Source organism: [Mycoplasma] phocae (genome assembly GCF_003332325.1).
GTDB classification, from domain to species: Bacteria; Bacillota_I; Bacilli_A; order Mycoplasmatales; family Metamycoplasmataceae; genus Metamycoplasma; species Metamycoplasma phocae.
The window spans coordinates 173,015-288,357 of record NZ_CP029295.1; the positions used below are offsets into that span (position 1 = coordinate 173,015).

Annotated in this window: 110 protein-coding genes, 4 tRNA genes, 2 rRNA genes and 1 other RNA gene (1 of these 117 cut by a window edge); 77 read left to right on the forward strand and 40 right to left on the reverse strand. The window is 27.6% G+C overall.

Going from position 1 to position 115,343, the window contains the following annotated elements; translation table 4 throughout:
* Positions 1–227: the 3' portion of a hypothetical protein gene (locus DA803_RS00685; RefSeq protein ID WP_114190726.1), read on the forward strand. The gene continues 25 nt to the left of window position 1, outside the view; only the last 227 of its 252 coding nucleotides appear in the window; its start codon lies off the left edge, out of view; it ends in the stop codon at positions 225–227.
* Between the two features lie 25 nt (positions 228–252).
* Here DA803_RS00685 and rpmE read toward each other — a convergent pair whose 3' ends face one another.
* Together rpmE and DA803_RS05985 are read right to left on the reverse strand one after the other, a co-directional pair.
* Positions 253–471, reverse strand: coding sequence for a 50S ribosomal protein L31 (gene rpmE, locus DA803_RS00690; RefSeq protein ID WP_114190727.1), 219 nt, complete (start codon positions 469–471; stop codon positions 253–255).
* Positions 472–540: 69 nt separating this feature from the next.
* Positions 541–2,925, reverse strand: a complete 2,385-nt coding sequence (locus tag DA803_RS05985) for a phosphoketolase family protein (RefSeq protein ID WP_114190728.1) — start codon at positions 2,923–2,925, stop codon at positions 541–543.
* 329 nt (positions 2,926–3,254) lie between these two features.
* On the opposite strand from DA803_RS05985, the gene rpsJ reads away from it, so the two are divergent.
* From rpsJ to DA803_RS00855, 32 genes are all read left to right on the forward strand, one after another.
* Positions 3,255–3,557: a 30S ribosomal protein S10 gene (rpsJ, locus tag DA803_RS00700; RefSeq protein ID WP_114190729.1), complete on the forward strand. Its 303-nt coding sequence runs from the start codon at positions 3,255–3,257 to the stop codon at positions 3,555–3,557.
* A 65-nt stretch (positions 3,558–3,622) separates the two neighbouring features.
* Positions 3,623–4,435 carry a 50S ribosomal protein L3 gene (rplC, locus tag DA803_RS05990; RefSeq protein WP_114190730.1) on the forward strand — a complete coding sequence of 271 codons (813 nt, stop codon included), beginning with the start codon at positions 3,623–3,625 and terminating at the stop codon, positions 4,433–4,435.
* Complete coding sequence (rplD, locus tag DA803_RS00710) at positions 4,435–5,400, forward strand: 50S ribosomal protein L4 (RefSeq protein WP_114190731.1); 966 nt, start codon at positions 4,435–4,437, stop codon at positions 5,398–5,400. Before rplC ends, rplD begins: the two co-directional genes overlap by 1 nt.
* Positions 5,400–5,882: a 50S ribosomal protein L23 gene (gene rplW / locus DA803_RS00715; protein ID WP_114190732.1), complete on the forward strand. Its 483-nt coding sequence runs from the start codon at positions 5,400–5,402 to the stop codon at positions 5,880–5,882. Before rplD ends, rplW begins: the two co-directional genes overlap by 1 nt.
* Before the next feature lie 154 nt (positions 5,883–6,036).
* Positions 6,037–6,882 carry a 50S ribosomal protein L2 gene (gene rplB / locus DA803_RS00720; RefSeq protein WP_114190733.1) on the forward strand — a complete coding sequence of 282 codons (846 nt, stop codon included), beginning with the start codon at positions 6,037–6,039 and terminating at the stop codon, positions 6,880–6,882.
* The gene (gene rpsS / locus DA803_RS00725) at positions 6,882–7,157 is read left to right on the forward strand and encodes a 30S ribosomal protein S19 (RefSeq protein WP_114190734.1); all 276 of its coding nucleotides are present in this window, start codon (positions 6,882–6,884) and stop codon (positions 7,155–7,157) included. The genes rplB and rpsS overlap by 1 nt, the downstream gene beginning before the upstream one ends.
* A 1-nt stretch (position 7,158) precedes the next feature.
* Complete coding sequence (gene rplV, locus DA803_RS00730; protein WP_114190735.1) at positions 7,159–7,551, forward strand: 50S ribosomal protein L22; 393 nt, start codon at positions 7,159–7,161, stop codon at positions 7,549–7,551.
* Entirely contained in the window at positions 7,551–8,285 is a 735-nt protein-coding gene (rpsC, locus tag DA803_RS00735) for a 30S ribosomal protein S3 (protein WP_114190736.1), read from the forward strand. Before rplV ends, rpsC begins: the two co-directional genes overlap by 1 nt.
* Positions 8,263–8,700 carry a 50S ribosomal protein L16 gene (gene rplP / locus DA803_RS00740; RefSeq protein WP_114190737.1) on the forward strand — a complete coding sequence of 146 codons (438 nt, stop codon included), beginning with the start codon at positions 8,263–8,265 and terminating at the stop codon, positions 8,698–8,700. Before rpsC ends, rplP begins: the two co-directional genes overlap by 23 nt.
* 1 nt (position 8,701) lies before the next feature.
* Complete coding sequence (gene rpmC, locus DA803_RS00745) at positions 8,702–8,902, forward strand: 50S ribosomal protein L29 (protein WP_114190738.1); 201 nt, start codon at positions 8,702–8,704, stop codon at positions 8,900–8,902.
* A complete protein-coding gene (rpsQ, locus tag DA803_RS00750; protein WP_114190739.1) occupies positions 8,902–9,186 on the forward strand; it encodes a 30S ribosomal protein S17 in 285 nt (94 codons plus the stop codon). Before rpmC ends, rpsQ begins: the two co-directional genes overlap by 1 nt.
* Complete coding sequence (gene rplN, locus DA803_RS00755) at positions 9,179–9,547, forward strand: 50S ribosomal protein L14 (protein WP_114190740.1); 369 nt, start codon at positions 9,179–9,181, stop codon at positions 9,545–9,547. Before rpsQ ends, rplN begins: the two co-directional genes overlap by 8 nt.
* Position 9,548: 1 nt before the next feature.
* Positions 9,549–9,884 (forward strand): 50S ribosomal protein L24, encoded by a 336-nt coding sequence (gene rplX / locus DA803_RS00760; protein WP_114190741.1) that lies wholly within the window; start codon positions 9,549–9,551, stop codon positions 9,882–9,884.
* An 11-nt stretch (positions 9,885–9,895) separates the two neighbouring features.
* Entirely contained in the window at positions 9,896–10,459 is a 564-nt protein-coding gene (gene rplE / locus DA803_RS00765) for a 50S ribosomal protein L5 (RefSeq protein ID WP_114190742.1), read from the forward strand.
* A 10-nt stretch (positions 10,460–10,469) separates the two neighbouring features.
* A complete protein-coding gene (locus tag DA803_RS00770) occupies positions 10,470–10,655 on the forward strand; it encodes a type Z 30S ribosomal protein S14 (RefSeq protein ID WP_114190743.1) in 186 nt (61 codons plus the stop codon).
* 2 nt (positions 10,656–10,657) lie between these two features.
* Positions 10,658–11,071: a 30S ribosomal protein S8 gene (rpsH, locus tag DA803_RS00775; RefSeq protein ID WP_114190744.1), complete on the forward strand. Its 414-nt coding sequence runs from the start codon at positions 10,658–10,660 to the stop codon at positions 11,069–11,071.
* Between the two features lie 7 nt (positions 11,072–11,078).
* Positions 11,079–11,618 carry a 50S ribosomal protein L6 gene (rplF, locus tag DA803_RS00780; RefSeq protein WP_114190745.1) on the forward strand — a complete coding sequence of 180 codons (540 nt, stop codon included), beginning with the start codon at positions 11,079–11,081 and terminating at the stop codon, positions 11,616–11,618.
* Positions 11,619–11,636: 18 nt separating this feature from the next.
* Entirely contained in the window at positions 11,637–11,984 is a 348-nt protein-coding gene (gene rplR / locus DA803_RS00785) for a 50S ribosomal protein L18 (protein ID WP_114190746.1), read from the forward strand.
* Positions 11,984–12,631 (forward strand): 30S ribosomal protein S5, encoded by a 648-nt coding sequence (rpsE, locus tag DA803_RS00790; protein WP_114190747.1) that lies wholly within the window; start codon positions 11,984–11,986, stop codon positions 12,629–12,631. Before rplR ends, rpsE begins: the two co-directional genes overlap by 1 nt.
* Before the next feature lie 15 nt (positions 12,632–12,646).
* Complete coding sequence (rplO, locus tag DA803_RS00795; protein WP_114190748.1) at positions 12,647–13,081, forward strand: 50S ribosomal protein L15; 435 nt, start codon at positions 12,647–12,649, stop codon at positions 13,079–13,081.
* On the forward strand, positions 13,081–14,553 hold the full coding sequence (secY, locus tag DA803_RS00800; protein ID WP_114190749.1) for a preprotein translocase subunit SecY: 1,473 nt from the start codon (positions 13,081–13,083) through the stop codon (positions 14,551–14,553). The genes rplO and secY overlap by 1 nt, the downstream gene beginning before the upstream one ends.
* Entirely contained in the window at positions 14,547–15,206 is a 660-nt protein-coding gene (locus tag DA803_RS00805) for an adenylate kinase (RefSeq protein WP_114190750.1), read from the forward strand. Before secY ends, DA803_RS00805 begins: the two co-directional genes overlap by 7 nt.
* Entirely contained in the window at positions 15,200–15,952 is a 753-nt protein-coding gene (map, locus tag DA803_RS00810) for a type I methionyl aminopeptidase (protein WP_114190751.1), read from the forward strand. The genes DA803_RS00805 and map overlap by 7 nt, the downstream gene beginning before the upstream one ends.
* Positions 15,952–16,167: a translation initiation factor IF-1 gene (infA, locus tag DA803_RS00815; protein WP_114190752.1), complete on the forward strand. Its 216-nt coding sequence runs from the start codon at positions 15,952–15,954 to the stop codon at positions 16,165–16,167. The genes map and infA overlap by 1 nt, the downstream gene beginning before the upstream one ends.
* A 9-nt stretch (positions 16,168–16,176) precedes the next feature.
* Positions 16,177–16,290 (forward strand): 50S ribosomal protein L36, encoded by a 114-nt coding sequence (gene rpmJ / locus DA803_RS00820; RefSeq protein WP_002881082.1) that lies wholly within the window; start codon positions 16,177–16,179, stop codon positions 16,288–16,290.
* Between the two features lie 5 nt (positions 16,291–16,295).
* Complete coding sequence (gene rpsM / locus DA803_RS00825) at positions 16,296–16,664, forward strand: 30S ribosomal protein S13 (RefSeq protein WP_114190753.1); 369 nt, start codon at positions 16,296–16,298, stop codon at positions 16,662–16,664.
* Positions 16,665–16,666: 2 nt separating this feature from the next.
* Complete coding sequence (gene rpsK, locus DA803_RS00830; protein ID WP_114190754.1) at positions 16,667–17,041, forward strand: 30S ribosomal protein S11; 375 nt, start codon at positions 16,667–16,669, stop codon at positions 17,039–17,041.
* Positions 17,042–17,074: 33 nt separating this feature from the next.
* Positions 17,075–18,160 carry a DNA-directed RNA polymerase subunit alpha gene (locus tag DA803_RS00835; RefSeq protein ID WP_114190755.1) on the forward strand — a complete coding sequence of 362 codons (1,086 nt, stop codon included), beginning with the start codon at positions 17,075–17,077 and terminating at the stop codon, positions 18,158–18,160.
* Positions 18,160–18,525, forward strand: a complete 366-nt coding sequence (rplQ, locus tag DA803_RS00840) for a 50S ribosomal protein L17 (RefSeq protein ID WP_114190756.1) — start codon at positions 18,160–18,162, stop codon at positions 18,523–18,525. The genes DA803_RS00835 and rplQ overlap by 1 nt, the downstream gene beginning before the upstream one ends.
* A gap of 15 nt (positions 18,526–18,540) precedes the next feature.
* Positions 18,541–18,738 carry a 50S ribosomal protein L32 gene (gene rpmF / locus DA803_RS00845; RefSeq protein WP_114190757.1) on the forward strand — a complete coding sequence of 66 codons (198 nt, stop codon included), beginning with the start codon at positions 18,541–18,543 and terminating at the stop codon, positions 18,736–18,738.
* Positions 18,739–18,957: 219 nt separating this feature from the next.
* Positions 18,958–20,480, forward strand: a 16S ribosomal RNA gene (locus tag DA803_RS00850).
* Between the two features lie 202 nt (positions 20,481–20,682).
* Positions 20,683–23,581 (forward strand): 23S ribosomal RNA (locus tag DA803_RS00855).
* Together the 16S and 23S rRNA genes form the textbook arrangement of a ribosomal RNA operon.
* A 676-nt stretch (positions 23,582–24,257) precedes the next feature.
* On the opposite strand, the gene tpx is transcribed toward DA803_RS00855, so the two are convergent.
* Positions 24,258–24,743, reverse strand: coding sequence for a thiol peroxidase (tpx, locus tag DA803_RS05995; protein WP_114190758.1), 486 nt, complete (start codon positions 24,741–24,743; stop codon positions 24,258–24,260).
* 239 nt (positions 24,744–24,982) lie between these two features.
* Positions 24,983–25,534: a deoxycytidylate deaminase gene (locus DA803_RS00865; RefSeq protein ID WP_277869740.1), complete on the reverse strand. Its 552-nt coding sequence runs from the start codon at positions 25,532–25,534 to the stop codon at positions 24,983–24,985.
* Between the two features lie 253 nt (positions 25,535–25,787).
* Here DA803_RS00865 and DA803_RS03310 point away from each other — a divergent pair, with 253 nt between their 5' ends.
* From DA803_RS03310 to DA803_RS00900, 8 genes are all read left to right on the forward strand, one after another.
* Complete coding sequence (locus tag DA803_RS03310; RefSeq protein WP_170120256.1) at positions 25,788–25,964, forward strand: hypothetical protein; 177 nt, start codon at positions 25,788–25,790, stop codon at positions 25,962–25,964.
* Between the two features lie 275 nt (positions 25,965–26,239).
* Entirely contained in the window at positions 26,240–29,020 is a 2,781-nt protein-coding gene (locus tag DA803_RS06000) for an OppA family ABC transporter substrate-binding lipoprotein (protein ID WP_114190759.1), read from the forward strand.
* Between the two features lie 21 nt (positions 29,021–29,041).
* Positions 29,042–30,196: an ABC transporter permease gene (locus DA803_RS06005; RefSeq protein ID WP_114190760.1), complete on the forward strand. Its 1,155-nt coding sequence runs from the start codon at positions 29,042–29,044 to the stop codon at positions 30,194–30,196.
* A 4-nt stretch (positions 30,197–30,200) separates the two neighbouring features.
* Positions 30,201–31,487 carry an ABC transporter permease gene (locus tag DA803_RS06010; protein WP_114190761.1) on the forward strand — a complete coding sequence of 429 codons (1,287 nt, stop codon included), beginning with the start codon at positions 30,201–30,203 and terminating at the stop codon, positions 31,485–31,487.
* Between the two features lie 2 nt (positions 31,488–31,489).
* Positions 31,490–32,641, forward strand: a complete 1,152-nt coding sequence (locus DA803_RS00885; RefSeq protein WP_114190762.1) for an ABC transporter ATP-binding protein — start codon at positions 31,490–31,492, stop codon at positions 32,639–32,641.
* Positions 32,634–35,129 (forward strand): ATP-binding cassette domain-containing protein, encoded by a 2,496-nt coding sequence (locus DA803_RS06015; RefSeq protein WP_114190763.1) that lies wholly within the window; start codon positions 32,634–32,636, stop codon positions 35,127–35,129. Before DA803_RS00885 ends, DA803_RS06015 begins: the two co-directional genes overlap by 8 nt.
* A 101-nt stretch (positions 35,130–35,230) precedes the next feature.
* Entirely contained in the window at positions 35,231–35,737 is a 507-nt protein-coding gene (locus tag DA803_RS06020; RefSeq protein ID WP_114190764.1) for a hypothetical protein, read from the forward strand.
* Positions 35,738–35,753: 16 nt separating this feature from the next.
* Positions 35,754–36,485, forward strand: a complete 732-nt coding sequence (locus DA803_RS00900; RefSeq protein ID WP_277869741.1) for a triose-phosphate isomerase — start codon at positions 35,754–35,756, stop codon at positions 36,483–36,485.
* A gap of 48 nt (positions 36,486–36,533) precedes the next feature.
* On the opposite strand, the gene DA803_RS00905 is transcribed toward DA803_RS00900, so the two are convergent.
* The 3 genes from DA803_RS00905 to DA803_RS00915 form a co-directional block, all read right to left on the reverse strand.
* Positions 36,534–36,618: transfer RNA gene (locus tag DA803_RS00905), tRNA-Leu, on the reverse strand.
* 5 nt (positions 36,619–36,623) lie between these two features.
* A tRNA-Thr gene (locus DA803_RS00910) sits at positions 36,624–36,699 on the reverse strand.
* 94 nt (positions 36,700–36,793) lie between these two features.
* Positions 36,794–37,675 carry a DegV family protein gene (locus tag DA803_RS00915; RefSeq protein ID WP_114190766.1) on the reverse strand — a complete coding sequence of 294 codons (882 nt, stop codon included), beginning with the start codon at positions 37,673–37,675 and terminating at the stop codon, positions 36,794–36,796.
* A gap of 106 nt (positions 37,676–37,781) precedes the next feature.
* On the opposite strand from DA803_RS00915, the gene tyrS reads away from it, so the two are divergent.
* Entirely contained in the window at positions 37,782–39,026 is a 1,245-nt protein-coding gene (gene tyrS / locus DA803_RS06025; RefSeq protein ID WP_114190767.1) for a tyrosine--tRNA ligase, read from the forward strand.
* 490 nt (positions 39,027–39,516) lie between these two features.
* Entirely contained in the window at positions 39,517–40,515 is a 999-nt protein-coding gene (locus tag DA803_RS06030) for a hypothetical protein (RefSeq protein ID WP_114190768.1), read from the forward strand.
* Positions 40,516–40,603: 88 nt separating this feature from the next.
* Here DA803_RS06030 and rplS read toward each other — a convergent pair whose 3' ends face one another.
* From rplS to rpsP, 3 genes are read right to left on the reverse strand one after another with little or no spacing between them, the layout of a single operon-like run.
* Positions 40,604–40,960: a 50S ribosomal protein L19 gene (gene rplS / locus DA803_RS00930; RefSeq protein WP_114190769.1), complete on the reverse strand. Its 357-nt coding sequence runs from the start codon at positions 40,958–40,960 to the stop codon at positions 40,604–40,606.
* Positions 40,950–41,630, reverse strand: coding sequence for a tRNA (guanosine(37)-N1)-methyltransferase TrmD (gene trmD, locus DA803_RS00935; RefSeq protein ID WP_114190770.1), 681 nt, complete (start codon positions 41,628–41,630; stop codon positions 40,950–40,952). Before trmD ends, rplS begins: the two co-directional genes overlap by 11 nt.
* Before the next feature lie 12 nt (positions 41,631–41,642).
* Positions 41,643–41,897, reverse strand: coding sequence for a 30S ribosomal protein S16 (gene rpsP, locus DA803_RS00940; protein ID WP_114190771.1), 255 nt, complete (start codon positions 41,895–41,897; stop codon positions 41,643–41,645).
* 159 nt (positions 41,898–42,056) lie between these two features.
* Between rpsP and DA803_RS00945 the strand changes: the two genes are divergently transcribed.
* Entirely contained in the window at positions 42,057–42,458 is a 402-nt protein-coding gene (locus DA803_RS00945; protein WP_114190772.1) for a cytidine deaminase, read from the forward strand.
* 37 nt (positions 42,459–42,495) lie between these two features.
* Positions 42,496–43,626 (forward strand): helix-turn-helix domain-containing protein, encoded by a 1,131-nt coding sequence (locus DA803_RS00950; RefSeq protein WP_114190773.1) that lies wholly within the window; start codon positions 42,496–42,498, stop codon positions 43,624–43,626.
* 85 nt (positions 43,627–43,711) lie between these two features.
* Here the strand turns inward: DA803_RS00950 and DA803_RS00955 are convergent, their stop codons facing one another.
* Genes DA803_RS00955 through DA803_RS06040 form a run of 5 tightly spaced genes read right to left on the reverse strand, consistent with a single transcriptional unit; the run spans position 43,712 to position 48,708 of the window.
* Positions 43,712–44,230, reverse strand: a complete 519-nt coding sequence (locus DA803_RS00955) for a hypothetical protein (RefSeq protein ID WP_114190774.1) — start codon at positions 44,228–44,230, stop codon at positions 43,712–43,714.
* An 18-nt stretch (positions 44,231–44,248) separates the two neighbouring features.
* Positions 44,249–44,785 carry a hypothetical protein gene (locus DA803_RS00960; protein ID WP_114190775.1) on the reverse strand — a complete coding sequence of 179 codons (537 nt, stop codon included), beginning with the start codon at positions 44,783–44,785 and terminating at the stop codon, positions 44,249–44,251.
* A gap of 3 nt (positions 44,786–44,788) precedes the next feature.
* A complete protein-coding gene (locus tag DA803_RS00965) occupies positions 44,789–45,292 on the reverse strand; it encodes a variable surface lipoprotein (RefSeq protein WP_114190776.1) in 504 nt (167 codons plus the stop codon).
* Between the two features lie 7 nt (positions 45,293–45,299).
* Positions 45,300–47,747, reverse strand: coding sequence for an OppA family ABC transporter substrate-binding lipoprotein (locus tag DA803_RS06035; protein ID WP_114190777.1), 2,448 nt, complete (start codon positions 47,745–47,747; stop codon positions 45,300–45,302).
* 28 nt (positions 47,748–47,775) lie between these two features.
* The gene (locus tag DA803_RS06040; RefSeq protein ID WP_114190778.1) at positions 47,776–48,708 is read right to left on the reverse strand and encodes a ZIP family metal transporter; all 933 of its coding nucleotides are present in this window, start codon (positions 48,706–48,708) and stop codon (positions 47,776–47,778) included.
* Positions 48,709–48,795: 87 nt separating this feature from the next.
* On the opposite strand from DA803_RS06040, the gene DA803_RS06045 reads away from it, so the two are divergent.
* Positions 48,796–50,661, forward strand: a complete 1,866-nt coding sequence (locus DA803_RS06045; protein ID WP_114190779.1) for an MAG3240 family lipoprotein — start codon at positions 48,796–48,798, stop codon at positions 50,659–50,661.
* A gap of 2 nt (positions 50,662–50,663) precedes the next feature.
* Positions 50,664–51,680, forward strand: coding sequence for an HxHSH motif-containing lipoprotein (locus DA803_RS06050; RefSeq protein ID WP_114190780.1), 1,017 nt, complete (start codon positions 50,664–50,666; stop codon positions 51,678–51,680).
* 32 nt (positions 51,681–51,712) lie between these two features.
* On the opposite strand, the gene DA803_RS06055 is transcribed toward DA803_RS06050, so the two are convergent.
* Together DA803_RS06055 and DA803_RS00995 are read right to left on the reverse strand one after the other, a co-directional pair.
* Positions 51,713–53,752 carry a hypothetical protein gene (locus tag DA803_RS06055; RefSeq protein WP_114190781.1) on the reverse strand — a complete coding sequence of 680 codons (2,040 nt, stop codon included), beginning with the start codon at positions 53,750–53,752 and terminating at the stop codon, positions 51,713–51,715.
* A gap of 127 nt (positions 53,753–53,879) precedes the next feature.
* On the reverse strand, positions 53,880–55,541 hold the full coding sequence (locus DA803_RS00995; protein ID WP_114190782.1) for a hypothetical protein: 1,662 nt from the start codon (positions 55,539–55,541) through the stop codon (positions 53,880–53,882).
* Here DA803_RS00995 and DA803_RS01000 point away from each other — a divergent pair.
* Positions 55,519–55,800, forward strand: a complete 282-nt coding sequence (locus DA803_RS01000) for a hypothetical protein (RefSeq protein WP_114190783.1) — start codon at positions 55,519–55,521, stop codon at positions 55,798–55,800. The genes DA803_RS00995 and DA803_RS01000 overlap by 23 nt on opposite strands.
* A 180-nt stretch (positions 55,801–55,980) precedes the next feature.
* Here DA803_RS01000 and DA803_RS01005 read toward each other — a convergent pair whose 3' ends face one another.
* A complete protein-coding gene (locus tag DA803_RS01005) occupies positions 55,981–57,693 on the reverse strand; it encodes a hypothetical protein (protein ID WP_170120257.1) in 1,713 nt (570 codons plus the stop codon).
* An 863-nt stretch (positions 57,694–58,556) separates the two neighbouring features.
* Positions 58,557–59,105, reverse strand: coding sequence for an inorganic diphosphatase (locus tag DA803_RS01015; protein WP_114190786.1), 549 nt, complete (start codon positions 59,103–59,105; stop codon positions 58,557–58,559).
* Between the two features lie 109 nt (positions 59,106–59,214).
* Here DA803_RS01015 and ruvA point away from each other — a divergent pair, with 109 nt between their 5' ends.
* From ruvA to ligA, 17 genes are all read left to right on the forward strand, one after another.
* Positions 59,215–59,826, forward strand: coding sequence for a Holliday junction branch migration protein RuvA (gene ruvA / locus DA803_RS06060; RefSeq protein ID WP_114190787.1), 612 nt, complete (start codon positions 59,215–59,217; stop codon positions 59,824–59,826).
* The gene (gene ruvB, locus DA803_RS01025) at positions 59,810–60,760 is read left to right on the forward strand and encodes a Holliday junction branch migration DNA helicase RuvB (protein ID WP_114190788.1); all 951 of its coding nucleotides are present in this window, start codon (positions 59,810–59,812) and stop codon (positions 60,758–60,760) included. The genes ruvA and ruvB overlap by 17 nt, the downstream gene beginning before the upstream one ends.
* Positions 60,761–60,795: 35 nt before the next feature.
* Positions 60,796–63,441, forward strand: coding sequence for a protein translocase subunit SecDF (secDF, locus tag DA803_RS06065; RefSeq protein ID WP_114190789.1), 2,646 nt, complete (start codon positions 60,796–60,798; stop codon positions 63,439–63,441).
* 15 nt (positions 63,442–63,456) lie between these two features.
* On the forward strand, positions 63,457–64,716 hold the full coding sequence (gene hisS, locus DA803_RS01035; protein ID WP_114190790.1) for a histidine--tRNA ligase: 1,260 nt from the start codon (positions 63,457–63,459) through the stop codon (positions 64,714–64,716).
* A gap of 4 nt (positions 64,717–64,720) precedes the next feature.
* Positions 64,721–66,394, forward strand: a complete 1,674-nt coding sequence (gene aspS / locus DA803_RS06070; RefSeq protein WP_114191191.1) for an aspartate--tRNA ligase — start codon at positions 64,721–64,723, stop codon at positions 66,392–66,394.
* A gap of 14 nt (positions 66,395–66,408) precedes the next feature.
* The gene (gene secG, locus DA803_RS01045; RefSeq protein WP_114190791.1) at positions 66,409–66,660 is read left to right on the forward strand and encodes a preprotein translocase subunit SecG; all 252 of its coding nucleotides are present in this window, start codon (positions 66,409–66,411) and stop codon (positions 66,658–66,660) included.
* A gap of 5 nt (positions 66,661–66,665) precedes the next feature.
* Complete coding sequence (gene rnr / locus DA803_RS06075; protein ID WP_114190792.1) at positions 66,666–68,804, forward strand: ribonuclease R; 2,139 nt, start codon at positions 66,666–66,668, stop codon at positions 68,802–68,804.
* A gap of 28 nt (positions 68,805–68,832) precedes the next feature.
* Positions 68,833–69,264: an SsrA-binding protein SmpB gene (gene smpB, locus DA803_RS01055; RefSeq protein ID WP_170120258.1), complete on the forward strand. Its 432-nt coding sequence runs from the start codon at positions 68,833–68,835 to the stop codon at positions 69,262–69,264.
* Positions 69,264–69,630, forward strand: a transfer-messenger RNA (tmRNA) gene (gene ssrA / locus DA803_RS01060). The genes smpB and ssrA overlap by 1 nt, the downstream gene beginning before the upstream one ends.
* A gap of 89 nt (positions 69,631–69,719) precedes the next feature.
* Positions 69,720–69,902, forward strand: a complete 183-nt coding sequence (locus tag DA803_RS01065) for a DUF2188 domain-containing protein (protein ID WP_114190793.1) — start codon at positions 69,720–69,722, stop codon at positions 69,900–69,902.
* A 3-nt stretch (positions 69,903–69,905) separates the two neighbouring features.
* On the forward strand, positions 69,906–70,781 hold the full coding sequence (locus DA803_RS01070; protein ID WP_114190794.1) for a bifunctional 5,10-methylenetetrahydrofolate dehydrogenase/5,10-methenyltetrahydrofolate cyclohydrolase: 876 nt from the start codon (positions 69,906–69,908) through the stop codon (positions 70,779–70,781).
* 95 nt (positions 70,782–70,876) lie between these two features.
* Positions 70,877–71,551 (forward strand): deoxynucleoside kinase, encoded by a 675-nt coding sequence (locus DA803_RS01075; RefSeq protein ID WP_114190795.1) that lies wholly within the window; start codon positions 70,877–70,879, stop codon positions 71,549–71,551.
* A complete protein-coding gene (gene hpt, locus DA803_RS01080; RefSeq protein WP_114190796.1) occupies positions 71,526–72,068 on the forward strand; it encodes a hypoxanthine phosphoribosyltransferase in 543 nt (180 codons plus the stop codon). The genes DA803_RS01075 and hpt overlap by 26 nt, the downstream gene beginning before the upstream one ends.
* A 63-nt stretch (positions 72,069–72,131) precedes the next feature.
* Positions 72,132–72,929 (forward strand): energy-coupling factor transporter ATPase, encoded by a 798-nt coding sequence (locus DA803_RS01085; RefSeq protein ID WP_114190797.1) that lies wholly within the window; start codon positions 72,132–72,134, stop codon positions 72,927–72,929.
* Positions 72,920–73,960, forward strand: a complete 1,041-nt coding sequence (locus DA803_RS01090; protein ID WP_114190798.1) for an ATP-binding cassette domain-containing protein — start codon at positions 72,920–72,922, stop codon at positions 73,958–73,960. Before DA803_RS01085 ends, DA803_RS01090 begins: the two co-directional genes overlap by 10 nt.
* A complete protein-coding gene (locus DA803_RS01095) occupies positions 73,953–74,897 on the forward strand; it encodes an energy-coupling factor transporter transmembrane component T family protein (RefSeq protein ID WP_114190799.1) in 945 nt (314 codons plus the stop codon). The genes DA803_RS01090 and DA803_RS01095 overlap by 8 nt, the downstream gene beginning before the upstream one ends.
* An 8-nt stretch (positions 74,898–74,905) precedes the next feature.
* Positions 74,906–76,915: an NAD-dependent DNA ligase LigA gene (gene ligA / locus DA803_RS01100; RefSeq protein ID WP_114190800.1), complete on the forward strand. Its 2,010-nt coding sequence runs from the start codon at positions 74,906–74,908 to the stop codon at positions 76,913–76,915.
* Here ligA and DA803_RS06080 read toward each other — a convergent pair.
* From DA803_RS06080 to DA803_RS01115, 3 genes are all read right to left on the reverse strand, one after another.
* Positions 76,901–78,241: an MAG0480 family ComEC-like protein gene (locus DA803_RS06080; RefSeq protein WP_371845394.1), complete on the reverse strand. Its 1,341-nt coding sequence runs from the start codon at positions 78,239–78,241 to the stop codon at positions 76,901–76,903. The two genes, ligA and DA803_RS06080, sit on opposite strands and share 15 nt — an antisense overlap.
* Positions 78,166–78,684 carry an MAG0490 family ComEA-like DNA-binding protein gene (locus DA803_RS01110; protein ID WP_114190802.1) on the reverse strand — a complete coding sequence of 173 codons (519 nt, stop codon included), beginning with the start codon at positions 78,682–78,684 and terminating at the stop codon, positions 78,166–78,168. Before DA803_RS01110 ends, DA803_RS06080 begins: the two co-directional genes overlap by 76 nt.
* Positions 78,685–78,851: 167 nt before the next feature.
* Complete coding sequence (locus DA803_RS01115; protein WP_114190803.1) at positions 78,852–79,589, reverse strand: YebC/PmpR family DNA-binding transcriptional regulator; 738 nt, start codon at positions 79,587–79,589, stop codon at positions 78,852–78,854.
* A gap of 96 nt (positions 79,590–79,685) precedes the next feature.
* Here DA803_RS01115 and holA point away from each other — a divergent pair, with 96 nt between their 5' ends.
* The 7 genes from holA (at position 79,686) to msrB (ending at position 86,132) form a co-directional block, all read left to right on the forward strand.
* The gene (gene holA, locus DA803_RS01120) at positions 79,686–80,645 is read left to right on the forward strand and encodes a DNA polymerase III subunit delta (protein WP_114190804.1); all 960 of its coding nucleotides are present in this window, start codon (positions 79,686–79,688) and stop codon (positions 80,643–80,645) included.
* A gap of 11 nt (positions 80,646–80,656) precedes the next feature.
* Positions 80,657–82,198 carry an alpha-amylase family glycosyl hydrolase gene (locus DA803_RS06085; RefSeq protein WP_114190805.1) on the forward strand — a complete coding sequence of 514 codons (1,542 nt, stop codon included), beginning with the start codon at positions 80,657–80,659 and terminating at the stop codon, positions 82,196–82,198.
* Positions 82,199–82,286: 88 nt separating this feature from the next.
* Positions 82,287–82,853 (forward strand): MHJ_0274 family protein, encoded by a 567-nt coding sequence (locus DA803_RS06090; protein WP_114190806.1) that lies wholly within the window; start codon positions 82,287–82,289, stop codon positions 82,851–82,853.
* The gene (gene pgsA, locus DA803_RS06095; protein ID WP_114190807.1) at positions 82,846–83,757 is read left to right on the forward strand and encodes a CDP-diacylglycerol--glycerol-3-phosphate 3-phosphatidyltransferase; all 912 of its coding nucleotides are present in this window, start codon (positions 82,846–82,848) and stop codon (positions 83,755–83,757) included. Before DA803_RS06090 ends, pgsA begins: the two co-directional genes overlap by 8 nt.
* Positions 83,758–83,849: 92 nt before the next feature.
* Entirely contained in the window at positions 83,850–84,002 is a 153-nt protein-coding gene (rpmG, locus tag DA803_RS01140; RefSeq protein WP_114190808.1) for a 50S ribosomal protein L33, read from the forward strand.
* A gap of 15 nt (positions 84,003–84,017) precedes the next feature.
* Positions 84,018–85,052, forward strand: coding sequence for an aminopeptidase P family protein (locus DA803_RS01145; protein ID WP_114190809.1), 1,035 nt, complete (start codon positions 84,018–84,020; stop codon positions 85,050–85,052).
* Between the two features lie 126 nt (positions 85,053–85,178).
* Positions 85,179–86,132, forward strand: coding sequence for a peptide-methionine (R)-S-oxide reductase MsrB (msrB, locus tag DA803_RS01150; protein WP_114190810.1), 954 nt, complete (start codon positions 85,179–85,181; stop codon positions 86,130–86,132).
* 32 nt (positions 86,133–86,164) lie between these two features.
* Here the strand turns inward: msrB and DA803_RS01155 are convergent, their stop codons facing one another.
* From DA803_RS01155 to DA803_RS06105, 4 genes are read right to left on the reverse strand one after another with little or no spacing between them, the layout of a single operon-like run.
* Entirely contained in the window at positions 86,165–87,034 is an 870-nt protein-coding gene (locus DA803_RS01155; RefSeq protein ID WP_114190811.1) for a deoxyribonuclease IV, read from the reverse strand.
* A gap of 53 nt (positions 87,035–87,087) precedes the next feature.
* Positions 87,088–88,653, reverse strand: coding sequence for an RNA polymerase sigma factor (locus DA803_RS01160; protein WP_211305581.1), 1,566 nt, complete (start codon positions 88,651–88,653; stop codon positions 87,088–87,090).
* Positions 88,654–88,682: 29 nt separating this feature from the next.
* Positions 88,683–90,554 (reverse strand): DNA primase, encoded by a 1,872-nt coding sequence (gene dnaG, locus DA803_RS06100; RefSeq protein ID WP_114190812.1) that lies wholly within the window; start codon positions 90,552–90,554, stop codon positions 88,683–88,685.
* 5 nt (positions 90,555–90,559) lie between these two features.
* Entirely contained in the window at positions 90,560–91,936 is a 1,377-nt protein-coding gene (locus tag DA803_RS06105) for a glycine--tRNA ligase (RefSeq protein WP_114190813.1), read from the reverse strand.
* 143 nt (positions 91,937–92,079) lie between these two features.
* Here DA803_RS06105 and ffh point away from each other — a divergent pair, with 143 nt between their 5' ends.
* A complete protein-coding gene (gene ffh, locus DA803_RS01175) occupies positions 92,080–93,411 on the forward strand; it encodes a signal recognition particle protein (protein WP_114190814.1) in 1,332 nt (443 codons plus the stop codon).
* A 60-nt stretch (positions 93,412–93,471) separates the two neighbouring features.
* Here ffh and DA803_RS06110 read toward each other — a convergent pair whose 3' ends face one another.
* The 4 genes from DA803_RS06110 to DA803_RS01195 form a co-directional block, all read right to left on the reverse strand.
* On the reverse strand, positions 93,472–95,652 hold the full coding sequence (locus DA803_RS06110) for an SGNH/GDSL hydrolase family protein (RefSeq protein ID WP_114190815.1): 2,181 nt from the start codon (positions 95,650–95,652) through the stop codon (positions 93,472–93,474).
* Entirely contained in the window at positions 95,645–96,487 is an 843-nt protein-coding gene (gene ylqF, locus DA803_RS06115) for a ribosome biogenesis GTPase YlqF (RefSeq protein WP_114190816.1), read from the reverse strand. Before ylqF ends, DA803_RS06110 begins: the two co-directional genes overlap by 8 nt.
* A gap of 9 nt (positions 96,488–96,496) precedes the next feature.
* Positions 96,497–97,024 (reverse strand): tRNA (cytidine(34)-2'-O)-methyltransferase, encoded by a 528-nt coding sequence (locus tag DA803_RS06120; RefSeq protein ID WP_114190817.1) that lies wholly within the window; start codon positions 97,022–97,024, stop codon positions 96,497–96,499.
* Positions 97,025–97,113: 89 nt separating this feature from the next.
* Positions 97,114–100,338, reverse strand: coding sequence for a DEAD/DEAH box helicase (locus tag DA803_RS01195; RefSeq protein ID WP_114190818.1), 3,225 nt, complete (start codon positions 100,336–100,338; stop codon positions 97,114–97,116).
* Between the two features lie 460 nt (positions 100,339–100,798).
* On the opposite strand from DA803_RS01195, the gene rpsO reads away from it, so the two are divergent.
* Both rpsO and DA803_RS06125 read left to right on the forward strand, forming a co-directional pair.
* The gene (rpsO, locus tag DA803_RS01200) at positions 100,799–101,065 is read left to right on the forward strand and encodes a 30S ribosomal protein S15 (protein ID WP_114190819.1); all 267 of its coding nucleotides are present in this window, start codon (positions 100,799–100,801) and stop codon (positions 101,063–101,065) included.
* Between the two features lie 154 nt (positions 101,066–101,219).
* Positions 101,220–101,951 (forward strand): hypothetical protein, encoded by a 732-nt coding sequence (locus DA803_RS06125; protein ID WP_114190820.1) that lies wholly within the window; start codon positions 101,220–101,222, stop codon positions 101,949–101,951.
* 60 nt (positions 101,952–102,011) lie between these two features.
* Here DA803_RS06125 and DA803_RS01210 read toward each other — a convergent pair.
* The 6 genes from DA803_RS01210 to DA803_RS01235 form a co-directional block, all read right to left on the reverse strand.
* Positions 102,012–102,088 (reverse strand) — tRNA-Ile (locus tag DA803_RS01210).
* Between the two features lie 35 nt (positions 102,089–102,123).
* On the reverse strand, positions 102,124–102,522 hold the full coding sequence (gene rpsI, locus DA803_RS01215; RefSeq protein ID WP_114190821.1) for a 30S ribosomal protein S9: 399 nt from the start codon (positions 102,520–102,522) through the stop codon (positions 102,124–102,126).
* A complete protein-coding gene (gene rplM, locus DA803_RS01220) occupies positions 102,522–102,956 on the reverse strand; it encodes a 50S ribosomal protein L13 (RefSeq protein WP_114190822.1) in 435 nt (144 codons plus the stop codon). The genes rpsI and rplM overlap by 1 nt, the downstream gene beginning before the upstream one ends.
* A 78-nt stretch (positions 102,957–103,034) precedes the next feature.
* Positions 103,035–103,697 carry a 16S rRNA (uracil(1498)-N(3))-methyltransferase gene (locus tag DA803_RS01225; RefSeq protein WP_114190823.1) on the reverse strand — a complete coding sequence of 221 codons (663 nt, stop codon included), beginning with the start codon at positions 103,695–103,697 and terminating at the stop codon, positions 103,035–103,037.
* Between the two features lie 188 nt (positions 103,698–103,885).
* Positions 103,886–104,941, reverse strand: a complete 1,056-nt coding sequence (locus tag DA803_RS01230; RefSeq protein ID WP_114190824.1) for a S66 family peptidase — start codon at positions 104,939–104,941, stop codon at positions 103,886–103,888.
* An 87-nt stretch (positions 104,942–105,028) separates the two neighbouring features.
* Positions 105,029–109,735: a PDDEXK-like endonuclease domain-containing protein gene (locus DA803_RS01235; protein WP_114190825.1), complete on the reverse strand. Its 4,707-nt coding sequence runs from the start codon at positions 109,733–109,735 to the stop codon at positions 105,029–105,031.
* Positions 109,736–110,946: 1,211 nt separating this feature from the next.
* On the opposite strand from DA803_RS01235, the gene DA803_RS01240 reads away from it, so the two are divergent.
* Positions 110,947–111,189 (forward strand): hypothetical protein, encoded by a 243-nt coding sequence (locus DA803_RS01240; RefSeq protein ID WP_145960818.1) that lies wholly within the window; start codon positions 110,947–110,949, stop codon positions 111,187–111,189.
* A gap of 398 nt (positions 111,190–111,587) precedes the next feature.
* Here the strand turns inward: DA803_RS01240 and ftsZ are convergent, their stop codons facing one another.
* From ftsZ to DA803_RS01260, 4 genes are read right to left on the reverse strand one after another with little or no spacing between them, the layout of a single operon-like run.
* Entirely contained in the window at positions 111,588–112,730 is a 1,143-nt protein-coding gene (gene ftsZ, locus DA803_RS01245; RefSeq protein WP_114190827.1) for a cell division protein FtsZ, read from the reverse strand.
* Between the two features lie 17 nt (positions 112,731–112,747).
* On the reverse strand, positions 112,748–113,812 hold the full coding sequence (locus DA803_RS01250) for a hypothetical protein (protein WP_114190828.1): 1,065 nt from the start codon (positions 113,810–113,812) through the stop codon (positions 112,748–112,750).
* A 1-nt stretch (position 113,813) separates the two neighbouring features.
* A complete protein-coding gene (rsmH, locus tag DA803_RS01255) occupies positions 113,814–114,716 on the reverse strand; it encodes a 16S rRNA (cytosine(1402)-N(4))-methyltransferase RsmH (RefSeq protein ID WP_114190829.1) in 903 nt (300 codons plus the stop codon).
* Positions 114,713–115,153, reverse strand: a complete 441-nt coding sequence (locus DA803_RS01260) for a division/cell wall cluster transcriptional repressor MraZ (RefSeq protein ID WP_114190830.1) — start codon at positions 115,151–115,153, stop codon at positions 114,713–114,715. Before DA803_RS01260 ends, rsmH begins: the two co-directional genes overlap by 4 nt.
* A gap of 103 nt (positions 115,154–115,256) precedes the next feature.
* Here DA803_RS01260 and DA803_RS01265 point away from each other — a divergent pair.
* A tRNA-Thr gene (locus tag DA803_RS01265) sits at positions 115,257–115,332 on the forward strand.
* Positions 115,333–115,343 lie beyond the last annotated feature (11 nt).

Consider the following 115,343-nt stretch of genomic DNA (forward strand, 5'->3'; position numbering starts at 1 on the left):
TTAATAAATCTAAGACAATTTCTGGCGGATTTGCTATTACTACATTAATTACTACCATTCTATCAGTTATCCCAGCTGTTATTGGCGGAATTGGCGCTGCAGCCGGAATTGCAAAAGCCCTTTCTTCAGCTAAGGGAGAAATTAAAACTAAAGATGGATTCAATGTTAAATGAGATGATGCTAATACCAATATTGGATTTAATGTCGGTTTTCATTATTGCATATAAAAAAAATCAGGGTTGCCCTGATTTTTTAGTTAGAACTTTTTTTAGATTTTTCTAATATTTTATTGAATCTTTCAACACGACCTCTAGCTTTTACATCGCTACGGTTACCAGTGTAAAAAGCATGACAACTTGAACAAACATCTAGACTAACTTTTTCAGCTGTAGAACCAAATGTGTACTCAGAATTGCACGATGAACAAGTTGCTTTGATTTGATCATATTTTGGATGAATATCTTTTTTCATTATGCGCTCCTATCTTTAAAATTAATTAAACTTATACTATTTTATCAAAATTGCTATGAAATATGCCTTTTATTTATTAATATTTTCTCATTTTCATTCAATTATTTCTGGCATGTCGTAACCATATTTTCTAATATACTCTTTATGGTCAACAATTTTCTTTTCAATTTCTTGAACAAATGATTTTGCTTTTTCGCCATATACCATCTTGGCCGCATCAATTGAAATGTGGAAACGGTCCATGTCACTTAATTGTCTAATATCGAAACTAGTTGTAATATCTCCGTTTTCACGATAACCGTGTACAACTAGATTTCTATTTTTACGTGTAAAGAATATATCACGTATTAATCCTTCGTATCCATGGAATGCAAACATGATTGGTTTATTAGTAGTAAATACTTTATCAAATTCTTCGTCACTAATTCCTCTTGGATCGATTTTTGGTGATCTAAGTTTTAGTAAATCAACAACATTCACATATCTTATTTTTAGATCTGGAAAGGCTTTATGCATAATTGAAATTGCTGCTAGTGATTCTAAATTTGATTCAACACCACAAGAAACGAAAACAATATCTGGCTCTTCATTTTTTGAAACGTTTGATGCTCAATCAATAACTTTATATCCCTTATTAACTAATTCTTCTGCTTCTTCAATACTAAAGAATTGTTCTCTAGGTTGTTTTGATGCAACAATTAGGTTAATTACATTTCTTTCCTTAAATGATTTATCCATTACTGCAAGTAAAGTATTGGTATCTCCAGGTAAATATTCACGTATTAATTCTGGACGTTTATCAGCTAAATGTCCTAAAATTCCAGGATCTTGGTGAGTATAACCATTATGGTCTTGTTGGAATGCATTTGATGTTGCGATGATATTTAATGAAGGATAATCTGCTCTTCATTTTAACTCTAATGATTTTTTAATTCATTTCATATGTTGGGTTAACATTGAATCTACTACTCTTAAAAATGATTCATAAGAAGCAAAAAATCCATGTCTTCCTGTTAATACATATCCTTCTAGAAATCCTTCAGCTTGATGTTCACTTAATTGTGAGTCAATAATTCTTCCTTCAGGACTAATTCATTCGTCATATTTTTGAATACTTTTTTCAAGTCATTGACGTTGTGTGACTTCAAATAAACTAAATAGTCTGTTTGATTTAGTTTCATCTGGTCCAAAAACTCTAAAATTATCTTGATTATCACGAATAATTTGAGCAGCGTATTTAGACATTTCTGCCATATCTTGAGCCTTGATTTCGCCAGGCTTTTTGATGTCTAAGGCATATTTTTTTCAATCAACTAATTTTAATAATTTTGAATTTATACCCCCATTTGTAACGGGATGAACTGCCATTCTTTTCAACCCTTTTGGCGCTATTTCTCTAATTTCACTAATAATTTTTCCATTTTCATCAAAAAGTTCGTGTGGTTTATATGACATTAATCATGCTTCAAGCGCATCAATTTTTTCCATTTTAAATGCTGAAACAGGAATTGGCACTTGGTGAGCTCTAAATGAACCCTCAACAGCTTCATTATTTCAGATCTTAGGTCCAGTTCAACCCTTTGGTGTTCTAACGATCATAACTGGTCAATTTGGTCTAGTAGCTTCTTTTGCTGAGTGTTTTCTAGCATTTTTTCTAATTTCTAGAATTTCCTCAATAGCTTGGTCCATAGCTTTTGCCATGATTTTGTGATTTTCTAGGTGATTATCACTTTCTTTGTGATTTACAAAAATTGGATTTCAACCAAGACCAACAAAATAAGATCTTAATTCCTCTTCTGATTTTCTAGCTAAAATTGTTGGATTAGAAATCTTTCCGCCATTTAAGTGAAGAATTGGTAATACTGCTCCATCATTTACTGGGTTAATAAATACATTTGAAAATCATCCGGCTGCTAGTGGTCCAGTTTCAGCTTCTCCATCTCCAATTACTGTTGCAGCAATGAGATCTGGATTATCTAAAATAGCTCCAGTTGCATGACTTAATGAATATCCAAGCTCTCCACCTTCGTGAATTGATCCAGGTGTTTCAGGAGCAGCGTGACTAGCTGTTCCGCCAGGAAATGAGAAACGTTTGAACATTTTCTTAAGTCCTAATTCATCTTCGGAAATTTCTGGGTATATTTCTGTATATGAACCGTCAAGATATGAGTTGGAAATCATAACTTGTCCACCGTGTCCAGGTCCTTCTATGTAAAACATTTCTAAATTATATTTATTGATGGCTCTATTTAAATGTGCATATATAAAGTTTTGTCCAGGAATTGTTCCTCAATGGCCAATTGGATATAATTTAATATCATCTTTTGTTAATTTTCTTTTTAGTAAAGGATTATCTCTTAGGTAAATTTGGGCAACGCTTAAAAAATTTGCTGCCCTAAATCATTTATCCACTTTTTCAAGGTATTTATCTTCATCAAAAATTGTTTTTTTCATACTTCTCCTTTAAAATTATAATTTTGGCATGTTATGTATAACAAGTTTTATTTTAATTTTACTAGATTTAGTAATTATTTTTCTATTTATGGCTTTTTTGTTTTTATTTAGTTTGTTAGATATGATTTTTAATCACATTTTTATAATATTTTGTCGAATTACAAATTATTTCAAATTAAAAAAACTACAAAAAAAATAATTTTGTTATAATTAACATGAAATTGTGACTTAGAACCACAAGGTTACGATATGCCGAGCTTAGTTGTTCATCTTGGTATTCGATAACTTGTGCGGAGTCGCTTCAATAAAATGAAGAAGGAGAACAAACTATGAAATTAGAAATTAAAATAAAAGCTTTTGATGCTCAGTTAGTAGATGACGCTGCTAAAAAAGTTGTGCTATTGGCTAAAGCCGAAAATGCAAAAATTAGTGGTCCAATTCCTCTACCAACACGTAAGGAAATTATTACTATTTTAAGATCTGTCCACGTTAATAAAAAATCTCGTGAACAATTTGAAAGTAGAACACATAAGCGTTTAATTATTTTATCAGAAGTATCTGATGCATTAGTTGACAAGGCAAAAAGATTAGAACTACCTGCCGGAGTTCAAATTAGCTTAAAATCTAATTAGTCAAATAATTAGACTTTGTTTTTATTTTTAAAAACATTTAAATTTTAAATCTCGAAAGGAAAAATATGAAAGGAATCTTAGGAAGAAAAGTTGGAATGACACAACTATTTACCGCTGATGGAAAATTAATTCCAGCAACAGTTATAGAAGTTAAACCAAATGTTGTTACTAAAGTTCTTACCTCAGAAAAAAATGGATATGTTGCAACTCAACTATCTGTTGAAGATAAGAAAAAATCACAAATTAAAAATCCTGAAATTAACTATTTCAAACAATCAAATACAACACCTAAGCGCTTCGTGAAAGAAATCCGTAATATGACCGGATATAACTTGGGTGACACTTTAGATACTTCTATTTTTGAAGCTGGTGACATTGTTGATGTTACTGCTATATCAAAAGGAAAAGGTTTCGCAGGTGCTATTAAAAGATGAAACCAACACATCGGACCTAAATCACATGGTGGTGGTGGTGGATCTCAACCTATAAGACAAACCGGTTCTATTGGAGATATCTCTGGAAATAGAGTTTGAAAAGGTATGACAATGCCTGGACATTTAGGAGCTGAACAAGTTACCGTTCAAAACCTAGAAGTTATAAAAGAAGACGCCGAAAACAACCTTTTAATTATTAAAGGTAGTGTACCAGGTGCTAAGGGTGCATTTCTAGTTATTAAAAATGCTAAGAAATCAGTTCAAAAAAGAAGCCCAATTTCATTGGTTAACTTAAAAGAAGCTTTAGCAAAAAATGAAATTTTCGAACATGCTAAGAAATACAATTTGGAATTAAATATGGAAATGTCATTGAAAGAAATGAAATTAGCTTTAGATGAAGCAATTGCTAAAGTTGAAAAATCAGAACCAGAAGGAGAAAAATAATGGCAAAAAAATCATTATTAGAAAAATACTATATCTCTGAAAAGTTTGATAAACAAAGAAATATTTCATTTAATTTCAAAAAAGCAAATAAGAAAATTTCAGGAAATTTCCCTAACTTTTTTGAAGCTGTTGAAGAATTCATTAGAGTTAGTGAAAAAACCAAAAATGACACTAGAGTATGATTCCACCGTGATGGTGCATACCGTGGATCAGTTAATATAGAAAAAGCTAAAATTATTGTTTCTAAAGTTACTCAATCTAAAGTTGAAAATACTAAAGCAATTGAATTTATCGAAAAAGAAAATCTTGTTGATAAAGCGTTGCCTAAAAAGGTTTCTATTGTTACTAAAAAAACTAATAGTAAAAGAAAATTCAATTTTAGTACAGCAAATTTACCAAAATCAGTATTCGGATTAGAAAAAATTTATAACCAAGCAATATTCGACGCTATTTTATCAGAAAGAGGAGCAAAAAGACTAGCAACTCATAAAGTTAAGAATCGTGGAGAAGTTAGCGGTACTGGTAAAAAACCTTGAGATCAAAAACACACTGGTAGAGCTCGTAGTGGTTCTCTAAGATCACCTATTTTTGTTGGTGGTGGTAGAGCATTCGGACCAACAGTTGAAAGAAATTATGATCTAAAAATTAATAAAAAAGCTAGAAGAAATGCGTTATTTTCAGCACTATCATTGTTAGCTAAAGATAAAGCCGTTCTTGTTAAAGATTTACAATTAGACAAAATTTCTACTAGATCATTATTAATTGAATTGGCAAAAGATGATTTAGCTAATTTAAATAATATATTAATTGTATCTTCAAATGAAACAGTATTTATGTCAGCAAGAAATTTACCAAATGTTAAGGTTTCTAAAGTTTCAAGTTTATCAATTGAATCATTATTAGCTGCTGATGTACTTGTAATTGGATTAGAAGAAATTAAATTCTTAGAAGGGATGGCAAAATAATGAACGTAAATGAAGTTATTAAGTATCCAGTTTTAACAGAAAAATCTGAAATTTCTCGTTCAGGTCAAAATGTTTATACTTTTGTTGTTGACAAACGTACAAACAAAATTGAAGTTAAAAAAGCAGTTGAATTTATTTTTGATGTTAAGGTTTTAAAAGTTAATATTATTAACTATGATAAAAAACCAGCAAAATTAGGAAGATTTGCCGGTTTTAAAAATGCGGTTAAAAAAGCAATCGTTTATTTAGATGAAAAATCAAAAATAATTTTATTTGCTGATGAGGCTAAGGAAGATAAAAAATCAAGTGATCCTAAACCAGATAAAAAAGTTGAAAAAAGCTTATCTGCAGCAGAATTAAAAGCAGCAGAAAAAATTAAGAAAGCTGAATCTTCGAAAAAAATGTCAAAATCAGAAGCTGCAGTAGAAAATGAAGAATCACAATCTAAACCAAAATCTGAAGCAAAAAAAGCTGATAAATAATACATTAAAATGATAACTGCATATTAATATAGTTATCTCATTGCAAAAAAGCAAAATAAGAAAAGTAATTAATTTTGATTGATTATAAAATTAATTTAAATGAAAATTATAGTTCTTAAAAGAAAAAAAATATTTTTAAGAAAGAGAGAAAAATATGGCTATTAAGAAATTTAAAGCTTATACAAATGGACGCCGTAATATGTCTTCTCTTGATTATCAAGCAAATTTAACAGGTCATGCACCAGAAAAATCATTGCTTGTTACTCTTCCATCTCGTTCAGGAAGAAATAATCAAGGAAAAATTACTACTCGTCATCATGGTGGTAGATTAAAAAGATTTTATCGTATCATAGATTTCAAAAGAAATAAAGACGGAATCTTAGGTAAGGTAAAAACTATTGAATATGATCCAAATAGATCAGCAAATATTTCATTAGTTGTTTACGCCGATGGTGAAAAAAGATATATCATAAGCCCTAAAGGAATAAAAGTTGGACAAACCGTTATTTCTGGAGAAGCAGTTGATATCCAAATCGGAAACCACATGGCATTAAAAGATATGCCTGAAGGTACACTAGTTCACAATATTGAATTACAACCAAAACAAGGTGGAATTGTTGCCAGATCAGCTGGAAGTTCAGCTCAAATTCTAGGTAAAGATGAAACTGGTAGATATGTAATTTTAAAATTAAAATCAGGTGAAGTTAGAAAATTCCTAGGAATCTGTCGTGCAACAATTGGTGAAGTTGGAAACGAAGAACATTCACTTGTAAATATAGGTAAAGCAGGAAGAAACAGATTAAGAGGTATTAGACCGACTGTTAGAGGTTCTGCTATGAACCCAAATGATCACCCACATGGTGGTGGTGAAGGACATCAACCTATTGGTAGAAAAAGTCCTATGACACCATGAGGTAAAAAGGCACTTGGAGTTAAAACAAGAGCAACCAAAAAAGCATCAAATCAATTTATTATTAGAAGAAGAAAGGAAAGTAAATAATGGCACGTTCATTAAAAAAAGAACCATTTGTGGATGACCACTTAATGAAAAAAGTTGTTGCTATTTTAGACAATAAGGCACCAAAACGTCCAATTAAAACATGATCAAGACGTTCAACAATCTATCCTGATTTCATTGGATTAACATTCCAAGTTCACAATGGTCATGCTTTCATTGATGTGTTTGTAACAAATGATATGGTAGGACATAAATTAGGTGAATTCGCACCTACAAGAACATTTAATGGCCATGGCGCAGATAAAGGAAAGAAATAATATGAATAATGATATTTTTAATAAAACTGTTCATGCGTCAGTTAAAATGCAAAGAATTAGCCCAAGAAAAGCTAGATTAGTTGCAGATTTAATTCGTTATAAATCAGTTAATAATGCCCTTACTATTCTTAAAAACACAAATAAAAAAGCAACTGAAATTATTATAAAACTTTTAAATTCTGCAATTGCTAACGCAACTAATAATGCAGGGCTTGATGCTACTAAATTGTATGTCTCAAAAATTCTTGTTAATGATGGACCTACATTAAAAAGATTCCAACCTCACTCAAGAGGTAGAGCATACCCTATTTTAAAGAGAACTAGTCATTTTTATATTGAAGTAACTGAATTTTCAAATGAAATGAATGAATTAATGAATAAAGGAGATAAATAATGGGTCAAAAAGTCAATCCAAATGGATTTCGTTACGGAATTACAAAAAATCTTAATTCAACATGATATTCTGATAAAAAAGACTTTGCTACCTTTTTATTAGAAGATCAAAAAATCTATAATTTCTTTGATAAAAAAGTTCGTGAATATTTAATTGGACAAGTTCAAATTAGAAGAGATCAACAAGGTCATACAATCGTTTTGGTTTATACTGCTAAACCAGCCGCTTTTTTAGGAACAAATGGTGAAAATGTTAAAAATTTAACACAACAACTAAAGAAAGTTCTAAAAAACAAAAAAGCTAATATAACAATTAATGTTTTAGAAGTTAAAAATGCTGATTTAAACGCTAGACTTTTAGCAGAAGGTATTGCTATTAAATTAGAAAACCGTGGAAGCTTTAGACTTGCACAAAAATTTGCAATTAGAAGTGCTATGAAAGCTGGAGCAAAAGGTATTAAAACATCTGTTTCTGGTCGTCTAAACGGTGTTGATATGGCAAGAACTGAAGGTTATAGTGAAGGTGAAATGAAATTACATACTTTAAGACAAGATGTACAATATGCTATGACAACAGCTAAAACAACATATGGAATTTTAGGTGTTAAAGTTTGATTATCATTAGGTGAAATTCTTAACAAAGATCATAATGATTTAATGGAACTAGAAGCTCATAAACCACAAAGAAAACAAAGAAAAGGCGGTGACAAACATGCTTCAACCAAAAAGAACTAAACATAGAAAAATGTTTCGTATCCGTCATGATAAAGTAAAAGCACATAGAAATAACACTGTTTCATTTGGTGAATTTGGATTAAAATCAACAAGTTCAGCATGAATAAGCGCAAGACAAATTGAAGCAGCTCGTATCGCTATTACTCGTCGTATGGGCCGTGAAGGAAAAGTTATTATTAAAATTTTTCCAAGCATGTCAAAAACTTCAAAACCAATTGGAGTTCGTATGGGTTCTGGTAAAGGATCACCTGATCAATGATTTGCAGTTGTTAAAGAAGGAACAGTAATGTTTGAGGTTTTAGGTAATACTACTGAAACATTAAAAGATGCTCTAAGACTAGGCGGTCATAAATTACCTGTAACTTGAAAAATCGTATCAAAAGAAATAACCCAAGAACCAAAGGGGGCAATGTAGTATGTCTTACTCAGAATTAAAAGAAAAATCTATAAAAGAACTTGAAGAACTTTTATCTAATTTAAAAGCAGAACTATTCTCTTTGCGTTTTAAAAATTCAACTCGTCAACTAGACCAAGTACACAAAATATCACTTGTAAAAAAAGATATTGCTAGAACATTAACTGCACTAAATGCCAAAAAAATGGAAGGAAACAAATAATGGAATCACAAATGAGAGAAAATCACCGTAAAACTTTAATTGGAACTGTTGTTTCAACCAAAAATAACAAAACAATTACTGTTGTTGTTGAAACTTATGAAAAGCACCCATTATATTTGAAGCGTTTTAAAAAATCTAAAAAGTTTGCTGTTCATGATGAAATGAATGTTGCTAAAATTGGCGATGTTGTAAAAATTCAAGAAACAAGACCACTTTCAAAAACAAAACACTTTAGATTAGTAGAAATTAGATCACATGCTTTAGGAGGAAACGACAATGCTTAGAGAGTTTTCAAGATGTAATGTCGCTGATAATTCAGGGGCAAAAGAAGTTATGATCATTAAAAATTTAGGTGGTTCAATAGTTAAATCAACTAATATTGGTGATGTTGTTGTTGTTACAATTAAAAAAGCAATTCCTAATGGTGTAGTTAAAGAAGGTCAAGTTGTTAAAGCTGTTATTGTTAGAACAAAAAGGGGATTGGCTAGAGATAATGGTTCTCACATCAGATTCGATGATAATGCTGTTGTTTTAATTAAAGAAGATGGTTCTTTAAGAGGAACACGGGTATTTGGACCTGTCGCAAGAGAACTACGTGACAAGGGTTATTTAAAAGTTATTTCATTAGCTCCGGAGGTTTTATAATATGGCTCAAGCTAAAATTAGAAAAAATGATATGGTTTTAATTATTTCAGGTAAAGATAAAGGTAAATTTGCATCTGTTATTGCAACAAATCTTAAAAATCAAACTGTAACATTGAAAAAAATTAATTTAAAAACCAAACACCACAAACCTTCACAAGAAAATACTGAAGGTAAAATTGAAAAGAAAGAATTTCCAATTCATATGTCAAATGTTGCTTATTTAGCCAAAAAAGGTGCTGAAGGACAACATTCGATAGGATCAAAAATTGGATGAAAAGTTGATGCTAAAACCGGTAAAAAACAAAGACTAATGAAGAAAGTTAATAAAACAATATAAAGGAGATAAGCATGGCAAAACAAGAAAAATTATTATTAGAAAATAAATATATCGAGTCAGTTCGTAGTGAACTTGTAAAAGAATTTGGCTATACAAGCGTTATGCAAGCTCCCAAATTAAAAAAGATTGTTATTAACATGACTGCCGGTAATGAAGTATCAAATTCAAAAGCTATAGAAGAAGTTATGGTGGAACTAGCACAAATTACTGGTCAAAAACCATTTCAAACAAAAGCTAAAAAATCTTTAGCATCATGAAAATTACGTGAAGGTATGCCAATGGGCGGAAAAGTAACTTTAAGACGTGAAAAAATGTGAGCATTTTTAACAAAATTAATTAATGTTGCTTTACCTCGTGTTCGTGATTTTAATGGAACATCACTAAAAAGTTTCGATGGTCGTGGAAGTTATGCCATCGGTATAAAAGAAGAAATTATTTTCCCAGAAATTTCGTATGATAAAATTCGTAAATTAAAAGGAATGGATGTCATCATTGTAACCTCTGCTAAGTCAAATGAAGAAACTTATGCATTATTGAAACATTTAGGAATGCCTTTCGCAAAAGGCAATTTATAAGGAGTAATATATGGCTAGAAAATCATTAATGGTTAAAGCAGAACGTGAACCAAAATTTGCTGTAAGAAAATACACACGTTGCCAACTATGCGGAAGAGTTCATGCAGTGTTGCGTAAATATAAAATTTGTAGAATTTGTTTTAGAAAATTAGCACATGAAGGAAAAATTCCTGGTGTAAAGAAAGCGAGCTGATAATTATGGCAATTATTATTGACCCAATAGCGGATATGTTTGTTAGAATGAAAAATGCTATTTCACGTAAATATACAGAAGTACTTTTACCTCATTCAATGAAAAAAGAAAAAATCCTAGAAATAATTAAAAGAGAAGGATACATTACCAATTTCGAAGTTATCGTAAATGAAAAAACATCATTTAAAGAAATTAAAATTACTTTGAAATACAAAGGAATGAATCAAAATCAATCAGCTATTTCAGGATTAAAAAAGGTATCAAAACCTGGTTTAAAAGTATATTCACCAAGTGAAAAATTACCTCGTGTACTAAGTGGTTATGGTACAGCAATAATTTCAACATCAAAAGGTTTATTAACAGATAAGGAAGCAAGAAAAGCCAATTTAGGTGGCGAAGTGATTGCTTTTGTGTGATAGGAAAAATATGTCAAGAATTGGTAAAAGAATTTTAGAAATTCCTAAAAATGTTGAAGTTAAATTAGAAAATAATCATATTAGTATCAAAGGTAATTTAGGTGAATTAGAATATACATTTTCACCATTAATACAAGTATCTATTGAAAATAATCAAATCAAAACTCTAAGAACAAATGAAGACAAAACTACAAAACAATTACATGGAACAACAAACGCAGTTATTAGCAATATGTTAGTAGGTGTTTCAGAAGGTTACAAAAAAGAAATCGAAATTAAAGGGGTTGGTTATAAAGCAACTCTTAAGGGAAATGAAATTGAAGTTATTGCTGGTTATTCGCACCCTGTAGTGCTTTCAGTTCCTTCAAATTTAAAAATTGAAGTTGTTAAGCCCACAAATATTGTTATTTCTGGAATTGATAAACAAGCAGTTGGTGAATTTGCTGCTAATATTAGAGATATTAGAAGACCAAGTCCATATTCTGGAAAAGGAATTATGTACAAAGGTGAAGTTATTAGAAGAAAAGAAGGGAAAACTGCTGCTAAATAGTAGTTATAGGAAATTATTATGTTATCAAGAAATTTAAAGCGTAAAGCAAAACATTTAAAAATAACTAACAAGTTAGCAAAGGGTACAGAAACAAGACCACGTGTAGTAGTTTTTAAATCATTACACCATTTTTATGCCCAAGCAGTTAACGACTTATCTCACACAACATTAGCTTCATCATCAACTAGAGAATTAACAAATAAAGGAAATAATATTGAAACTGTTAAACTTGTTGCTAAACAATTTGCTGCCAAATTAAAAGCGGTAAATATAGAAACAATAGTTTTTGACCGTTCTGGTTATATTTACCACGGTAAATTAGCTGCTTTTTGTGATATATTAAGAGAAGAAGGGATTAAATTCTAATGACAGAAGAAACAAAAAAAACAGTAGAACAAGGCGCAACAACAACCAAAGTTATAGCTCCTGCTAATAAAGGAACAAAATCACCTTTATCATCAGAAAAGCGTGTAAATCGTGGTGAAAGAAAACCAAAACAATTTTCTGAACGTAAAGCTCAAATTCAACAACCAAAATTATATGAAGAAAAAGTTATTGATATTGCTAGAGTAACAACAGTAGTTAAGGGTGGACGTAGATTTTCATTCTCAGCTTATGTAGTAGTTGGTGATAAAAAAGGTAAAGTTGGATTTGGACACGGAAAAGCAAATGAAGTTCAAGATGCGATTAAAAAAGCTGTTAAAGATGCACAAAAACACATTTTTGTTGTTCCAATTGTAGAAGGAACTATTCCACATGAAATTTCAGAAAAATTCTTAGCTTCAAAAATTCAATTACGTCCTGCTCCTAAAGGTGCTGGAATTATTGCATCAAACACTGTACGTGCAGTAGTTGAATTAGCTGGTTATACCGATATTTCAACAAAAACTTATGGTTCAAGAACCAAACAAAACATTGTTCAAGCTGCTATTAAAGCCCTTAAAAAAGTTAGAACAGTTGAAGATATTGCAAAATTACGTGATATCGATGTTAAATATTTACTATCTAAATAAATTTAAGGAGAAATTATGCAATTAAATAATTTGAAACCTACTCCAGGATCACGTCCTAAAAAACATCGTGTTGGTCGTGGGCATGCAGCTGGAAAAGGTAAACAAGCTGGACGTGGCCAAAGTGGTCAAACCAAAAGAAGTACAGTAAGAATGGGATTTGAAGGTGGACAATTACCACTATTTAGAAGAATTCCAAAACGTGGTTTTAATAATGTAAATCATGTTGAATATCAAATTGTAAACTTAAGAGATCTTGAAAGAGTTTACAATGACAATGAAATTGTTTCATATGAAACCTTATTTGAGAAAAAATTAATAAAAGGTTCATTACCAGTTAAAATATTAGGTAATGGAAAATTAACTAAAAAGTTAGTTGTTCAAATATTTTCTCTTTCAAAATCTGCTCGTGAAGCAGTAGAAAATGCTGGGGGCAAAATCGAGGTTAAATAATGGCAAGAAAAAAACAGTTAGAAAAGCTAGTTGATGATGAAAAAATCGAACGTAAATTAGCGATCGATAAATTTTTCACCGAAAAAAAGAACACGTGATCAGAATGATGAAAAAATCATGATTTATTCAAAAAAATTCTATTCACTTTATCTATAATTACGCTTTTTCTAGCAATAGGAACCATTACGATTCCCGGTGTAAATATTTCCAATGCAGATCGTCTTAACCAAGGCGATTTCTTCGGAATTTTAAATCTTGTAGGTGGCGGTGGATTAAGAAGATTTTCAATCGTCGCATTAGGAATAGGACCATTTATTTCATCAAGTTTAGTCTTAATGATATTACAAACAAAGGCCTTTCCTGCGATTCATCGGTTAAGCCAATCAGGACCACAAGGGCGAATTAAAATTAATTTTATTACTTATGGAATAACATTTGTGTTTGCTATTTTCCAAGCGATTTTTATTACAAGAGCGCTTAATAATACACAAGGACAGGGGTTCGGAATTACTTTTGAGCCTAGACTAGTAGCTCTTTTAGGGCCGAATGGAATGATTGCTTATCAATATTTCATTCTACCAATGATATTAGTGGCTGGAGCTTTCTTTTCACTATTTCTAAGTGAACAAATTACTAATAAAGGAGTAGGAAACGGAACAAGTATCATGATTTTTATTGGAATTGCCAATAATTTAATTCCGACATTTAGACATGCTTTTGAATTTTATGTTCCTTCAACTAAACAAAATAATTTAGTCTTAAAAGAAATAATAAATTATTGTGTTTACTTACTTTCATATTTATTAATAATATTTATTATTGTTATATTTACAATAGCCGAAAGAAGAATTCCAATTCAACAAGTTGGAGCTGGACTTTCTAAAAACGAAAAAGAATTAAGTTTCTTACCAATTAAATCAAATCCGGCGGGAATAATGAGTGTTATTTTCTCTATGATGATTCTTAGTGTTCCGATGTTGATAGCCAACTTATTTAATCCAAACACAAGTCGTTACTACCAATGAGTAAATAACAATTTACAATTGACACAACCTTTAGGATTTTTCTTGTTTGTTTTACTAACATTTGGATTAACTATTTTAATGGGAATTCAACAATCAAGAATTGATAAAATTAGTGAAGATTTTGCTAAAAGTAGTTCATTTATTCCTGGAGTTAGACCAGGTGAACAAACCGAAACATATTTATTGAATATTGTTCTAAGATTATCATTTTTCTCAACAGGATATTTGATTGTTTTAGGAGCTCTACAATTTATTCAACAAATGTTTGGAATGCCAGCGGCAATTGCGTTTGGTGGGACAAGCATAATGATTTTGGTTTCAACAGCTTATGAAACTGTTCAACAAATAAAAGCAAGATACAAGTCACAAGAATTAGCAAGAAAAAGACGTCAAATTAGAGAACTAAAAGAAGTTTATGGCGAAGAAGAGGAAGACTTGATATGATAAATAATAAACCAAATTTAATTTTCTTAGGCGCTCCCGGTGCGGGAAAAGGTTCAATTGCTAATTTACTTGTTAAAAAACTCCAATATTTTCAACTTTCAACTGGTGATATGTTTCGCCAAGAAATAAAAAATAATACACCATTAGGTAATAAAGTAAAAGAAATTTTGGACTCTGGTAAATATGTTGATGACAGCATTACTAATGAAATTGTTAAATCAAGACTTATTGATTTAGCTAAAAATAAAGTCCCATTTATTCTTGATGGTTATCCTCGAACATTTGATCAAGCTGCTTTTCTTGATTCTTTAGAGAAAGAAAATGTTAAAATAGATAAAGTTATTTTGCTTAAAATAACCAAAGATCAAATTATTGAGCGATTATCTAAACGAAGAATATGTCCAAATTGCAAAACAATTTATCATATGGATTTATTCGCACCTTTAGAAAATGACCTTTGCGTTAAATGTCACACAAAAGTTATAAAACGCCCTGATGATGAACCAGAAGTAATTGAAAAACGTTTGATGATTTATGAAAGTCAAACCGAATGTTTAATTCAATACTACAAAGAAAAAAACATGCTAATTGAAATTGATAGTTATCAAGAAATTGAAAAAGTATATTCAGATGTTGAGAAAGCTTTAAAATGATAATAATTAAAAATCAATTTGAAATTGAAAAAATCAAAAAAGCATGTTCAATCTTGGCAGAAGTCAAACAAATTTTATTTGACTTTATAAGTCCAGGCGTTTCTTTAAAAGAAATTGATAGCGTCGCTTTTAAAGAAATAAGAAAAAGAGGAGGAAAACCAGCGTTTTTAGGACAATATGGTTTTCCTGGAACTTGTTGCATATCAGTTAATGAAGAATTAATTCATGGTATCCCTAGTAACTATATTGTTAAAGATGGTGATATTATAAAAATTGATACTGGTGTTATTTGAGAAGGATATTATTCTGATTCAGCCTTTACAAAAGGCGTGGGTCATGTTAGTGAAGAGGATAAAAAACTAATTCAAGTAGCAAAAGACGCTTTCTATGCAGGTTTTAATGCCATCAAAGTTGGTGGAAGAATTGGTGATATTTCTAATGCAATTGGAAACACTATTCGAAAAAATGGATATTTTACCCCTGAAGAATATACAGGACACGGTATTGGTCGTCATTTACACGAAGATCCATTTATATATAATGATGGAATAGCAAATACCGGTGAAATTATTCGCAATGGTATGGTTATATGCATTGAACCTATGATATTACAGAAATCAAAGAATGTATTAGTTAAAAAAGATGGGTGAACTGTTTATGATCCGCTAGGATTTAATACAGCTCATTATGAACAAACTATTTTAATAGATAACAACCAAGCATACATTCTATCGGGAGAAAATACTTAATGGCAAAAGATGCACTAAAAATGTCGGGCAAAATTATCAAAATGCATTCAACTCAAAATTACGATGTTTTATTAGAAAATGGCATAACAATAAAGGCAACTATTTCCGGAAAAATGTCATTCCATAATATTCGCATGATTCCTGGGGATCATGTTGATGTTGAGTTAAGTCCATATGAAATGACAAAAGGAAGAATTGTCTTTAGACATAAATAAGGAGAAATTATGAAAGTTAGAGCTTCAATCAAGCGCATTTGTAAAGATTGCAAAATAATTAAAAGACACGGAGTTAATAGAGTTATTTGTATTAACCCAAAACATAAACAAAGACAAGGATAATAAAAATGGCTAGAGTTTTAAATATAGAAATTCCAAACAATAAAAAGGCTCGTATTTCATTAACATATATTTTTGGAATCGGTCGTCCATTGGCAGCAAAAATTTTACTTGATGCAAATGTTGATGGAGAAAAAAGAGTTAAAGAATTAACAGAAGAAGAATTAACTCGTATTCGTGATGAAGCGAAAAAATATGCTACTGAAGGTGATTTAAGACGTGAAATCAACCTAAATATCAAAAGATTAATGGAAATTAAATCATACCGTGGTTTAAGACATAGAAAAGGACTTCCAGTTAGAGGTCAATCTACTAAGAAAAATGCTAGAACTAGAAAAGGTCCAAGAAAAACAATAGCAGGAAAGAAAGGTAAATAACAATGGCTAAAAAGAATAAAAAAGTTATCACACAAGGTATCGCCCATATTCACTCAACTTACCAAAATACTATTGTTTCATTCTCAGATTTAAAAGGTAATGTTTTTGCATGATCTTCATCAGGAGCAATTGGTTATAAAGGAACTAAGAAAAAAACCCCATATGCTGCCGGCCTAGCCGCAGCGGCAGCCTTAGAAAAGGCTAAGGACTTTGGATTAAAAGAAGTTTCTATTTTAGTTAAAGGAATCGGTCCAGGAAAAAGTACCGCAAGAAAACAAATAGAAACAAGTGGACTTACAATTAAAGATGTTAAAGATGTAACTCCAACTCCACACAACGGAACTCGTCCTCCTAAAAAAATTCTTAAAAGAGCATAAGAATACTTAAGATTAAGAAGAATAGGAGAAAAAATGGAAAAGATCCAAAAAATAACATATAAAGAATTAATGGCTGAAAGAACTAATGATTTTAATACAACATATGTAATTGAACCATTAATGAGAGGTTACGGAAGTACAATCGGGACAGTAATAAGAAGAACATTATTATCTTCAATTACTTCTGTGGCTCCATTTGCGATAAAAATTAAAAATGTTGAACACGAATTTCAAACTATCCCAGGAATTAAAGAGGACGCAATTACTTTAGTTTCTAATATTAGAAAAATTCGTTTTGCTTATAATCCGGAAGTTTTTGATAAAGAAAATTTAGTGAAAATTTCTTTCAAATCAAAAAAAGATGGTGAAGTTAATGCATCAGATATTGAAGATGTAGTTCCAGGTCTAGAAATTGTTAATAGAGACCAACATATTGCAACTTTATCAGATGATAGTTCATTGGAATTTGATTTATTTCTAAGAACTGGCCGTGGATTTATTGATTTTGAAGAAAATAAATCTATAATCATGGAATATGGCCCAAAATTAGTAAGTAAAATTTCTCGTGGACAAATTTTAGCAATGGATAGTGATTTTAGTCCAGTTAAAAAATGTGGAATTTCATTTGAAGATCTTAATAGTTCATCAAAAACAATTGAAGAAAGACTAAAAATTCACATTGAAACTGATGGTACAATTTTAGCAAAAGATGCTATGGAACAAGCAGCAAAAATTATTGTTGCACATTTCCAAATTATCGGTAATGTTGATACGTTAGAAACTATTAATTTATTTGATGATAACAAAGAGAAAAAAGAAAAAGCTCCAAAGGCTCAAATTTCAATTGAAAAATTAAATTTAACTATTAGATCACTTAACGCATTAAGAAGAGCAGGTTATCAAACAATTGATGAATTGGATAAACTTAGTGACGAAGAACTTTCAAACATTAAAAATTTAGGTAAAAAATCTGTTCAAGATATAACTAATAAAAGAAAAGAATGAAGAGAGAAAAAAATAATCATAGAATTAGAAGATGTTTCGGAAGATTCAATTGATGAAGAAGCCCAATCATTAGACCTTAATGAAGACTCAAAAGATATGGAAGGAGAGGAATAATGGCAAATCCAAAACAATTATTCCGTAGAAATACCGAATGATGAAACCATGTTGAAAGAACCTTGGTTACTGATTTATTAATCCACGGAAAACTTAAAACTACTTTAGAACGAGCAAAAAGAATTAGATCAAATGCAGAAAAAATGATTACATTAGCTAAGAAAAATACTTTAGCAACTAGAAGACAAGCAGCAAGTTTCTTAAGAATTATCTCATCAGATGTTAAAAACAAAGATTCATTACAATATTTATTTGATGTTCTAGGTCCAAAATATCAAACAAGAAATGGTGGATATACAAGAATAATAAAAGTTGCTAATCGTCAAGGCGATAATGCTAAAATGGCTATTATTCAGTTAGTATAATAAAAGGAGAATAAAATGGCAATAGTACCAAAACGTAAAACTTCGAAACAAAGAAAACATCTAAGAAGAAGTCATCACGCGCTAAATGTAGTAACTCTTACTGAATGTAATAATTGCAAGCAACAAATTATCCCTCATCAAGCTTGTAAATATTGTGGTTTTTATAAAGGAACCAAATTTATAAAAGTAGCTTTAAATGATAAAATCAAATAATTATATTTATATTATAATTTTATTAAAACACGGTCAAAAGCCGTATTTTTTATTTTTTTAATAATTTAATAAAATATTTTTTTAAAGTATGTATAATTAAAGAGCACTTTAGTTGAGTGTGACAAAAAGATAGTTCTTTGAAAACTGAATACGAATACCATAACGTCAATTTAAAAAATAATTTAAATAACAAAAAAACAAAAATAACAACCAAAATCAAATATTAAGAGTTTGATCCTGGCTCAGGATGAACGCTGGCTGTGTGCCTAATACATGCATGTCGAGCGAGGTTCTTATTAGAATCTAGCGGCGAATGGGTGAGTAACACGTACTTAATCTGCCCTTTAGATTGGAATACCCAATGGAAACATTGGCTAATGCCGGATACGCATAGAATCGCATGATTCTGTTGTGAAAGGAGCTCCAAAGCTCCACTAAAGGATGAGGGTGCGGAACATTAGTTAGTTGGTGAGGTAATGGCCCACCAAGACTATGATGTTTAGCCGGGTCGAGAGACTGAACGGCCACATTGGGACTGAGATACGGCCCAAACTCCTACGGGAGGCAGCAGTAGGGAATATTCCACAATGAGCGAAAGCTTGATGGAGCGACACAGCGTGCACGATGAAGGTCTTCGGATTGTAAAGTGCTGTTATAAGGGAAGAACACTCAGTAGAGGAAATGCTATTGAGCTGACGGTACCTTGTCAGAAAGCGATGGCTAACTATGTGCCAGCAGCCGCGGTAATACATAGGTCGCAAGCGTTATCCGGAATTATTGGGCGTAAAGCGTTCGTAGGCTGTTTGTTAAGTCTAGAGTCAAATTCCAGGGCTCAACCCTGGCTCGCTTTGGATACTGGCAAACTAGAGTTAGATAGAGGTAAGCGGAATTCCATGTGAAGCGGTGAAATGCGTAGATATATGGAAGAACACCAAAGGCGAAGGCAGCTTACTGGGTCTATACTGACGCTGAGGGACGAAAGCGTGGGGAGCAAACAGGATTAGATACCCTGGTAGTCCACGCTGTAAACGATGATCATTAGTCGGTGGAGGAATCACTGACGCAGCTAACGCATTAAATGATCCGCCTGAGTAGTATGCTCGCAAGAGTGAAACTTAAAGGAATTGACGGGGACCCGCACAAGCGGTGGAGCATGTGGTTTAATTTGAAGATACACGGAAAACCTTACCCACTTTTGACATCCTTCGCGAAGCTATAGAGATATAGTGGAGGCTAACGGAGTGACAGATGGTGCATGGTTGTCGTCAGCTCGTGTCGTGAGATGTTTGGTCAAGTCCTGCAACGAGCGCAACCCCTATCTTTAGTTACTAACAAGTAATGTTGAGGACTCTAGAGATACTGCCTGGGTAACTGGGAGGAAGGTGGGGATGACGTCAAATCATCATGCCTCTTACAAGTGGGGCCACACACGTGCTACAATGGTCGGTACAAAGAGAAGCAATATGGCGACATGGAGCAAATCTCAAAAAGCCGATCTCAGTTCGGATTGGAGTCTGCAATTCGACTCCATGAAGTCGGAATCGCTAGTAATCGCAGATCAGCTATGCTGCGGTGAATACGTTCTCGGGTCTTGTACACACCGCCCGTCACACCATGGGAGCTGGTAATACCCAAAGTCGGTTTGCTAACCTCGGAGGCAACTGCCTAAGGTAGGACTGGTGACTGGGGTGAAGTCGTAACAAGGTATCCCTACGAGAACGTGGGGATGGATCACCTCCTTTCTACGGAGTACACCTAGTTATGGAAAAAATATTCGTATTCAGTTTTGAGAGATCTATCTCTCTATATTTGTTCTTTGAAAACTGAATATCGACATTGAAAAATTATATTAATTAATATTTCAAAGTTTAGATCAACCTATAGAATATATATATCAAAATTAAAGACAACAATAGGTCATACAACAAACAATAACAAAACAACTATTAAACAAGATAAGAGTTTTTGGTGGATGCCTTGGGTCTGGAAGTCTAAGAAGGACGTGATTACCTGCGATAAGCCTCGGTTAGCTGGAAATAAGCTGTTATCCGGGGATTTCCGAATGGGGAAACCCAATTGAGCTAATCCTCAATTATCATTTCGATGAATTCATAGTCGAATGAAGAGACACGCTGTGAATTGAAACATCTCAGTAGCAGCAGGAAAAGAAAATAAAGAATGATTCCCTCAGTAGTGGCGAGCGAACGGGGAAGAGCCCAAACCAACATTTGATGTTGGGGTTGTAGGACTACTTATACGAAGTTAGACAAAACTTAAACATAGCAGAATAAGCTGGAATGCTTAAACATAGAGGGTGAAATTCCCGTAAGCGAAATGAATAAGTCTTCAAGTAGTATCCTGAGTAGGGCGGGGCACGTGAAACCCTGTCTGAACCCGCCGGGACCACCCGGTAAGGCTAAATACTAACCAGACACCGATAGCGAACTAGTACCGTGAGGGAAAGGTGAAAAGAACCCCGGGAGGGGAGTGAAATAGATCCTGAAACCAATTACTTACAGTTAGTCAGAGCCCGTTAATGGGTGATGGCGTACATCTTGCAGAATGGACCGGCGAGTTATGTCAACATGCAAGGTTAAGTGGAATAAAGCGAAGCCGTAGAGAAATCGAGTCTTAACAGGGCGCTTTAGTATGTTGATATAGACCCGAAACCAGGTGATCTACCCATGAGCAGGTTGAAACTTAGGTAACACTAAGTGGAGGACCGAACCGTAGTACGCTAAAAAGTGCCCGGATGACTTGTGGGTAGGGGTGAAATTCCAATCGAACCTGGAGATAGCTGGTTCTCTCCGAAATAGCTTTAGGGCTAGCGTGTAGTGTTAAGTGGTGGGGGTAGAGCACTGAATATGGAATGGCGGCGCCTAGCCGTACTGACTATAATCAAACTCCGAATACTATCATGAACTACTATGCAGTCGGTACATCGGTGATAACGTCGATGCACGCGAGGGGAACAACCCAGATCGTCAGCTAAGGTCCCAAAATTGTGTTAAGTGAGAAAGGTTGTGGAGTTTCTTAAACAGCTAGGATGTTGGCTCAGAAGCAGCCATCGTTTAAAGAGTGCGTAATAGCTCACTAGTCGAGAGACTCTGTGCCGATAATTTAACGGGACTAAAACACAATACCGAAGCTACGGGCAGAAATGCGTTAGGAGAGCGTTGTAAGGGCATTGAAGCCAGACTGTGAAGACTGGTGGAGCGCTTACAAGTGAGAATGCCGGTATGAGTAACGATTCAGAGTGAGAATCTCTGACGCCTATTGGGGAAGGTTTCCTGGGCAAGGTTCGTCCACCCAGGGTTAGTCGGGTCCTAAGACGAGGCCGAAAGGCGTAGCCGATGGACAACAGGTTAATATTCCTGTACTTTCTAGAATGTGATGTAGTGACGGGGGAGGATAGTATTACCACTTATTGGATTGTGGGGTAAATAATAACTGGGTCGTGTAGGCAAATCCGCACGGCATAACCGGGAGTTATGATGCATAGTGAAATGGCAACAAAGTAGCGAATTATACGATTTCATACCTCTTAAAAAAGCTGCTAACTTAAATTCTGTGAAACCCGTACCGAGAACGGACACACGTCCCCAAGATGAGTATTCTAAGGCGAGCGAGAAAACTAATGTCAAGGAACTCTGCAAAATCATCCCGTAAGTTCGCAAGAAGGGATGCCCACCTTAAAAAGTGGGCCGCAGTGAATAGTAAGGGGGAACTGTTTATCAAAAACACAGCTCTATGCTAAGTCGTAAGACGATGTATATGGGGTGACTCCTGCCCAGTGCCCGAAGGTTAAGCAAAGGTGTTAGCATCTGCGAAGCATTGATGTGAAGCCCGGGTGAACGGCGGCCGTAACTATAACGGTCCTAAGGTAGCGAAATTCCTTGTCGGCTAAATACTGACCTGCACGAAAGGAGTAATTATCTCTTAACTGTCTCGACATTAGACTCGGTGAAATTATGGTTCCGGCGAAGACGCCGGAGACCCGCATCTAGACGAAAAGACCCCGTGGAGCTTTACTATAACTTCATATTGGAGTTTGATTTAACATGTGTAGGATAGGTGGGAGACTATGATGCTTAGACGCTAGTCTGAGTGGAGTCACCGTTGAAATACCACCCTTGTTACGTTGAACTTCTAACTTGTTACCATGATCTGGTAAGAGGACAGTGTGTGGTGGGTAGTTTGACTGGGGCGGTCGCCTCCTAAAGGGTAACGGAGGCGTTCAAAGTTACACTCAATACGGTCAGAAACCGTATCTTAGAGCATAAAGGTAGAAGTGTGATTGACTGTGAGACCTACAAGTCGAGCAGGTGCGAAAGCAGGACTTAGTGATCCGGCGGTTCTTTGTGGAAAGGCCGTCGCTCAACGGATAAAAGCTACCCCGGGGATAACAGGCTTATCTTTCCCAAGAGATCACATCGACGGGAAGGTTTGGCACCTCGATGTCGGCTCATCGCATCCTGGAGCTGGAGTCGGTTCCAAGGGTTGGGCTGTTCGCCCATTAAAGCGGTACGCGAGCTGGGTTCAAAACGTCGTGAGACAGTTTGGTTCCTATCTGATGTGGGCGTTGGAATATTGATGAGAGCTACTCTTAGTACGAGAGGACCGGAGTGGACGCACCGATGGTGTGCCAGTTGTTTTGCCAAAAGCATAGCTGGGTAGCCAAGTGCGGCAGGGATAACCGCTGAAAGCATCTAAGCGGGAAGCCCCCTCAAAGATGAGTATTCCCTTTTAAATTCCTTATAGACTATGAGGTTGATAGGCTGGAGGTGTAAGTGCAGCAATGCATTCAGCTGACCAGTACTAATAAATTGAACGGTTTAATAGTGAATTCTATAGCAGATTAATCTAAATTACAACGATATTCAGTTTTCAGAGAACAAAAATGCGATGAGCCGCAAACAAAACCCGTCAGGGTTTTTTTATTTGCACAAGAAACAGGGGTTGCTCATTTGGTTTTATGAGTGTTGGAAATTATTTTATTGAAAAGTGAAAATATTATTGGTGGTAAAGCGATGATAATTGTGCTGCTGTAATTGTATTAGAATATATTGTCAAGATCGGTAAAATTTAGATTAGATATTAATTTATATTTAGTTATATTAACTCAAGAAAAATTAAAATATTGATAAGAGCTACTATTAATAGGAGAGAATTGGAGTGGATGCGCCGATGGTGTGAGAATTGTTATGTCAAAAGCATAACTAAATATCTAAGTGCAACAGAGATAATTGTTGAGCTTCTAAGTAAAAAATTCTTTCAAAGATAAGTATTCCTTTTAAATTCCTTATAGATCATGAGGTTAATAGGTTGGAGATGTAAGTGCAGCAATGCATTCAATTGACAAATCTACCAAATTAAACAGTTTAATAGTGAATTCTATAGCAGATTAATATAAATTGCAACGATATTCAGTCTTCAGAGAATATATTTTTTTATAACATATTTAAATTTTTTTTAAAAAAAAATTACTTATACAAACCGATATAAGTAATTAATTGCTACTATTTAAAATGTTCTAGAATTTCATCATAATTTGGTTCATTTGAAATTTCCTTAACATAGTCAACATATTCAATTTTGTCATTTTCATCAACCACAAAAACTGCTCTAGTTAATAAACCTAATTCATCAATTTTTGTACCAGTTTTGCTTGAAAAATCATTATAGCGAAATTCGCTAAGAGTAATAACCCTGTTATTATTTCTAATTGAACATCAACGTTTGTATGCGAATGGCAAATCATAACTGATTGCTACTACTGGATATGGTTTTTTCATAAACTTATTCATGAATTTTGTCGTTTCTATTTCGCAAACACTGCTATCAATAGTAGGTATTGAAAAAATTAATCTTCTTTGGCCGCTTAATTGCTTTGAATCAAATTCAGACATATCTAAATTGACTGCTTTAAAATTGGGAAAAGTATCTCCTTTTTTTAATTGATTTCCAATTAGATCTAATTCTTTTCCTTTAAATAAAACCTTCATTTTTTCTCCTTATATTAATTAATAATGTATAAAAATTATAGTAAAAAATCCTAAAACAAACTCATATAAAAGTATAAAACCTATTACGAATGTTGCATTTGAACACAAACAAAAGGTTTTGAATTATAACTGAATTTTAAAAAGCTTACAAAAAATAGATTATAAAACCCCACACATTGTAGGGTGGGTGTTTAAATTATTTCATCTATGTTAATTAACTTCTAATTGTTCCATATTATTTATGATTTTTTTATTCTAAAATTTAAATCAAAATCATCCTTGATCTTAATACATTCTATTCCAAAGGCTTGAAAAATTTTTTCTGATGCTTTAAAATCGTCAGATTCTTCTTTGTAAGCGATTGCATAATAAACTTTAGATATTTTTGATTGAACTATTAGTTTAGCACAATGATAACAAGGCGAATGGGTGACGAAAATTGAGGAATTAGATTCAATTTTGGAATTGGTTAAATTAGCATTTATGATAGCATTGGCTTCGGCATGAACAACATAAGTATATTTTGAATTTAGTACATCTTGTGATTTTTCAGGTCTATTTCACGGAAATATATCATCATTATTTAATGTTTTATTGTTAAAACTTGTCGGCATTCCATTATATCCCAATGAAACTACATAATTATTCGGACTTACAATACAAGCTCCAACTTTTGTTGTTGGATCTTTAGATCGCATCGCACTTAATTTTGCTAATGCCATAAAATAAATTTCTCATTTAATATTATCTTTATTGGCATTTAAAATGATATTTTTTGTCTCTTTATTCATGATTATTATTTTACCATAAAAAAAGACAAAAATGGGCTCCGCAGATCCCATTTTCAATTATTCAGTGAAGTAAGCATATTAAGCTCGTATAAGACATTAACTATGTTAATCCACCTAAACGTGTAAGTGAATTAGTAATAGTATATCATATAAGAATATAAATGATTAAAAAAAGTTAATTTTTTGAAAAAGTTATTTTTTTTATCTCAAATAATAAAATTTGTGTAAAATATTTAGCATAAGGAAAAAAAGCATGAACCAATTATTAAATGTTACACAAAAACTAAATAAGATGTTCTTCTCAGCAATTGCTGACCTTTTTGCTATCGAAATTATTAACTTCAATGACAAGGATATTATGGCAATTAACAAATTCTGCAACAATAATATCTTTAAAGGAGTTAATAATGTAAATATTTCACACATATAATACATTAAACATATAATATAAATATATATAAAGATATTATGATTATTATGATAAAAACTTGAAAAATGTTTAAGTTCTTATATTAATATATTAATAACCTAACTCATTGAAGAAAATAACATAGATAAAAAAGAATAAAATTACAAATAAAATTGCAAATTATTATATTTTGTAGCTAGATAAATAGCATTATCAAATTAACAAATAAGGAAATTAAATTATAATTATTTTGTATATTTTAGCAAATTTAGAAATTACCATAAGGAGCAAATAAAATGAAAAAAAATTTAAAAGCATGAATATTTGGAATATCCACACTCGCAGCAACGGCAATCCCGTTGATATCGGCGTCATGTGTTAAACCAGTATCTTTAAATAAAAAATATGTGTTTGAATATAACACACCACTAATTAATCAAGCCTACGCATTTGATGCATCGAGATCATTCGGTTCATATTCTAGTGGTCAGACATGACAGTATACAGGGGGAGAATTAATTAGAGTTCAACCACTAAATGAAATAGAAATATTTAATGAAATAGTAGGCAATGAACCTAAAATTTTCGTCCAAAAACCTACTTTTTCAAGATATCGTCTTGAATTAGCTAAGGCATTAGTTTTAACTGATAAAAATGGAGAAGTTAATGTTTTTGATAGTGACGATGTTGGTCCTGAACCAGCACCAGATTCAACATCACCTGAGGGTAGAAAATACTACCGTGATGCAACAGTTCAATTAACATCAACTAACGAACGATCAGTTAACAGTCTTAAATTTACTGAAAAACTAAAAACCGCAAAGAAGTTTCAAATTGTGCTAAAAGATGATTTAAATTGAGTAAATAGTAAAGGTGAAAAAACAAAATATCAAATAGTTGCAAAAGACTTCTGATACTCATGACTTAGAACATATTCATTAAATGATGAATTTAGAAACAATCCAGGAAAAGGTGGAGGTTCAAAAGAACTTGATGATTTAGTTCGTGGAAAATTATTTGAACCAAATAGTAGAATATATTCATCAGATGAATCATTTAGTAATGATTATCTATATACCTTGTTTGGTATTAAAGTTGATAGCTTTTTTGAAAAAGAAAAGTTTATTCAAAAGATTGCTGATCAAGCAGATACATATAAAGGTAAAGAATCAATTACTTTTGAAGGAATGGAAGATAAAGAAACACAATTCTCAAGTTTCTTTGACAAATTAATTATTGATGGAGACTATACCTTTATGCCAGCTCCTTCACAATATATTGATGATCTTAACAACACAAAGTCACAATTTATAACTAACTTTACTGGTGTTAAAGTTTCACCTGCTGATGAAGTCAAAATTAGAGAAGAGATCGAAAAATTAGACCATAGTAAACTTGCTTATTTTGCTGGAATTTACTGATATGGAATCTCACAAGAATCAACATTGTATGCTGGACCATATTATTTAAGTGAAGCTCAAAATTCACGTCAAATAATGAAAAAAAATACTCACTATTGAGAAAAATCATGAGTAGAGGCTGATGATACAATTGAAGAGATTGTTTATCTATACCAATCATCACCAATTGAACCAAAATTATTCTCAGATACATCATATCACAAATATATTCAAGGAACAGTATCTGATATTGCTTATTCAACATTATCAACTAGTCAAAAGGGTGAAATTGCTAGAAATCCTAAGAAATTTGGGTTAAGACAAATCAGAAGAAAAAATGATAAAGCTCCATATTATAGAATGGTTGCAACTCCTTTTGTTAACTCGGGATTAACCACTTATGGATTTAATGACGCATATGCTAAAATGATGTGAGGAAAAACTGTTCAACAAATTAGAGAAGGCGAAACCGATGCTAAAACATTTATTTCCGGAACAGGATTGAGCTTTAGAACAATTTTAAATGCAGCAATTAACTGAGATACCTATGCTTCAAATACAAGTTCAGGTCAAGCACAATCATGAGTTGCTAAAGTGCCTGATGGTGCAAACATTAATGGTAGCGACCAAAGCACGGCCAAAAATAAAACTGCTGAGGATGTTGCGGATATAATTAATGGTTTATCAGCAATTGATGCTGACGGTAAATTAATTGATTTTGGTTCTGATTTAGGAAAATCATTAAGACCTTCAAAAAATGAGGAAGCCGTTAAAGATAAATCGAACACTAGTGATAAACTAAAATCGGCCGGTTTTGAAAAATTAAAAGCCGAAATGAAAAGATTAATTGAAAAATTTGATAAAGATAATCCAACTTTAGCAAACCAAAAATTTCAAATATCATATTTATTTCCATTTGTTGCAGCTCCAGATAACTTGCAAAAAGGTTGAAAAGATGTTATAGATGTTATTAAAGAATTGAACCCAAGAATTGATTTAGAAGTTAAATACTTTAGTGATGCTACAAATCCACAATTTCAAACCTGAAGATTTGATGGTGTTAACGGTTCACAAATTGTGTCATGATCAAATGATTATAATGGAATAGGTAGCTCTTATGATGGTTTATCGTGAGCAGCAGGATTAATTCCGACATTAGTTAAAATTCATAATGATAAAAATGAAAAATTCAAAGCAGCATTTCCAAAAATTGCTGAACTTGCTGAAGCAGTTGTTGAACACGAAAATAAAAACCCAACAAACTTTGCAATTCCATTTCTAGATTTAGATAAAGTCGAAACTAAATGAATTGGTCCAAAATTACCAATTGTAATATCACAATATGAATTTAAGAAAAATGATAAAGGTGTATATGAAGCAGTTAAAGAAGATGGTAAATTAAAAGCTTTTACATCAAAAGATAATAATAAACCAATTACTGAACCATATTCATGATCATCAGTCTTCTGATTACAATTTAACCGTAGCAAAACCAATGAAGAATTAACACAATTAATGCAAGAATTAGCAACATTTATTCCATTTGACTTCAGCTTTGGTATTTCTAAAGGTAGAGATGTCTATGGTAAACAATTAATTAATAGTAGTTACATAGTTCCGAACGCTACAGGTTCAGCTTCATATGTATATCAAGATTGAAGAATTAAAAAAAATTAAGAATTAAGAAAGGTATAAAACATGTTTAGATACATTCGGCAACGGATCTTATTTGCTATTATAACCCTTTTCATTATTTCTTTCTTTGTCTTCATATTGATTGCCGCATTCGGTCCAAATCCGGTGCAGCAATTGGCAGAAAAAGAATTTAATAATCCTAATAACAAGGGTGGAACAATTGAGGCGATTCTCCATCGTCTCGAAGTAGATAATGGACTTAGATATGCAAATGCGGATGGAACGCCAGGGGAAAGAATTCCAATATTTGTAAGATATTTCATTTATATTGGAAATATATTTACTAAAGGTGACTTTGGTTTTGTAATTAACCCAGCTAATAACCCCGACCCATCAAACTACCATACCATGAGTCAATTATTCTTTACTCCATTAAGATATACAATACTAATCACATTGCCAACATTTATTATTAGTACAATTCTTGGGATAACAATTGGAGTTTTTGCGGGATATAAACGTGGAAAATGATTTGATAACGTTTCAAACTTATTTGTTTTATTCTTTATCGCTGTTCCATCATTTATTATTGCCCCTATTGCCATAACAATTTCAATTAAACTTGGTATTTCGGCTGTTGTACCGCGAATCGGCGATCAACCATTTGGTGTAGTATTTTTAGCATACTTGCCACCAATTATTGTCCTTTCATTATCATCATTGGCAGCTTATGTTACATACACAAGAAACCAAGTAATCTCAGTATTGACATCAAACTATGTACTGATTGCTAAAACCAAGGGACTTAACCCAACACAAATTTTCTTTAAATACGTTTTAAGAAATATATCAATACCACTATTTTCATTAACCTTTGGATCATTTATTGGATTACTATCAGGTTCAATTATCATTGAAAAATACTGACAAGTACCAGGAACATCAAGCGTTATCGTTAGTGCCTTCCCAAGTGGAGAAATATTTGTTGTTATGTTCTCAACACTATTCTTTACTTTCATAGCATTAATTGCCGAAATTATCGTTGACGTTTCATTTGTACTATTAGATCCAAAAATTAAATATGCTTCGGCAAGCAGAAAAAACTACTACTTATTCTTCAAAGCTTATTTAGAAAGAAGAAAATTAGCCAAAGATTTCTATAAATTGGAGGCTGCAAAACAATCTGCGAATACAAATCATACGGAAGGAGTTAAATAAAATTATGGATGATCAATTAATTAGAACATTTAACAAAAAATACAAAATTAGTAATACCTTAGCATCCAAATTTATTTTTGTTGCTGAAAAAGACAAACAGCAAACTTCTTCTATTGCTGGGAAACCAAAAAAATTAATTGTTGAAGTTTTAAAAAGATTTTTTAGAAATCCCATTGTATTAATCTCATTATTTGTTTTTATCACAATAATTTTGGTATCACTTATTATTCCTGCTGCATCATCGTTTGTAGCACGAGAAAAAATAACTGGATCAGATTATGTGCGATCACTACCACCATTTTACCAACCAAATGTTGAACTAGTTTTAGACTCTACCAATGATAATACTTTTAGATTTTGACAGAATATCTCTGAGCAAGCGAAGGTCGATCCCCAGTATAAACAATGATTAGACTTTTTTCTTTCATCGTTTAAATATGAACTAGTGCCAGGCTCATCAAGTATTAAAGTTAACTACAACGCCTATTCACTAGTTATTGCGGCACACATTAACCAAGTTATTAATGATGCAAAAAATGCCGGAAGAGTTTTAACTGATGCTGATATTCAAGCAGAATTCGCTAAACAAACTGCGATTTATTCAAAGGTATTATTAGGAACTTCTTCAACTGGATATGATATTTGAACAACTTCATGATATGCTACATGAAGAGCGGTAAAAATCGCTTTAATTGTAGTTTTATTAGAAGGATTAATCGGAATATCAATTGGAGCATTTTTAGGTTTCCATGCCGGAAAATTAATCGATACTATTGTTATGCGTATCATTGGAATTTTCACTTCACCACCAACACTAATTTGAATTTTATTATTTGTTTCTATTTTGGGAGCAAAGGAATGAGCATTAATTTTAGCCCTAACCATCGTTGGATGACCAGGATTTGTAGGAATAACCAGATTATTTGTTATCACAGTTAAAGATGAAGAATACATCACTGCTGCTAAGGCAATCGGTGCATCAACTGGCCGTCAAATCTTTGTTCACTCTCTACCAGCAATTATCGGGAAAATCGCCAACTCATTAGTTAAATCTGTCCCAGGTGTAATTTTATGAATTGCTTCACTAGCCTTCTTAGGGTTCTTTAGAGAAGATGGAGATATTAACTTAGGTCAAATGTTAATTGAAGCATCAGCCGAATCAGGTTCAAACCTTTGAATAACTGCCTTACCAACCATTATTCTTCTACTTCTTTCATTATCACTAAACTTTATTGCCCTAGGAATTCATGATGCCCTTGATCCAAAAGTAATTAGAAAAGGAAGAAAATAATTATGAAATCCAAAGAAACTAATTTAGTTCAAGACGATAAAAAAACTTTATATAAAAACAAAAAAAAGGAAATCGCTCTAACAGGAATTAAAGTTCAAAAACTGCCTGATGATAAAATTCTTGAAGTTAGAAATTTACATGTTAGCTTTTTACAAGGACGTAAGAAAAGTATTCATATTGTCCGTGGGATTGATTTAGATGTTCACCGTGGTCAAATTGTTGGACTTGTTGGTGAATCAGGTTCTGGTAAATCTGTTACATCAAAAACCTTAATTAATGTCAACGAAAATGGTATTATTAGTGCTGATAAAATTCAAATTGATGAGTATGAATTAACAAATATTAAAAAACAAAAATTATGAGAATATATTCGTGGTCAAAAAATAGGTTATATTCCCCAAGACCCACTAACTAGTTTAAATCCAACTAGAAAAGTTGGAGCACAATTGCTTGATGCATTAAACAACAATCAAGATTGAAAAGATAAGTTATATATAGAAAAAAAAGAATATTTGATCCAATTGCTAAAAACTTTTGGATTACGTGAAGCCGAAAAAATCTTTGGTTCATATCCTCACACTTTATCAGGTGGAATGAAGCAAAGAATTGTTATTACCATGGTTGTTGCCTTAAAACCGGATTTAATTATCGCTGATGAACCAACAACTGCTCTTGACCCAACTGTTCAAGCCAGCGTTCTAGCTCTTTTTGAGGATATTAGACAAAAAATGGGAATTTCAATCATTCTAATTAGCCACAACATTTCAGTTATTGCTAAATTTTGTGATTATATTTATGTAATGTATGCCGGTAGAATTGTCGAAAGAGGACTAAAAGAAGAAATCTTCACAGCTCCGGCTCATCCATATACTTGAGCACTAATTAGTGCGATCCCTGAATCAAAGGATGAAAAACTTTATAATATCAAAGGAACTCCTCCTGACATGGCAAATTTACCGCTAGGAGATCCATTTGCACCAAGAAATGATTACGCTTTAGAAATTGATTTTCTAAAAGAACCACCATTAATCGAAATTACTAAAACTCATGCAGCAGCAACATGACTTCTAAGCCCTGATGCTCCAAAAGTTACACTATCAAAAGAATTAACAAAACGTTTAGAATTATTTAAGAAGGCATTTAAAAATGGATAATAGAAAAGAAGAAAACAAAAAAGTTATCTTATCGATAGATAATCTAAAAAAATATTTTATTAGTCAAGGTTATATAAATAAAGCTGTTGATGGTGTTTCTTTTGATTTACATGAAGGTGAAATAATTGGATTAATTGGTGAATCTGGTTCAGGTAAAACAACTGTTGGACGAACAATTTTAAGATTATATGATGAATATAACGGGTTCGTGCGTTTAGAGGACAAAATAATTTCTGGTAAAAAAATTAGTTCACAATTAAATAAATTTTTAAGAAAAAATGTTCAAATGATTTTTCAGGATCCACACGCTTCTTTAAATGGTCAACAAAATATTTACACTATTTTAAAAGAACCTTTAGTCGTTAATGGAATCTTGAAAAGCAAAATTAGTGATATTTTCAAAGATTGATTAGAAGTTAAAAAAGCCTTTAAATATTCATTTCAAATTCAAGCAATGCAACTTGAGCTTCAAAACTTAATTGAAATCAATAGTTTAGCAAAACCACTATTTAATAAATGAGTAAAAGAATTTCAAGAAATGAAATTTGATACTGATTTATCAAAAGAAGATAATTTCACATTATTTTTCGGATATTTAGAAGAACGTCAAAATGTGGAGAGTTTAATTATTAACCAAATGTACTCTAATACTTCACAATTGATTGACTACTACTATCAAATGCAAAAAAGATATCGTAATGATGAACTTGAAAAAGTCGAATTAGATTACACTCGAGCAAAAGAACTTATTCGAAAAGAAATTATGTTAAGCAAGGTTTCGGTTAAAGAAATTAAAGCAAGAGAAGAACTAAAAAAATTAAAAGATGAATTAAAAGAGTTAAAACAATCACTTAAAGAACTTAGAAATGAAAATATTAATACATTCGTAAACTTTATTAATGAAAATAAACGTGAAGCTAGCTTAATTAATATTTCGAGATTAATGGCAACTGATCTAGATTTTTATTCATACAATCTAAAAAATGAATTACTATATTTAAAGAAAGCGAAAATCTTAAAACATATTAAATCATTATGTCCTTATATTCGGTTCGAAGAAGTACGAGAAATTTCAAACAAATTAAATCAGTATAGTAAAGAATTTTATTCAAAACATTTACAAGATTTAAAATTCTCAAAAGACTTAAAACAAAAAATTCATGGCCTATTAGAAAATGAATTTAAGTTTTCATTTGATAAACATAAAAAATCTTCAAATCAGGAAAAAACAAATTGAGATAAATTGTTCGCTAAAAAAACTGCTAAAATTGATGAAGTTAAACAAAGTATGTTAATCAAAGAAGCTCCTAAAAACACAAAAGATGATTTAGTTAAATTCTTTGAAAAGACTAAAACAGTTGAAGAAAAATATGAAATTGCACGTTCAAAAATGTTAGTTTCATACAAAGAAAAAATTAAAGATTTATATGACAAGATTAATAAGCAAAATGCAATTTACCAAGATCTTGTTAATAAACAAACTTTTTGTAATAAAAAATATGAATTTTTCAAGGAAGAATTTTTCAAATATGTAAATTTACTTGAAAAAGAAAAAATTGATGCGGCAAAAGCGAAAATTGCTTCACTATCAGCTACTAAAGAGGATATCAAAAAGAATGCTCAAGCTATTAAGGCGGCTAATGATTTAATTAAGAGATATGAAAAAGATTTATCACTGTCTTTAAAAATGTACGAATCTGATATTTCTTTAAAAGAAGAAACATTAAAATCTTTTGATATTGAAAAGAAATATTTAAAACGCGATATTAAAAGTATTTATGTATTGTTAGGAATTGATTTAAAATGAGTTGAACAAAACATTCAAGTAAGTTCTAAAGATTCAAAATGAAAAGAAAGATATAATTTCTTCGATAGCATTTTTGCCTTTCCAATCGCAAAACTTCTTATCTCTGATTTATTAAGCAAAATTATAATCTACAAATCTCTAGAAGATGTTGGTCTACTAAAACAATTTGCTTATCGTTATCCACACGAATTTAGTGGTGGACAATTACAAAGAATTGTTATTGCTAGAGCGCTAATAACAGAGCCAAAAGTAATTGTTGCCGATGAACCAATTGCTTCACTTGATATCTCAATTCAAGCTCAAGTTGTTAACCTGTTAAAAGAGTTATGTTTAAAGAAAAACATTGGTTTAATATTTATTGCCCATGACTTGAGTATGATTGAATATATTGCTGATAAAGTAGAAATAATGCACTTGGGTAAAATTGTTGAAAAAGGAAAAACTGAATCAATCTATTCAAATCCAGTTCATCCATATACTATTAATTTATTCAAAGCTATTCCAAAAATTTCAAATGTTAATGAAAAATTTGAGAATGTCTCATTTGCTTTAGATTATTTAGATGCTCAACAATTTCCTAATATTCCAGAAATCTTTAAAGTTGAAGAAGATCATTACATATATGGAACAAAAGAACAAGTAAAAGAATGAATGGATTCTTCTTATAAAAGAAAATACTAAAATATAAATTTTGTGAAAATGCACGTGTTTGTGCATTTTTATATTAATTAATAATCTTAATTATAAAATAAAGGATTTAATATAAAATATATACATTAACAATGAAAACAAAAACAACATTTAAAAACAGAATTAAAGATTACTGAAAAAATGGTTGAACACCTGGTACCATAACCTATTTTTCTCTATCCGCAATATTTTACATAACCTTAATATTTGTTATTCGTTTTGCATATAAAGGTGAAAACCAAAAAGATTGACAAACAGCAATTACAGTTTCATTTGGAATATCATTGGCCTTAAATGTTTTAATTGTTTTAGTTCGAAAAGGACTTGGTAGGGGACTTTTTAAACCACTTATTGATTTAAACCGTAGTCGAATAATTCATAGTCGTGCTAAAAATAAATATACTAATTTAATGACTCAAGCCGAACGAGATAAAATCTTAAATCAAGAAAGACGTGAGTATGATAAAGAGCTTAATAACAAAGCAAAAAATCGACAATACAAAGAAACTAATAATTTATGCTTTTATCTACTAATTGCTATTTCTGTTTTAGCATTTTTAATTTTAATTCCATTTTTCATCTTAAAAATTAGATGGTAAAATATTTGCAAAAGAGGTGAACAAAGTGAAATATTTAATTGGAAATTTAAAAATGAATTTAACATATCTAGAAAGTAAAGGATACCTTGAAAAAATTTCTGAAGGTTATGATAACTTAGTGGTTAATCCGAATGTAAAATTAGGAATGGCATTTTCACATGATGCAATTTCTTTGGCTACTAAATACCCCGATCGAAAATTTTGATTAGGCACACAAAACATTGCTCACAAAATTAAAGGAGCATTGACTGGTGAAGTATCCATTAAAAGTGTTGAAGAACTAGGTCTTGATTTTGTCTTAATTGGACATAGCGAACGTCGTTGTTTATTTAATGAAAATAATGAACTAATAAACGAAAAATTAGCATTATTAGCAAAAACCAAAATAAAAGCTATTTTATGTATTGGTGAAAATTATGAAGAATTTATCGGGGGCAAAACTGAAGATGTGATTAAAAATCAGCTAGAAATTGCCCTAAAAAATATCGATATTTTTGATAATTTATTAATTTCTTATGAACCGGTATATTGTATTGGAAATGGAATTATTCCAAAAAATGAACATATTCAAAAAATTGTTAACTTAATTCAAAAGCTAACTAATAAAAATATCCCAATATTATATGGTGGATCGGTTTGTAAAACTAATATTTCAGAAATGGCAAAAATTAAAAATCTTTCTGGCTTCTTAGTTGGCACATCTGCTATAAATCCTGACGATTTTATTGAATTGTCAAAAATTTTATAAAAAAACAAGACCAATTATTGATCTTGTTTTTTTGTCAGTTTCCTGATATGGTACGCGAGGAGGGACTTGAACCCTCACGCCATGGAGCATTAGTGCCTAAAACTAACGTGTCTGCCAATTTCACCACTCGCGCATATATGGTGCCGTTTATAGGACTTGAACCTACGACCTACTGATTACAAGTCAGTTGCTCTGCCAACTGAGCTAAAACGGCTTGTTACATTGCTTTATTATTATATAAAAAAAATATTTTTTTTCTCAAAAAAAATAATAAAAATTGTTAGCCTAAAACTAACAAAATTTAATTATTAATGAAGTTTTCCAATTTGATAGAATTTGTCTTGAATTGAACTTTTAATTTTAGCAATGGTAATACATACTGCGCCAATGCCAGCATGAATGGCAATATCAAGTGAAGTTTTTATACTCATTAGTTTAACTTTATTGCCGACAATTTCTTTAGATATTTTAACTAAATAATCTAAATCGCTACTATTAGCATGAATAAATATTAAATGCATTTCGGGATCGTTTTTATTAATCTTATCAGCCATATCTTTTATTTGCTTTTCAATTGATTTTAAAAATACCCGACCAATACTATCTTTTTCTAAAATTCCATTCTCTAGTTTAATAATTGGAACAATTTTCAATAATTTAGCGATGGCGGCAGCTGTTTTAGATAGTCTACCACCTTTAACTAAAGCATCATTATATTTGGGAATAAGTAATAATCTTTCATGTGGTTGATCAAAAATTTTCATCGCATTTTCTAGTGATTCCCCATTTTTTATACTTTCTTCAAATAATAATAAGTCTCTAACTATTAAATATGAAATCTTTTTTGATTGAACAACATGAACTTTTTTATTATCTTTAAATAATTGAGTTATGTTTGGAACTTGTGATGATAATTCAGTTGATATGCCATAAATAATGATTTTGTCATAATCATTTAAATATTTATTGACAGTATTTTCTGAAATGCCTGGAGGTGTAGCATATGTTAAGGTTTCTACTTTTTTGTTATTATCTCAAATCTTTTCAAACTCATCAACATTCATATCCACGCCATTTTGATAAATCTTTTTGTCAATTTCACTTTGCATTGGCAACATATCTCATCCAAAATCATTAGCTTCTTTTTTTGAAAGACCAGCTGATGAATCTATAATTATTTTAATTTTCATTTTCTCTCCTCCAATATCTTGTGTAATATTAAATAGATATATTATAATATGATATGTATTTTATTTATTTAAATAATAAATCTAGTTAAAAAACCAAAGGAAAACAATGGAAAAAAATGTATTAATTGACCTAAAAAAACGCAAAGTTTTTAATAATATTTCAAGTGAAGAAAAATTTTATAAATTAACAAATAATGTTGGGGTATATAGTGGTTTTGATCCGACAGCCGAGAGTTTGCACTTAGGCAATTATATCCAAATAGTTTCATTACTTCGTTTTAAAAAATATGGTTTTCAACCTATTGCTATTCTCGGGGGAATCACCGGAATGATTGGCGATCCCAGTTTTAGAAATAGTGAGCGTAAATTTCTTGATAATTTAACACTTGAAAAAAACAAAATAGCCATTAAAAAACAACTTGAATCATTCGAATTGAAAGTTATCGATAATTATGAATTCTATCAAAATTGAACATTAATCGATTTTCTAAGAAAAATTGGAAAATTAATTAATGTCAATTATCTACTAGAAAAAGATAGTATTGCAACAAGATTGTCATCAGGTCTGACTTTTACTGAATTTAGCTATCAATTAATTCAAGGATGAGATTTTAAAACCTTATTTGAAAAAAATAATGTAAAAATCCAACTTGGTGGCTCAGATCAATGAGGTAATATTACAACCGGACTTGAAATGATTAGAAAATTATACGGTGAAAATGCAGATGCTCTTGCGATTACAACTAATTTACTAGTCGATGAAAATGGTGTAAAATTTGGAAAAAGTACCGGTGGCGGTTCTTTATGACTTAATAAAGATATGACATCTCCTTATGCAATTTATCAATTTTTATTAAATCAAAGTGATGTGAAAATTGAGGAATATTTAAAATGATTAACTTTTTTAGATATTGATAAAATTGATGAAATTATTGCAAATCATAATCTTGATAGAAAACAAAGAATTGCCCAAAAAACGCTTGCTTATGAAGTTGTTAAAGATATTCATTCACGGAATATTGCAAATCATTGCATCAAAATTAGTGAAGCACTATTTTCAAAGCATGCTACTCTTAATTTAGAAGACATTGAGATGCTTCTTGGTTTTCTTAAAGTATATGAACTACCGTCTCATCAAGAAAAATTTATCGATTTTATTAAATCTTCAGGAATATCACTTTCAAATCGTGAAATTCGTGAATTCATTGCTAAAAAATCATACGAATTAGACGGTAAAATTATTGAAGATGAAAATTCAATAATTGAATTTAATAAATACAATCAAAAATATGCTTTATTAAAAAAAGGTAAAAAAGAATTTATTATTCTAAAAAACAGTTTGATAAAATAATGCTATTTATTGATGTAGTTATTCAACTAAAATAAATTTAAAGCAAGTTATGTTCTAACTTATTTTTTTTATTTTTATTTTTATCAAAAAGCTATTAAAAAATAAGAATTTTTTAAAAAAATGTCAAATTTTAAAATAATTTCTTTTTCTTTAAATTTGTTAATTTAAGAAAATAACAATATTTTTATAGTTTTTGTTTATTAATAAAGTTAATATTAATTAAATCAATTATTAAAATTTAATTTTTAAAATTTATATGTTAATATAAAAGTATGCAAATTTAATTTATTAATTGAGAATTTTGATAATTTGATAAACCAATTTTTAGCTTATGTTTAGAAAATGTAAAGTTGATTTTAGGATCTTTTCTTAGAATATCAAAAAACACCGTTCTATGTAAATTTATAAGTTAAAAAATTAAATTAATTCTAGGTTTTATTTAAAATCAAAATTCCTAACAAATAAATAAAAAAATGAAAGGAAAATTAAAATGAAACCAAAAACATTTTTTGCAAATGATACTTATCGAATTTTAAAAATTGGTTTTCTATCACTCTCCTTATTAGTGATTTTTAATATCTTGTTTATCAGAAATACAGCCGCAACCAATAGTTATTTAATTTTTGGCAAAAAAATACCATTTTATGAAGCATTTGAATCGAGTTTATATATTGAATATTTTACCATTGCTTTTTTATCACTGCTTGTCATCTCGGAACTATTATTTTTTGCTTTTACATTTATCAAAAAAAGAGAAATAAAAAGAAAATTGGATCTTTGTAGAAATATTCCGGCTGCCGCAACTAGTTTGGGTTTTGCAATTATAATCTCAGCAATTGCCATCGGTCTTAGCAGTGCATCACTTCGTAATTCTTATTATTTGAGTACATTAATTGTCAATATTATAATTGCCATTTATTATTTGTTGTATAACGTTTATAGATTTAGTATGTCACTACTTTATTCAAGAAATAAAATTACTTTAATGGCAAGTGAATCAAAAAAGGATTATTCAATATTCATTAGTACTATCAATTTATTAGTTTTATTAATGATTTCATTCATTATTTTTGCCGAAGTAAATGCTCACTATAGCATTTGACAACATAACTGTAAGACTGATGAGCGAAAAATAGGTATGGAATGTTATAGAAATATTCCAGAATCAAAATTTAACTTATCGAATTATATTATTATTTCATATAGCATTTTAATTATCTTCACAATTGCCACTTGTATATTAGCTTTTTTAACATTAAAAATTTCAAAGCTTCAAACTGTACTGTCGCAAAAAGTTATTAAGCCTATTCTTTATTCACTAATAGTAGCAATTTATGTTGCCTTTATGATTATTAACTTGATAAATGCCAATAATATCGCAATTTATTTAGCATATAGTTATATTATGGGTGGCTTTATAATCTTTTTACCCCTTGTTCCAAGAATAATTAAAAATTCAAATACTCAAAATGTAGAGATAAACAAATAAACATTAATATTTGAAATTAACAATTCATTTACACTAAATTAAAATAAAAATCAGCACATTATTAATGCTGATTATTTTTATACCATTATTATTTGGTTTTTTTGATTTCTTTAAGTCTAGCGCTTTTACCTTTAAGATCTCTCATGTAGTATAATTTAGCTCTTCTAACTTTGTTTCTACGAATTACTTCAATGTTTGAAACAAGTGGTGAATTAATTTTGAAAATTCTTTCGACACCAATTCCGTATGAATCTTTTCTTACTCTAATTGATTTATTAATTCCTTCACCATAAGCGGCAATAACTAGACCTTCGAATACTTGAATTCTTTCTTTATTGCCTTCTCTAATTCTGACATGGACTCTAACATTATAACCTTCTCTAATTTGAGGAAGGTCATTTCTAATTTGATCTTTTTCCACTAATTCTAATAATTTAGCTCTCATGTTTTTTCCTTTCTATAATATCTTTACGATTTTTTAAAGTTTTTAAATAAGCATTTTCTTCTCTTCATTTTTTTATTAAAGCGTGGTTTCCACTAAGAAGTACTTTTGGAACTTCCAGACCTTTATACACGGCTGGTTTTGTGTACTGCGGATAGTCTAGTAAACCATCTTCCCCTTCAAAACTCTCATTTTCATGACTTGATTTACGCAATACGCCAGGAACCAAACGCGCCACAGCTTCGGCAATTACCATGGCTGGAATTTCACCGCCAGTTAATACATAATCACCAATTGAAAGTTCTTCATCAACAAAATTCAATACTCTTTCATCAAAACCTTCATATCTTCCACATACTAATGTAATTTCTTGATATTTTGATAGATCATGAGCTTTTTGTTGATTAAACACTTTTCCTTGTGGACTTAGCAGGATTTTATAAGCATTAGGATTTTGTTGGAGCGCTAAATCAATCGGTTCAACTTGTAAAAGCATTCCATCTCCTCCACCATAAACAGTATCATCAACTTTGCCATGTTTATCTTTCGAAAACATTCTAAAGTCAATAATATTAATTTCGATGTGACCTAATTTTATTGCTTTTGCGATAATACTTTCATTTAAAAATGCTTCAAAGTATTTTGGGAATAATGTTAAAATGTTTATTTTCATATTCAAATTAAATTATTTTTTTGATAAATAATTAGCGTAAAAATTATCTTGTTTTAGTAATGTTTTAACAGTATCAGTTGGTTTTGCACCTTCTGATAGATATTTAGCAATTAATTCTTTTTTTAGATTTAAATCTTTTTTATGAGGGTCATAGTATCCCAATTCTTCGATGAATTTTCCATCACGTGAACTTCTTGCATCAGCAGCAACAATTTTATATGTTGCATAGAATTTTTTTCCAGTTCTTTTTAATCTTAATTTAACCATAATATTTCCTTTCTAAAAGTTTTAGCAATTTAATGACGAGATTATTTTACCACATATTTTTAATGTTAAGTAAAATTACTTGACACTTTAAAAAAAATTTGGATCTTTGCTAAAAATTAATATTATTTTATTTTAAGAAATATGTTATAAAATATAAGTATGAAAAATATAGATATATTAAAGAATAAACTAGAATATGCATATTCGCCATATTCAAATGTAAAAGTTGCTGCCTTAGCTGTAACTGAAGATAACCAAGAATATTATGGAGTTAATTGTGAGAATCCAGCATTCCCAAGCGGACTATGTGCTGAAAGATCAGCACTATTTGGCTCTGTTGCTTACGGTGCAAAAGTAGGCTCATTTAAAGAAATTCACATAATTAGTAATTTAAATCACGTTTTATTTCCATGTGGTTCTTGTTTACAAGTTATTGCACAATTTTTAAAACCTGATGGAATTGTTTATTTATATGACAACGATTTAAAAGATAAAAGAAAATATACATTAAAAGACGTTTTTCCAAATGCGATTGTAGAAAGTAGTATTGTAAATCACTAAAATTTATATTCTACTTTAGGTGAAGAGGTAATTAATAATGGCAGAACAACATGTATGCGATATGAAGCATATAAAAACTCATGGCAAAGATTTTGCTGACGAAATTAAATATTATTTAAATAAATATTCAATTTCGCAAAAAGAGTTAGCTCTAAGATTAGGTCTAAGTATTAAGCACATTAATTCAATATTACAAAACAACGTTATTGATGTGAGTGTATCCGTATTAGAAGCACTAGAATATGTATTTCGACTTGAAACTGGAACATTGACAGAAGTTTACCATGTATATTCTAATTTTAGAAATGCCTATACATTAGAAAATATTGAAAAAACATTAACTGAATTTGGAGTTAACTTTTTAATTGAACATCCTGAACTAGCGATAGCTGCTAATATAAGCATATATGAATCTACTCCAGCACACATTAAGTTAATGATGATTAAACGCTTTTATGGAGTGTCTAAATTATCATACTACAATGATTATTTGAGAGAGCATGTTTTAGCTGATGAATCGCATTATAAAAATCCAAACACCAAAATTTGGATAAGATTTTGTGAATTACTAGCTCTATCAAATAATAAAATTGAAAATTTTGGATCATTTAGAAAATTGATGTTTCAAACTAGCTTTAGGAAAATTTTAAAAATAATTATCAACACGAATTTAACATTCGAGCAAAAGATTGCTATGATTAAAGATTCTTTAGTTGTAAAGGGAATTGTTTTAGTGACAATGCCATTTATAGAAAATAGTTTAATAAATGCTATTACTTTAAAAAAAGGATCAAGAAGATACATTTTTTTATCAGATATGTTTCATTCTGAGGCTTATATTTTTTACTCATTATTACATGAAACAGTTCATTGTTATTTTCCAAATTATGATGAAAATCAAATTGATGAAAGATTATCAAAGGAGTATGAATCTTTTATAAAATCTAAAAAGAATGTATATCATAATGTTATTGGAGAAGCAATTAAAGCGCAAAATGATTTTATTAAGGCAAAAAAAGAAAATACAAATGTTGATATCAGTACTTTTTGGATTCCATTACAAGATAAATATCAATATGTTGCCTTCGAAGAATTAAATGTAACAGAAGATATTAAAAATTCGGAAAAAGATGAAGGTGAAGTTAGAATAATTCCTTGACCCGAATAAAAAATAAAATCAAAATTAAATAATAAAAGCTAGTAATGCCCAAGCAAAACTAGCTTTTTAAAATTAAATAATTTAAATTGTAGAATTAAACCTCTAATTTAACTGTATCAGTTTTTTCTAATGCCATACCAAGATCAGGGCAATAAATTGAAAAACTTATAAAGGGAACATTACTACTATCAGATGAGTTAAAATAAACTTTTAAAGGGTGTCCTCAAATATTGCGTTTTGCTCCCATTTTGAATTCAAAATATTTTGTAAATTCTTCGTCTTTTATAATCCTTTCATAAGCGTGATTTGGATCACTGCTTGGATTTTTAGGATTATCAAATTTTTTATATTTTTCAATTAATGAACTGATAATTTCATTTCTTTCTGGCCAAGAAAGTTTTCTACCTTCTTTAGTAACTCTAAATTCAAAACTTTCTTTTATATAGTCTAATTGACTTGTGCTTAAATAACCTTTTACCCTTTGATTAAAATTAATTCGTGGGTTAGTTATTTTTTTTGTATCATTAGCTTTTTCATTAGTGCATGATACTGCTATTAATGGAGCAACTGCAATAATTGGCAAAAATGATAAAAATATTTTTTTTGCTTTCATATCTGCCTCCCTTAAATCTTATAAGTATACTTGTCTAATATCTTCAATAGGGTGATGACTATTGTTAATAATATTTAGTGATCTAATTCTATATTCTAAATATATAGGATGTTTGGAATTTTTATCATCCGAAATCTTGATTTCAAACTCGAAATAATGATTAGCAAAATCCTTTTGATTAGGTAAATTTACTAAAAAGTATTTCATAAATATTTTATCATTAATTAGTTTTGTATGGTCTTGATTTGATGAATATTGAGAAATTAGTTTTTTTAAAATAACTTTTAAGTCATTAATATTTGTTTTTTTACCTTTTTCGGTTAATTTTAAGGTAGTTTTTTCATAAATATTTTCTAGTTTTGATGCGGACATTAAACTAACGTGTTCGGCAACAAAATGGTGAGCTAAATTACCACAAGGACATGGTGCTGTTGATGATAATTTAATGCTATTATTTTTTTTAATATCAGATAGAGCTGTTAAAATCACAATAGGAGCAATAGCAATGGTGGCCGTTGCTAGTGTAATTATTGTCATTTTTTTACTTAATTTCATAAACTAATTCCCTTCTAGTTTAACTACTTCATCTTTTGCTTCTTGATAGTTTTGATAGTCAAAACAAATTACATCATAGTATAGTTCAACACTTCTTGTCATTTCGTTAACTTTAAATTTAATATCAATTCGATGACTTTGACTAATTTTTGAGATATCAGGTTTATCCAAAAGGAAATATTTTTTAAATTCAGCATCTTCTCTAATTTTGTCACCCTTTCTATCTGAAGAGAATTTTTCATATTTCTTATTTAGTTCATTGATTACATCCATTAGTTTTGATGATCTACTAACTTTTTTGCCCTCTTTAGTTAATGAAAATTCAAATTCATTTTTAATTTTCTCAAGTTGGGCACCATTTAAAAGTAGTCTTTTTAGATCATCTCCTTGATTTGTATTACGTTGGTTTCTATCACGATTAAATGGATTATCACATGATATAGCAACAACAGGAATTGCCGCAAATGGAATGATTCCTAAAAGCCCGTATAAATTTTTCTTTTTCATATTGAAATTATATTCCTTTCTCATTGTTTGGATCTACTAATATATCTTGAAAATAGTCAAGACCATCAAAAGCAATTGGCTTTTTGATAAATTTTTGGTAAATAATTTTATCGAAGGTTTCATTGGCAATTTGATTTTCAAATGATATAACATAGGAAATTGTGTTATTAATATCATTAATAAAGTTAATGTTATCTTCAAGTTTTAATTTTTCTAAGTAATTAATAGTTAGATTGTTAATTTGTTGTTTATTTTTCTTAAAAAAACTGCTAAATTCTTTAATAGTTTTGGCATTAAAATTTAGATTATTTGTTTTAAGAAATGCTAAATATTTTTTCATTTCTTTAAAAATTTGTTGGTCGTTAAATTGGTAGTTATCTAAGCTGCTAATAAAGAATAAAATGTTGGTGTTTTCTGATAATATTTCTGAGAGAATAAATTCTTGGGTATTAGCTTTAAGTAGGGTAAAATCATTCTCTTTGTAAATTGATTTATTTTTCAAAAAATATTCTTCGTATTGATCAAAATTATCAATTAGCACAATGTTTGGTTTAAGATGAGGATTTATTTGACTAAATATTGAACTAATTTTTTCAATAATATTTCGCAGATTAGCATTAATGGCAAAAGCTTTGATGGGAATGTCAAATTTAATATCTTCAGCATTTGGATTTTTTTGATAGTAGTCTTCAATTATTCGATTTAAATGTTTTTGAATAATTTGATAATTATGTGCTCTCAATTTATTTGAAATATTGTGATTATTAATTTCATTGGCATAATCTTTATTTTTAAATTGGTAGTTATTTTTAACTATTTGGATTTGGTTATTGTTATTTTCTAATGCGACATATGGTTTTGAAATATTAATTAGTGCATCACGTAGAAAATGGTAATTTATTCCCGAACTGGTGGCCAAAATATTAATATCCTCCGGTGCTTGGCTTAACCAAATATCATCATTTTTTTCGATTAAACCATATTGATTAATTAGGTTGTTAATTAATGACCTAAAGATTAAGGCATTCGAATTAGTAATTTTATCAAAACTAAGTTGCTCATTCAATTCATTTAGTTTAACACCATAGTAAAGTTCACTAAAAGTATTGTTGAAATAGTGTTCTTGTGCAATTGGAAGTAAATTATTAATAATTTTATTGTGAGGTTGGTATTTTTTAATCTCTCGGCTATAGCTAATGTTATATTGAGTATACTGAGTTAAAATTTCCTGTTTTTGGTTAACATCAAGAGTATTAAAGTTTAGTGATGAAACAATATTTTGTGAAAAAGCATTATACATCTGTGTTCCAAAAGTTGAAGTTGAGATGGGAATTGAATTGTATTTAATGGTGATTTTTTCTAAATCATTTTCAGGTGGCCGGTAATCTTTATTTCTAACTAAATTAATCTCATTACTTTCATTTGCTGATATGAAATAATAAGATGAATACAAACGGTTTTGATAATTTGAAGCATAGTCAAATAGTCAATCAATTTGATTTTGAACAGAACCGTATTTTAGTTGAATATATTGATATGGCATCGCATCGACATAATTCGTATATAGAAAAATATTTTTAAAAAAGTCACTTAAGTCACGTTGCTCATCATTGATAGTATAAAAATCTAGGGTTTCTGACTGAAAATTAAGCAATTTATTTAGGTCAATGTGATACGAATTTAGATAAGAAATAAAATTATTGTTAAAAAGTGATTGGTTTTGTTTAATTAGTAATTTTTGCTCATCGGTCAAAACTAGTTTATGGTTATCTAACCATTTATCTCTAAATTCTTGATCTAGCAAAGCGACTTTTAGAATATTTAGTTTAAAGTCGTTTGCACTAATAAATGTTTTAGCTGTGTAATTTCCTTTATAATCCACTCAAAAACCACGGGTGCTGTCGATAGTAATACTGAAACCATTACTTTTATTTAATGATGCTAAAAAATTTGAATGGTTAATTGAGTTTTCCTTTGATGAAGGAATAAATAAATAAGGTAAGTTAAAACCATTTCCTTTGTCTTTTTTTGGATAAAAAACATTTGGTTTAGGTTTATCTTCAAGATCATATGAAACTTCATCAATTTCATCGGTAGTAAATAATTTATTTTCATTACCAATTTTAACTTGGATTGATTTAGCATATTCAAGTTGATAGTTTAATTCAGTTGGCTTAATGACAATACTATCCCTAAAATCAATTTGCGGTTGTTCTTTGGTTTTAATTCGTAGTAATTTTGCTTCAGTCATCAAGTTAATTTTTTTGATATTATCCGAAGCTGAATTGGGTTGGAATGTCGCTAATGAATTGTAGTCATTGGCATAATTTGCATAGTCAATAAAGACACGTTTATTTTGATTGAAATTATTTTTTTCACAACTTAGCGCCACTAGCGGTGCTAATGTCGTTAGTGGCAACACTAACTTTAAAAATATTTTCTTGATATTCTTCATATTATGCCTCCTTTAATTTCATTATTTTTTATACGACATGGCCATGAAAACTTAGTACAATAATCGTTAACACAATTGCTAAGGCAAATAATGAAAACGTCGTATAGAGAATTTTTGAACTTTGGTTTCTGGCATGAATAAACTCCGGAATAAGTTCAAAAACTGACATAAAAACAATAATTGAACCACCCATCGCAAATAGTGCTGGAGTTAGTCATTTAGTTAGGTCAAATTGTTCTCCTAAAAATGCTCCCATGAACATAAATGGAATAATTAATAGGAAAGTTAAAAAGTTGTATAAAATTGCCTTGCCCTTTTTTTCACCATACTGAATCTGACGATAATAAACAATAATTACTTCAATAATAATGTGAATATTAAAAGAAATTAGTAGGGGAAGAGCTGAACGGTAGCCAATGCCGCCTAAAGTTAGTGAATAAACAGAATAGCCAATAAAAATCCCGTCAATGATTCTGTGACTTAGAATCATAATAATGGCAAGTCAAGCAGCTTTGGGATTATCCATATCCTTAATAGAAATAAGGTGATCTGAGTGTGAATGTTCTTCATGATCTTTATGGATGTTAACATTTGATTTTTTAACTAGTTTAACAAATAGAAATCTTCCTAAAATTACTAAACTTAGTCCGATAAGGGAGCTTAGTCCAATAATCAGGGCCGTATAAAAGTTAAATTCTAGATCACTATTAAACAAGTTGTGGTTATTTTTCATTCTAGTAAATGCTTCTTGCAAAAATCCGACGGATCCAATCATTAAAAACATTCCAGCCGAAAAGGCATATAAATAAATATTACCTTTATTAGATGGTTTCACTTTAATAGCAGATAGTATCCCAAGAATAATTGTAGGAACTATTAGCAGAATAGCAATGTATATTAAAAGATTGACGAATATACGCAAGTATAAATTACCTGGAATCAGGTCTGCAGTAATAAACATTATCGATTTACTCCTTCTACAATTTTCAAATTATACATTATTTTTTTAATTTAACGCCAATAAAAAATGATAAAATTTATATAACTTATGAAAAAAACAAGATTATACCCTTTAATTTTAATGGCCCCAATTACTGCCGTTTTACCGGTTGCAATTTCATGCTCTACCACCCAAAAAGCTGAAACTTCAGCTTATTTAGATATTCAAAAAATCTCAAGAGTTTACCTAAATCGATTAAGCATTGGACAAATTGCTTCACTTCATAATAACGAAAAAATTTTCTACTACTATGATGTTAATAATCAAAAGCAGTACTTTGATGCAGCATTAGTGGAAAATAATAATTTAATGCTAATCAAAAATCAAAATGAAAAAATGGCATATAAATTAGATTTTCCTCATAGAAGTTCCTGAAAACAAGAGCTTAGTCAATTTGATAATTTTAATATTATTGAAAGTAATGAACCAAGTAATATTGTTGATTTTTTAAATTCATACACTTTTGATCAAATTGATACGGCCAATGGATTTAATGACGAGTGATTTTCAGTTTTAGCTGAAAAAAATAAACATGATTATAATCAATCGGGGGAACCATATTTTGCCGATATTCAAACAATTATTTTCCGTTTTATCCGTGATATTGATATTAACTTTTCAATTATGAACCGGAGATTTATTGTTAATTCTGAAAAGAAGAGAACAATTTTTAGCTCATTATTTCAAACTCAATACATTCAAGCAAAAGAATGACTAAAGCAAGATGATCAAAAAAACTTGTTTTTAGAATTATTAGAACTTTACTTAAATAAATTTAATGTTAATGTCAAAAAAATTATCGTTGATTGGAATAATGCGAAAGTTAGAACATCATATTCAGGAGCAACTGATTATGTTGAATTTGAAATTGATGACATTTTAGACTGAAATGGTAATTCAATTATGCCGGCAGACAAAAAATCAATTAAGTATTATATTAATAATTTTAGAAACTACAGTACTGCTCAAAAATTTGGTGTTGGACAAGAACTAAAAACCAAATATCCTTTATTTACTGACTATATTTCAAACCCGCTTTTATACATTAACGGAGGAAAATATTTAAACGTCGTTGATAATATTAACTATTTTATTAAAGGGGCAACATCAATTGATTATTGAAATGCCAAAGGGTTAATGTACTTATTTTCAAATTTCAAAGATGAGTTTTTCTATATTCCAGTGCCAGAGCACAAACAAAGTGAAGACAAAGAATATCGAATTGTTGATTTTAATTTTACCAACTACTTTAATACTAACCAACTAATTGAAGCAACCGTTAAGGTAACAAAATGAGATAATAGTGTGAAATACTTTACTTGAATTAGTTCTAATTTTGATGATCATGGTCACCGTCTAAAAGGAATGATTACTAAAAATGTTAAGCCACAAGATGTACAAGTTAGTGATATCTTTAGTTTTAAAAATAAAATTGAAGAAGCTCCTGAAGGAATTAAATTAGATGATTTTCTAAACACTAACAATAAAGATTCAGCATTCCAAATCTTACTTGAAAAAGCCGGTGAACATTTAGAACAACTTTTCTCATATTGAGATAATAATAGTCGTCGTAATTACGAAGCTGCTAAATTAACAAATGAGTCGTTTCAACTAAAAATCTTAAATGCTTATTTTAATAACTATTTACTAGCATATGCCTTAGAAAACCAAAAAGGCAAGATTCATAGCGGAGTGAAACGGATTGATATCAATGTCATTCCGGAACAATCGCAATTCGGAAGGGCGTACTTACGATTAGATTTTATGGGCTTTGCATCCGATGATGATTTAGCTTTTAAGTCTGAAAATGAAAAGAAATATCAGTCAGTGTATATATATTGAAATGGGTTTAAAGGTTATGGTCAAGAAGTTACTAAACTTTTTGATGTTGAAAAAATTGAGAAAGGAAAATAATTATGAAAAATAAAAGATTATATTTAGCTTCTCTACCAATTCTCTCAGCCTTGCCAATTGTTGCAGTAAGTTGTAATAATCATACAAATGAAGATAAAGAACCAAATCTACATTTTGATACCGATAATATTGATAGCAATCAACAACAAGACATTATTATTAAAAATCCATTTCCTCAACAAATTCTCAAATTATATAATGACGAAATAACTGAACTATTTAATAAAACTAAAGAAAACTATCGAAATTATCGAATTAAATATTTACCACTAAAAAGAAATGTCGAAATTTTGCGAAATAAATTAATTTCTTTAGCACGAGAACAAAGTATTAAAGCTAATTCTGAAGCAATTACAAAGTTCTATGAAAAATGACTAAATAATGATATTAAAACAATGAAGAATAATTTATTTGGTATTTATCTTTTCAAATACACACTAATTTTTCAAGATGTTGATGCAGTGTTGGCTGACACTAACTTAGTTTTTGAATCAAAAGAATTTGTCAAACATCTTGAAATTATTGATAAAAGAAAATCTGGTTTTGATGTTAATTTAGGGGAAGTACAAAGAAGTATTGACGCAGCCTGAAAATTTCTAAAATCACATATTTATGATCCTTCTAGAATCACAAAAGCTGAAAATTTGGCTAATATTAATATTGAATCGGATAAAAACTCACACAATCACTCTCATGCAATTGTCAATCTAACTTATGAAATGGGACTATGACATGAAGAGTTTATGAAACACAATGCTAAACAGTTAAAAGATTTCGAAGCTGATTTTGCAAAAATAATTCCCAACATTGTTGATAATATTAACCATATTGAATATGAAGATAACTTTAAAAAGATCGATGAAATTCTTTCAGGAGATAATAGTTGAACCAATAAATATAACCTGCTAAAGCAATCGCTTCAAGAAGATGGTAAATCGCTTTTATTAAAAATTAAAGATCTACTAGAAAAAATTGCTAAAGAGGATAATTTGCAAAAAGATATCTCACTAAATTTATAAAAAACAGGAAGCTTTTATGGTTTCCTTGTTTTTTATATCGATAGAAATACGGTTGTTCTATCAATTACTTCAATATTTTGTGGATTATCTGAATATATGCCTGTATCGGCACTAACAATAAAAGTAATTTTATATTCAAAGTCTGCATCAAATCTACCATTTTCAATTTTCATATTATATATTTTTAAAGGTTCAACAATTATTCCTTTTAGTGATAGTATTTTTTCGTGAGTGATGGAATCTTCTAATATCGCATCTTCTTTTACTGTATCAGCAATTATATCCCCACCTTTATATTTGAATAATCACGAAGAATTATTTTTTATTTCATATCCATTAGCTCCTAACTTTAATACACTTCAACTTGGGAATCCAAAGTACCTTATTACTTTATTTTTTTCTTTTATTTCAAGTTTTTCTAACTCCGAACTACTTAGTTTTTTTCCATATTCATTGTATAAATTAGTTAATAATTTTTTATATCTTGGATTAGAAATATTCCCTATTATTAAAAAATCTTTGCCATAATTTTTAAAGCGATTGTCATTTAAAATTTTTGGAAATCCTTCAATTTTTAAAACAACATTTTTCGAACGAATGGCTACATCACTTTCATTTTGATATGTCACTGTATATGACAAATACAATATTCCATCAATATCGTTTGAAGTTACTGAATTTATATCAATAAATAGTTCTCCATTTCTATTAAAATACTTATTTTTAAATTCTTCATAGTTTAGACTGTTAAATAAATAATTTAAAAGTTTTTTATCTTGCTGTCATCTACCTTCATAAATTGATGCATATTGAGAAAAATTAATTTTAGAACTATTTATTTTTTCATTTTCAAGAATATAGTTAAGAATATCGTCATCTTTTATTTCTATATTTTGAATTAAAATTCTAAAAGCAGAAAGAGGTAAACTTGAAATTTTCTCATCTTTATTCATACGTTTAACTTTGTATTTATATACGAAATCAAAATTTACTAATTTTGTAGATAAATCAAAGTTAAAACTTTTTATTTGTAATAATCCTTTTTTATAAAATTCGTTTATTAGAACATCATTAGATTCTATATCTATATAATTTATTAATTCTTCATTTTTTAATAAATTTATATCGTTTATTGTCTTTTTATCTCCAATCAAATTATTTTTATTAATAGTAGCTTTAATATTATTTTTAGAAATTTCCTGTACTGACTTGAAGCCGCTTATTTTGTGTTTTTGCAATGAAAATGGATGTTTATCATACATTCCTTCGACAGATATTGTTATATCACCGGTTAAATCACTAAATGCCAAAATATCTAAACTATTGATGACTATTTTTTCGTTTTTTTCCTTAATGAATTTATCTAAATTAAGAGAAACTGGAATATTCATATTTAAATTTAAAATTGTAATTAATTCGTTTATCTTTTCATTGTCAAGGACAATCGGATCTAATACTTTATTTTTATCCGTATCATTTTCTTCTTGATCAGGTGATATAGGAATAGTATTTAATTCATCTTGCTTTTTCTCGTTATTTTTCTCATCATTTTCAATATTAGGCTTTTTATTTATTTCCTCAACATCTTTTTTGCTTATATTATTATCAGGATTAGGAATTAAATCAGATTTTTTATCATCAATATTTATATTCTTTTTATCATCTTGTTGTTCATTATTTAATGGTGGAGTTTTATCTTTTTCTTCATCATTTTTATTTATTTTATCATCTAACATTGGAAATGAGTTTTTAGTATCATCACCCATGTTATTTTCCTTGTTTTTCTCTGCATTATCAACTTCTGGTAGGTTTGGTTTAATAATTTGATCTTTATTGCTTGTATTGTCATCTAGATTGTCAGGGTTTTTTATTTCGTTGTTATTTGGCATTGGAGATTTTGATATTATGTCTTGATTTTTATTATTTATATCATTATTAGATTTTTCAGACTTTGGTTTAGGTTGTAGGTCTTTACTTGAATTATTAGGAATGATACACGAAACAACCACTGTTGAAGATAAAGCAATGACAATGGGGGTTAGTATATATAATATTTTCTTTGATTTTTTCATATTTTTACTTTCTCTATTTGATAAAAATCTTGTATTTCATTTTTTATATACATATATTTTATAATTATTTTTATTTAAAATAAAATTTTTTGGCAAACCAAATTTGGGAATAAAAATTTTAGTAAAGTTATTTGAAATTAAATACCTGCAAAAATTTAATATTTATAAAAAAACTTGGATAATATCCAAGTGTCTTTTGTTTCCATGAAATTGTGTTTTCTTTTATCAACGATATTTCTTTAGTGTTATTTGAATCAACGTTATTGGCATAATACACATAAAATTTAATTTCATAAGTAAATTTAGCGGTTAAACTTTCTTCTATTTTATTAATTTCAAAATTAGAAATTTTTATTGGTTTAATTTGAATTGAATAAAATGAAATTTTTTCTTTTCTCGTTTCTGGGTCTATTAATATTCCTGTATTAGTATCTAAAAGGTCTGAAAGCTTTGTACCTTTAAATTGAAATTCCCAATATGATCTCGCATCATTGACAATATATTTATTTTGACTAGAATTATCAGTTTTTCTTAAAATATTTCATTCATTAGAAAATCCTAAAAAAGTTAATAAATTAGTTTTGTCAGTTATTTCTAAATTAGTTAAATCATTCTCGTTTTTAACTTTGTCATATAATTTTTTTATTCTTTCTTGAAAACTATTTTTGCCATCAATAAAGCGATTCTCAATTAAAATAAATTGAGAATTTAAATCTTTATCAGATTCTGCCTTAGGAAAATTTTTAATTTCAATGTTTTTTGTTTTAGATCTTTTCATTTGATCATTAACTTCAAGAATTATGTGATAAGAGACGAACAGGATTCCATTAATGTCATTAGCCTTAACCTTCTCAATTTGTATAAATAATTGTCCGGTTTTGTTTTTGAAATAATCAAGACCTTTTGTTTCATCTAAATCAAAAAATTTTGCCACAATTGCATTATTAACAATTTTTGACCTATTTTCATAGAACGAAGCAAAAATTTTATTATCTTCATTGTCTTTAACTTTAACTTGTATTTTTTTGTCTAAAATGTAATTTAATACATCAATTTCTGTTATTTTATCGTCAGTAATAGGAATACGAATTCCATCAATTTTTATCTTATTTTCAATTTTAACATCTTCATTTAAGGTCTTCGATTTATTAATGTAATATAATGAAAAAGTTAGTGACTTGTTTTGACCTAGGTTGATGTTTTCAACCTCTATTAACTTTTCGTCAAACAAATGATTTAGTAAAATTCCATTTACATTAATATTTATGTAAGTTAATAATTCTTCACCTTTGATTGCAAATAAATCTGCTATTTCCTTTTTGGTTTTTATTAATCTCTCCTTGTTTATAGATACTGTGATAGCTCTTGAATTCTGCATAAAGCTATAGTTATTAAATCCACTTATTTCATAATTATTTAATAAAAATTTTTTATTTTTATAAGTTCCTAAAATCGATAATATAAGTATTCCTCTTGAGTCACTAAATGATAGTATTTCTATTTTAGTTATTTTTATCATGTCTTTTGATTTATTTGTTATATTTTTTATGTTAAGAGAAACAGGGATTTTCTTGTTAATTTCTAAAACATCAACCACTTCTTGTTGTTGAGCATTATTTAAATTTATTGTTTCTGTTTTTTCATTGTCATTGGGTATAGGATTTGGAATAACATTATCACCATTTTTATCCTTATCAAGCTCTAAATTATTATTTTCATTGTCCTTATCATCTTTATCTAGATTTTGTTTCGGAGGAGTGGATATTATGTTTCTGTTATTATCCTTCATTTCGTTATTAGAATTGTCTAGTTTTGTTTTGGGAATTGAATTTGGTGAGAGTGTAGAATTAAACATTGGATCTGGAGTCGGAGTAGGTGGTGTAGGTTCAGATTTTGGTTCTAATGGTGGAGTTTGTTTAGGATTTGGAACAAGTGGTTTTGGCGAAAGTGTATCATTAACGTTAGCACATGCCGCCGCAATTAAAGGTAATGTTGCAATTGGGGTAGATAAAGTAACTCATCATTTAAAGTTTTTTTGTTCATATTAGATCGCCTTTTGTTTTGCAAAATTTTAGTAAATTTAATCTTTTTATATCTATTTTATAACTATTATTAATTCCATACATATAAATTTAGTTTTAAGCTTAAGTATTATAATCAAAATTTATTTTAAAGCTATTATTTATAAAATTAAATTCATAGTAAAAACCTGGATTTATGGTCCAGGTTTAATTTTGTTGTTTTCAAGTAATTTTAGTTTTTTGAGTCACGGAAATTTCACTTGTATTTTTAGATTCAATATTATTTGAATTGTAAACAAAAAATTTTATTTCATATATAAAATCTGCCGTTAAGCTTTTTTCTTGCTTATTAATGATCAAATTAGATATTTCTAACGGTTTAACTTGTAATAAGTTAAATATGATTTTGTCTTTATTTGTTCTTGAATCTTCTAGCAAAATACCACTACGAGTATTTAAAAGATCAGATATTTTCATATTTTTATATTTAAATTCTCAATATGATTTTGTATCATCAACCATAAATTTATCCTGTAATTGATTATCATCTTCTCTGATTATGCTTCAGTCTAAAACAAATCCAAAATATTTCATTAAACTAGAAGTGTCATTTATTTTTATGTTCTTTGCATTTGCGTCGTTTTCATATTGTTTATACAAATTTTCTAAATTTTGTTTAAATTTATTATTATTGGTAGTCGTTAAGAAGAATTCTGATTTTAGATCATTATCATTTTTCGCATTTAAAAAATTTTCTAATTTTATAATCTTCGTTTTTGAGTTTTCATTTTCATATTTAACAAAATATGAAATTAATAAAAATCCTTCAACATCGTTTGATTTAATCTTGTCTATTTGTATTGATAAAAGGCCATTTTGTTCCTTAAAATATTTTTTATTATCATTCTCATCAAATTCAAAAAAAGTACTTACTATAGAATTTTTTGCATTATTTTCCCGACCTTCATAGACTGAAGCAAATATTTTTTTATTAAGATTTTCTTTTATTTTAACTTTTTTATCTAATAGAAAATTTAAAATATCCTTATCGTTAATTTTTTCATTTGAAACAAAAATTCTAGTTCCGATGATTGATATTTTTTCTATATTTTGAATTTTTCCCATTTTTTTTGACTTATATAGATAATTAAACGAAAATGTTAATCTATCTTTTTTTCTATTTAAATTCGCATATTCTAATTCAATAATTTTTCTATTAAACAAATCATTTAAGGAAATGTTATTTGAATTAATATTAAGATATTTTAATAAGTCATGATTCACAAATGATGAAATATCTTGATTTGTTTTATTATCTTCTATTAAAGAATTTTTGTTTATCGAAACAATAAAATTAGTTAAATTTTTTAATGCACTATAATTTTGAAAACCAGTTATTTGATAATCATTTATGCTGAAATTTTGATTATTATAAGAACCTGTAATTGAAAGTGAAAGAATACCTTCTAGGTCATCAAATGATATTGCTTCCGCTTTTAAAACTTTAATTTTATTTGTACTTTTTTCAACTAATTTTTCCAAATTACTTGATACCATCATTTTCTTATCAAAACCAAAAATGTCTATTACTTCTTTCTTTTGATCTTCACTTAAAGTAATAAGTTTTGGTTTTTCATCCTTATCCATATCATCATCTGGTTTTGGAGGTTTAGGTGTAGGATTTGGACTGGGTTCAGGTTGTGGATTAGGAGGAGTTGGTGGAATTGGTTCTGGTTTTGGCGATGGTTGTGGATTTGGGTTTGGTGTTGGTGGCTTAGGTCCTGGTTCCGGCTCAGGTGTTGGAGGAACAGGATTTGGTTTTAAATTATTATCAGTATTATCACATGCTGCAGCAATTAGCGGCAATGTAGTTATCAAAGATGGTAGGACAATTCATCATTTAAAATTTTTCTTTTTCATAGTTAGATCTCCCTTATTTGTTTTATAAAAGTTTAACACTTTTAAACGTTATATGAATATTTTATAATTGTTGAATTTGAAATAAAATATTAATAATGAATAAATGGTTAAATTAAAAATATAAAATAATTTAATACCATTTATAAGTTAGGTTGCATAATTTAGACACTCCAAGAAAATAAGAAGTGTTTTTATGTAAAACAATTTTCATTTAATGAAAAAATAAAATAATGCAAACTAATTGCAAAAAGTGGATTTGAAATTGTTTTAATTCTCGGTTTATCATCAATAATGAATATTGATGGAAAATATAGGTATCATCGCACTAACGGTCAAATTAGATATAAAAGAAAGTTATTTCGAGATTGATGTATTACATATAATTTTAATATTAAGGATCTAAAATCCAAAACATAAAATCATCAAAAGGTAAATTATTTCGCCCTAAAAATCAAAAATTTAATGATTTAAATAACGAGGAAATTTACTTTATTTTTGGCGCTCTTATTGGCTTAATAAAGCAAGGATGCTTATTGAAAAATAGATGATCAGATTAGTTCTTTGCGAATCATCGGCAATAAAATATTGATTTTATAAAATACATAAATTTGAGATAAAACAAAAAAAATTGATTATAAAAATTTCGTACAATGTTTTCACGCAATGTGGAGTAAGTGTCTAAATTATTTCACCTAAGTTATATATTATTTTTGCCGTTTTTTTCATATTTGTAGACTTTATTTATTTGTAGAACTTTAAGATTTTTAATTTATATATTTATATTTTATTATTAATAACAATTAAATTTAAAATATAGTTTTTTAATAAAAATAAATTATAAAAAATCTTCAGTGCGAAGATTCTTAAATATATTTTTCAGGGTGTTCTTTTTTCATTTTAGATATGAATTCTTCTTTATCTAAATTCCCATATTTTTTCATTAATTCACAACATTCTAAATATTCATGTTCTGCTCATTTGACATCTTCAAAACCAGTTACTTGAGTTTTATTTTTACCCTTAAATTCTTTGTAAGTTGAGAAAAAATTTCTTACTTTAACAAGTCACATTTGGTCAATATCATCTAAATTCTTAATGTGATCTAAACGATAATCATCAGCATGAACTGCAATCAATTTTGTATCAGTTTCTCCGGAATCAATCATTTTCATTGCGCCGATTACTCTTGCGTTAAGTGATGTGCCGGGTAAAAATGTTTCAGATGAGTAAACTAAAACATCTAATTCATCACCGTCTCAGTCAAGAGCTTCAGAAATGTAACCATAGTTAGCTGGATATGTAAATCCTCCTCTTAGGATTCTATCAACTTTAATTTTTTGTGTCTTTCGATCATATTCATATTTAATGCTTGAATTTTTACTAATTTCAATATTTACTTCAATATTTTTCATAAATTAAATTTTAGCATTTTTATGACTCTTTCTCTTTCTTTTATTAATTTTTTCTCATTTTAAAAAGTTGCTCATAAAAACTAATTAAACTATAGGGTAGGAGAGAAAAATGAAAATTTATTTATATGGAAAAATTGTGCATGTTAGCACTAACTATTTAATTTTAGATCATAATGGTGAAGGTGAACTTATTTATGTTCCAGATATTCAAAGATTTAAAAAAGAAGAAGTTAAAAAGATATTTATATCAAATGTAATTAATGAATATAACAAAATTACATATGGTTTCGATTGTTTTAAAGAGCTTGTTATCTTTGAAGATCTAATTGCGTTACAAGGATTGGGTCCAAAAACCGCAATCGGTATACTGAATTTAGGATGAGAAAATGTAATAAATTACATTGCTAATGATGATAGAAAGGCACTAATGGAAGTTTCCTATGTTAATCAACGTGTAGCAAATAATATTATTTTTGCTTATCGTGAAAAATATCAAAAATTCTTATCAAAATTAAGTGACGAAGAAATTTCAAAATTTAACGGAAAAATAATGAATAATACTAATACAAGAGAATTTGAAGACACTATGAAAATGCTTGGATTCAAATCACAACAAATAAAATATGCGTTGGAGAATATGAGTATTAGTGAAAATATTGAAGAAAGTGTTGAGAGGGCCATTAAAATTATAGGAAATAAGATTAATGAAGCAAGAGTTTAGGGTTGATTCCTTTGATAGATTCATTGGCCAAAATAAAATAACTAGTATTCTAAAGATAATGATATCATCTGCCAATGAACAACAATCAATGATTGACCATATTTTATTTTATGGACCCCCAGGATTAGGAAAGACAAGCTTAGCAAAAATTATTGCAAATGAGTTTAAAACTAATATCGTTTATGTTCAAGGTCCGATGATTGAAAAGAAAAGCGATGTTTTAACAATTTTTTCGTCCATTCAAGAAAATGACATCATTTTTATTGATGAAATTCACGCAATGAATAAAAATGTTGAAGAGCTATTTTATTCTGCCATGGAAGATTTTGCAATTGATATTGCTTTAGGTGTTGATGGAAACAAAAAAATAATGCGCTTAAAATTAAAAAAATTTTCACTTATTGCCGCAACAACAAAATTTAATTTATTATCAAAACCATTAAAAGATAGATTTGGTTATATTGGTAAATTACAACCCTATTCAAATAAGGAAATTGAAAAAATTATTAATCAGTCAACAGCTGCTAATTCAATAAAAATTGATAAGGAATCAATTGAATATATTGCTAAACATTCAAGACAGACACCGAGAATAGCAAATAATTTGTTAAAAAGAGTCAATGATTTTTGTATTTATGAAAAACAAAAAAAGATTACCATTGACACTGTAAAATCAGCTTTTGAATATTTAGATATTTATTTATATGGTTTGTATTTACCACAAATTGAATATTTAAAAGCACTAAATAAAACGTTTTATAATAGATATGCATCCTTGGATTCAATTTCATCAATTATTAAAGATGATAGGAGTTCTATTTTAAATGAAATTGAACCTCTACTTTTAATTTATAAGTTAATAGAAAAATCGTCAAGAGGAAGGCGGATAACAAATGAGGGAATAAAATATTTAGAAGAGCAAAAACTTATTTAAAAAAAAGAATAAGAGTTTTAGTATAATTATATGCTATGAAAAAGGCAAAATTTATTAATAATAAGTTTAGATGATTTTTAAACATATTTTTTATAATTATCATGATTCTAGCAATTGTTTTCGGCGGAGTTTTTTATTTAGGACCAAAACTAAAAGAAAATTCATCAAATCAGGTTTCTAATGCCAAAATTGGTTTGAAAATACAACCTAGAAATTTAGATGGTCAAAATAAGACAACTAATCCACATGATATTATAAATTTGACACAAAAATATATCCAGAGTAAAAATGGTGCTTTAACATCAGCATACTCTTTTAAACTACTATCAAATTCACTAGTATCAATCACTGGAAATGATGTTAAAAGTGATGAAGAATTAAATCGATTAATTTCTAATTTGGTTAATAAACCATATCTAACACTTACTGATGAAAAAGGAAATCCATTGTTCTATAAAGGAAACTTTATTTCAAGAATTCCTAATCCAAATGTTGAAAATCGGATCAATAAAACATTAGAAGATTTTATCAATGATGGTCCGGAAGATTATAATATTAATTTATTAGAAAATCCAGCAACTACTTATAATAGGGGCGGAATAAGACAAAGAATTCAAGTTAAATTAGATAGAATAGGTTGAGAACAATTTATTCAATTATCAAATGAATATTTTTATCGAAATATTATAAATAACAACAATAATTCAAATCCTAATAATCCATCTCTAAAAGTCTATTTTTGATTAAACTTACATGATTTTATTAGAGAAGCAAAAGAAAAATTTCCAGAAGATTGAAAAAAATCAGGTGAAAATCCAGTTAACTTTGCTTATATTAATAATAGTGCTAATCCAGAAGAAAGAAAAGATGAAAATGGTAGAGTTATTGAAACTAAACCACCAGTTTTAAAATTAAATGAAATTAATGCAAGACAGTATTTAATAAGTAGCGAAAATCCAGCTGCTCTATTATCTCCTGATAAAAGTGAATCATCATTTTATTTAATTAATAGAAACGAACATGGGTTAACCGATGAGGCTATTGCCTATGCAATTAATTACTCTTATTTACCATTTAATTTTGTTAAAGAATATAGTTATTTCAACGTTAATTTAAGTAATAATCAAAATAATTATTTAATTGTTATCGCAATCTTATTTTCATTATTTTCATTATTTTTAATTGCTAAATATAGATTATTGGGATTCATATCATTATTATCACTAGGTTTCTTTATCTTTGTATTCCTATCAATAATTACGGCATTTAATATTTCTATAACACCGATTATAGCCTTCGCAATAGTGTTTATGATATTCATCGTTTTTGAATTAATTCATAATAAGCTATCAATTTTTAAAAAAGAAATTAATGAAGGTTCAAATGCAAATAAGGCTATTAACAAATTATCTAAACATGGTTTTATTGTTGGTCTTGATAGTATTGCGATTTTAATTATTAGTTCAATTATTGCTATATTTATTAGCTTTTTATATGTCAATACGCTTGGAACAATAATTTTTATTGGTTCCCTATTAGCACTGTTTACCGTAGTTGTTATTAATACATTATTGTTAAAAAGTATTGTAAAAACAGAAACATTTGACAAAAACTCAAGTGCCTTAGTTTATAAAAATCAAAAAGCATATACTTTTGTAAGTAAGTTCGATTTAATAACTAAATCAAAATATTTCACAATAATTTTTGCGGTAATTGCTATTTTAACAATAGTAATTTGAGGAATCTTTGCTGGAGTAAACGGATCTGCATTAAATGGTTTAAATTTGACCAATGAAGCAAAATATTCTTTTTATTACACATTAAGTACTGGTTCAAACAATAGTTTATCTTTAGAATCAGCGCAAGAAATAGCTAATTATATTAGAAATAATTCTCAAGCTCAAGCAAATGTTTTACTTCAAAACATGTCAAATATTGTTGGCTCAAGAGTTTATATGGTTGAAGTATGATCAAATTCGGATATTTCTAGCCTAATAAATTCACCAAACTTACCACATTCATTAGAGCTAATTGAGAAGTCAATGAATGAAATTAGAATCTTAGATTTAGGACTTAATATTGGACTATTAATGGGAATAATAGTTGCTTCATTATCATTAGTATTTGTATACTTTAGTATGAGATTTTCATTAATCGCAGCTTTAATTGTAATTATAAAAGAAGCACTAATTATTATTTTTGTGATGTTATTCACAATTATTACTTATACTAATATTAATAATAGTATTTTTGGAACTTTAGTTCTGTTAACCATGTTGAACATTGTTGATTCAGCGATTAGTTCTCAAAGAATAAAAGAAGAATTTAAAAAAGATTTAAACACAAAAAATTTCATTTACGAAAAAGAAAAAATTGATGAATTGTTTAAAATTTACATACAAGATATTTTCTTTAGACAAGCTATAAACATTTTTGTAGCAATTGCGCTAATGTCTGTAATCCTACCACTAATTACTAATTTAAATCCTACATTTGTTATAAGTTTAAGTCTTGGAATTATTTCTTTAAGTTTAATAAACATATTCCTAATACCAAACATATGAAGACTGTTATATATTAAGAAATATGAAATTAAGAAAAATAGAATAAAAAATAACTATTGAAAAACAGAAGAAATAGAAGAACAAACATTTATTGGAATTAATGATTTTTCAATTTAGTAAAAAGGGGAATGGATGTTTAAAAGATTAAAAGGAATGAAAGATATTTTTAAAAAAGAAGCAGTAATTTTAGAATATATTAAGGCTTCCTTTTTTAAAATTGCAACCAATTATAATTTCGATTTCATTGAAACACCACTGTTAGAAGATATCAACCTGTTTGTTAGATCATCAGGAGAAATGAGTGATATTGTTTCTAAAGAAATGTATCACTTTAAGGATAATAGTGGAAAAGAAATTGCTCTAAGACCAGAGGGAACTGCTTCTGCTATTAGAGCATTCGTTGAAAATAAAATTAATAACTTAGAAAATAGTAAATTATTTTATTTTGGTCCTATGTTTAGACACGAGCGTCCTCAAAAAGGTCGCTTTCGTCAATTTAATCAAGGTGGAGTTGAAATTATCGAAAATAAAAGTATTAATGCTAATTTTGAAATTATTAAACTTGCGCTGGATTTTTTACATGCGATCAAAATTAGTGATTTTACTCTGGAAATAAATAATTTAGGTTCAATGGAAACTAGAACTAAATATATTAAAGTGCTAAAGGATTATTTTACCTTACATCAAAATGAATTGTCTGAAATTTCAAAACAAAGACTCGAAAAAAATGTTTTGAGAATATTAGATGATAAGGATGAATCAAAAAAGACATTTGTTAAAAATGCTCCAAAATTAATTGATTATTTATCCAAAGAAGAATTACATGATTTTAACGAGCTTTTAAATAAACTTAACGACTTCAATATTAAATATAAATTGAACCCCTATTTAGTAAGAGGCTTAGATTATTACAATGATGTTGTTTTTGAATTTGTTTCAAATTCTGAAGCCCTAGGTAGTAAATCCACAATATTAGCAGGTGGAAGATATGATGGGATGATAAATTCTTTTGGCGGACCTAATCTAGGTTCAATTGGATTTGCCTTTGGGGTTGAAAGATTACTTGAGATTATCAATTTTAACTTTGATAAATATGAGGAATTAGTCGAAAATAATCTTATCCTAATAGCATTTTTAAATGAAGAAGAAGAACAAGAAATACTTAAGATTGCATATGAACTAAGAAAGTCATTTAAAGTCAAATTAATTAACAGTAAAATTAATATTAAACAATTATTTAAATTACAATATAAATATAATCCTCGTTACTTAATTTTCAAAGAACTGAACTCAAAAAATAATGAAATTAAAGTTAAAACCTTTAAAAGTGAAAAAAGTATTGTGTATAATGGAAATGATAATTTTCAAAATCAAATTAGGGAATTGGAGTAAAAAAATGAAAAAATATTATTGCGGAAACATAAATTTATCAAATTTAAATCAAGAAATTGAATTATTTGGATGAATTGCTAACAAAAGAAAATTTAAACAACAAACTTTTATAGATTTTAGAGATTCAACTGGTCTAATTCAACTAGTTTTAGAAAATGTTTCAGATCCTAAATTAACAAAAGAAAGTTGTTTGAAAATAAATGGAATTGTTAAGAAAAGAATAGAAGCTAATCCAGAGATGAAAACAGGAGAAATTGAAATATATGTATCAAGTTATCAAATTTTAAATTCATCTAAACAAATTCCATTTGAAATTGGAAATAAAAATATTAATAACCCAAATGAAGATCTTAGATTAGAATATCGTTTCTTAGATTTAAGAGAAGAAAAAATGTTGTTTAATCTTAGATTGAGACACCAATTGAATTTAGCAATCAGAAACTTCTTCAATAAAAAAGGTTTTATCGAAGTCGAAACTCCAATTCTAGCTAAATCAACGCCAGAAGGTGCAAGAGATTATTTAGTTCCAACAAGACGTAAAGGAAAGTTTTTTGCTTTGCCACAATCACCACAATTATTTAAACAACTCTTAATGGCATCTGGAATTGAAAAATATTTTCAAATAGCTAGAGTGTTTAGAGATGAAGATTTAAGAAAAGATAGACAACCAGAATTCACACAACTTGATATTGAAATGTCATTTAGCAATCAAGAAGAATTATTTAATTTATGCGAACAAATGTGACAAGAAATTTTAGAACCACTTGGACATAAAATAAAAGCACCTTTTCCAAGAATGGACTTTGATTATTCAATGAATCATTATGGAAATGATAAACCTGATACAAGATTTGAATTTCTTATTCAAGATTACACAGAAGAACTTGGCAAAAATTACAATAATGAATTTGTCAAAGCAATTATCTTTGACCGAGACATTACTGAAAATAAAAAAATCGTTAATGAAATTTTCAAAAAAAACAATGGTAGCACTTTAGATATTATTGATATTAATAATTCTAAAAGTGAAATTGCAAACTTTTTTAAACATAACAAAGAAGCAAAAGCTTTAAAATCTCCATTTGCTATTATTTCAGCAAATCAAGATAAAGACGATGCCTTAAAATCACTAGGAGCAGTAAGAACATTATTGAATGAACTTTATAATCTTGCTAATCCTAATAAACTTAATTTTATTTGAATTGTTAATTGACCGATGTTTGAATTTGATAAAGAAACTAAGACATACGCTCCTGCACATCATGCTTTCACACAATTTGAAGAATCAACTCTTAAGTATTTAGAAACTGGAGAATTTGATAAAGTTAAAGCAAAATCTTATGACTTAGTTTTAAACGGATTTGAATTAGGTTCTGGTTCAATCAGAATACATGATCCACTAATTCAAAAAAAGATGTTTGATATTCTTAATATTTCAGAAAAAGAACAAAAAAATCGTTTTGGTTTTTTCCTAAAATCATTTGATTATGGCTTGCCTCCACACAATGGCGTAGCATTTGGAATTGAAAGAATTCTAATGATACTAACCAATTCGAAATCAATTCGAGACGTAATAGCTTTTCCTAAAAATGCCAAAGGAATTGACTTACTTACAAATGCACCATCCGATGTTACGTTAGAGCAATTAAATGAGTATGGTCTTGATATCAAAAAATAAAAGAGGAGAATAAAATGGCAGCAGTTACAATTATTTTAATTACATTTTTAATGATCATATCATTTTCAATTGTTGGAATTTCTTTTATGATGGCACCAGATTCAAACAGTTTTAGTGGAGCTTTAGTTGGAAGCAATGATTTAGACTTATTTAAAGTTTCAAAAGAAAGGGGAATCAAAAAAGTTTTAAAGTGATCGATGATTACCTTAGGTATTTTATTATTCACCTTATCACTAGCATTGAGAATAATTATTCAACAAGGTTAAAAAATATGTTATATACAAAAAATAAAGAAAAAACTACAAATTTAAAAATTACAAAACAACAAATTTTAGATTTGATAATACAAAAAAAGGAATTAGCTTTTATTCAAATTGCTAGAATACTAAGAATTCCCCCACAATTAAATAATGAATTAACTTTAAAAATAAACGAATTAATTAAAGAAAATTTAATTGAAGAAAACCGTGAAAAAAAATATATTCCTATTTACTTTTTATTTGATTTTGAAGGTACAATTTCGATAACAAATAAACGTCTTGGGTTTTTAGATTTTGAAATTAATTCAGAATCTAAAAGCGCTTTTTTAAATTCAAAACAATTACGAGCATCATTAGATGGTGATCTTGTTTTGGCGAAAATATACTACTATTATGATGCTAATAATAATTTACTATATAAGGCTAATCTAATCAAAGTAATAAAACACAATAAAAAAATTGTTATTGGTACAATTAATCAATTCAATAATAAATTCTATTTTAATGCTTTTGACGATCGCAATAAAGCCAATTTCATACTAGCTAATGATAAAGATATTCCTGATGACATAACAAACAAAGATCTTGTTAGTTGTGAAATTTTAGAACCTAATTCTGATTATGTCAAAGTTGCGTTTAAAAAGCGAATATCAAATCTGGATCATGATGATTATAATATTGAAAAAATCATGGCTTCAAACGATGTTTCGCGAGAATTTAATTTAGATGTTTTAGAATATACAAAGAGTCTACCAATCGAAGTAAGTGAAGACGAAATTGCTAACCGAGTTGATCTTAGAAATTTAATGACCGTTACTATTGATGGCCTTGATACTAAAGATTTTGATGATGCTATTTCATGTTACAAACTCGACAATGGTAATTGAAAATTATTTATTCATATTGCTGATGTTTCATACTATGTTAAAGAAGGTGATCCAATCGATACTGAAGCACTTGCTAGAGGAACAAGTATTTATTTACCTGACAAAGTAATTCCGATGTTGCCATTTGAATTATCTAATGGAATTTGTTCTCTTAACCCAAATGTTTGAAGAAATTGTATAACTTTGGAAACCGAAATTGACAATAATGGCAATAATATTAATTCAAAAATATATGCTAGTGTTATTGAATCAAATTATCGATTAACATATGACCAAGTTAATCAATATTTTCAAAGTCAGATAAATATTCCTAATGATGTTTCTAAGCTTTTAGATTCATCAAGAAAAGTAGCTAAAATTTTAAAAACAAAAAAAGAATCAGAGGGATATGTCGATTTTGAAATTAAAGAATCAAAAGTTATTATGAAAGATAACAAAGTGGTTGACATTGTTGTCAAAGAAGAAGGCGAAAGTGAAAAATTAATTGAGCATTTTATGATTCATGCAAATGAAACAGTTGCCGAAATTATGATTGCTCACAAAATTCCTTCAATTTTTAGAGTTCATGATAAACCATCTGATGATAAATTATATGCCTTGCAGGAATTATTAAAATTTAGCAATATGAAAAATATTTCTGTTCCAATGGATGGCGATCCTAGATCATTTGCTGAAATGATAGAAAAAATTAAAAGTAATTCTTTTGACGATTATTTAAAAATGGCAATGCTAAAAACTATGCAAAAAGCAATTTATTCCTCAAAAAATATTGGTCACTTTGGTCTAGGTTCAAAAGCATATTCTCATTTCACAAGTCCAATTAGAAGATATCCCGATTTATTGCTGCACCGTTTAATTAGAAATTATATTTTTCAAACTAAAACTTTGGATGAAGATAGTAGTAATAAACTTAGCGCTAAAATTGAAGAAATTGCATTAAAAAATTCGGAATCAGAAAAAATTGCGATGACTGTTGAAAGAGATATTGTTGATATTAGAAAAGCAGAATTTTTTGATAAATTAATTAATCAAAAATTTGATGCAACATTGACAAACATTGAAAAATTTGGGGCATTTTTCAATATTGATAAATACCAAACAAGTGTATTAATAAGATTTGAAAACATGGATGATAATGTTCTAAAAATTAACGATTTTTTAGCTAAAGGAGCTAAGACTTCATTAAGTGTTGGAAAAAAATACTTAATACAAATCACCTCAATTGATCGTGAAAAAGGAAATATTAATGCTATGTTAGTTTAACATCGCATTTTTTTTGTAAAATTATACTATGTCAAAACTAATTATCAAAAATAAATTTGCTAAATCAGATTACGAAATTGACAATAAATATGAGTGTGGAATTGAATTATTAGGATGAGAAGTTAAAAGTTTACGAGCAGCTAATGCAAAACTTGATAATGCTTTTTGTTCTATTAGTTCTAAAAACGAACTTTGATTAAATAACTTAAATATTGCTCAATATATGCATGTAAAAGGTGATTCTTATCGGACAAGAAAACTTTTAATGCATAAAAATGAAATCTTAAGGTTAAAAAATAAACAGGATCGTATGAGTTTAATTTTAATACCTTTAAGTATTTATTGAAAAGATAATCATATTAAAGTTGAAATTGCTTTGGCAAAAAAATTAAAGAAATTTGACAAGCGTGAAAAAATTAAAGAAGAAGAAATCAAGAAAAGAACAAAACTAATTTATTAGGGGATGTAAAGGCTTCGACATATGTTAATGCTATTAAACTTCAGTGGTCTTGTAAACCTAAATACTTCTAGGCTTTTTAAGCGCAGAACAAAAAAACGAAAAAGCATCATTTGTTAACTCAATGATGTACTCAAACCCAGTTTACGCATACTAGTTAAATTGGTCGATTAGCAAATAGCTCGGTTTGCTAAAATCGTTGAGAGCTTGATAACGAAATTTTAACCGCCTTCGTTATGACATTTAGGTTAATCGGCGAATAGAATTTGTTAGTTAATATATTTCGCTTAAATCATTAACTGAATAAACTTGTAAACGTTTAATAGCGGCGATGTGTGGACCGGGGTTCGATTCCCCGCATCTCCACCATTTTTTTTATTAAATTTAATATTTAATTTAGAAAAGTATATTTATAGATATAATAAAAGAATAAAAGTATATAAAATAGGAGGAACAAAATGCCAGTTCGTTTAGTAGTTAACCATGATGATGGTTGGGCTGTGAAAAATCCCAAAGGGAAAAAAGCTTTAAGAATTTTTAAAACTCAAAAGGAAGCTGTGGATTATGCTAAATCACTTAAAGACACCACTTCTGTAAATGTCCAAAGTAAAACCGGAGCTTTTAGAAAATTCACAAGTTAAAATATGTATAAGATTTTAGATGGTAAAAAATTAGCTTCAAGCATCAAAGAAGAAATTAGCGAAATTATTAATAAACTAAATAAAGACGACATACCAACTTTAGGAATATTACAAGTTGGTGATTTAGCTGAGTCTAATATTTATATAAAACATAAAATAGGGATTGCTAAAGAAATCGGCATGGAAACTATTTTGATTAAATTAGCAGAAAATTCTAGTGAAGATAGCATTATTGCAGCTATTAATGATTTAAAACAAAAAAGTGATGGATTTATTATTCAGTTGCCAATGCAAACTAATCAAGTAAAAAATACACAAAAAATTTTAGATCTAATTCCAAAACATCAAGACATTGATGGTTTGAGTTCACTAAATAATGATGTTGATTATAAACTTATGGATAGTTTTCTACCTGCTACACCATTAGGAATCATAATTTTATTGAAACATTATAATATTTCGTTAACAGGTCAAAATATAGCTGTTATTGGCCAAAGTAGAATTGTTGGATATCCTTTGTCTAATTATTTTGAACAGCTAAATAATAAAGTTTATCGATATGATAAATTTACGCCAAAAGATACAATCATTAAAAATGATATTGTTGTTATTGCTACAGGAGTTAGAAATTCAGTTAGTGTTGACCTAATAAAACCAAATGCTGTTGTTGTTGATGTAGGAATACATAGAATTGATGACAAAATTGTTGGTGATGTTGATTTTGACACTTATAAAGATATTGTTTCGTATATTACCCCTGTGCCAGGCGGAGTTGGACCTATGACTGTTATTTCATTAATATTAAATCTAATAAAAGCTAAGACCATAGCAAATTCAGGACTCGCTAATTTATATGACAGAATAAAAAAATACTGATAGATTTTTTAGATATTTAAAAAGGTACAAAACATATTGTATCTTTTTATTTTTTTATGTAAAATATTAAAAATATTATTTTTAAAAAGGAGACAAATATGATTATTGGCATAAGCGGTATGATTGCTGCGGGTAAAAGCAGTCTATCAGAAAAACTTCACAAACATTACAAAGATTCGTATATGTTACACGAATTTGAAGAAGATGACGAGGTGTTTAATACTTTTTTAAAATGACTTTATGAGAAAAAACCTAATTTAACTATTGGTTTTCAATCTTATATTGTAGAAAATCACTCAGCAAAATTTATTGAAATGTTAAAAAAATTTAAATATGAAAAACAGGATTTAATAAAAAAACATATATTTTTGGATAGATTCTCAGTTGAACATTATATTTTTGCAAAATTAATTTTAAAAGAAAAAGAGCCACGCTATTTAGAGGCCTATGATGCGCTTTTTGAGAAATTAATTAGTAAAAGTGAGTTACCAAATTTAGCAATATTTTTAGATATTAATTTTGACACATTTAAAAAGAGAATATTTGAACGTGGAAGAAATAGTGAAATTGAAAATTGGGACAATAATTATGATTATTTTAAAAAATTACATGATAATTATTTAACTATTTTTAAAGAAATATCAAATAAATTCAACCTAAATTATATAATAATTGATACAAATAACCTAACAGAAGATCAAGTGTTAGAGAAGGCAATTGCAATAATCGATAAGGAGTCTTTAAAATATGAAAATAGATTCGAGAATAGATAGAATATTATTTGACCAAGAAACATTAGAAAAGCGAATATCTGAATTAGCCAATTGGGTAAATGACGAATATAAAAATTCTGATAATTTAATTTTAGTTGGACTACTAAAAGGATGTTTACCCTTTATGGCTCAACTAATAAAAGGAATAACAGTTGATTTCGTAATGGATTTTATGATAACAAGTTCATATGAAGGCACTGACAAATCATCAGGAAATGTTAAAATTGTTTTAGACTTGATAAATAACATAGAAAATAAAGATGTTTTAATAGTTGAAGACATTGTTGATACTGCTAAGACAATGGAAAAAGTAGTTTCAATGTTAAAATCAAGAAATCCAAAGTCATTAAAGGTTTTAACACTGTTAAATAAACCAAGTAATAGAGTTGTAAATTTTGAACCAAATAACTATGGATTTATTATTGGAAAAGATGATTTTGTTGTTGGTTTTGGATTTGATTGAGATGAAAAAATGCGACAACTACCATACATAGGAACAATAAAGCTAGAAAAATAGCTTTTTATTTTATTTAATATAAAAAAAATAATTTAAGTTATTAGATATTATAATTATAAAGTTATGATAGAAGTAAAAAAATTATGTTATAAATATCCCGGCGCTCAACGTTTTGCTTTGTTTGAAGTTGATCTCAAAATTGAAGATGGACAGTATGTTGCAATTTTAGGTCACAATGGTTCTGGAAAGAGTACATTTTCCAAAGTTTTATCCGCAATTTATAAATCAACATCAGGAAAAATACTGATAGACGGATTAGAAATAAATTCAGAAAATTTACGAGAAATTCGTAAAAAAATCGGAATAGTTTTTCAAAACCCAGATAATCAATTTATTGGATCGACAGTTGAGGATGATATTGCTTTTGGATTAGAAAATAAAAAAATGACATATGAAGAAATGCATGAGATTGTTTTAAAGTATGCAGACGAAGTTGGAATGTTAGATCAACTAGAGCGTGAACCACAAAATTTATCAGGTGGACAAAAACAAAGGGTTGCTATTGCTTCAACACTAGCTTTAAATCCAGATATTATCATTTTCGATGAAATTACTTCTATGTTAGATCCCAAAGGACGAAATGATATTTACAAAATAATTCATAATTTACACAAAACTACTAACAAAACTCTAATTTCAATTACTCATGATATGGATGAAGCTTTATTAGCTGATAAATTAATAGTTTTCTCTGGTGGACAAGTTATCGCTCAAGGAAAACCAATTGAAATATTAAATAATAAAGAAATTATTCAAATAGCAAAAATCGATTCACCATTTATTTATAAGTTAAGCCAAATGATTGAAGGAATTGACCCAACATATGATGCAGAGGAGCTTATTAAACAATTATGCAAATAAAAGTTCAAAATATATCAAAAGAATACAATAAAGGTCTTCCTACATATATAAAAGTTTTAGATGATGTTTCGGTTGAAATAAATGAAAATGAAGCAATTTCAATTATTGGGCCAACAGGTTCAGGAAAAACAACTTTAATAGAACATTTTAATGCTCTTCTAATTCCCAATTCGGGAAAAATCATTTTTAAGGATGTTCCTTTTGTTCAAAAACAAAAAAAACCAACTAAACCAAATAAATCAAAATTTAAAGATCAAGATGAATATAATAAAAATTTAGAAAAATACAAAGCTGATTTGGCAGAATATTTAAATATTCCAAAATATGAAAGAATAGAAATTATTGAGACTGATATTGAAATATCTAAAACAATAAAAAAAATAAAAAAAGTTAAATCTTTGCGGAAACAAGTTGGTGTTGTTTTTCAATTTGCTGAATATCAACTTTTTGAATCGACAATTGAAAAAGACATTATTTTTGGTCCTATTTCAATGGGTATTAAAAAGAATAAAGCAAAAGAATTAGCAGGTAAATATTTAGAAATGGTGGGATTACCAATTGATTATTTACATAGAAGTCCCTTTAATTTATCAGGAGGACAAAAAAGAAGAGTTGCTCTTGCTGGAATCTTAGCAATGGAACCACGATTTCTTGTTTTGGATGAACCAACTGCTGGATTAGATCCTCAAGGTGTTGAAGAAATGCTTCAACTATTTTATAATTTATACAAACAAGGAAAAACAATTGTTATTGTTACTCACGATTTAGATAATGCTCTAAAATGAACAAACCGAACATTATTTGTTAAGGATGGACAAATTATTAAAGATGGTAACACCTATGAGATTTTAAATGACCAAGAATTGCTATTAAAAAATAATTTAATTCCAACAAAATTACTATCATTTGTTGCTAAACTAAAAGAAAATAATATTGATGTTGGCAAAGTTACTAGTATTGATGAATTAGGAAACAAATTAAATGAATATTTAAAGAATAAAAAATCAAAAAGGAGTCGCAAACATGAATAAAGCCATTATTGGAAAATATTTGAATTTGGAAACTCCTATTCATAAATTAGATCCACGATTAAAATTTTTAGCAAATATTCTTTTTATAATACTTTTTTTTATTGCCGATCACTTTATTACTCTAATTATTTTGACAATTTTTATGATGGTAGTTTATATTATTGCCACTAAATCAATTAAGTCCTGTTTTTCAAAATTAAAATTACCGCTTTATATAGCAATTTTTTTACTCATTGTTAATATGCTAACAATTAAAGGTGCAGCCGCCAATGCTAGTGGAGAGTTTATTCCTATAGGTTCGGAGGCAAATGTTGATTCATATGTTTACTACCGTGGTAAAACAATAATTAACACTATTTATTGAGCGCCATTTGGCCAAGATAAGGTTTTTCAATTAACTAAATTTACTATTTTTAGAACAGTATCAATATTTATAAGAATTTATGGTGTTATTCTAACAACAACAGTACTAACAGTATCTACAAAGCCTGTTTTGTTAACTAGGGCAATCAATGATTTACTATTTCCATTAAAATTAATTAAAATTCCAACCGAAATAATTACTATGATAATCTCAATCGCACTAAGATTCATTCCTACACTATTAGAAGAGTCAGGAAGAATAATGAAAGCTCAATCAAGTCGGGGAGTTGATTTTAAAAATGGAAATATTAAAGATAAAATGAAATCTTTTGTAGTTTTAATTGTTCCTATTTTTGTCTCTTCATTCACAAAAGCCAATGATTTAGCTGATGCTATGACTTCGAGAGGATATGAACCATATTCAAAGAGAAGTCATTATCGTCAATTATTTCCTAGTTGAAGAAATATGGTCGCAATTTTATTAATAGGATTGTTATCAGCGTTTGTTATTGTATGTCAATTAGATGCAGTTAGCTTGCCATCATGATGATTAGTAACATTTCAAAGAGTTTAGGAATAAAAATGGAAGAAAAACAAAAAAATGAAATACGAAAACAAGTTTTTGAACTAAGAGAAAAAATTAACGAATGAGATAAAGCATATTATGATTTAGATAATCCGTCTGTTCCCGATTCAGTTTACGATATTGAATTTAATAAATTAAAAAAATTAGAAGAGCAATATGCTCACTATTTTTCTTATGATGAACTAAAATCATCACCAACACAAAAAATCAACTCATCTGCTTCAAATATTTTTAAAAAAGTTCGACATGATAGTCCAATGCTTTCATTGAATAAAGCTTATTCAATTGATGAAATTAAAAAGTTCATTGATAACATTGCCAAGATTACTGATCAATATAGTTTTTTTATCGAACCTAAGATTGATGGTATTTCAATTTCCATCAAATATAGAAATGGCAAATTATTTCAAGCTCTTACTCGTGGTGATGGAAAAATTGGAGAAGATGTAACTGAAAATGTTCTGCAAATTAAAGATGTTCCTAAAACTATTAATTATCCTAATGATTTAGAAGTTAGAGGAGAGATATATTTATCGCTTGAAGAATTTAATAATCTAAATAAAGAATTAGATTCAAAAGGAAAAGCAAAATTAGCAAATCCCAGAAATGCTGCCGCAGGAACATTGAGACAATTAAATTCACAAATTGTTAAAGAAAGAAATTTATCAGCATTTTTATACTATGTAGTTAATCCAACTCAACATCAAATTGAGACTATGGAGCAATCATTTCATTTTTTAAATTCGTTAGGATTTATGGTTTCAAAAGAAGTCAAACACATCACTAGCATTCAAGAAATTGAAAAGTATATTAATGAATTTAAGAATATTAAACAATTATTGAATTATGAAACTGATGGCATCGTTATTAAATTAAACGAGATAAAATATTATAACAAATTAGGATCAACATCAAAATTTCCACATTCAGCAATAGCTTTTAAATATGAACCAGACACAGCAATAACAATTCTTAAAAAAATATTTATAACAACGGGTAGAACTGGATTAATCACCTATAATGCTCTACTTGAGCCAGTTGAATTATCAGGATCATTAGTTAGCTATGCAACACTCAATAATTTTCAATACATTGACGATTTAAATTTAAATGAAAATGATTTAGTTTATGTCAAAAAAGCTGGCGAAATTATTCCATGTATTATTGGCCTAGCTTCGAAAAAAAATAAGGATAATAATTCTAAATTTAGTAAATTTTTATTCTGTTCATATTGTAATTCACCTTTACAAGATTCAAATTCACAACTTGAACAATTCTGTGTCAATCCAAAATGTCCAGAAATAAATCGGAGAAAGTTAATTCACTTTTGCTCAAAGGAAGCAATGGATATTGCTTCATTAGGAGAAAAAAATATTGAACTTCTTATTGATAATAAACTACTATCAACACCACCAGATATTTATAAGCTTAAAAACTTTAAAGATGAATTAGTTAAATTAGAAAGATTAGGAAATAAATCAGTACTAAAAATTCTTGATGCCATCGAAGAAACTAAAAACAAATCACTAGAAAAGTTAATTTTTGCGTTGTCAATTAAACTAATAGGTGCTAAGGTTGCAAAACTAATAGCATCTGAAGTAAAAGAATTCAACAAATTTGTTACTTTTAATTTTTCGGATTTAATGAAATATAATGAAATTGGAGAAAAAGTTACTAATTCGATTATCGAATGAGTTAAAAATGAAGATAATATTAAACTTGTCAATGATTTACTGAATGAAGGTCTTAATTTAAAATATATAAATTATGCTAAGAATACCAAATTTCAGAATTGTTCATTTGTCATAACTGGTGTTCTTTCAAAACCAAGATCTTATTTTGAAGATTTAATTATTACTAATGGTGGAATTTTAAAAAATTCAATATCATCTAAAACAACTTATTTACTGGCGGGTCACGACGGAGGATCAAAGCTTTCAAAAGCCAATAGCCTAGGAGTAAAAATAATTAACGAAAATGAATTTAATGAACTAATGAGAGATTAAATGCTTTCATTTTTTTATTAACAATTTTAGCTCATAAATTTCATAAAAAACAAAACTCAAAATAATAGCCAAGAATGGTAGTTTTATCACATTAATCATATAAACTCCTCTATGAATAAAATTGATGAATGCTTCTAGAAATATAAAATAATAATAAGTTAAATAATTAGTTCATCAAAAAAATAGTGAAAAGCAATACGAAATAATAGCGATAGGTAAAAATAAAAGTTGATAAATAAAACCAAGTATGTTAATTCGATCATTAATTGAAATACTAATTAAAGTTGAAAAAATGTATGCCACAAAAAGAATTAATAAATTTTTTAGTCATTCTCGTTTAATAAAGGTAAAAAGTTCAATAGAAATGAATATGATCATGGTAATTCCATATGATAAAATAAAAGCAAAACTAAAAATGTTTGATATATTAAACAATGTTGTAATTAAAGCGGTCATTGATAATATTGCTAGATTTGAAATTTTATTTTTCAAATAAAGTTTATTTATTGAGTATATAAAAATAAATATAAAAGCCCTAGTAGCACTAATGGGAAAATTAAGAATAATTAAATAAATTAATAGTAAAAAAATCGCAATAAAATAAGAAATTCGATGTTTTTTCATTACATAATTTATTGTTAGAAAAATTAACCCAAAATGAAATCCACTAACTGTAAAATAATGAAAAATATTCAGCTCTTTTAATTTCATTATTGTTGGATCTTTTCCGTCGTACACATTCAATAAAATTAGAAATAAATATTTTTTAACAATGGAATGATGATATCCAAAGTTAATTATCGGAATTTTTTCAATTACATAATTATTTTTGTCAATAATTAGTTGTAGAAATGTTCCTTGACTTAAATTAAAGGAACTTAAATTTTTTATAAGTGATATTTTTCCATCAACAAAAATTTTATATTTGAAAAAAGCATCATTTTTTATTCGAATGTTATTTATTAATAGTTTTAAATTCTTATATTTCGCAATTATTGAATTATCAAAAATTCTAATAATGTTTATTTTCGCATTAATTTTGACATTATCATAAGAGTTTATAATTCACTTGAAAGCTAAAAAAGCAATTGAAAATAACAACATAAATCAAAATAATAAAATTCAATATCTTCAATTGAGAATATTGATAGCTGATATAAAAATAATTAATGCAATGAAAATCGGTAAATTAATTTTTCACAATAACAGTAGAAATACTAATGCTGCGATCGTGGCTGAAATAAAGGAATTTATAAAAGAATATTGTTTTGCAAAATTTTTAATGTTTTTTCTCCTATACCATTGATTTTTGCCAATTCTTGTCAGGTAGTTTTATAATCATTTTCCTCTAAATGACTAATAATTAATACCGCAATTTTCTTTCTAATTCCTAAATTAATAAAATCTGAAGCATTTTTAAAATACTTAAGTTCTTTTTTTACATTTCTAAATTCTTTAATAAATATTTTTTGATTATCTTTTAATTTTTCTTGACGATTTACATTATTTAAATTAGCTCCAAATTTTAATTTGCTTTTAATTAAAAGGTCATTTATCGTTGCTCCAAATTTTAATGAATAATCACCAGGATATAAAACAGCGCCATCTATTCTCACGGTAATATATTTTGATTCGTTATCATTATTTGAATTTTCTTTTAGTTTGCTCTTAGCAAAAAAATTGCTATGAATTGCTATAGAAGATAACACAATTAGTGATGATATAACGAAACCAACTGATATAAAAATTATTTTTTTGCCTTTTTTCATAATATTTCCTTTTTCATATTATGAATTACTATTAAATTTAAATTTGATTTTTAAGAAAAATATAATAAAAAAATAATAATTAATTTTTTGAAAATACAGTGTTCAAAAGCATATGAATAAATTAAAAATCACAACCTTGTTTAATTGTGATTTTTTCTAACATAATTTTACTCACTAACTGGATTAGCGTTGTGTCATATTTCTTGAATATCTTCATCATCTTCTAAATCATCAACGAAATTTTCAATTTGATTAAATTTTTCTTCTGGTACATCAATTTTAGAATTAGCTAAATAAGTAACTTCTGCTGTAAGATAATTTTCAATTTTGAAATTTTCATCAACGGCTTGTTTAACTTTTTGAAAATTAGATGGATCAGTTATTATAGTATAAACATTATCCTCATTGACAAAATCTGATGCTCCAGCTTCTAAAACAGTCATCATAACTTCTTCTTCATTTGCTAATTCATTTGAAAATTCAATTAAACCTTTTTGATCGAAAACATATGGAATGGTTCCTTGTTTTCCTAATTGGCCATTATGTTTATTAAAATAGTGTTTGATGTTTGATGATAGCCGATTAAAGTTATCAGTTAAACAACTTACTAAAAAATTAACACCGCCAAATGCTGTTCCTGAATATAAATAACCTTGAAAATTGGCACCTTCTTTTGAGCCACCGGCAACTTTCGAAATTGCTTTTTCAATATTTGATTTGGGCATACTTTTAGCTTTTGCCTTAGCAATTGCTAATTTTAGACTTGGATTAGAGTCCGGGTCTGGTCCTCCGATTGTAGCAGCAACAATAATTTCTTTTGAAAATTTTTGAAAAAGTTTGCTTCGTTTAGCATCCATTGCCGCCTTGTGATTTTTTGTTGTCGCTCATTTTGAGTGTCCTGACATATTATTCTCCTAATAAATTTGCTGTTGTAAATAATTAATGTTTATTATATCAAAAAAATAATCGAGTATATTTAAGAATTGATTATAATAAGGTATATGTATTTAATTAAAGGAAATGAAAATTATTTTATTAAGCTCGAAATTAATAAGATAATTGAAAAACTAAAAAAAGAACATAATGATTTAGAAATTTATAATTTTTATCAATTAATTAATTTAGAAGAATTATCTGATGCGATTTTTAATTCTGATATGTTCAACACTCCAAAAGTAATCATTATTGAAAATGCCGATTTTTTCAATAATAAAATTAAAACAAACCCCAATGAAATTAATGAATTTTTATCACTTATCAAAAATCAAGTTGAAGATTGTACAATTATATTTACTCAAGACATTCAAAAATATGATAAAAATTTTGCGCCATCAAATACGTTTAAAGCTATTGAAAAAGAAGCAACCGTCATTGAAGCTAATAAAATTCCTGATAGAGATTTAGCGGCATATATTAAAAAAATGGTTTTAGCTAAAAAAGGCACAATTGACGAATTTGCTTTATCACAATTTTTAGTAATGGTTCCAAATGATATGAGTTTAATTAGTAGTGAAATTGATAAGTTATTACTTCAAAACAATCATATTACTGAGACAATGATAATCAATAGTAGTGTTGCTTCATCAACAAATATTGATTTTTCATTTACAGATGCCATTTTAAAACAACTACCACCACATATTATTATGTTACATTACAATGAACAATTAAACTATGGCATTTCTCCAACACAAATAATTTCGCAAATTGCTAATATTTTAGTTACAGCCAAAAACATAGCTATCTTTAGATCAAACCATTTTACTCAAGAAGAAATTTCAACAGAGCTAAATATGCACATTTATAGAGTAAAATTATTTCAAGATTTCATTAATAAATTTACAACTACAAAATTGAATTTTTTAATTCAGGAACTTGCTAAATTAGAATTAGAAATCAAAAAAGGTAATACAGATGAAATACTGGCATTAAAATGATTTATGTTAAATCTAATTAAATAAAGGGAGATATTATGCTACAAAATGCAACACCACGAATATTATTATATGAAATTAAACTAGAAACTTTTTGTGATAGCAATGGAAGTAATTTCGGAGATTTTAATGGACTTCTATCAAAAAAAGAGTATTTGAAAAGTCTAAATATCAATGTTTTGGCAATTAACGATATTCTTAGTCAGTATCAAAATAAATTCGAATTACAAGAAATAAAAAAGCGCTATGGTTCAGTTTCGAATTTTGTATCATGTGTAAATCAATTTCGCGAAATTGATATTGAAATTGCTCCAATAATAGATATTAGTAAAATTAAACAATCATACATCAATTTAAATAATATGTTAGATTTGTATGAATTAAGCAATGATAATAACAATACTAAAAAATTAACATCGCTAGATACATATTTGATTAATGATAATGATAAAAACACAAGCCTTGACGCTCTGTCAAATTTAATTAAATATCTTACTAAAGTAGTTAGTTTCTATGCACAATGTAAGGTGAAGACAATTATAATTTCCAATTTTGATTTTTTAATTGATGAAAACAATTTGGATGAAGCAAATAAATTTCAATTTTTACAAGATGTGTATCGAATCATTAAAAGAATTAATGTTGATATCACCGTTATTCTAAAGAACTCCTATTTTAAAAAACCAATTTTTAAAAAAATGCTAAATTTAGAAAAACAATGTTTTGATTATCTATATCTAAATTTTTTAGCAAATAATCAACTAACTAATAATTTTAAAAAAGCAAAACTCCAAAAATTTAATTTTAAAATTTTTTTAAAAGAATATAAACCATTTACTGATGATAAACGAATAATTCTAACATTGGGGGCAGATCATGTTGGAAGAATAAATTCACGATGAGGTAATGAACTCGGATATATTTATGAGGCGGCAAAAACTTTTTTAATGATAATGTTTGCTGCTCATAATTCAGTGGGAATATATTATGGCGATGAGTTAGGAATTTTACGAGCCAAAATTAGAAAAACCTATGATTTCAATAATGAAAATTACAATGAAGAAAAAAGATTTTATCAAGCTAATAATATATCAAATGAAGAATATTTTAAGGCACAAGCATTTCAAAATAAATGAAGTTCTTATACTTGAATGCCTTGAAACGAAATGAGTGGTATTAGTAGATCAAATGAAAATAAAAACAGCTTGATTTTAAGTCCAATAAAATTAAATATTACCAATGTTGATTATCAGCTAAAAACTCAAAGCAGCCCATTGATTTTTTTAAAAGAGTTATATGAGTTTATTTTTAAGTCAAATGACTCTAAACTATTAGGAGATTCAACAATTGCAATCTCTTCACATAGAAAAGGAATTATAAAAATTCAACACCGCTTGAGTGATAATAAAATCATTATGTTTGTTATAAATTTAACAGCTAAACACTTAACGTTTAGAAATAATGATGAATATAAAATAATTTTAAGTACATATCATGACAAATTTTATTCATCAGTTCCTAATAATCTATGTCCATTCGAAAGTCTTATATTAATTAAAGAAAATGAAATTATTAGTTAATTTAATTTGAGTTGCTAGTGTTTATTAATTATATTTTTGTTTTCAAAATTAATAATATATAATTTAATTCTAGTATGTAAGGAGTAATATGAATAATTTTTTAGCAAAATTTGCTGAATCTTCAGAAGTAAAACCTTCTGGAGGCATTGGTAATACAGTTTTATATGTATTGCTAGGAATTCTTCTTAGTTTTCTAATTGCCTACATTATTTGAAAAGTAATAAAAGGAAAAATATATAAGAAAAAAGCTGAAAAAGTTGAACAAATAAAGGCCAAAAAGATTTTATCTCTATATTATGAATATATTTTGAGTTTTCAGGAGATTATTATATTCACTCAAAATGAATTAGACAAATTCATGAAAGGTGATTCTAACCGGAAAATGGGAGAAATTAAAAATGGTTCAAAAAAATTATTACAGAAATTAATTAACCGTGAAGATTTCTCAACCTCTTTTTTAGAAAAGAATGAATATAAAGCTTTTATAAATAATGTAGATAGTCTTAACTTAGTGCAATGTAATTTGTGAGCTAAAAAAATCCCCGAAACTTTGGAGTTTTTTAAACAGCAATACGAATCAGTGCCTGAGGGAAATAAGAAATCAGAATATCTAGATCTGGTTAGAAAATCAATTATGGAGAAATATTATGAATAAAAATGTAAGTGATTCAAAATCACAAACAAAAAAAATAAAATCAAAATTTGGTATCGCAAACTGATTAACTGTAACGCGAATGTTAATCATGATTCCCTTTATTTGTATTTTATCAGCTTCATCAGCCTTAATTTTGAGTGGTGGAGGAAGCTTTGCTTATTCAGGAATAAAAATAATTTCTGAAAATAAACATGCGGTGTCGCTTTCGATTATGTATTGACTTAACGTCGGATTATTTATTGCAGCTATGATTACCGATTTTGTCGATGGATATTATGCTCGGAAAACTAAAACCGTTTCCACTTTTGGAAAAGTTTTTGATCCAATTGCTGATAAAATAGCTACAGTTTTAATGATGATATTTTTATCAATAGCAAATTATAGTTATCTTCCAATTGTAGTTTTATTTATCATAAGAGACATAATGGTAGATGGTTCAAGATTATATGCTGCTAAAAAAGATATTAAAATCGCCGCTAATTGATGAGGAAAAGCTAAAACTATTGTTGTTTCTTTATCATTAATTATCATAGCTTTTGCCGGCCCTTGATTATACGGTTATGAAATAAGCAAAGAAGATAACAATAAATACTTAAAATTCTATGCTAATATTCCATTAATTTTAGGTTTGATTGTTGCCTGAGTTAGTGGAATAATCTATATGTCAAAATATTTAAAAGGAATTAAAAATTCATTAAATGAAAATGCTAATTCATCTTCTAAATTAAACATGACTAATCAACAAAATACAAATGATACAGTTAGACCGCTAAATGAAAGCAGTAAAAAACCTGAAATTGAAGAAATTAAATCAAGTAAGCCAATTAATAATCAAAACAATACTAAAGATAATAAAGAATCAAAATCTGGTGAAGATATTGCTGATGACCCATTTTTTGATTAAAATAAGATTTTTATGTATTAACAAACAATAAAACAAAAAACATTTATAATATTCAATATACTTAATTGAAGATATTGATAGGAGGTGCATATATGCCAAGAGAAGGATTAACCTTAAGATGTGAAACTTGTAAAATGGAAAACTATATAACAAAGAAAAACAAGAAATTGCATCCTGATAAAATGGAAGTAACAAAATACTGCTCAAAATGTAATTCACACACTGCTCATAAAGAGAAAAAATAATTTAAAGAGGTAAAAATGTTAAAAACAAAATTAGAAAATATTTTTAAAGAAACAAAGGTGAACGCAATTATTTCTAGCTCTCCGCAAACTCGTTTATGATATTCAAATGTTCAAACTTCAGATGGATATCTAATAATTGAACCTGAAAAAGCTTATCTTTTTGTTGATGGTAGATATATTGAATATGTAACCAAGAACGCAAAAAATGTTGAGGTTCATTTATTAGAAGGAGACAGTTTTAAAACTTTTTTAGCAAAGAAAAATTATGCAAAAATTGGTGTAGAAAAAGAATATGCAACTCTTGAAACTTTAGATTATTTAGAATCAATTTTACCTAAAGCAAAACAAATTTCAATAACAGCACAAGAAATGAGAATTGTAAAGGATGAAGAAGAAATAGAAAAAATTAAAGAAGCTTGTTTAATTTCTTTACAAGCCTTTGAAGAGCTTAAAAAAGTATTAGTAGAAGGAATGACTGAACTTGAAGTTTCAAATAAATTAGGATATCTAATGAGATTATTTGGAGCTGAAAAAGAAAGTTTTGACACTATTGTTGCTTTTGGTTCAAATGCTGCTGAGCCTCATCATCACCCTACAAATCGTAAATTAAATGATGGTGATATTGTTAAAGTTGATTTTGGTGCCCAATTCAAAGGATTTGCTAGTGATATAACTAGAACATTCTTCTTTGGAAAACCAAAAGAAAAAGAATTAGTTGAAATTCTTGAAATTGTAACAGAAGCTCAAAAATTAGGAATTGAAGCTGTTAAGCCTGGTATTCAAGCTAATGAAATTGATAAAATTTGTAGAGATTTCATTGATAACAAAGGATATGGTAAATTATTTATCCATTCAACTGGCCACGGTGTTGGAATTGATGTTCACGAAATGCCAGGTGTAGGTCGAAAAGTTGAAAGCATTATACTAGAAGAAGGTATGATTATCACAGTTGAACCTGGAATTTACATCGAAGGTCTAGGCGGTGTTAGAATGGAAGACACAATTCTAGTAACTAGCGATGGCCATAAAATTTTGAGTAGCTTAGAGTAATAAAATATAACTATAAAAATATCTTTTATCATGGGATATTTTTTTATTATTTGATTAATATAGCATTATAATTTATGTAATTACTTTTTACAAAAGTAATCAATAGAACAAAAATGGAGGAGTATTATGAATAAAATATACTTAGCAGGTGGATGTTTTTGAGGAATGGAAGCATATTTTTCAAAAATTAAAGGAGTAATTAGTACAAGAGTGGGATATGCAAATGGCATTACCACCGAAACTAGTTACTATCAAATTAAAAATACCGATCATGCTGAAACTGTAGAAATAGAATACAACCCTAATGTTATTAACCTAGCAGAAATTTTAGAAAGATTTTTACTATTAGTTGATCCTTATTCAATTAATAAACAAGGAAATGATATTGGAAGACAATATCGTACAGGAATTTATTATGTTGATGACTATAGTAGAAAATGTGCGCTATTAACATTAGAAATCTATGAAAAAAATCACAATGGTAAAAAAACTGTAATAGAAGTTGAAGAATTAAGTAATTTCATTCAAGCTGAAGAAAGTCACCAAAAATATTTAGAAAAACACCCTGGTGGATATTGTCACATTAACTTAAGCAATTTATCTATGCCACTTTCTAAATTTAAAAAACTTCAACTAAATGAAATTGAAAATATGGAATTAGATGAACTTTCAAGAAGTGTAATGTTAGAAAAAGCTACAGAAAGACCATTTACTTCAAAATTAAATGACGAAAAAGCAATTGGTTTATTTGTTGATAAAATTAGTAAAGAAGCATTATTTATTAGTGATGATAAATTTGATTCAGGTTGTGGTTGACCTTCATTTACCAAAGGAATTACCACAGATTCAATTAGCTACAATCAAGATCTCTCACACAACATGAATCGTATTGAAACTACATCAAGAATTCAAGATTCACATTTAGGCCATGTATTTGAAGATGGACCTAAATTACGTGGTGGATTAAGATATTGTATTAATGGAGCAGCACTAAACTTTATTCCTGTTGAAAAATTAAAAAATAGTGTTTACGAAAATTATCTTCCATACTTTAAATCAGAAGTTGAAAAACACCAATAAAAAAATTCTTACCTTAAAAGCGGTAAGATTTTTTAAAATAACTTTTCTTGTTGTTCAGTTGCATTAATTAATTTAATGTCATCTAACAGCATTTCAATTTCTTGTTTATAAATTGGTTTATTATCAACATAAGGAGTTTCAAGAATAATTGGGATATTTTGAAAATCTTTATCAAACACAAATTTTTTAAGTGTATTTAATCCAATAAAACCCTTGTTCAAATTAGCGTGACGGTCTTTTTTAGCTCCAAGTTCATTTAAAGAATCATTTAAATGAATTACTTTTATATACTTTAAATAATCATGAGCGACTAAATAAGATTTAAAATCGTCATAATTTTTGATATTGTACCCTGCATCTCAAACATGGCATGTATCAAGACAAATAGCAACACGTTCACTATTTACTTGTTTGATTATATAATCTATTTCTTCAAACGAAGAACATACTTGTGAACCCTTACCAGCCATGGTTTCAAGGCAGATAATAACATCATCTGTTGCCGCTATTATTTCATTTAAACTTTTAACTAAAGTTTCTAGAGCATCTTTTTTTGAATACTCTGTTGAAGAGCCGGGATGCAAAACTAAATATTTTGCTTTAATTGTGTTCATTCTTTTAATTTCGCTAATCAAAAAATCAATTGCGAATTTGTGCTTTGCCGGACTTGCTGGGTTAACAATATATGGAGCGTGAACAACAATATTTTCCGATGGAATTACTGATGAATATTTTTGCAGGTATTTATCATAGTTATACTGCGAAGGATCAACTCTCAAAGTAGTTTGTGGAGGCCCTAAATAAATCATCATTGCATTAGCACCGTTTTCTAAACTTTCTTCAATAGCACCAATTAGATAATCAGGTTTTTTAAAAGAAATATGGCTACCTAGTTTAATCATATTATTTCCTTTTTAAATATTTAATGTTATATAAATCGATAATATACATTTAATTAATCTAGATCATAACTTTCGTTAACAAAGAATTCTTTTAATTTTTTACGTTTTTGAGGATGTTTTAATTTTCTTAAAATTTTAGTTTCAATTTGTCTTACTTTTTCTTTAGATACACCTAACTCCTCAGCTAATTCATCTAAAGTATGAGGATAGTAGTTATTTCCCTTTAAATCATTGATACCATAACGTTTTCTAATTAATTCACGGTCTGATATATCATTTAAACCTTCTTCAATCATTTCGTTTAAAATAACGCTTAATTCTTCACGGCTAGCAAAATTAGTTGGAGAAATAATGCTTTCATCTTTAACAAAATCAGAAAAACTTGAATTTTCTTCTTTACCAATATTTTTATCTAAACTTATTGGATCAATGTTGATTTTTCGGATATATCTAACTTTATCAGCGGTGAAATCTCCACCATATTTTTTAGCAATATCTTCATCCGATGGAGCAAAACCATTTTCTTGTTGCAATTCTCTTTCAATTTTTAAAATTTTATTAATTGTTTCTACCATGTGAACTGGAACCCTCACGGTTCTTGCTTGATCAGCAACCGCTCTAGTAATGGCTTGTCTAATTCATCATGTAGCATAAGTTGAAAATTTAAATCCCTTGGTGTAATCATATTTAGAAACTGATTTCATAATTCCTGAATTACCCTCTGAAATTAAATCAATGAAAGAAAGCCCACGATTTTTATATCTTTTCGCATTATTTATTACAAGTCTTAAATTTCTCTTAACTAACATGTCACGAGCTTTTTTGTAACGATAAGTATTGCCGGCATCCTTGGCTTCTTGCATTTTTATTGCAAGTTCTCTTTCTTCTTTAGGAGTTAATAATTTTCCGTATTTCCCAATTCATCTCATATACCATTTAACAATATCGTTTGTTTCAGTTAAGCGATTGGCTAAGGCATTGTCAGCTGTAGAGGTATCTTTATCACTCTGAATTTTAATATCATCAGAATCATATTCTTTTAGAAGTTTATTTGCTTCAAAATCTTTTTTTCCGCCCCTATGATAATCATGCTCTTCATAATCATCATCTAAATCATAATTAATTTCTTCTTCGTCTTCATAATCAAAGCCATCTTTAGCAATATATTTGGTGTCTTCATCGTATTCATCATCTTGTAAATCTAGATCATCTTTCATAATAATGCTGCTATCATCATATTCAGTTTCGACATCAATGTCTTCATCAATTATTTCCTCATCAATTTCCTTTAATTTTGATTCATCAAATATTTCTTCATCATCTTGAATTTCTTTACCATCTAATAAAGTATCTTCATTGTCGCCACTATCAACTTCATCCTCAATAATTTTATTCTTGATTAATTTTTCAAGAATTTCACCAGCTTCAGCATCATCAATATATAATTTCTTTTTTTCAAGAATTTTGAAGACATCATCTTGTGTTAGAAATTTTTTATTTTTTTTCAGAACTTTTTTATGCTCTTCTTTCATAATATCAATAATTAAATCAATTGAATTGCTCATTTCAACGCTATCAACTTCTATTGAATTGTTTTTTGTTTTTGAATTAGATTTCATATTTTTCCTTTCTTCTACTTCCTGTTAAATTAATGAATTATTTTTTTATAATTTTTATCATTTTGAACTAAATTATTTACTTGGATATCAAAATTTTCTTGAGTAAATTCATTATTAATATTTTCTAAATTTGCTATTATTCTAATAAAATTGTTCTTTTTCTCTTCGGAAAGATTATCATCATTTTTAATAATCTCTTGTAAGTTATTTTTATCAAAATCATGTCGAGATTTAATTAAGTTAATCACATAACAAATTAGCTCTTTGTTAATTTGATTTGCTTCGTCTACTTTAAGGCGAACAAATACTGTTTTATCTCATTTTTTTAAAAAACTAGGTTCTTTTAAAATTGCTTTTATAATTAGGGCAAAACTTAAAGATCGACCAAAAATTAGAGAATTGTTTTTTGTTTTAAAATTTTTATTTTGAAAATTATTATTATTTTGTTTCGAAACATTATCGGTTAATAAATCGGGAATATTATAATCTTCAAAATATTCATGGGGGATAAATTCATCATATATATTAGTATTATTTTTTACTAAATTTGTTATCTTTTTGTTTATTGTTGAAATACTAGAAATAAAATTAAAATCTGATGGGAAATTTGGTTTAATGAAATTGATTTCGTAATTTTTATAGCTCTCTTCTAAAAATATTTTATTTTCAATTAATTTATTTTTTAAAGTAAGTTTAAATTGGTCATTTAAATAAAACACCATTTCAAATAGTTCACAATTTTTTTTAAATCTTTCATTTTCGTCAATCAATTTGTTTTTATTAATTTTAAAAAATTCATTATACAAATAACTTAATAAATCTAATTTTTTTTCACAAATTCTTTTAAGAGATTTTCCATCGTCCATGTTGAAAATTTCATCAGCATCTTTTTCGAGTTCATTGTCAATAAAATAAGGAGTTAAATTTAATTCTTTTGAAAAATAAAGAATAATTTTTAAGTTCTTAATTGTGGCTTTTAATCCAGCTGAATCATTGTCAAAAAATAGATTAATTTTACAATTTCTAAAATGTTTAATTTGATCATATGATAAAGCAGTTCCCATAATTGCCACAGAATTCTTTATACCAATTTTATATAAGGCGATACAATCAAATTGCCCTTCTATTAAATAAACCTCATTAGTCTTTAATATTTCATCTTTAGCGTGATAGTAATTAAACATAACTTTATGTTTTTTAAAAACACTAGTTTCCGCGCTATTTAAATATTTAGGACTATTATTGCCACTAATATCACGACCTGAAAAGGCCACAATATTTCCATTTTCATCTTTAATAGCAAACATTAGTCGATTGTTAAAAAAATTTTTCTCGCTTTTTGAAGCAATTAAAGATGAATTAGCAATTGTAAAAATTTTATGTTTTTTATCAATGGCATATTTATAAAAACTTTTTTCACTATCAGCAAAACCGATTTCAAATTCCTTAATTATTTCTTTTGATAACCTTCGTTTTATTAGAAAATCTTTTAAATTTTTATTTTCGGATACAAGTAATTCATATTGAAAAAAAATAGAAGCATCTTTATTTAATTTAATCAATTCTTCGTCATCGCTTGACAGAGAATTATTATGTAAATCCTTAAAGTGTTGATCAATTTCAACACCAGATTTTTTAGCCAATTCCTTTAGAGCATCAATTGCTGCAATTTTTTTATAATATTCAACAAATTTTAAAGCATTACCACTTTTACCACAACCAAAACATTTAAAAATCTGTTTTTCTGGGCTGACAACAAATGAAGGGGTTTTTTCACCGTGAAATGGACAGCAAGCCTTAAAATTTTTACCTTGTTTAGTTAACGAGACATGTTCAGATATGACATCAACAATATCAGTTTTGGATAGTACTAAATCCCAAATGTTTTTATCTTCTACCATTTTGCCTATTTCTTGAATTTTGATAAATAATTGTCAATTTCGCTAACTAAAATTCGCTCTTGAACCATCGTATCTCTATTTCTAATTGTTACTGTATTATTTTCAAGAGTTTCAAAATCTACAGTGATTGCAAAAGGAGTACCAATTGCATCTTGTCTACGATATCTTTTACCAATTGAACCACTTTCATCATACGTTACTCTTATTGAAGAATTTTTTAATATATTTTGATATATTGATTTTGCTTCTTCACTTAATTTTTTCATTAATGGAAAAATTGCTAGTTGTATAGGAGCGATATTAAAATCTAATTTTAAGATTACTCTACTATCTTCGTTATCTAATTTTTCAACATCGTATGAATCGATAATTAAAGCAAGTAATAATCGATCAAGGCCGATTGAAGGTTCTATTACATAAGGAATAATTTTTTTTCCATTTTCATCTAAGTATTCTAATGATTCCTGTGAAAATTTCATGTGTTGTGTTAAATCATAATTACCTCTATTGGCAATTCCCAACAATTCACCTCATCCGAAAGGAAATAAATATTCAATATCACTAGTTCCCTTTGAATAATGACTTAATTCTTCCTTTTCATGTTCACGGACTCTAATATTTTTAGAATTTATTCCTAAGAACTTAACAAATTTCTCACATTTAGAAATTCAATATTTGTAGTATTTATCACTATCAACTTCATTACAAAAAAATTCAAGTTCCATTTGTTCAAATTCTCTTGTTCTAAAAATAAAATCACGTGGAGTAATTTCATTTCTAAAACTCTTACCTATTTGGCCAATTCCAAATGGTAATTTCGCTCTCATAGTTCTAGTTACATTTTTAAAATTAATAAAAATTCCTTGGGCAGTTTCAGGTCTAAGATATGTTTCTGATGCCGAATTATCTATAGCTCCAAGTTGAGTTTTAAACATCAAATTAAATGGACGAATAGAACCTCAATCACATTTTGAGTTATCATATTCTTTTACATTGCTTTTAATAATTTTTTCCAATTCTTGAAAAGTTGTTTTTTCTACATTTATTTCAGGGAATAGATCCTTAACAATGTGATCAGCACGATATCGTTTTTGATTAACTTTATTTTCAATTAAAAAATCGGAAAAATTATCGGTGTGTCCACTGGCTTTTCAAACGCTAGGATTCATAATAATTTTTGAATCGATTTGAAAATTGCCTTCTCTAGTAATAAATTCTCTAATTCAATATTTTTTTATAGAATTTAAAATTGGTAATGCCAAAGGACCATAATCTCATGTATTTACCAATCCTCCATAAATTTCTGAATTTTGATATACAAAACCAGATATTTTCAAATGATTAATTATTTCCTGAATATTTTTTTTTTCATTTTTTTGCATATAAGAAAACCCCATATTATATTTATAAGCTAATAATATAAACAATTTTACCATAAATTAGCAATAAATATCCCAAGTCAATTTAAATATAAACCCCCTAATCTTTTTGATTTTGTTATTTAAACATGCTATATAATATTAACATGTTAGATTTTATACAAAAAAGAATGCAAAAATCAATGCAAAAAATTAACAAAAAAATGTCAATTAATGAAGAAGACATTTTAGAAGTTTTACGTGAAGTTAAAATAGCTTTATTAGAAGCTGACGTTAACTTAGAGGTTGTCAAAGCCTTTACAAAACAAGTTAAAGAGAAAGCATTGGATAGCCAAATTATAGGAAAATTAAACCAACAACAAACCGTCTTAAAAATTTTTAAAGATGAATTGACTAATATTTTAGGAATTAAAGCTTGCGAAGTTAAATTAAAAAATATTCCAACAAAAATTATGATGATTGGATTGCAGGGTTCAGGAAAAACTACAACAGCTGCCAAACTTTCAGTTTTCTTGAAAAAGAAAAATGTGGGGAAAAGCCCATTATTAGTAGGAGATGATATTTACCGTCCTGCTGCTCGTGAACAACTTAAACAATTAGCAAAACAAACACAAACAGATTTTTTTACTAAAGAAGAAAATGATGCAGTAAAAATTGCTCAAGAAGCAGTTGAAGAAGCAAAGAAAAATAAAAATGATTTGGTTATTATTGATACTGCTGGTCGTTTAGCAATTGATGAATCATTAATGAATGAATTGAAAAATGTTAAAAAAGCAGTAAAACCTGATTATATTTTTCTTGTTATTGATGCAATGAGTGGTCAAGATGTCATTAATACTGCCAAAAAATTCCATGAAGAATTGATACTGGATGGAACAATTATTACTAAGCTTGATAGTGATGCCCGGGGAGGAGCGGCATTAAGTGTTACTCATCTTTTAAACGTTCCAATTGTATTTATTGGAAATAGTGAAAAATTAAATGGACTTGAAATGTTTCACCCTGATCGAATGGCAGATCGTATTTTAGGAATGGGAGATGTTTTAAGTTTAATTGAAAAAGCCAGTGAAGAAGTAGATGAAAAATTAGTTAAAAAAATTGGTTACAAAATGATGACTGGTAAATTTGATTTAAGTGACTTGATGAATAGTTTATCGCAAATCAAAAAATTAGGAAAAATGAAATCAATTTTAAAAATGATTCCGGGAATATCAGATAAAATTAACGATCAAAAAATTGAAGAAGCTGAAGAAAAATTCAAGATTTATACTTATTTAATTAATTCAATGACTGAAAATGAAAAGAAAAATCCTAGATTATTAAAAAATGCTTCAAGAAAACAACGTATTCTACAAGGTAGTGGAAGAACTGCTCGTGAATTTAATATGTTAATTACTGATTTCGAAAGAATGGCAAAACAAATGAAGGAATTAGCATCCGGAAATCTTAAAATGAAACCAGGAACTCCAGAATTTTAAAATATTATCAATAAGTAAAATATACAGCCAACTATGTCAAAATAGCTAGCTGTATATTTATTAATTTTTCTTAATAAGCTTTTTAATTAAATTAAATGCTTTAATTATTTTTATTGAAATAATAAAATTATTATTTAAAGTAATGAAGTGTCGTAATTTTAATTTAGATTTCGATTTTTTTTCTTTTAAAAATAAGTTATATAACGAAATATTTTTAACATCTTTTAGTAAAATTTGAAAACAATTTTTTAAAAATATAGGATTGGCTTTTAGTAGACTAAGAGCATCAAAAATTGTAGTTTTGATTATTCTTTCATTATTTGGTTTAAAACTTTGAAGTCTTCTTGAAATTTTAATAGTTTCCATCAAGAAATTCGTAGTTTTTTCAATATTCTCTTCATTACTAATTTCGTTAAAAATTCTATGCAAGAAAGCTAATAATTTATATTTATTTTTGACAATAAAAATATTTCATAATTCATCAAAATTACTTAATTTAGAATATCCACTTGAATAATTAATAATATTTTCAACGACAAAATCAATTAAATCTTCAAATGATTTTAAACTAGATAAATATTCTTTAATAATTTTAAATTTATAATCATTTTTGAAATTGATAAAGTGTTCAAGAAAATTAGTATTCATAATATCTTTAACAAAAGAAATAACAATATCTTTAATTTCCGATTTTTTTTCATTAATAATTCCCGAACTAAAAAATAGTTTAAAAATACTATAAATATCATTTTGATTATTACGAATAATTTTGACAAGTTTATTTTTCAAATATAAATAATCAATGTCAGAAAAATCGTTATTTTTTGTTAATTCAATTTGCAAAATAAATAAAATTTTGTCAATCTTATTCTGTTTAAATAGTGGCAAAAGCATCTTTTTTCCCAAAAGGTTATCATTTAAAAAATTTTTGATCAACTCAATTGATTTATATTTATCGTTAATCTCATTAAAAGTGTTTAGTAAAGTATTTTTAAAAATTAAACCAATATCAGAATCACTAAATCTAATGTATAAATCTAAATAATCTGAAATATTTAAATAAGATGCTAAATGGTTTGATAATTTATTTTCAATTGGTGAATAAATAAGGATTTTAAAGTTTTTATTCTCTCCATAAATTTCCTTAAGTAATTTTTGATTTGATAGTTCACTTTTAAAAAGTTGACGATATGAATTTATGTCATTTGTTCAATATGGTTGATAATCAATATACTTATTTGTAAAGTCTTCATTTTTTAAATCTTCAGCTATAAATTCATCTTTTTTAAGCGCTAATTTTGCGAATAGATCAAAAGCCACTTTTTTATAACCACGCTCTGTACAAAATAGTGAAAAAATATTTTCACATAAATTATTTTTATGTCTTTTTCAATACAACTCATCATATATATCAATGAAATTAACCTTACAATTATGTGCTACAATTTTGGCTATATAATTTAATCATTCAAAAGCATAATCATATAGGTTGAATTTAATAGCTTCATCACGTCAAATAAAACTATCAAAAAAATGGTCTAAATATAGTAGCGGTTTTATATAGTTGGTTATAACAATTTTGGCTTTTGAATTAGCTGATTTAATTTCTCATATTAATTTTTGATATTTTTTAATAATATTGGTGGCAATTGATTGAATTTCATTGCAAACCTCATTAATTATTTTAGATTTAGCAATTTTTTCTAATTTTGATAATTTAAAAATTTTTTCAAATGGAAGTTTAAAAAATAAGTCTTCAAAACCAAGTGTAATAGTAATTAAGTTCGCATTTTTAATATAACGACGATATATTTCAAAATCATTTTTACCTATGTTTCATTCTTTGAATAAATTTGTAAAATAATTTTTATATAAATTTTTAGCATGTCAATCAATTGATTGTAGCAGATCAATTCTATTCTCCATTTTATGAAGCTCTTTTTTGTCATTTTTAACAAGTGCCAAAATAAAATCAATATTTGTTGACGGAATAGAAAGATTATAAAAACTATTTAACCTAAAATTATTATTTCTTAATTCAGAAGCAAAAAATGATGGATAATCAACTCCGGATATCACTCCATTTTCAAGCATTCCATTGGTGTTAAAGCCAATTTTACTATTGAAACCAGAAGCAAAATAATCGCCAATTGCTATATAGTTAATTTCTTCATCAATAATCGATTTATCATGATTTTCAGCTTTAAAATATTTTTTTAATTCTTCACTTGTTTTATGCATTGTTTTCCTTTTTATCGAATATTACATGATCGAGATCTTTGAAATAATTAATTAAGAATTTAATTGCTTTATCTAAATTAAAACCATTATTTTTAGCTAAGAAATTTTTTATTTGTGCCAATTTGGTAATATTATTTAAAATTTCTGTTTCATCAGCAGTAGCTAAAAGTGACAAGCTTTCTAGTTTTTCAGGATAGTATTTTGAAACTAATCGATACAATTCCACAATCAATTCATTTTGATTCAATGCTTCGTAACGAATTGAACCAACTAAAGCTAACTTAGCGCCAGTTTCATTGTTATTTAATTTTGGCATTAATAGCCCTGGAGTATCTAATAGTAAATAATTTCGACAATTAATTCACTGCTCTGATCGAGTTATCCCGGCATTTGCTCCAACTTTAGCTGATTTAGTTTTTGCCATTAAATTAATAAATGTGCTTTTACCAACATTAGGAACGCCTAAAACAATACATTTTAATGAAGGAGTCAATTTTCCTTTTAACTCATTTTTCTTTTTTAATTCCAAATAAAATTCGTTTAATTTTGAATTAATTTTTCCATAGGCATTATTGGATTTTAAATTAGTCACCAATACCTTACCGCGCTTTTTATAATCTTCTAGGAATTCTTGTAATTTATTTGTATCAGCTTTATCGGATTTATTAAAAACAAATAAGATTGGTTTATTATTAGCAATTTGATAAATGTCATTATTAAATGAAGAAATTGGAATTCTACTATCTAAAACAATAATAAACAAATCAAAAATTTTGTATTTTTCTTTTAATAATTTAAACTGTTTGGCCATATGACCCGGGAATCAATGTATCATGTGCTGTCCTTAATCTTTTTTTAGAATAAAATCTTTACCTTTTTGCGATTCATATTCAGATAAACCATCAAAATTATTTTGTCTTAGCGTTTCGTATAAAACAATCGCAACACTATTTGCCAAGTTAAGACTTCGACAATTAATATTCATAGGAATACGTAAACAATTATCGATATTTTTTTGCATAATTTTTTTAGGAATACCAGTGCTTTCAGTTCCGAACATGATTCATAATTCATTTGAATTTTGCAATTCTGTTCCAAAGCTAACATTACTATAATTTTTTAAGCCATATCTAGTAATGTAATATATATTTTTGTGTCCATATTTTTGAAAAAATTGTTCATAATTTTCATGAATTTCATGTTGAATTTCACTAAGAAAATGTCCGGCGGCACCACGTTTTAATCAATGGGGATGCAAATCAAAGGCAATTGGTTTAATAATATGCAATTTTGCATTAGCTGAAAAGCAGGTGCGAATAATATTTGCTGTATTAGGACTAATTTCTGGTTGATATAAAATAATGTTAATCATATTTAGAATTATATATTAAAAACTCACAATAACTTTCAAGCATTTAAGAAAGTTTAAACATAAATGCTTTAGAGATTGTGAGTAATAAATTATTTATTTAGTAGAGTATTGATAAAACGAAAGATTGAAGGTTTATTCTCATTGAATCTAAAATTAGAAATTCGATAAATTGGATAACCCTTAACTGACATAAAATCAGTTTTGATAGTTTTTTCAATAAAGCTTTTTAGATCAACATCATAAGATGAATCATCAATATTTAATCCAACTATAAAATTATCCTTTTGATCTAGAATTGCCATATCGATATTATAAGAACCAACACAATAATCTAATTCCACTTTAATATCATTTGAAAAATTTTGGTCTCTTAATCAAGAATTAATTTCAAAGATAAATTGCGACTTATTATTTTTATTATGAGCAGCATTTTTATCATCAATATAAAGTTTTTGTTTATCAGATTTTAATTGAATATAGTTAAGTCAACGTTTGAAAGTTAAAAGATTTTCATTTTTAGGATCAATATCATTTGTTGAAATACTTTTTATTACAATCATTTTATCCTTTGCCCGAGTAATTGCAACATTTAAGGCATTTCTTCCCTTTTTAGAACCAATGTAAGTTGAATGAAGTGAAGTTTTAGCGGTATAACCAATTGAGGCAATAACAAGTTCAGCTTCATCTCCTTGAATATTCTCAATATTTCTTAAAATAACTTGGTCTTCAAGAACTTCAAAAATTTTTGGTGATAATAATGCTATTTGTTCTCGAATATAATCTTGTTGTTTACGGTTAAATGCAAGCAAAATAATTGAATTATATTTTTTTAGATTTTTTTCACAAACAGCAATTAATTTTGCACATTCAGCTTCATTGTGATTATCAACTCATTCTCCTTTGACGTCTATAACTTCAACACTGGTTTTATCCTTTTTCAAATAACTATCTAAGCCCTTTAAAGAAGAATCGTAAAATTCTTTACTTGAAAATAATACTAATTCGCTTGAGTTTGAACGGTAATTCATTTCAAGTAAATGTTTAGGTAAATGATTATGAATTGCTCAATCTAGTAATGAAGTAATTTCTTCTTCATTGTATTCTGCTTCTGTATCATCACGAGTTGAGAATCAATTTGATGGTTGCATTTGTTGATTGTCGCCGGCCACAATAACTTTATCAGCAATAGAAATGAAAGGTATTGCCTTTTCAATGTAGATCTGACTAGCTTCATCAAAAATAACGTAATCAAAATGATCTTTTTCAAAATCAATAAAGTTCCCTAAAATCTCAGGGGTTCCAACATAGATATTATAAACAGTTTTGATAATATCATCAAATAGCGAAGTAATAATATAAGGCGGCGAAATTTTTCTTTCAAGTCTTCCAAGAAATTGGTTTAATTTTTGACGTTTATCCTCCCCTAGTTGGCGATAATGGTCAAGACGTCCTTTAGCCTTATAAGCAGAATTTTTATAAATCAATTCTAGAAGTTCTGGTGTAGTATTATCAATTTTTTTGAAATCCAAAAATTTTGAATATTCTTTTTCTTTTTTGTCAAATTCTATAAATGATTTTAAACGAATAAAATTAGACAATTGAAGTAGATCTTTAATGTCATATCTCTTTAAATTTTCGTTATAAAATTTTGAAATTTTCTTAGCTAATTGATACATTTTACCAAATTTTGGATCAAGTGATTTTGTTAGAAAATTGTTCTTTGATAAATAATCAAATTTTTTAGCAATTTCTTTTTTAGAAAGTTTATCAAGATTAATAAAAATATTTAAAAACTCATTTTTAGAATTAAATTGATTATACATTTTGTAGAATATCGCAAAATTAACAATATTTTCAGTAATTTCACCACTTGACTTAAGTCTATGATATGCTTCTAGATCCTTATTAAAAATTTCACCAATTTCCGATTTTGCATTTAAATAACTAAACTCATTTTTGCTAAAAAAGCTAGAATTAAAGCCATCAATTTCGTGATATTTATTAGCAACATTAATTTCTCTAAAATATTCAATTATTGGTTTATAAAAATATTCTTTTTCACTTCTATTTACTTTTGCAGTTTCTGAGAATTGAAACATCATATTTTGATATTTACCCAACCTTTTTAAAACGACATCAAGTGCCACCTTTTTTTGAGAAATAAATAGAGCTCGTTTATTGTTTTTTGCTACATTTATTAAGATATTTGCAATAGTTTGTGACTTTCCTGTACCGGGAGGTCCTATAATAATTGATGAATTATTTAGTGTTCCAATAATTGCCTTTTCTTGACTAAAATCAGATGGAGTTACCCGCGCAATATTATTTTTTTCAAGAGCCTTGTCATAAGCTTCTTTACTATAATCTCGTAAGTCATCAATTCTTATTAATTTATCAATTTTATCGTTTTCAATCAAGTTAATCATTGCTTCACGTAATTTAGTACCACCTGGACTAGCCTCTAATAAAGCGACACCAGGTTTAATTTCCAAGTTACCATCATTTTCTAAGTCTGATTTTTCAAACTCTAATAAACTTTCATAAAAAATATTAGTGTCATATCCTGAATTAAGATATGTAGATTCAATATTACGAATATCGTCTAAAGCCTCAGAAATAGTAGTCTCTTCACCATTAACTAAAATTGGTAATCTCTTATCACTATGTTGTTCAATAAGATATTTAATTTTTTCATTGATAATAATATTTTCATCAGCATTTTCTAAATAAACTGAATTTCCTGAAAAAGTAATTTTCGCAGCTTTTAGGATAAATGGAGCATATAAATAAACATCATTTTTACGATATTTAATAAAATATGTTCCAATAAATAATGGTCAAATGCTTGTTTCAGAGTAAATTTCTTCAATCCTTTTAGCATTGGTTTTTCATGATTTTATAAAGTTACTATTTTGATCAAAAATTCTTTTTTTGTAAATATTTAACCATTTTTCAGCATCTAATTGTAAATTCTGCTGCATTTTAAGGGTAATGGTATAATCGTATGTTTTAGCTCAAAAATTTAATTGATCAACTGTTGTAATTGATTTTAAGTCATTTATTGATTTTGAATCAAAAGAATTTTTTAGCATTATTTTAAAATTGTAGTTACTAAAAATAGTTTTAAGATTTTTAATACCGACAATTTTCTTTAAATCGCTACTAACATTTGACATCTTAAAAAAAGCAGCATTATCTCCCCGGCTTTTAATATCTAATAAATTATTAACTAATTTTAGATATTTTGATGAATGAAGTTTTTTAATGTCTACTTTCTTTATTAATGTTGAATCAGGAACAAATATCTGTTTCATTTTAACTCCTTTATTTTGGTAATTTAATTATACATTATTAATTTTTTGACTTATAAGATAGCGAAATTATGTATAAAAAGCAATGATTTTAATGAGCCAATGAAACAGTTATTTATCATTAACGTGGATAAATAAAATAAAAAATTAAATTTAAAAATAATTTCAACTCTGCTATCAATTTTGTAAAATTATTTTTTAAGATCAGCTTAAAAATTTTATAAATAAATTGGATTTTGAAAAAATCTTATTTTGATTAAGATAAATGTTGTCTCATTGTTGTTTAACTGTATAAACTTTAATTATTATATGTTATTTTTTTTAAGTTTTTTATGGATTTATCTTAGATAATAAAAAAATTAAATAATAGTTATTTAATAAAAATAAGGTACAATTTATATGAATAATTTTTTATTCCTTGGTAATAATTAAGATTATTGCTAGGTTATGAAAGGAAAACCCTATGGTTACAAAAGAAAAAAAGGCTGAATTAGTAGCTAAATATGGTCGTAATGCCAAAGATACTGGATATCTACCAGTTCAAATTGCGATCTTAACAGAAGACATTGAAAGTCTAAAAAAACACTTTTTAGTAAATAAAAAAGACTTACACTCAATGCGTGGTTTTATTGCTAAGGTTAATCAACGTAAAGCATTACTAAATCACTTAAAAACAGAAGATTACAACAAATATTTAGAAACCATTAAAGCTTTAAATATTAGAAAATAAAAAAATGAAAATGTAGTTTAAAATTGCTACATTTTTTTTAATAAATTATTAAATTAAAAAACAATTTAAAGCATCTTATTTTAATATTAATAAATTCAAACATACAAATAAATTGAATCCATTATAATTTTCATAAGGGAATTAAGGAGATTGTATGGCATATATTTGAATGATTTTTCTTCTAATGTTAGGGTCACTTTATTTGATTATTGGCAACGTTTATGTTGCTAGAGAGCTAAAGGCTATAATTTATTTAACATCTACTGAACAAACGTCACAATTGAACTGAACTAAAATTTTCAAAAAATTTAGCTTAGTGAAAATCAACTTTATTGTTTTTTTAGCTTTTGCTGTAACATCAATAATTGTGAGCATTTTTTTAGATATTTATGTTTTAAAAATTATTAATTTTACGTTAGCAAAAGCCATTTTATATTGTTTTATCATAATGATATTTTTAGGATTTCTTTTCAGTATTTTAATTCTTAATTATAAAAAAAATTACTGAAATTTAAATAAATATCAATCTGCTAATAAAATGATGTGAAATAATTATTTTATTTCTAAAAATAATCTAAATTATCAAAATGAAAAATTTGAAATTATTGAAAAATATTTCACTAAAAAAAATATAAATTTAGAATATAAAAATTATCGTTATATTATTGCTTTTATGACATTATTTAATTTTCCTAATTTTAGAAAAATTACTAAAAAGTATTTAATTAGAAAAAATGATCAGGAATTTGTCTGATGAATAAATCTAATGCTCATATATAATCCACATCACATAAAAATGGGTAATGAATCTTTAGATAAAGAGCAAATAAGTTATTTAAGAATTAGAATTTTTGAAGAATTAAAATTGCCTATAAATAATTACTAATTAATAATAAAAAACACACTCATTTATAGCGTGTTTTTATTTGTAGTCAATTGCTTGAAATGGTGCGAACGAATGGACTTGAACCATCGACCTCACGATTATCAGTCGTGTGCTCTAACCAGCTGAGCTACGCTCGCATATAATGGGAATTATCTCCCATTTTAAACTATTATTAACGTTTAGAGAATTGTCTAGCTCTTCTTGCTTTTCTTAGACCGAATTTCTTACGTTCTTTAACTCTGGCATCACGTGTTAGGAAACCAGCTTCTTTTAATTTGCTACGATATTCATTATTTGATGCTTCGATTAATCCACGAGCAATACCTAATCTAATAGCTCCTGCTTGTCCGGTTAATCCACCACCATTTACATTTGCTAAAACATCGAATTGTTCAACTGTTTCAGTAATTACAAATGGGCTTAAAGCGTCTTTTATCAATAGATCTGAAGATAAATATTCTTTTGCTTCTTTACCATTAATAATGAACTTTCCTGATCCTGGTAATAAATATACTCTAGCGACTGATGATTTGCGACGACCTAGTCCATAATATCTAATTTTATTTGCCATTATTTAACCTCTATCTTCATTGGTTTTTGTGCTTCTTGCTTATGGTTTGCATCAGCATATACAAACAAGTTTTTAAATTGTTTGCGACCTAATTTAGTGTGAGGTAACATTCCTCTAACTGCTTTTTCAACTAAAGCGATTGGTTTTTTAGCTCTTAGTTCAGCAGCTGTGATTTCTTTTAATCCGCCAGGATATCCTGTATGATGATAATAAATTTTCTTTTCATCTTTTTTAGCTGTCAATAGCACTTCTTTGGCATTGATCACAACAACATTGTCGCCCATATCAACATTTGGTGTAAATGTTGGTTTATTTTTTCCACGTAAGATTGAAGCAACAAGAGTTGAAAGTCTACCTAAAGGTACGTTGGCTGCATCGATAATGAATCATTTTTTATCAACGATTTCTTTTCTAATAATTGTGGTTTGACGCATACTTTCTTTTTCCTTTTGTTTTATAAAATATAAATTGCCTTAACATTATAACACATAAAAAAAGCAAATTTCACAAAATTATACAATTTTACTCAACATATAAATTAATGCTGTTTCTGCTCTTAAAATAGTTTTAGTTAATGTAACGATTTTTACATTAGATTGTATTGCTTTTTTTATTTCATCTGTTGAAAAGCCACCCTCAGGTCCAACAATTACTAAAGTATTTTTGTTCTCCTTTTTAATAAAACTATTTTTTTCATTTTCATATGCTAATAATTTTAAATCAATTTCATAACCGATTATTTTATCATAATTCACTAAATCTAGTAATGGCGGAATGATATTTCGAAATGACTGTTGGGCAGCTTGTTTAATAATTTTTAAAAGCCTTGGCCTATTATTTATAATATTAAAATTACTTTTATCACAATAGCTTGAGATATAAGGAATTATTTTAGTCGCTCCTAATTCAACTGCTTTTTGGATTGCAATTTCAAAATTAGCTTGCTTAATTAATGGAATGGCGACAACAACTTCAAAGTCGAGTTCATTATTTATATTTAATTTGCTAATAATTTCTGCTCTATTAAAATCGACTAATTTACATTGATAAAATTCCTTATTATAATTAATCATAAATGGTTCATGTTTTATTCTTATAACTTTCAAATGTTTAGTAGTTTCATCATCTAAAATAAAACAATTATTTTCCAATTTGTCGCAAAAAAATTTATACATAATGTTTTTATTATATATGATTTAGTATTTTTTAAGAAAATGTATAGACTGAATAAATTTATAAAGTTTTCATCTTAATAAAATAAAATCTCAAATTGAAAAACTAGATTTAAATATACTAGCTATCACAATAGAGATTTTAACTTGATTTTAAAAAATTCTAAATCAATATATATTAATAATAATAGTTAAGCTTTATGACTAATTATTTCCTGATTATTCACATCAATTTCAATTTTACCTAATAATTGTAAAATCATTTTAGGGTATGCATGCCCAATATTTATATTATAAACAACTGAAAGGTTTTTATATTTACTGAAAAAAGTTGAAAATAAATTTTTATATTCTTCGAAATATTTTTCATTTTGCGGTTTTCCAATAATGACACCTTCTAAATTATCAAAACATCCTGTTTTAGCAATTTCTTGCAGCATTAGCTCTATTTCATTTGGTGGAAGTTTTAGTTCGCAAGTTTCAAGCAACAAAACCTTATTTTTAAAATTAGTTTTGTTAGTAAATAAATCATACTGAACATTAATTTTTCTTTTCTTTTCATCTATAAATAAATCAGCAAGACTTTCAAGACAACCACCAATTAAAGTTCCATAAAAATATGATTTGCCTTGTAGAAGTAAATAATTATGATCTTCAGTATGTTTTATTCTTGGAACATTAATTTGTTTTAATCCAAAATCATTTCTTTCTTCATATCAATACTTAGATGGTTTATATATCATTTTATCTTCTTTAAATAAATTAGCAAATGAGTTTTTTGTGTAATCTAACATCTGAGAATCAAGCTCAGCTAAATCCGTTAAAAAAGAGACTCCATAAAAACTTGGCACATTTAGTTTATTGAAAATCAAATGATTAATTGTTGTATCTGAATATCCCAAAAAAATTTTATTTGTATTTTTAATGGTATTTTTATAGTCAATGTTATCTAATAAATAGGGTGTTAGTCGATATGTGTCATCGCCACCAAGAGCACATAAAATTAGTTTTGTTTCTTTATCATTAATTGCTCAAATCAAATCATCTGCTCTCGATTCAGGATGATCAGATATATACTTAATTCCTTTCAAAGAATTTGGAGCATATTTAACCTCTAAACCAAACTCTTTTAATCTTCTTATTCCAATTTCTCTTTGATGATCGCAAAAAGATTCACCTAAGATTCCCGCTGACAAGCTTACAATAGTTGTAAAATCACCATTTTTTAAATTAATTATTTTTTTCATAAATTAATTATACTATATTTCACAATAGCAAAAAATGCCTGTAACATTTATAAAAAAATAGGCGCTTATTGCACCTACAATTATAATCTAAGTAGTAGTAGTTAAAAAAAGTCACGTTTTGTTTAAAATTATTTTTTTTATTGTTATCACACTTCCGTGTTCGCGCTCTTCAATTTTCCCTGCTTTAATTAGAGGTGATAAGATTTCATCAACTTTAGAGTAAAGATTTGAAATACTAGTCTTAAGTTTGCGAGATAAAAATTTTAATATTGCATTTTTTGATGATTTTTCAACAGTCTCAACAAATTTCAAAATCATATCTTCATATTCTTTATTATGAATTTCATCATAGTTTCGTTGTATTAATTCACTATTTTGACGATACTTGATGGGTTGATTAGCATATATTAAAAAACCATTATCACTTTCTATATCAAGATCGGGATTTCTTACTCTAAAAATTAATAAATCAAAATTTTCTTTTAATCTTTGTCCCATTGATGATTTTTTCATTAAACGCAAATATAGTTTTCTTAAATTGTTAATGTGAATTGGAGAAATAATTTTTATTAGTTTAGATAAAATGTGTAGTCTTGTAGCCCAATCACTTCAATTTTCATTAGAAAATATAGGAGCATGTTTTTGCATAAATTCAGTTAAATCAGGAAATTCTGGAAATTCGATATCAGTAATATTATCGTCTATTGTCTCAAAATTAACATCTAATTCAATATCGGTTTTTACATTTGGCTTCAGTTGTTTTTCTTTGGCAAAATTTTTAAAACTTTCATCAATTGCTGATTTTAATTTTTTAATTTCTAAGGCTTTATTTTTAAATCAATCAGTTGATCAAATCCGATAAAAATGTCAACCGCGCAGTTCTAAAATTTCTTGTCTTAATTTATCACGATCACGAGCGGTTTTTGAGCTATGATATGATGCGCCATCACATTCAATTGCTAAAGTATAAGCATTAGAATTATCGGGATGAACAATCGCTAAATCAATTCGATAACCAGATGATCCTAATTGTGTTACGGCTTTATACCCAAGTCTAACAATTTCATCATAAACACTTCCTTCAAAAACTGAATCAAATTCGGAGTTATCATTTCGATAATCTTCTTTTGAATCTTTTCCGAATTCGGCAATTCGTAAATAATTTTTTAAAAATTTAACTCCTCGCGATTCAGTTTTTGACAAATCAATATCGCTATGTCCAATTGAACTTACAACAATAACCGCTTCTTTAGCTCTCGTGAAAGCAACATTTAATCTTCGATAACCTGCAGATTGATTAATTGCCCCAAAATTCATTGATAAACGACCCAGTTTGTTATATCCATATCCAATTGACATAATGATAATATCTCGTTCATCACCTTGAACAGTTTCAATATTTTTGACAAAGAATTTTTCGTGTTTATTATTATCAAAAAAAGATTCAAATTCCGGATTATTTGAAATAAATTTATCAATTTTTCTTTCGATTAACATTTGTTGTTCTAGGTTAAATGTGACAACTCCAATAGATTTTTTCAAGCCATATTTTTTAATTATTTTTTGAAGAGTTTCAATTACTTTATTAGCTTCATCTTCATTTTTACGATCTTGGTAATTACCTTTAATTTTTATAAGCGAAATTCCTTCATATTTGCCAGGATGCTTAGTTGATGGAAAGCTTATTAAATTTTTATAAATCTCATCATTTGATGGTTGAATTAACTCTTCGAATTTAGAGCGATAATGTCATTTTAATTTTATCGATTTTAAATTGCTATCAGCTAATTCTAAAATCGAGTCAAAACCTTTTGTTGAATCATCATCAGTTTCTTCATTATAAACTTCATCATCCTTATCAGAAGAATTGAAAAAATTAGTAGGTGGAAGTTGTTCTTTATCGCCGACAATAATATATTGTTTTGCTCGATAAATGGCTCCAATAGCATTCTCAGGTTTAACTTGTGATGCTTCATCAAAAATTACAACATCAAATTCAATATCACTATTCTTCAAATACGTGCTTACTGAAAGTGGTGACATCATAAGGCATGGTTTTAGCTTAGTAATAAGGTTGGGAATTTTTTGAAATAAAAGTCTAAAGGGCATAATATTTCTAGTTTTATTAATTTGGCTTTTTAAAATTTTTATTTCAGTATTTTCGCCAAGAATCCCATCTATATTCGGAATTTGTAATTTTAGATTAGAATCAATTTTAATTTTTGCTAGTTGATGAATTTTATCGTCGTATTCTTTAAAACTATTACGATAGTTATTTAAAATATTAGCGCTATAATTACCGAAGTTATTTATTAAACATTTATCAACTAGTAGCTTATAAAATCTTTTAAGAAAAATTTCAAAGTAATTATTTTTTACTCTCTCACTTTCAATTCTATTAGTGAAATCCTGTAATCCTTCATTTTCAAGAATTTTTAATTCACGATTAAGCGATAACATAGAATCAATTAACATTGGATTATTATTTAAATTTTCTATTTTGCTAGTAAAATCATTAATCGTAAATGTAGTATTATCATTTTGCAATAAATCCATAATTTCTTTATTAATATTCAAAAATTCTTCAATTTCAAGTTTCAAATTATTAATTTTTTCTTTAAAATCTTTAGAGTTATTTATACTATTGAATAATAATTTTTTATCAATTTCAATGTCAAAATCCTTAATAATAATTTCTAATAAGTTAATTAATTCATATTGTTTTATTGCGTTATTTAAATCATCTACATTTGTACTAGTGTGAATTTTAGTTAATATTTGATTTTCAAAATTATTAAAATTTTTATATTGATTTTTCAAATCTATAGCCTTTGAAATATCATCAAGATAATTAATATATTTCAATTTCTTAATTAGCGAGAAATTCTTAAAAATTTTTTTAGCAGAACGAAAATTTTTATTAAAGCTTTTGAATATTTTGTCCTTAACTTCTAGTAATGAATTTTTAATAAAATCTAAATCCTCATCCATAATTTTATTTTTATATTTTGAAAATAATTCTTTCTCAAAGTAATCGATATTTTTTTTCATATCACTCAATTTTTTATAAATATTTAAATCATTTATAATTGCTTGAGCTTCTTCGATTTTGGGATTAATAAAATTTATTTCTTGGATGGCATCTATTAATTTAATAATCTCTTCGAAACCTTTTATTATGCTATTTTCCTTAATATTAATTGATGATATTAATTTAAATTTGTCTAAGAGATTATTAAATTTATTTAACAATTTTTCAACGTTTTTAAAGATAATTTCTTTTTCTTCAATTGTCAAATTAGTGTTTTTAATTCCATATCAAGGATTCTCTGCTGGATTGAAATTTAATAATTTCATTGTTTGAAAATAGCTATTAATTTTGTTATTTAAATCATTTAATTTTAGTTCATCAATACTATTTATGTTTGCTATTTGAAAAGGAAGATCCATCTTATTTTCATATTTTAGAAAATACCCGATCAGTTGATAAGCATTTTTATTTATTGGATTTATAACTTTTAAAAGCTCTTTACCATATTTATTTAAGAAATCACGGTTAGTAGCATACTGATTTAAAATAATGTCTTCATTAGTTATAGTAAATTTACTACGGCCTTTTTCTAATGTTTCAAATAAATCTTTTAAAATCATTTTCTTATCGATACTAGAATTATGGATAGGAATAGTATAATCCTCTAGTTCAATCTGTTTTAATTTATTATAAACAACATCAAGAGCAGCTTTTTTTTCAGCAACAAAAAGAATTTTCTTTCCGCGAGCTAATAATTCAGTAATAATGTTTGTTATAGTTTGCGATTTACCTGTTCCTGGAGGGCCTTGTAATACAAAACTTTCTCCATTAATAGCACTTTCAATGGCCACTTCTTGTGAAGAATCTGAACTTAAGACATGATAGTATTTATTATGATCTATATATTTTTCAACATTATCCTCATTAATATTTAGTGAATTTTGATTAACATTTCCTTCTGAAAAAAGCATCTTATAAAATGAATTTTCTTCAATTTTATCAATGTTTTCTTCAATATCCTTATAAATTGATATTTTTGAAAAACTAAAGTTACTTAATTCAATAACATCAATTATTTCTCATCTTTTATCCAAAAATTGATCAATAATTTTTTCTTTATAACTACTATACATAGCATAATTATCTTCATATTCTTCTTCTGGGATATTAATATCAATATTAAAATCGATTTTTAATTTTTGAACTAATGATTCATTTAAAGTGATTATTGCATCATCAGAAAAAGATAACTTATAAATATTTTTTTCATGGCTTAAATCGGTTGATATTAAAAACAATGGAGCAAAATGAAAATCATCAGAATTGATATTTTCATATCATTTAACAAAACCAATTGCAAGGTTAAGTGGATTAATGGCATTTTCTTCTTTAAATAATGTGCTTTTTCTAAATATTTGTCCTAAAACTGCTAATTGGTGTTTAAATGAAAATTCAGAAAATATCGTTTTTTTATTAATGTTTTTGACTTTAGCTTGTAGTTCTTCTAGAGTAAATGATTTAAATACTTTAGAATTATATTCATTATCATTTAACGATTCACCCATATCCACATTAGCAAATTCCAGGTTTCGACCTATACTATCATTTAAAAAATTTTTAAAATCCGATACTAAAACTCTTAGATGTGATGGAATTGTAGAAGTTTTTTTAAATAGAGGAAAATTTATTGAACGATTTCTTAAAGTAATATCTAGTAATTTATTTTTTCATTCCTTAATGCTGTTTGATAATTTTGGATTCATTTCATTCCTTTTTTATTATTTATATAAGATATTATTTAATTTATATTTGTCTTAAAGTAAATATAAATTGCTTCTATTATATTGTAGCAACAAAATATATAAATTATGGATTATTAACAGTTTAAGAAATGATATTATAAAATATTTCCTTTTAATAAAAAATTGAAAATTATTATTTCAATGAAAATATCAATGAAAATATTGATTTAATGAAAAATAAAATCTAAATTAAAATAATAATTTTGTTTATAAATTAATGTTTATTTTTGCGAACATATAACTGTATATAATATCTAGTTTTAACTTAAATTATAATAATTTAGAATTTTAAAAAAATAAATAATATAAATTTAAATTTATCTTAAATCTTCAATGATTAAAATCGTTCACTAGATCTAAATCAATAATGATAATTAATATATAAATTCTTAAAATTCAACATGTTAAAACAAAGTAAACTAGCAAATAATAGGAATCACAAAAAATCAAAGTAAATGTTTAAAAAATGAAAAATATGACTCAAAGTTTTATTAATCATGACAAATATATGTTTTTAGAAAGAAAAAAATCAAATATAAGTGCTAATAAAAAATAAATGTTTTAGCTTAATAAATATGACTTTAACAAAAATTAAAAAATTGAACAAAAAATGTAAATGTTTGCTTTTTGAAGCAAAATTTCAATAATATAAAGATTAATTGAAATATGTATAAATAATTAATAGTTTATTATAATATAGTCACTATAAACACTAAATTAAATACACTACTAGTATAATTGACCTTTTGAAAAAAGTCCATTCATGGCAGCTTTCTAGTAAAGTTGCTTTTTTGTTATATAGTAAGACTTTTTGAGAAATTGAATAAAAAAAATGCGCAATTTCTCACACTACATTAAACAATAAAACGAGAAATTGCTACCTTTATTATACTATATGTAGTTTAATATTTTTAAAAAAGTAGTTTCTTCAAAAAAAGAAAAAACTATGAAAATATAGATCAACTACAAATATTTTATATCGAATTTGATTCATTAACAAAAATCGGATTCAAAAGTCCATAAACATTAAAAACCTATAAATTTTGTTTAAACCAATTAAAAAATCGAGTTAACATTGAAGATTTATTAGACCAAATTAATTTTATTTTAATTAATTCAAAAAATAGTCAAAATACAAAAAATTATATCGGCAAATTTTTAAAATTTTTTTTTTGATTTTAACAAAACAAAGAATTTATATGCCATTTGACCAAAAAATATCAAGTTTTAAAACCGAATGTGGAACTATACGAAATTATACAACTGAAGAATTAAAAATTCTTTTTGTTGAATTGAAAAAAATAAATAATTTAAGTTATGAATTTATATTCAAATTTATTCTTTTCACTGACATAAGAATAAGTAAATTAAATTTTACTGATTGAAACAGTTTTCAAGAAAAAATCATAAAATAATTTTAAAAACTACTAAAAATAATAACTCATGACCTCTAAATTTATTCTAATTTTTTGATGAAAATAACACTTTTAAATCATTTATAGAATCAAATGAAATTAAATTTAAATTTAATGTTAAAACAATAAAAAACAAGTTCATATTATTTAAAAAGCAAGTTTTGAAAGCACACTCCAATTTCAAAAATAAAATAAGCATCACATTTTAAGACAGACCTGTTACTTTCGTTTTTGAAAGTGGACCGACTTGCGAACAAATTTCTAAAGTAATTAAACACAAATTATCAATTACCACAGCATCAAATTATTATTATTAAATTTGTAAATGAAAAAGAGGCAATTCGCCTCTTTTTATAGTTAATGGTAATATCTTAATTTTTAAAATTTATGACGTCATCTTAATGTTTTAAAATATCTGCCATGTCACTATTTGATTGTGTGATTTCATCATCAGGAGATGAGAAATCGTAGGATTGAAAAGTTCCGTTTTCTAAAAGAAATTCACGGGTCTTTTCGGTTTCAAATTCGATGTCACTGTTTTTAAGATTATTAAAAATTTCTTCTTGAATATCTTTAGTGACCTTTGGAGCATTATTTTTAAGTCCAGTTGCAATAACTGAAACAAATAATTCTCCGAGTTTGTTGCTTTCTTCAGATTGGGTTTGAGTTAATCCAAAGATAATGTTAATGTCATTTCCAACTAGTTCACGCATGGTTTTTAAACCATCTTGAATTTCATTCAATGTAACTTTTTGAGATGCAGAGAAATAAACAATAGCATCACTTGCGCCAACAATACTAGATTCTAGAATTGGACTACTAATAGCTGAAGTAATAGCCTTTTGAGCTCGATCTTCGCCACTTGCTTGTCCAATCCCGACAACTGCTTCACCTTTATCTTTAATAATAGTTTCCAGATCAGCAAAGTCTAAGTTAATAAATCCAGGAACAGCAATTACGTCTATTAATGTTCTAATTGTTTGTTTTAGTACATTATTAGCACATTTAAATGCATCGTTAAAAGCAATATTTCCATACTGTAAAAGTAATTTATTGTTTGAAATAACAATATAAGAATCAACGTATTTTTTGATTTCTTCAATTCCGCCTTGGGCAATTTCTGCCCGTTTTGGTCCTTCGAAATCAAAAGGAGTAGTAATGATAGCGACAACTAATGCCTTGCACTCTTTTGCAATTTTGGCAATTACCGGTGAGGCCCCAGTTCCGGTGCCTCCTCCCATACCGGCCGTAATTATTACCAAATCAGCGCCTTTAAGACGGCTTTTAATATCATCTTCACTAAGTTGTGCGGCTGCTCTTCCTACTTCTGGTTTTGCACCAGCGCCAATACCTCTTTTATCTCCTAAATGTAGGACATATTTCTGATCAAATTTCGCCAAAGCTTGTTTATCAGTATTTGCTACGATAAATTCAAGACCACCAAGATTTGTATCGAGTAATGTTTGAATACTATTATTTCCACCACCACCAACACCAATAACTTTAATATTAGCTACTGGATTATAATCTATTTCTTCCATGTTTTCTCCTCTATATATTATTGATAATATAAATGATTTTGATTATCTTTATTAAGTGCTATTGTATCAATAGTAAATAATTCTGTTGTAATTGTAAGCTCATTTTGTTTTTTTGAATAACTCTCTATAATGTTCATCAATCCAAAAACTTCTTTACTAATTAAAAAATTAGTTTCTTCAGTTTTGAAAATCCTTAAGTTTTGTTTTTCGTTTAATGAGTTTATTCAAGGTGAAAAATATTTAAATTTACTATTAAAAATATATAAATTTAATTTTAGGTTGTTACAATTTTTTTCAACAAAATCATTTAAAAAATTAATAATTGTTAAAAAGAATTCATTGCATATTAAGAAAATATCATTTTCATTTTTAGATTTTCTTAAATTGTTTAGATTAGCAATGGCGGTTAATATTTGTGATTTACTCAAATTCAATTTAGATGATATTCGATCAACTAAGACATCAAATCCTAAATTAATTGTGTTTGATTTCAAAATATTTTTAGAAATTGATAACTCAATATCAATTTTTTTATTGTCTAATTTTACAAATATTGCTGTATCACTTTTGTGCATCGGTAGAAGTGAATAATTTTGTAATGAATTAAAATCACAAATTTTTGCAATATTTAATTTATTAATCAACATAATATCTTCTAAAATTTTGAAAACCTCAAGCGGAATGTATTTTAGCAAATAAAATAATTGGTCATTTTTTTTGGCTATTAATGAATAATCAGTTAAATAGAAACCTTGTTTATTTAAAAATGATGCAAAATAGCTCCCAGGGTTATTCATTAATGAATTAACATCATCAATTTTGATCTTAATAATTTTGTTATTGATTGGTAATAATTGACCATTTTCAATAAAAATTACAATTTCGTTCAATTTTCCCTCTATAATTGCTTCAATTTTTAATTTTGTTTGTTCAACAAATTTTACGAGATTATTTTTAGTAAATTTAAGAATATCAACTTTGGTCTTAAAAATTGGAAAAATGCTAGAAGAAGTTTTTTCAACAACTTCAACTTCAAAACTACTATTAAGTATTTTATATATAACAATAATAGTCCTTTTCATTTTACTCCAATCTAGTTATTATCCTTAATTTGGCACTTCGTGCTCTTCTGTTGTTTGTTATTTCATGCTCAGATGGAAAAATTATTTTTTGTTTCCATTTTTTATTAACTTGAATTGGTATTTTTTTTAACACAGGATCGAAATAATTTAATTGTTGAAAATAGTTTTTCACAATTACATCTTCTTTACTATGAAAAGTAATTATTGCTAATTTACCGTTCTTATTTAGAATAGAATCAATTTGTTCAAGTAATTCTTTTAGTGCTCCAAGTTCATCATTAACTTCAATGCGGAGTGCTTGGAAGACTGCTTTTGAAGGATTTTTCTCACGTACAATTTTTGCTGGTAAGACATTTTTTAGTAAATTACTTAATTCAAAAGTCGTATTAATCGGTCGATTTTGGATAATGGCTTTAGCAATTAGTTTTGCTAATTTTACATCAGCGTTTTTATACAATATATCAACGATTTCTTGTTCTGAATAATAATTAATAATGTCATATGCGCGCAATTTATTATCTAAATCCATTCGCATATCTAAATCAGCATCTTGTGAATAAGAAAATCCACGGCTACTATTGTCAAGTTGGGGACTGCTAACGCCTAGGTCAGCTAATATTCCATCAACTTTTTCGATACCCAACTTATTTAATTCATTTTTCAAGTGACGGAAGTCACTTTTTATTAAAAAATAATTTGAATTAATACTAGCCAATGTTTTATTACTTTCATTAATTGCTTCAATATCTTTATCAAAACAGATTAATTTTCCAGTATCAAGTTTTTTTAAAATTTCTTTGCTATGTCCAGCTCTGCCCAAAGTTAAATCTACATAGATTCCATCCGGTTTAATTGTTAGCGAATTAATTACTTCGTCTAATAAAACCGGAATATGATTTTCTATAATTTAACTCCTTGCTCAAAAAGTTTTTGGGTGAGTTGAGCGACATTATTATCATCTTCATAGAAGCTTTCTTTTTCATCATAAACTTCTTTTGAAAAAAGTTCACAAGTATTTCCCACTCCTAAAAAAACAACATCTTTTTTGATAGCGATTTTGTCGCAGAAATGTTTTGCTAAAATAATTCGACCTAATTTATCAGGTTTTACCATCTCTGTATTAGAATAAATATATCTTATTAGATCGCGAATATCTTTATTTAAACTATTATTTTGCTCTAATTTACTTTTTAATTTATCAAATTCATCTTGAGTTCTCAAAATTAAAGATTGATCAAAACTTAGTGTAATATAAAATTCACAACCTAACTCCTGCAATAATTTTGCTGGAACGACTATTCTATTCTTATCGTCGAGTTGGCGATAAAATTTACCAAACATTCCCACTTCCTTCCACTATCTCCTTTATTCTAACATAAAAAACCGCACTTTTAATTTTTTGTTTAATTTGTGACCATAATATATATAATAATAGATAGAATTTGCTAGTTTAGCTTAGTTGGCAGAGCAACTGATTCGTAATCAGTAGGTCAGAGGTTCAAATCCCCTAACTAGCACCATATATAAAAAA